The 109,806-nt window shown below is 52.5% G+C and carries 96 protein-coding genes, 1 tRNA gene and 1 rRNA gene (1 of these 98 running past the window's edge); 49 read left to right on the top strand and 49 right to left on the bottom strand.

Annotation, left to right across the window (positions count from 1 at the left end; translation table 11 throughout):
- Nucleotides 1-123 (bottom strand): 16S ribosomal RNA (locus BLW37_RS11925); the annotation flags it as partial.
- A gap of 414 nt (nucleotides 124-537) precedes the next feature.
- Here BLW37_RS11925 and BLW37_RS11920 point away from each other — a divergent pair.
- Nucleotides 538-1,005, top strand: a complete 468-nt coding sequence (locus tag BLW37_RS11920) for an RNA recognition motif domain-containing protein (protein ID WP_091343142.1) — start codon at nucleotides 538-540, stop codon at nucleotides 1,003-1,005.
- A gap of 115 nt (nucleotides 1,006-1,120) precedes the next feature.
- Nucleotides 1,121-2,212: a tRNA (uridine(54)-C5)-methyltransferase TrmA gene (gene trmA / locus BLW37_RS11915; RefSeq protein ID WP_091343140.1), complete on the top strand. Its 1,092-nt coding sequence runs from the start codon at nucleotides 1,121-1,123 to the stop codon at nucleotides 2,210-2,212.
- A gap of 8 nt (nucleotides 2,213-2,220) precedes the next feature.
- Here the strand turns inward: trmA and fabR are convergent, their stop codons facing one another.
- Nucleotides 2,221-2,817, bottom strand: coding sequence for an HTH-type transcriptional repressor FabR (gene fabR / locus BLW37_RS11910; protein WP_091343138.1), 597 nt, complete (start codon nucleotides 2,815-2,817; stop codon nucleotides 2,221-2,223).
- 98 nt (nucleotides 2,818-2,915) lie between these two features.
- Here fabR and BLW37_RS11905 point away from each other — a divergent pair, with 98 nt between their 5' ends.
- Nucleotides 2,916-4,046, top strand: coding sequence for an acyl-CoA desaturase (locus tag BLW37_RS11905; protein WP_091343137.1), 1,131 nt, complete (start codon nucleotides 2,916-2,918; stop codon nucleotides 4,044-4,046).
- Between the two features lie 51 nt (nucleotides 4,047-4,097).
- On the opposite strand, the gene BLW37_RS11900 is transcribed toward BLW37_RS11905, so the two are convergent.
- Nucleotides 4,098-5,054, bottom strand: a complete 957-nt coding sequence (locus tag BLW37_RS11900) for a hypothetical protein (RefSeq protein WP_091343135.1) — start codon at nucleotides 5,052-5,054, stop codon at nucleotides 4,098-4,100.
- Nucleotides 5,055-5,117: 63 nt separating this feature from the next.
- Between BLW37_RS11900 and BLW37_RS11895 the strand changes: the two genes are divergently transcribed.
- Entirely contained in the window at nucleotides 5,118-5,789 is a 672-nt protein-coding gene (locus BLW37_RS11895; protein ID WP_425426623.1) for a trimeric intracellular cation channel family protein, read from the top strand.
- On the opposite strand, the gene BLW37_RS11890 is transcribed toward BLW37_RS11895, so the two are convergent.
- The 3 genes from BLW37_RS11890 to BLW37_RS11880 are packed head-to-tail and all read right to left on the bottom strand — an operon-like array spanning nucleotide 5,786 to nucleotide 10,521.
- Complete coding sequence (locus BLW37_RS11890) at nucleotides 5,786-7,429, bottom strand: FimV/HubP family polar landmark protein (RefSeq protein WP_171907610.1); 1,644 nt, start codon at nucleotides 7,427-7,429, stop codon at nucleotides 5,786-5,788. The two genes, BLW37_RS11895 and BLW37_RS11890, sit on opposite strands and share 4 nt — an antisense overlap.
- A gap of 13 nt (nucleotides 7,430-7,442) precedes the next feature.
- A complete protein-coding gene (locus BLW37_RS11885) occupies nucleotides 7,443-8,240 on the bottom strand; it encodes an outer membrane lipoprotein-sorting protein (protein WP_091343131.1) in 798 nt (265 codons plus the stop codon).
- The gene (locus tag BLW37_RS11880) at nucleotides 8,209-10,521 is read right to left on the bottom strand and encodes an efflux RND transporter permease subunit (RefSeq protein ID WP_091343130.1); all 2,313 of its coding nucleotides are present in this window, start codon (nucleotides 10,519-10,521) and stop codon (nucleotides 8,209-8,211) included. The genes BLW37_RS11885 and BLW37_RS11880 overlap by 32 nt, the downstream gene beginning before the upstream one ends.
- A gap of 193 nt (nucleotides 10,522-10,714) precedes the next feature.
- Here BLW37_RS11880 and BLW37_RS11875 point away from each other — a divergent pair, with 193 nt between their 5' ends.
- Complete coding sequence (locus BLW37_RS11875; protein WP_091343128.1) at nucleotides 10,715-12,220, top strand: YifB family Mg chelatase-like AAA ATPase; 1,506 nt, start codon at nucleotides 10,715-10,717, stop codon at nucleotides 12,218-12,220.
- 15 nt (nucleotides 12,221-12,235) lie between these two features.
- On the opposite strand, the gene pyrC is transcribed toward BLW37_RS11875, so the two are convergent.
- Nucleotides 12,236-13,267 (bottom strand): dihydroorotase, encoded by a 1,032-nt coding sequence (pyrC, locus tag BLW37_RS11870; RefSeq protein WP_091343126.1) that lies wholly within the window; start codon nucleotides 13,265-13,267, stop codon nucleotides 12,236-12,238.
- Nucleotides 13,268-13,413: 146 nt separating this feature from the next.
- Here pyrC and BLW37_RS11865 point away from each other — a divergent pair, with 146 nt between their 5' ends.
- Entirely contained in the window at nucleotides 13,414-15,240 is a 1,827-nt protein-coding gene (locus BLW37_RS11865) for an SLC13 family permease (protein ID WP_091343125.1), read from the top strand.
- 87 nt (nucleotides 15,241-15,327) lie between these two features.
- Complete coding sequence (locus BLW37_RS11860) at nucleotides 15,328-16,002, top strand: DUF3334 family protein (protein ID WP_091343123.1); 675 nt, start codon at nucleotides 15,328-15,330, stop codon at nucleotides 16,000-16,002.
- Here the strand turns inward: BLW37_RS11860 and BLW37_RS11855 are convergent.
- From BLW37_RS11855 to BLW37_RS11840, 4 genes are read right to left on the bottom strand one after another with little or no spacing between them, the layout of a single operon-like run.
- Entirely contained in the window at nucleotides 15,991-17,208 is a 1,218-nt protein-coding gene (locus BLW37_RS11855) for an ATP-binding protein (RefSeq protein ID WP_091343122.1), read from the bottom strand. The two genes, BLW37_RS11860 and BLW37_RS11855, sit on opposite strands and share 12 nt — an antisense overlap.
- On the bottom strand, nucleotides 17,208-17,903 hold the full coding sequence (locus tag BLW37_RS11850; RefSeq protein ID WP_091343120.1) for a winged helix-turn-helix domain-containing protein: 696 nt from the start codon (nucleotides 17,901-17,903) through the stop codon (nucleotides 17,208-17,210). Before BLW37_RS11850 ends, BLW37_RS11855 begins: the two co-directional genes overlap by 1 nt.
- Nucleotides 17,903-18,289, bottom strand: a complete 387-nt coding sequence (locus tag BLW37_RS11845; protein ID WP_139243709.1) for a DUF3019 domain-containing protein — start codon at nucleotides 18,287-18,289, stop codon at nucleotides 17,903-17,905. Before BLW37_RS11845 ends, BLW37_RS11850 begins: the two co-directional genes overlap by 1 nt.
- Entirely contained in the window at nucleotides 18,289-19,146 is an 858-nt protein-coding gene (locus BLW37_RS11840; RefSeq protein WP_091343117.1) for a MipA/OmpV family protein, read from the bottom strand. The genes BLW37_RS11845 and BLW37_RS11840 overlap by 1 nt, the downstream gene beginning before the upstream one ends.
- A gap of 201 nt (nucleotides 19,147-19,347) precedes the next feature.
- Here BLW37_RS11840 and BLW37_RS11835 point away from each other — a divergent pair, with 201 nt between their 5' ends.
- The 3 genes from BLW37_RS11835 (at nucleotide 19,348) to BLW37_RS11825 (ending at nucleotide 21,832) form a co-directional block, all read left to right on the top strand.
- The gene (locus BLW37_RS11835; RefSeq protein ID WP_091343115.1) at nucleotides 19,348-20,397 is read left to right on the top strand and encodes a S66 peptidase family protein; all 1,050 of its coding nucleotides are present in this window, start codon (nucleotides 19,348-19,350) and stop codon (nucleotides 20,395-20,397) included.
- Between the two features lie 156 nt (nucleotides 20,398-20,553).
- Nucleotides 20,554-21,588 (top strand): LacI family DNA-binding transcriptional regulator, encoded by a 1,035-nt coding sequence (locus BLW37_RS11830; RefSeq protein WP_091343113.1) that lies wholly within the window; start codon nucleotides 20,554-20,556, stop codon nucleotides 21,586-21,588.
- A gap of 1 nt (nucleotide 21,589) precedes the next feature.
- The gene (locus BLW37_RS11825; protein WP_139243708.1) at nucleotides 21,590-21,832 is read left to right on the top strand and encodes an EexN family lipoprotein; all 243 of its coding nucleotides are present in this window, start codon (nucleotides 21,590-21,592) and stop codon (nucleotides 21,830-21,832) included.
- 52 nt (nucleotides 21,833-21,884) lie between these two features.
- Here BLW37_RS11825 and BLW37_RS11820 read toward each other — a convergent pair whose 3' ends face one another.
- Together BLW37_RS11820 and BLW37_RS11815 are read right to left on the bottom strand one after the other, a co-directional pair.
- On the bottom strand, nucleotides 21,885-23,615 hold the full coding sequence (locus tag BLW37_RS11820; RefSeq protein ID WP_091343109.1) for an alpha-amylase family glycosyl hydrolase: 1,731 nt from the start codon (nucleotides 23,613-23,615) through the stop codon (nucleotides 21,885-21,887).
- A 3-nt stretch (nucleotides 23,616-23,618) separates the two neighbouring features.
- Nucleotides 23,619-25,124 (bottom strand): MFS transporter, encoded by a 1,506-nt coding sequence (locus BLW37_RS11815; protein ID WP_091343107.1) that lies wholly within the window; start codon nucleotides 25,122-25,124, stop codon nucleotides 23,619-23,621.
- 129 nt (nucleotides 25,125-25,253) lie between these two features.
- Between BLW37_RS11815 and BLW37_RS11810 the strand changes: the two genes are divergently transcribed.
- Complete coding sequence (locus BLW37_RS11810) at nucleotides 25,254-25,592, top strand: tRNA-binding protein (RefSeq protein ID WP_091343105.1); 339 nt, start codon at nucleotides 25,254-25,256, stop codon at nucleotides 25,590-25,592.
- Nucleotides 25,593-25,607: 15 nt separating this feature from the next.
- On the opposite strand, the gene BLW37_RS11805 is transcribed toward BLW37_RS11810, so the two are convergent.
- From BLW37_RS11805 to BLW37_RS11795, 3 genes are all read right to left on the bottom strand, one after another.
- Nucleotides 25,608-26,051, bottom strand: coding sequence for a YybH family protein (locus tag BLW37_RS11805; RefSeq protein WP_091343103.1), 444 nt, complete (start codon nucleotides 26,049-26,051; stop codon nucleotides 25,608-25,610).
- A 314-nt stretch (nucleotides 26,052-26,365) separates the two neighbouring features.
- Nucleotides 26,366-28,801: a glycoside hydrolase family 31 protein gene (locus tag BLW37_RS11800; RefSeq protein WP_245785718.1), complete on the bottom strand. Its 2,436-nt coding sequence runs from the start codon at nucleotides 28,799-28,801 to the stop codon at nucleotides 26,366-26,368.
- Nucleotides 28,802-28,804: 3 nt separating this feature from the next.
- Entirely contained in the window at nucleotides 28,805-30,715 is a 1,911-nt protein-coding gene (locus BLW37_RS11795; protein ID WP_091343099.1) for an alpha-amylase family protein, read from the bottom strand.
- A gap of 298 nt (nucleotides 30,716-31,013) precedes the next feature.
- Between BLW37_RS11795 and BLW37_RS11790 the strand changes: the two genes are divergently transcribed.
- A complete protein-coding gene (locus BLW37_RS11790) occupies nucleotides 31,014-32,336 on the top strand; it encodes a DUF4397 domain-containing protein (protein WP_091343097.1) in 1,323 nt (440 codons plus the stop codon).
- A gap of 76 nt (nucleotides 32,337-32,412) precedes the next feature.
- On the opposite strand, the gene BLW37_RS11785 is transcribed toward BLW37_RS11790, so the two are convergent.
- The 3 genes from BLW37_RS11785 to BLW37_RS11775 all read right to left on the bottom strand — a co-directional run bounded on the left by BLW37_RS11785 (nucleotide 32,413) and on the right by BLW37_RS11775 (nucleotide 39,684).
- Nucleotides 32,413-32,706, bottom strand: coding sequence for a hypothetical protein (locus tag BLW37_RS11785; RefSeq protein WP_091343095.1), 294 nt, complete (start codon nucleotides 32,704-32,706; stop codon nucleotides 32,413-32,415).
- A gap of 120 nt (nucleotides 32,707-32,826) precedes the next feature.
- A complete protein-coding gene (locus BLW37_RS11780) occupies nucleotides 32,827-36,801 on the bottom strand; it encodes an alpha-1,6-glucosidase domain-containing protein (RefSeq protein WP_091343093.1) in 3,975 nt (1,324 codons plus the stop codon).
- A gap of 39 nt (nucleotides 36,802-36,840) precedes the next feature.
- Nucleotides 36,841-39,684 (bottom strand): TonB-dependent receptor, encoded by a 2,844-nt coding sequence (locus tag BLW37_RS11775; protein ID WP_091343092.1) that lies wholly within the window; start codon nucleotides 39,682-39,684, stop codon nucleotides 36,841-36,843.
- A 312-nt stretch (nucleotides 39,685-39,996) separates the two neighbouring features.
- Here BLW37_RS11775 and BLW37_RS11770 point away from each other — a divergent pair, with 312 nt between their 5' ends.
- Nucleotides 39,997-41,421: a hypothetical protein gene (locus BLW37_RS11770; protein ID WP_139243707.1), complete on the top strand. Its 1,425-nt coding sequence runs from the start codon at nucleotides 39,997-39,999 to the stop codon at nucleotides 41,419-41,421.
- Nucleotides 41,422-41,497: 76 nt separating this feature from the next.
- The gene (locus tag BLW37_RS11765) at nucleotides 41,498-41,815 is read left to right on the top strand and encodes a hypothetical protein (protein WP_091343089.1); all 318 of its coding nucleotides are present in this window, start codon (nucleotides 41,498-41,500) and stop codon (nucleotides 41,813-41,815) included.
- 22 nt (nucleotides 41,816-41,837) lie between these two features.
- On the opposite strand, the gene BLW37_RS11760 is transcribed toward BLW37_RS11765, so the two are convergent.
- Together BLW37_RS11760 and BLW37_RS11755 are read right to left on the bottom strand one after the other, a co-directional pair.
- Nucleotides 41,838-42,434: a response regulator transcription factor gene (locus BLW37_RS11760; protein WP_091343087.1), complete on the bottom strand. Its 597-nt coding sequence runs from the start codon at nucleotides 42,432-42,434 to the stop codon at nucleotides 41,838-41,840.
- A 5-nt stretch (nucleotides 42,435-42,439) separates the two neighbouring features.
- Nucleotides 42,440-43,507, bottom strand: coding sequence for a sensor histidine kinase (locus BLW37_RS11755; RefSeq protein ID WP_091343086.1), 1,068 nt, complete (start codon nucleotides 43,505-43,507; stop codon nucleotides 42,440-42,442).
- A 190-nt stretch (nucleotides 43,508-43,697) separates the two neighbouring features.
- On the opposite strand from BLW37_RS11755, the gene BLW37_RS11750 reads away from it, so the two are divergent.
- From BLW37_RS11750 to BLW37_RS11740, 3 genes are read left to right on the top strand one after another with little or no spacing between them, the layout of a single operon-like run.
- Nucleotides 43,698-44,615 carry an alpha/beta fold hydrolase gene (locus BLW37_RS11750; RefSeq protein ID WP_091343084.1) on the top strand — a complete coding sequence of 306 codons (918 nt, stop codon included), beginning with the start codon at nucleotides 43,698-43,700 and terminating at the stop codon, nucleotides 44,613-44,615.
- Between the two features lie 4 nt (nucleotides 44,616-44,619).
- Nucleotides 44,620-45,534 carry an ABC transporter ATP-binding protein gene (locus tag BLW37_RS11745; RefSeq protein WP_091343082.1) on the top strand — a complete coding sequence of 305 codons (915 nt, stop codon included), beginning with the start codon at nucleotides 44,620-44,622 and terminating at the stop codon, nucleotides 45,532-45,534.
- Nucleotides 45,531-46,262: an ABC transporter permease gene (locus BLW37_RS11740; RefSeq protein WP_091343080.1), complete on the top strand. Its 732-nt coding sequence runs from the start codon at nucleotides 45,531-45,533 to the stop codon at nucleotides 46,260-46,262. The genes BLW37_RS11745 and BLW37_RS11740 overlap by 4 nt, the downstream gene beginning before the upstream one ends.
- 52 nt (nucleotides 46,263-46,314) lie before the next feature.
- On the opposite strand, the gene BLW37_RS11735 is transcribed toward BLW37_RS11740, so the two are convergent.
- The 4 genes from BLW37_RS11735 to BLW37_RS11720 all read right to left on the bottom strand — a co-directional run bounded on the left by BLW37_RS11735 (nucleotide 46,315) and on the right by BLW37_RS11720 (nucleotide 51,218).
- On the bottom strand, nucleotides 46,315-46,845 hold the full coding sequence (locus BLW37_RS11735) for a DUF3617 domain-containing protein (protein WP_245785717.1): 531 nt from the start codon (nucleotides 46,843-46,845) through the stop codon (nucleotides 46,315-46,317).
- Between the two features lie 142 nt (nucleotides 46,846-46,987).
- Nucleotides 46,988-48,319, bottom strand: a complete 1,332-nt coding sequence (locus BLW37_RS11730) for a phospholipase effector Tle1 domain-containing protein (RefSeq protein WP_091343076.1) — start codon at nucleotides 48,317-48,319, stop codon at nucleotides 46,988-46,990.
- A 125-nt stretch (nucleotides 48,320-48,444) separates the two neighbouring features.
- Entirely contained in the window at nucleotides 48,445-49,800 is a 1,356-nt protein-coding gene (locus tag BLW37_RS11725) for a sigma-54-dependent transcriptional regulator (RefSeq protein WP_091343074.1), read from the bottom strand.
- Nucleotides 49,797-51,218, bottom strand: coding sequence for a sensor histidine kinase (locus BLW37_RS11720; protein WP_091343072.1), 1,422 nt, complete (start codon nucleotides 51,216-51,218; stop codon nucleotides 49,797-49,799). Before BLW37_RS11720 ends, BLW37_RS11725 begins: the two co-directional genes overlap by 4 nt.
- 312 nt (nucleotides 51,219-51,530) lie before the next feature.
- On the opposite strand from BLW37_RS11720, the gene BLW37_RS11715 reads away from it, so the two are divergent.
- Nucleotides 51,531-52,013, top strand: a complete 483-nt coding sequence (locus BLW37_RS11715) for a hypothetical protein (RefSeq protein WP_091343071.1) — start codon at nucleotides 51,531-51,533, stop codon at nucleotides 52,011-52,013.
- 4 nt (nucleotides 52,014-52,017) lie between these two features.
- Here the strand turns inward: BLW37_RS11715 and BLW37_RS11710 are convergent, their stop codons facing one another.
- The 4 genes from BLW37_RS11710 to BLW37_RS11695 form a co-directional block, all read right to left on the bottom strand.
- Nucleotides 52,018-53,001: a 2-dehydropantoate 2-reductase gene (locus BLW37_RS11710; RefSeq protein WP_091343069.1), complete on the bottom strand. Its 984-nt coding sequence runs from the start codon at nucleotides 52,999-53,001 to the stop codon at nucleotides 52,018-52,020.
- 30 nt (nucleotides 53,002-53,031) lie between these two features.
- Nucleotides 53,032-53,694, bottom strand: a complete 663-nt coding sequence (locus BLW37_RS11705; protein WP_171907609.1) for an SDR family oxidoreductase — start codon at nucleotides 53,692-53,694, stop codon at nucleotides 53,032-53,034.
- A 75-nt stretch (nucleotides 53,695-53,769) separates the two neighbouring features.
- Nucleotides 53,770-55,077: a short-chain fatty acid transporter gene (locus BLW37_RS11700; RefSeq protein WP_091343181.1), complete on the bottom strand. Its 1,308-nt coding sequence runs from the start codon at nucleotides 55,075-55,077 to the stop codon at nucleotides 53,770-53,772.
- Nucleotides 55,078-55,249: 172 nt separating this feature from the next.
- Nucleotides 55,250-55,624: a DUF4168 domain-containing protein gene (locus BLW37_RS11695; protein WP_091343066.1), complete on the bottom strand. Its 375-nt coding sequence runs from the start codon at nucleotides 55,622-55,624 to the stop codon at nucleotides 55,250-55,252.
- A 169-nt stretch (nucleotides 55,625-55,793) separates the two neighbouring features.
- Between BLW37_RS11695 and BLW37_RS11690 the strand changes: the two genes are divergently transcribed.
- The 4 genes from BLW37_RS11690 (at nucleotide 55,794) to BLW37_RS11675 (ending at nucleotide 60,399) form a co-directional block, all read left to right on the top strand.
- Nucleotides 55,794-57,296, top strand: a complete 1,503-nt coding sequence (locus tag BLW37_RS11690; protein ID WP_245785716.1) for a sensor histidine kinase — start codon at nucleotides 55,794-55,796, stop codon at nucleotides 57,294-57,296.
- Complete coding sequence (locus tag BLW37_RS11685; protein WP_091343064.1) at nucleotides 57,293-58,696, top strand: sigma-54-dependent transcriptional regulator; 1,404 nt, start codon at nucleotides 57,293-57,295, stop codon at nucleotides 58,694-58,696. The genes BLW37_RS11690 and BLW37_RS11685 overlap by 4 nt, the downstream gene beginning before the upstream one ends.
- Nucleotides 58,683-59,507 (top strand): kinase, encoded by an 825-nt coding sequence (locus tag BLW37_RS11680; RefSeq protein WP_245785715.1) that lies wholly within the window; start codon nucleotides 58,683-58,685, stop codon nucleotides 59,505-59,507. The genes BLW37_RS11685 and BLW37_RS11680 overlap by 14 nt, the downstream gene beginning before the upstream one ends.
- A gap of 109 nt (nucleotides 59,508-59,616) precedes the next feature.
- Nucleotides 59,617-60,399 carry a peptidylprolyl isomerase gene (locus tag BLW37_RS11675; protein ID WP_091343063.1) on the top strand — a complete coding sequence of 261 codons (783 nt, stop codon included), beginning with the start codon at nucleotides 59,617-59,619 and terminating at the stop codon, nucleotides 60,397-60,399.
- An 81-nt stretch (nucleotides 60,400-60,480) separates the two neighbouring features.
- Here BLW37_RS11675 and BLW37_RS11670 read toward each other — a convergent pair whose 3' ends face one another.
- A complete protein-coding gene (locus BLW37_RS11670) occupies nucleotides 60,481-62,238 on the bottom strand; it encodes a hypothetical protein (protein WP_091343061.1) in 1,758 nt (585 codons plus the stop codon).
- 254 nt (nucleotides 62,239-62,492) lie between these two features.
- Here BLW37_RS11670 and BLW37_RS11665 point away from each other — a divergent pair, with 254 nt between their 5' ends.
- Nucleotides 62,493-63,188 (top strand): nucleotide-binding protein, encoded by a 696-nt coding sequence (locus tag BLW37_RS11665; RefSeq protein WP_091343058.1) that lies wholly within the window; start codon nucleotides 62,493-62,495, stop codon nucleotides 63,186-63,188.
- Nucleotides 63,148-63,501 (top strand): replication protein RepA, encoded by a 354-nt coding sequence (locus BLW37_RS11660; protein WP_228613709.1) that lies wholly within the window; start codon nucleotides 63,148-63,150, stop codon nucleotides 63,499-63,501. Before BLW37_RS11665 ends, BLW37_RS11660 begins: the two co-directional genes overlap by 41 nt.
- A gap of 42 nt (nucleotides 63,502-63,543) precedes the next feature.
- On the opposite strand, the gene BLW37_RS11655 is transcribed toward BLW37_RS11660, so the two are convergent.
- Both BLW37_RS11655 and BLW37_RS11650 read right to left on the bottom strand, forming a co-directional pair.
- Entirely contained in the window at nucleotides 63,544-63,972 is a 429-nt protein-coding gene (locus tag BLW37_RS11655) for a DUF3010 family protein (RefSeq protein ID WP_091343057.1), read from the bottom strand.
- A gap of 39 nt (nucleotides 63,973-64,011) precedes the next feature.
- Nucleotides 64,012-64,377, bottom strand: a complete 366-nt coding sequence (locus BLW37_RS11650) for a hypothetical protein (protein ID WP_091343055.1) — start codon at nucleotides 64,375-64,377, stop codon at nucleotides 64,012-64,014.
- A gap of 132 nt (nucleotides 64,378-64,509) precedes the next feature.
- Here BLW37_RS11650 and ccoG point away from each other — a divergent pair, with 132 nt between their 5' ends.
- The 5 genes from ccoG to BLW37_RS11625 all read left to right on the top strand — a co-directional run bounded on the left by ccoG (nucleotide 64,510) and on the right by BLW37_RS11625 (nucleotide 69,488).
- Nucleotides 64,510-65,961: a cytochrome c oxidase accessory protein CcoG gene (gene ccoG / locus BLW37_RS11645; protein WP_245785714.1), complete on the top strand. Its 1,452-nt coding sequence runs from the start codon at nucleotides 64,510-64,512 to the stop codon at nucleotides 65,959-65,961.
- Between the two features lie 55 nt (nucleotides 65,962-66,016).
- Entirely contained in the window at nucleotides 66,017-67,012 is a 996-nt protein-coding gene (locus BLW37_RS11640) for a serine/threonine protein kinase (RefSeq protein WP_091343053.1), read from the top strand.
- Nucleotides 67,013-67,093: 81 nt separating this feature from the next.
- A complete protein-coding gene (locus tag BLW37_RS11635) occupies nucleotides 67,094-67,732 on the top strand; it encodes a thiol:disulfide interchange protein DsbA/DsbL (RefSeq protein ID WP_091343051.1) in 639 nt (212 codons plus the stop codon).
- 181 nt (nucleotides 67,733-67,913) lie between these two features.
- Nucleotides 67,914-68,708 carry a putative porin gene (locus BLW37_RS11630; protein WP_091343049.1) on the top strand — a complete coding sequence of 265 codons (795 nt, stop codon included), beginning with the start codon at nucleotides 67,914-67,916 and terminating at the stop codon, nucleotides 68,706-68,708.
- Nucleotides 68,709-68,849: 141 nt separating this feature from the next.
- Nucleotides 68,850-69,488, top strand: a complete 639-nt coding sequence (locus tag BLW37_RS11625; RefSeq protein WP_091343047.1) for a thiol:disulfide interchange protein DsbA/DsbL — start codon at nucleotides 68,850-68,852, stop codon at nucleotides 69,486-69,488.
- Nucleotides 69,489-69,495: 7 nt separating this feature from the next.
- Here BLW37_RS11625 and BLW37_RS11620 read toward each other — a convergent pair whose 3' ends face one another.
- From BLW37_RS11620 to BLW37_RS11610, 3 genes are all read right to left on the bottom strand, one after another.
- Nucleotides 69,496-69,894: a DUF4920 domain-containing protein gene (locus BLW37_RS11620; RefSeq protein WP_091343045.1), complete on the bottom strand. Its 399-nt coding sequence runs from the start codon at nucleotides 69,892-69,894 to the stop codon at nucleotides 69,496-69,498.
- 21 nt (nucleotides 69,895-69,915) lie between these two features.
- Nucleotides 69,916-71,763 (bottom strand): hypothetical protein, encoded by a 1,848-nt coding sequence (locus tag BLW37_RS11615; protein ID WP_139243706.1) that lies wholly within the window; start codon nucleotides 71,761-71,763, stop codon nucleotides 69,916-69,918.
- A gap of 102 nt (nucleotides 71,764-71,865) precedes the next feature.
- Nucleotides 71,866-72,222, bottom strand: a complete 357-nt coding sequence (locus tag BLW37_RS11610) for a RidA family protein (protein WP_091343042.1) — start codon at nucleotides 72,220-72,222, stop codon at nucleotides 71,866-71,868.
- Between the two features lie 122 nt (nucleotides 72,223-72,344).
- Between BLW37_RS11610 and BLW37_RS11605 the strand changes: the two genes are divergently transcribed.
- The 4 genes from BLW37_RS11605 to BLW37_RS11590 all read left to right on the top strand — a co-directional run bounded on the left by BLW37_RS11605 (nucleotide 72,345) and on the right by BLW37_RS11590 (nucleotide 75,455).
- Nucleotides 72,345-73,247: a pseudouridine synthase gene (locus BLW37_RS11605; protein WP_091343173.1), complete on the top strand. Its 903-nt coding sequence runs from the start codon at nucleotides 72,345-72,347 to the stop codon at nucleotides 73,245-73,247.
- Nucleotides 73,244-73,777 carry a DUF6942 family protein gene (locus tag BLW37_RS11600; protein WP_091343040.1) on the top strand — a complete coding sequence of 178 codons (534 nt, stop codon included), beginning with the start codon at nucleotides 73,244-73,246 and terminating at the stop codon, nucleotides 73,775-73,777. Before BLW37_RS11605 ends, BLW37_RS11600 begins: the two co-directional genes overlap by 4 nt.
- 102 nt (nucleotides 73,778-73,879) lie before the next feature.
- On the top strand, nucleotides 73,880-74,173 hold the full coding sequence (locus tag BLW37_RS11595; protein WP_091343038.1) for a helix-turn-helix domain-containing protein: 294 nt from the start codon (nucleotides 73,880-73,882) through the stop codon (nucleotides 74,171-74,173).
- On the top strand, nucleotides 74,163-75,455 hold the full coding sequence (locus BLW37_RS11590; protein ID WP_091343035.1) for a type II toxin-antitoxin system HipA family toxin: 1,293 nt from the start codon (nucleotides 74,163-74,165) through the stop codon (nucleotides 75,453-75,455). Before BLW37_RS11595 ends, BLW37_RS11590 begins: the two co-directional genes overlap by 11 nt.
- Before the next feature lie 25 nt (nucleotides 75,456-75,480).
- On the opposite strand, the gene BLW37_RS11585 is transcribed toward BLW37_RS11590, so the two are convergent.
- A complete protein-coding gene (locus BLW37_RS11585; protein WP_091343033.1) occupies nucleotides 75,481-75,936 on the bottom strand; it encodes a hypothetical protein in 456 nt (151 codons plus the stop codon).
- Between the two features lie 43 nt (nucleotides 75,937-75,979).
- Nucleotides 75,980-76,213: a hypothetical protein gene (locus BLW37_RS18625; RefSeq protein WP_139243705.1), complete on the bottom strand. Its 234-nt coding sequence runs from the start codon at nucleotides 76,211-76,213 to the stop codon at nucleotides 75,980-75,982.
- Nucleotides 76,214-76,301: 88 nt separating this feature from the next.
- On the opposite strand from BLW37_RS18625, the gene BLW37_RS11580 reads away from it, so the two are divergent.
- The 4 genes from BLW37_RS11580 (at nucleotide 76,302) to BLW37_RS11565 (ending at nucleotide 80,171) form a co-directional block, all read left to right on the top strand.
- On the top strand, nucleotides 76,302-76,526 hold the full coding sequence (locus tag BLW37_RS11580; protein WP_091343031.1) for a helix-turn-helix domain-containing protein: 225 nt from the start codon (nucleotides 76,302-76,304) through the stop codon (nucleotides 76,524-76,526).
- On the top strand, nucleotides 76,526-78,514 hold the full coding sequence (locus BLW37_RS11575; RefSeq protein WP_342744209.1) for a DUF2075 domain-containing protein: 1,989 nt from the start codon (nucleotides 76,526-76,528) through the stop codon (nucleotides 78,512-78,514). Before BLW37_RS11580 ends, BLW37_RS11575 begins: the two co-directional genes overlap by 1 nt.
- 197 nt (nucleotides 78,515-78,711) lie before the next feature.
- Nucleotides 78,712-79,620, top strand: coding sequence for a hypothetical protein (locus BLW37_RS11570; protein WP_091343027.1), 909 nt, complete (start codon nucleotides 78,712-78,714; stop codon nucleotides 79,618-79,620).
- Nucleotides 79,620-80,171 (top strand): hypothetical protein, encoded by a 552-nt coding sequence (locus BLW37_RS11565; RefSeq protein WP_091343026.1) that lies wholly within the window; start codon nucleotides 79,620-79,622, stop codon nucleotides 80,169-80,171. The genes BLW37_RS11570 and BLW37_RS11565 overlap by 1 nt, the downstream gene beginning before the upstream one ends.
- A 47-nt stretch (nucleotides 80,172-80,218) precedes the next feature.
- Here BLW37_RS11565 and BLW37_RS11560 read toward each other — a convergent pair whose 3' ends face one another.
- Nucleotides 80,219-80,497, bottom strand: coding sequence for a helix-turn-helix domain-containing protein (locus BLW37_RS11560; protein WP_091343024.1), 279 nt, complete (start codon nucleotides 80,495-80,497; stop codon nucleotides 80,219-80,221).
- Nucleotides 80,487-80,816, bottom strand: a complete 330-nt coding sequence (locus tag BLW37_RS11555; protein WP_091343022.1) for a type II toxin-antitoxin system RelE/ParE family toxin — start codon at nucleotides 80,814-80,816, stop codon at nucleotides 80,487-80,489. Before BLW37_RS11555 ends, BLW37_RS11560 begins: the two co-directional genes overlap by 11 nt.
- A gap of 210 nt (nucleotides 80,817-81,026) precedes the next feature.
- Here BLW37_RS11555 and BLW37_RS11550 point away from each other — a divergent pair, with 210 nt between their 5' ends.
- Nucleotides 81,027-82,349 (top strand): ATP-binding protein, encoded by a 1,323-nt coding sequence (locus BLW37_RS11550; protein ID WP_091343021.1) that lies wholly within the window; start codon nucleotides 81,027-81,029, stop codon nucleotides 82,347-82,349.
- A 79-nt stretch (nucleotides 82,350-82,428) separates the two neighbouring features.
- Here the strand turns inward: BLW37_RS11550 and uvrA are convergent, their stop codons facing one another.
- Nucleotides 82,429-85,260, bottom strand: a complete 2,832-nt coding sequence (gene uvrA / locus BLW37_RS11545; protein WP_091343019.1) for an excinuclease ABC subunit UvrA — start codon at nucleotides 85,258-85,260, stop codon at nucleotides 82,429-82,431.
- A 180-nt stretch (nucleotides 85,261-85,440) separates the two neighbouring features.
- Nucleotides 85,441-87,705 carry a TonB-dependent receptor gene (locus tag BLW37_RS11540; protein WP_091343017.1) on the bottom strand — a complete coding sequence of 755 codons (2,265 nt, stop codon included), beginning with the start codon at nucleotides 87,703-87,705 and terminating at the stop codon, nucleotides 85,441-85,443.
- A 264-nt stretch (nucleotides 87,706-87,969) separates the two neighbouring features.
- Between BLW37_RS11540 and BLW37_RS11535 the strand changes: the two genes are divergently transcribed.
- A complete protein-coding gene (locus BLW37_RS11535) occupies nucleotides 87,970-88,995 on the top strand; it encodes a LacI family DNA-binding transcriptional regulator (protein ID WP_245785713.1) in 1,026 nt (341 codons plus the stop codon).
- Nucleotides 88,996-89,017: 22 nt separating this feature from the next.
- Here BLW37_RS11535 and pgmB read toward each other — a convergent pair whose 3' ends face one another.
- Entirely contained in the window at nucleotides 89,018-89,695 is a 678-nt protein-coding gene (gene pgmB / locus BLW37_RS11530; protein ID WP_245785712.1) for a beta-phosphoglucomutase, read from the bottom strand.
- The gene (locus tag BLW37_RS11525; RefSeq protein ID WP_091343016.1) at nucleotides 89,692-92,028 is read right to left on the bottom strand and encodes a glycoside hydrolase family 65 protein; all 2,337 of its coding nucleotides are present in this window, start codon (nucleotides 92,026-92,028) and stop codon (nucleotides 89,692-89,694) included. Before BLW37_RS11525 ends, pgmB begins: the two co-directional genes overlap by 4 nt.
- 158 nt (nucleotides 92,029-92,186) lie before the next feature.
- On the opposite strand from BLW37_RS11525, the gene BLW37_RS11520 reads away from it, so the two are divergent.
- The 5 genes from BLW37_RS11520 to BLW37_RS11500 all read left to right on the top strand — a co-directional run bounded on the left by BLW37_RS11520 (nucleotide 92,187) and on the right by BLW37_RS11500 (nucleotide 99,596).
- Nucleotides 92,187-93,425: an MFS transporter gene (locus BLW37_RS11520; protein WP_091343014.1), complete on the top strand. Its 1,239-nt coding sequence runs from the start codon at nucleotides 92,187-92,189 to the stop codon at nucleotides 93,423-93,425.
- Nucleotides 93,426-93,460: 35 nt separating this feature from the next.
- Complete coding sequence (locus BLW37_RS11515) at nucleotides 93,461-94,870, top strand: MFS transporter (RefSeq protein ID WP_281248659.1); 1,410 nt, start codon at nucleotides 93,461-93,463, stop codon at nucleotides 94,868-94,870.
- A gap of 147 nt (nucleotides 94,871-95,017) precedes the next feature.
- Nucleotides 95,018-95,845, top strand: a complete 828-nt coding sequence (locus tag BLW37_RS18620) for a THxN family PEP-CTERM protein (RefSeq protein WP_139243704.1) — start codon at nucleotides 95,018-95,020, stop codon at nucleotides 95,843-95,845.
- Between the two features lie 165 nt (nucleotides 95,846-96,010).
- Entirely contained in the window at nucleotides 96,011-96,592 is a 582-nt protein-coding gene (gene ssb / locus BLW37_RS11505; protein WP_091343010.1) for a single-stranded DNA-binding protein, read from the top strand.
- Nucleotides 96,573-99,596 (top strand): ligand-binding sensor domain-containing diguanylate cyclase, encoded by a 3,024-nt coding sequence (locus BLW37_RS11500; protein WP_091343008.1) that lies wholly within the window; start codon nucleotides 96,573-96,575, stop codon nucleotides 99,594-99,596. The genes ssb and BLW37_RS11500 overlap by 20 nt, the downstream gene beginning before the upstream one ends.
- Nucleotides 99,597-99,598: 2 nt before the next feature.
- Here the strand turns inward: BLW37_RS11500 and BLW37_RS11495 are convergent, their stop codons facing one another.
- From BLW37_RS11495 to BLW37_RS11485, 3 genes are all read right to left on the bottom strand, one after another.
- Nucleotides 99,599-101,929 carry an EAL domain-containing protein gene (locus BLW37_RS11495; protein ID WP_091343007.1) on the bottom strand — a complete coding sequence of 777 codons (2,331 nt, stop codon included), beginning with the start codon at nucleotides 101,927-101,929 and terminating at the stop codon, nucleotides 99,599-99,601.
- Nucleotides 101,930-102,118: 189 nt separating this feature from the next.
- Complete coding sequence (locus BLW37_RS11490) at nucleotides 102,119-102,856, bottom strand: DUF481 domain-containing protein (protein WP_091343005.1); 738 nt, start codon at nucleotides 102,854-102,856, stop codon at nucleotides 102,119-102,121.
- The gene (locus tag BLW37_RS11485) at nucleotides 102,856-103,683 is read right to left on the bottom strand and encodes a mechanosensitive ion channel domain-containing protein (protein ID WP_091343166.1); all 828 of its coding nucleotides are present in this window, start codon (nucleotides 103,681-103,683) and stop codon (nucleotides 102,856-102,858) included. The genes BLW37_RS11490 and BLW37_RS11485 overlap by 1 nt, the downstream gene beginning before the upstream one ends.
- A 159-nt stretch (nucleotides 103,684-103,842) precedes the next feature.
- Here BLW37_RS11485 and BLW37_RS11480 point away from each other — a divergent pair.
- From BLW37_RS11480 to BLW37_RS11465, 4 genes are all read left to right on the top strand, one after another.
- Nucleotides 103,843-103,918, top strand: a tRNA-His gene (locus tag BLW37_RS11480).
- Nucleotides 103,919-103,987: 69 nt separating this feature from the next.
- The gene (locus tag BLW37_RS11475; protein WP_091343003.1) at nucleotides 103,988-104,524 is read left to right on the top strand and encodes a DUF1285 domain-containing protein; all 537 of its coding nucleotides are present in this window, start codon (nucleotides 103,988-103,990) and stop codon (nucleotides 104,522-104,524) included.
- 153 nt (nucleotides 104,525-104,677) lie between these two features.
- Nucleotides 104,678-105,961: a metal-dependent hydrolase family protein gene (locus tag BLW37_RS11470; protein WP_091343001.1), complete on the top strand. Its 1,284-nt coding sequence runs from the start codon at nucleotides 104,678-104,680 to the stop codon at nucleotides 105,959-105,961.
- Between the two features lie 194 nt (nucleotides 105,962-106,155).
- On the top strand, nucleotides 106,156-107,064 hold the full coding sequence (locus BLW37_RS11465) for a hypothetical protein (protein WP_091342999.1): 909 nt from the start codon (nucleotides 106,156-106,158) through the stop codon (nucleotides 107,062-107,064).
- A gap of 47 nt (nucleotides 107,065-107,111) precedes the next feature.
- Here BLW37_RS11465 and BLW37_RS11460 read toward each other — a convergent pair whose 3' ends face one another.
- The 3 genes from BLW37_RS11460 to BLW37_RS11450 all read right to left on the bottom strand — a co-directional run bounded on the left by BLW37_RS11460 (nucleotide 107,112) and on the right by BLW37_RS11450 (nucleotide 109,423).
- Nucleotides 107,112-107,576 carry a DUF2489 domain-containing protein gene (locus BLW37_RS11460; protein ID WP_091342997.1) on the bottom strand — a complete coding sequence of 155 codons (465 nt, stop codon included), beginning with the start codon at nucleotides 107,574-107,576 and terminating at the stop codon, nucleotides 107,112-107,114.
- Entirely contained in the window at nucleotides 107,573-108,139 is a 567-nt protein-coding gene (yihI, locus tag BLW37_RS11455; RefSeq protein ID WP_091342996.1) for a Der GTPase-activating protein YihI, read from the bottom strand. Before yihI ends, BLW37_RS11460 begins: the two co-directional genes overlap by 4 nt.
- 657 nt (nucleotides 108,140-108,796) lie before the next feature.
- Nucleotides 108,797-109,423 (bottom strand): c-type cytochrome, encoded by a 627-nt coding sequence (locus BLW37_RS11450; protein WP_091342994.1) that lies wholly within the window; start codon nucleotides 109,421-109,423, stop codon nucleotides 108,797-108,799.
- A gap of 260 nt (nucleotides 109,424-109,683) precedes the next feature.
- Between BLW37_RS11450 and yihA the strand changes: the two genes are divergently transcribed.
- A protein-coding gene (gene yihA / locus BLW37_RS11445) for a ribosome biogenesis GTP-binding protein YihA/YsxC (RefSeq protein WP_091342992.1) crosses the window boundary here: on the top strand, nucleotides 109,684-109,806 show its 5' portion. Its footprint extends 498 nt past the window's final position; the window shows 123 of its 621 coding nt (coding positions 1-123); the start codon lies at nucleotides 109,684-109,686; the stop codon falls past the right edge of the window.

Raw genomic sequence — 109,806 nt, 5'->3', positions numbered from 1 at the left:
ATACCCAAGCATTACTCACCCGTCCGCCGCTCGTCATCACCCGAAGGCATGTTACCGCTCGACTTGCATGTGTTAGGCCTGCCGCCAGCGTTCAATCTGAGCCATGATCAAACTCTTCAATTAAAGTTTTGACTCAGTATTACTGACTAATAAATTAACATTGGTCACTCATACTGATTATTCGTTTGCACGTATCAACACAAGTACCCACACAGATAATTGATTGCGAATTGTTAAAGAGCAGTGCTTCATTCCGAAGCAGGACGCGCATTTTACATCGTCCTAGTAGCAAGTCAAGCCGGTTTCGAAAATATTTCAGCATGCCACTTCACTTCACATCGCTTTTTGAGGGCTTTACCGCCATCTGCAAGCGAGGGCGCCATTTTAGGGATTTAAAACGCGCTGTCAAGGCTGAAAACACAATTTTGCCTTTTATTAGATTTCAGTTGGCTAGTTCCCGAGCAACCGCTAAGATTAAAGCACCTGTGTTGCAGGTTTTTACCGAACTAATTTGTTGACTCTTATAGGATATATCTTATGTTACCTACGTTACGAGCCACCTTGCCTTACACCCTTGCGGTGGCCATTCTTGCTTTTTTAGTGTTTTATCTATTGAACCCCGCCTTGCCTTCGTATGTGGTCGTCGTACTTGGTGTTTTGCTCTGCGGAGTTCTGGTACCCATTTTGCGCGATGTTAAAGGCAATGCTATCAACTTGAGTGATGATATGGTGGAACATATCTATCAAGGCGAGACGGCAACCCTCTATGTTGGCAATCTGCCGTATCGAGCCAATGAAGAAGCAGTACAACAATTATTCGAAGCCAAAGGCGTGGTCATTAATGTCCGCTTGATGAAAGATCGACAGACTGGGCGTCGTCGCGGTTTTGGCTTTGTTGAAGTTGCTGCCAAAGACGCTGAAAAAATGATCCAAGCTTTAAATGATAGTGAGTTTCAGGACAGAACACTGAAAGTGCGTGAAGCCAAAGATCGTCAGGAAAGTTAGTCGAACGCTTCAGACCTCACCCCGCAGCGCTGTAGCAAGCGCTGCTCTTCTTTGTATTTGGCAGTCCACTGAAAAAAACGTAAGATCGTGCTTTTACGCTTTATCAGGATGCCGTATGCGCCCAGGACAAACTTTTCCAGACCAATACGAAGCTCTGCTGACGTCCAAACTTGGATCCGTGCGGGCCTTGTTACAACCTTTGCAGCTTCCTGAAGTTGAAGTATTCCGCTCTCCAAGTGAGCACTATCGGTTACGGGCAGAGTTTCGTGTCTGGCATGAGGGTGATGACTTGTTCCACATTATGTTTGACCCTGCGACCAAAGAGCGTGTCCGGATTGATCATTTCCCTATCGCCGATAAACGCATCAGCGAAATGATGCCGGTCTTGTTGGAACTGCTGAAAGACAATGATGAGCTGCGCCGCCGTCTATATCAAATTGATTACCTGACAGGCTTAAGTGGTGAGCTGCTCATCACCTTAATCTACAAACGCCCTTTGGATGATAACTGGCAGCAAGCAGCCAGCACTTTGAAACAGAAACTCGCTGACTACGGACCACTGGATCTGATTGGTCGGGCACGCAAACAAAAAGTTGAACTGGATCGCGATTACATTATTGAACAACTACAGGTCAAGCAAAGAACGCTGCGCTATCAGCAAATTGAAAACAGCTTTACCCAACCCAACGGTATTGTAAATCAACACATGTTAAGTTGGGCATGCGATGTGGCAACACAACTAAAAGGCGACTTGCTTGAGTTGTATTGCGGTAATGGTAATTTCTCACTGGCACTGGCCGCACACTTTGACCAGGTGGTTGCCACCGAAATTTCCCGAAAGTCCATTCGTTCAGCACAATACAACTGCCACCTGAACCAGATCAATAATGTACAGGTGCTGCAAATGTCGGCTGAAGATGTCTCAGCAGCCTTACTCAAGGGATCGCAGCTAAAACAACATGATTTATCCAGCCTGCAGCTAAATACCGTGCTGGTCGACCCACCACGGGCAGGTCTGGATCCGGCGACCGTGGAACTGGTGAGCCACTTTAACGATATTCTTTATATCTCCTGCAACCCGGAAACGTTGAAAGTAAATTTGGATGAGCTGGATAAAACACATCGCATCGAGCGTTTTGCCGTGTTTGACCAGTTCCCATACACCCATCATCTGGAGTCTGGAGTCTGGTTGAAAAAAAGAAACTAACGACCATTTTAAGCCGCCGGTGGTTTACTACCACCGGCCAACCAGCGTAGTTGCTGAATAGTTTTCGTGGTAATGCGCTGCCGTACTTCATCACTGGCATCCAATGCATCAGCGCCGGCATGAAACACCAAAATCACCATGGCTTCCGCTTGAATCAATGCCATTTCAGCCGAACACTTGTTTTCTTTACGAAGGTAATCAGCCAGCTCGGCGCAAAAATGCTGAATTTCACGAGCAACAGCACTGCGAAAAGCTGCTGAGGTGCCAGAACGTTCACGCAGCAACAAGCGGAACACATTACTGTGCTGCATAATAAACTCCATAAAAGTCTCAACCGACGTCTGGATCACACTGCGATTATGCACAATGCGTTGCCTGGCTTGTCGCATCAGTTGACGTAGCATCAGGCCAGCTTCATCCACCAGCGTCAAGCCCAGCTCATCCATATCGGAAAAATGACGATAAAAAGAGGTTGGCGCTATACCCGCTTCTCTTGCTACCTCACGCAGGCTAAGGCTGGCAAAGCTTTTATCCGCGCTCAGTTGCTGAAAAGCTGCGTTAATAATGGCGCGCCTGGTTTTCTCTTTTTGTTCCGCTCGGCTCACTAGGGTGTCTCTTTTTCACTGTCATTCATCGGATCCAGCTTGACCTGTTCATACAGCACCGGTACATTGGGCGTACATTTGTAAGCTGAAAATTATTTATGCAAAAAGCCCCACTTATCTGGACCAACATTCTGGTCTTTAGCAGTACTTTCCTGGTAGCTCTTGTTGCAGTGCCCTGGTACGCCATCGCTGTTGGCTTTGGCAAAGCAGAAATCATTGCCATGATGTTATGCCTTGGCTACTGCGGAATGTCAATTACCGCTGGCTATCATCGTTTGTGGTCACACAAGTCTTATCAGGCGCATCCAATACTGGAATTTATTTTTGCCATTGGCGGTGCTTTTGCGCTTCAAAACAGCGCCATTCACTGGGCATCTGATCACCGGGTGCATCACCGTCATGTCGATGACAATGACAAGGATCCTTATTCCGCCAAACGTGGCTTTTGGTTCAGCCATATTGGCTGGATGCTGCGTGATTATCAGGGGCCGGATCATTATACCTATGATAATGTGCGTGATTTGCAGAAAAACAAAATTCTGCGCTGGCAGCACAAACACTACCTGGCGCTGGTGCTGGCCACCAACATTGGCATTCCGGTTTTATTAGGCCTGCTGTTTGGCAACCTCTGGGGCATGATCCTGCTGGTGGGGGTGATGCGTTTGGTTCTCAGTCATCATTTCACTTTCTTTATCAACTCACTGGCCCATATCTGGGGCAAACAAACCTATACCGATCAGAATACCGCACGGGACAATGGAGTGCTGGCGTTGCTGACCTATGGGGAAGGCTACCATAATTTCCATCATCTTTTTGAGTACGATTACCGCAACGGCATTAAGTGGTGGCACTTTGATCCCACCAAGTGGCTGATCAAAGCATGCTCCTGGGTAGGCCTGGCCAGCAAGTTACGAACCTGCCCAGAGGAACGCATCGAGCAGGCCAAAGCAGCCATGCAGTTACAGCATGCCAGAGCGCGGTTGTCGGCCTTGCCAGATGCAGAACAAATCCTGCACAAAGTTGAGCTTGAGTATGAGCTGTTACTGGAGCGGATGCAGGCTTATTATGAACTGAAGAAGAGCCTGTTGATGCAACGCAAGCAGCAATTGCAAAGTAGTCTTCAAGAGCATTATGCCGAGCTGAATATTCAAAAACAGTATCAGGAATTGAAAGCTTTATTTACCGAGCAGCGCAGGCACTGGCGCAGATTAACGACTGAGTTGGCTTGAATCACATCAGATGAAAGAAGGGCAGCCGATGGCTGCCCTTCTTTTTATCATCTAATCATTTACACTTACCCGAACCCCAGCAAACTCAAGTAAATCATCCAGACTTTCCAAAGTCTGAAACGCCGCCCCCTGTTCCAACTCAGCTAAACGCAACGGCTGCTGCAACTGAAAAAAGAGTGTTAAGGACTCTGGCTGCTGCACGAAAACGATTAGTTTTTGCCGTATTTCCGCTGGCAATGCCTCGGCTGTTGATAACATCATCAACGCCATGCCCTGCAGCACACTAAAGTCTGGTGTTTGTCCCTGGGCTGCTGTCAACGCAAGCAGTCGCTGCAAAAAGCCATGATTCTCGATACGGATCTCACCGCCAGACAGAGCTGCAGTCATCACAGCCGCCGTAAATTGCTCAACATAAACGTCAGAGTCCATCATCGCTTGTTGCTGAGCCGAGCTCATCGCTGTGATGTTGCTCAGCTCTTGCCAGACGGCCTGCATCTCGGCAAACTGAATATGATAACGAAGCACAAATTCGTCATTAATGCGGGTTTGCTGCGCCAACTCAAGCAGACCATTACTCGCCTGGTACTGGTAGCTGTAATCACCATGCACTTTTAAACTGGCAGCAAAGTCCGACAACTCGGCGGGAACAAACAACTTAGCTCCTCCGCCAAGGGCCAGACTGCGCACACGCACACTGCCCTGGTCAGATAAACGATTAGGCTTTATACCATTCAGCTGAACCTGCTCAATCGTCAATAGCTCTCCAAGCCCCTGTAGCTGCAGGCTAATCCCTTCAATCCGGTAACGGGACCGCAGCACACTGGCATGCACACTCTGGTACTGCAGTTGCAATGCCGGCAATAAGCCCTGTTCAGCCATCTCTGCATAGGACTGATTAACCTCAGCAATTTGTGTTTTGATGGCTTTGGTCGCCTGATGATTGACCAGTTGCAATCCAACCAACAACACCCCTAACAACACCACTGGAATAAGTAGTTTTTTATTCATGTTTCCTCGGCTCAGCACGACGATTGCCGCAACGTAAGATGGCTATCCTTCAGGTTGATTGGCATGCTAGCATATCAGCCATCGTCGCGACACCGGGTATTGCCCATGGATTATCTGCATTGGTTTGATTTAATGGGAGTTGCTGTTTTTGCCATCTCCGGTACTTTAGCCGCATGGCGTAAACAGATGGATGGCTTTGGCGTACTGGTACTGGCTACGGTCACTGCCATTGGTGGAGGCAGTCTGCGCGATGTGTTGCTGGATGTGCCGGTGGTGTGGATGAACAACAACAATTACTTTATCGCAATTTTTAGCGCCGCCCTGATGACTATCGTGCTGTTAAGAAAACGGCTCACGATCCCCAACAATACCCTGCAATTCTTTGATGCGATTGGTCTGGCATTTTTTGTCATTATGGGTACCCAAAAGGCCCTGGATCATGGCACCTCCTATTTTGTAGCCGTGATGATGGGTACCATGAGTGGGGTCGCCGGCGGTATGATTCGTGATGTACTGTGCCGGGAAATCCCAATGGTGTTTCGCGGTGAGCTTTACGCTTTTACTTGTATCTTTGGCGGCGCCGTCTATATTCTGGTGCAAATGGCCGGCGCAACGACCCTGCCAGCCATGCTGCTTGGCATGAGTAGCCTGCTTGCACTGCGACTGGCGGCCATTAAGTGGCAGCTCACCATCCCAGTGTTTGGCAAACATACATCCGACTTAGGCGAGCCTTAGAAGTAGTATTCCAGCGTCAGCTGAATGTAATCATCACGCCGCAGCCAATACAGTAACTCGTCCGGGTAGCGGCTGTGAAATAACCAGCCATCGACACGCAAGCGGAATCGTTCACCCAATCGGGTAGATGCCTCAAGGTAAGCACTGCGACTCTGGCTGCGATCCAAGTCCTGCATCAGGCCAAACAAAATTTCTGAGCCAGCCGCATCATTCAGTGCCAGCCGCCAGCCAACAAAAAGATCATTCTGTGCAATGGTCGTGGACTCCAGCCCACGGCTGTCGTACTGATACTCCAGCAGCCAACCCAAATCCCAGAAATGGTCGTTAATACCAACCTGCGTGTATTCAAAGCCTGTGACAAGCGCTTTGGAATGTTCCACAGCCGTATGGCGGTATACCGCTTCAGTTTTCCATAGCCAGGAGCCCAGTATCCACTGCGCATCCAGCCCCAACTGCTTCAATTGCGGATAGTAGGGTAGCAAAGCTTGCTCGTCCGGCAGCAACACCGGCTCTCTTGCCGTGCCCTGAAAGTAGCTTAACCCAAGATCCAGGCTGCTGAATTGTTGTGACCAGCGCAGCGCCCAATCCAGATGACTGCGTTTATGCCGTGATTCATACAAAGCGGCCGAGGTATCCACCGGCATTGGCAGGCGCAAGCGGCCATCCTCGCCGGCGAATTTGCGTTCACGAAAATGCGGCAGCAGATAGGCCTGTACGGTGCCATAGTCACGGATCAAGCTAAGTTGCAGCATGGGTTGTCCAAGTTTGCTTTCACCATCCGGCCGATCCAGCAAATCGCGCTGGTTGATAATATCGACCAGTCGTTGTGACTCTACCGCGCCCCAGAATACTTTACTGATTCCGGCTCTCAGCTCCCAGTCACCGCCATAATACAACCAGTAGGCTTCGGAAATATCCAGCAGATGACGGGAACTGTCCCGTTGATCCCAACGAATGTAGGGAGAAAATACCAGGGTATGACTGCGATCATCCGACTGCCAGTAGCCTTCCAGCTCCAGGCTAACGCTATTGTGCCACTGCGCCTGCTGCTGCAAACCTGTCTGAGGATACCAGCGTGGCATCAAATTCAGCTGGGAGAACCACTCTACGTCCTGCCAAAAAGCGGACGCCGGCGACGCATCGGCAGCATGAGCGCTCGCTGTTGCCGCTGGGGCTGGCTCCAACTCAACAGCGGCTGCAGCAACAGGGGCGGGCTCAGACCTTTCAGCTTCCGGCTCTGCAGCTGCAGGCGCCATAACAGCACTGATAAAAGCATAATTGGCGGCTGCCAAACCTGGCGGGGGTAAAGCCGGCTCTTGGGTTTCTGCCAAGCTCGCCCGTAACGCCGTGCGAGCTCTGGCAGCCGCCTGCTGAGCAGCTTTAGCGTCTTGCTCTGCGATCAGCTGACGACCAGGTAACTCCAACCAGGCACCCGCACGCAATTGATTCAAATCGCTCTGCGATACAGCCTGTGGATTCAACAAGCGAATAGCCTGCATCACTTGTTCAATATTAACGCTATCATCCGGGCGAACTTCCGTGGCAATCCGCCACAAGGTATCCCCTGGCTGCACCTGCCGCTGTACGGTGGTTTCGCCAGCAACTGTCAAGCTGGATGCCAGCAGACACAGACCAAGCATAGCGCCTGCTCTATTAGCGCGCGCGTTGCAAGGCATTTTGATCAAAATCCGCATCGGTAAGGCCTCGGTCAAACAAGATTTCATTCAGCAACATACTGGTACTTTTCTGGTTCTGCGCATTGAGCATCTCCATCCGGTGTGGGCGCCAAAACTTATCTTTGTATTGCTGATAGTCGTGCATGGTCAGAGTTTTTAACAAAGCTCCCCGGCGGTCGTAATACTCGATTTGCTGCACCCTGTAATGGCTTTTATCGATCCACACCAGCATCCGGCTGTAGCCAGAAAACTCATCTTGCGGAATTTGCTCAATCACATAGCAGTCTTCGCCATGAAACTGCTCATCGCGCAGGTAGTTAAAGCTAAACTTTTCCAGTTCAAAGGAGCTTAAATCTTCATAAGCAAACTCGCTGCCCATAAAAGGGCCAGACTTATTGCGCGACACAATGCGGCGAACCCGATTGACCGCTGGCAAAAACAACCATTGCTCATCCTGCTCCAGTGCTTTCGTGTGTGTCAAAAATGCTGAGCCACGCACATCCCGGGGCTCATCAAAAATGGTCAGTGCTTTATCGCCATCATCCAATACTTCCAGGGTTAAAGTACGCATCTCCCGACGACTTTCCCGGCCTCTGGCATCCCGCAGAATCATGGTCATGCTGGCCTCAGTATCGCCCCAGCCGGTGTCGCGCACTTTACGCTCTGTTGAAATCCGTAGCCCCTCTTCGGCCGCAGTTGGCTCTGCCGCCACCACAACGGATGCGGTCGCACAGAGGCAGACACTAACCAGCAGTTGTCGTAGATAAGTTTTCATTGCTCTTTCCTTTGTTATCAAAGCGTAGCAGCAGTGCTGGCAGCACCAGCAAATCAATAATCAGCGCCAGCATAATGATCAAACCGGTCAATAAACCCATGTCCGAGTTCAACCTGAAACCAGACATCGCCAACACCGCAAAGCCTGCCATCAGCACCACAGTGGTGACAAACAGCGCCCGGCCAACACTATGAAAAGCATAACGCACAGCGCCCTCGGTATCCTGGCCTTCACGCAAGCCACGCTGATACTTGCTAAGAAAATGCACAGTGTCATCAACGATGATGCCCAAGCTGATGCTGGCAACCACCGATAAGCCCAGGTTTATCTCACCCGAATACAGCGCCCAAATACCAAAACCAACCAGGGCAGGCATGATGTTTGGGATCAGGCTAAACACGCCCAACCGCCAGGAGCGCAAGCTGATGATCAACAAGGCCGAGATCAGCACTAAGGCGAACGGTAAGGTTTTGAGCATCGATGCCATGTTTCGTTCCCCGATATGGGCAAACATCAAGGCCGTGCTGGCCGCCGAACTCGTGTAGTCCGGCATTTCGGTGGCCAGCCAGGCCAGTGCCCGCTGCTCGAAACCGGTCAGCTCCTTGCTCCCAAGGTTTTGCAAGGTTGCCGTTACCCGGGTCGCACTTTTATCCAGATTCAGTTGATTGTTTAAATCCAGTCCGAAGGGTAGCGACATTTCGTACATCAACAAGTATTGTGCAGCCAGGTCCTGCTGCTCTGGCAAACGGTAATAGTCCGGGTCATCCCCATGCATGTTTTTGTTCAGGCGCTTAAATACATGGGTAATGCTGGCAACATGGGTGACCTCAGGCTGCTGCTCAAGCCAGTCGGCAAAGCGCGCCACATGGGTCAGGAAAGCCGGGTCATTCACGCCACTGGTTTGTTGGCTCTCAATGGCAAAATCCAGGTTGGCGGTACCTGTCAGATTGTCTTCTATAAAATCGAGCGACTGACGAAAATCAGTGCGTTTATCAAAGTATTTCACCGCCACATCATTCACCTGATTGGTGGCGGCAAAAGCCGCCAACCCAAGCATCAGTATGATCCCGATCGGTAAAATCTTCCGATGCTGCAGCACCACAAAATTGGCAAGCTTTTCAATGCCATTGGCAGTATGACTAACAGGCACCACTTTGGCGGGCAACAAACGCAGCAGAGCAGGTAACAAGGTGACACTAAAGAGGCAAGCCAGCATCACGCCAACGGCTGTCATATTGCCAAGATCGCGTAATATCGGCACTTCGGAGAAGTTTAGGGTTAAAAAGCCAATGGAAGTGGTAATGCTGGTGATAAAAATCGGCATCAGATTGCGGGTCATGCTGTAATGAATCGCCTCTTCCTTTGATTTGCCTTGCCGCAGCGCAAACTGCATCGAAGCAATTACATGCACACAATCCGCGACCGCCAGGGTCATCACAATGGTCGGTACATTGACCGTCGCAGTGCTTAGAAAAATACCCAGCCAGCCCGCAATACCCAAAGTGCTGAAAATGGTAACCAAAATAATCACAACGGTTGCCATTGCTGCCGAAAAAGAACGCAGTAACAGCAATAACATCAGCACAATCACCAGAAACATCAAAGGCACCAGCGTGCTGGCATCTTTTTCCGCTTCACTGGCAAAGGCATAATTCAGTGCCAGAATACCGGCATGATAAAAGTCAACCTGCGGATACTCCGTCGCAAACTGCGCACTTAATGCCAGCACATGCTCGTAAGCATCCACCACTTCCTGATTCTGGTCGATTTCCGGCAACTGCACGATAACGTTGATGGCAGCAACTTTGCCATCGCTGGATACCAAACTGCGGTAAAGCGCAGGCTCGCTCATCGCCACCTGACGCATGCCCGCTATCTTGTCCGCATCGAGCATAGCCGGTTGCAACAGCAAGTCTTCTACCAGCAAATCGTCATCAACCGCTTCGGTATGCTGAAAGTTGGTGATGGAGTCGACCCGGCTGGAATAAGGCGTTTGCCAGGCCGCATCGGTAAAACGCCAAATCAACTCCAGTATCTCAGGAGAAAACACATCGCCTTCTCTGGGCGCAATGGCAATCAGAATGTTGTCGCTCTTGTTAAACTCATTCTGCATCTGCTCAAACGCCAGCATTTGCGGATTATCAGGCGAGAAAAAAATCCGGTAATCCCCCCGGAAATACAACTGACTCATGCCTGCCGACATGATCAAAATCGCCAGCAATGCCCAACTGATGGTCAACCAGGGGTGACGCAGCGCACTGTTCAGCCAGAATTGCTGCATGCAGCCTCCGTAAATACATGATTCAGAAAAAGAGCAGGCCTAAGTGTAGCATATTCGTTATCGGAATGCCTGCGTGATTCATAAGTAACCCAGCAATAAAATCAAATAATAATCAATTTATTTGCATTTTATAAACTTTACGATCAATACTAACCGCGATGTGATTTCATTCGTCGGTAATTGTGGAGACAGGATGTCATTAGCCATTGTTTTTAGCAGGGCGCGCCACGGATTGGCCGCCCCCCTTGTTACCGTTGAAGTGCATATCGCCAACGGCTTGCCTGCATTTCATTTGGTCGGCTTACCGGAAGCTTCGGTCAAAGAGTCCAGAGACAGAGTCCGCAGCGCTCTGATCAACAGCGGCTTCGCTTTTCCAGATCGGAAAATCACCGTCAACCTGGCACCAGCCGACCTGCCCAAAGAAGGCGGCCGTTTCGACCTACCCATTGCCCTTGGCATTATCGTTGCCAGTGGTCAGTTGGCCGAACAGAGCATTGAAGGCTATGAATTTGTTGGTGAACTGGCTTTATCCGGCGAGATCCGCGCCATTGTCGGTGAGATCCCAGTCGCCATGGCCTGCCGTGATGCCGGCCGGGCTACTTTGATGCCCATGATCAACGCCGAGCAAGCCCAGCAAGTACCGCAAGCCCGCATTTTTGGTGCCACTCACCTGCTGCAGGTCCATAGCTTTTTGCAATCCGGACAAGCGCTACCGGCAATCCCTGCGTTACAGACTGAGCCCAGCAAGCAGTGGCCTGACCTGGCCGATGTCAAAGGCCAGACGGCGGCTAAAAGAGCCCTTGAGATCGCTGCCGCCGGCGAGCATAACCTGCTGATGCTCGGGCCCGCCGGCACCGGTAAATCCATGCTGGCCCAGCGATTACCGGCCATTTTGCCAGAGCTGACAGAAGAAGAAGCGCTGCAAACAGCCGCCTTGTACTCAATTGCCGGTATGCCTCGCTCCATGACGGACTGGCAGCAACGGCCTTTTCGCCAGCCCCACCATACCAGTTCAGCCGTTGCTCTGGTTGGTGGCGGCCCGGTACCCAGACCTGGTGAAATTTCGCTGGCCCATCATGGGGTGCTATTCCTTGACGAGCTGCCAGAGTTTCCCAGGAAAGTATTGGATGTGCTAAGAGAACCGCTGGAAACAGGTTGGATCCATATTTCCCGCGCCGCCCGCCAGGCCGAGTTCCCGGCACAATTTCAACTGATTGCAGCACTCAACCCAAGCCCAACCGGGCACCATGACGATGGCCGCGCCAGCCCGGAGCAGGTCATGCGTTATTTAAACCGTATTTCCGGGCCTTTTCTCGATCGTATCGAACTGCAAATTGATGTGCCCTTGCTGCCAAAAGGCTTACTGAGCCAACAAGGTGTTGCAACAGAAAGTAGCGCCCAGGTACGGCAGCGGGTGCTGGCAGCGCGGTCGATTCAGCTGGCGCGTCAGGGCAAAGCCAATGCACGTTTATCGGCCGCCGAAATCAACCAGCATTGCCCCCTGAGCACTCAGGATGCTGCTTTTCTGGAGGATACCATCCACCACCTGAAACTATCAGCGCGCAGTTACCACAAACTGATCAAGGTCGCTCGTACCATATCGGATTTGCAGGAGCTGCCACATATTCGCAAAGAGCACTTGATGGAAGCGCTGAGCTACCGCGCCCTAGAACGGCTGCTCAGCTATCTGAAAGGTTAGTTCGGAATGTACCAACTATAGCTGTTTCCACTTTAGCGGCTGACCAGCGTGAAACGGCACTATGGTGTCGCCATTGGTCAGTGCCAACTCTTCCGGTACCAGCCAATCCTGACGTTGCAACACAATGGTGCCACTGTTGCGAGGCAGGCCATAAAAATCCGGGCCGTAATGGCTGGCAAAACCTTCCAGCTTATCCAGGCAGCCCAGGTCGTCGAATACCTCGGCATAAAGTTCAATGGCGCAGGGCGCACTGTAACAACCGGCACAGCCACAACTGGACTCTTTGCGGTGTTTCACATGGGGCGCGGAATCCGTACCCAGAAAAAACTTAGATGAACCTGAAGCCACAGCTGCCCGCAGTGCCTGCTGATGGGTACTGCGTTTAAGCACCGGCAAGCAGTAATTGTGTGGCCGAATGCCGCCGACCAGTAAATCATTGCGGTTAAGCATCAGGTGTTGCGGCGTGATGGTGGCAGCGACATTGGCCGGGGCCTCTTGCACAAACTGAGCAGCATCGGCGGTAGTAATGTGCTCAAACACCACTTTGAGCTCTGGCAAGCGCGCCACAATGTGCTGCAGATAACGATCGATAAAGACTTTTTCCCGATCAAAAATATCAATATCCGCATTGGTCACTTCGCCATGCACCAACAGCAGCATGCCCTCTTTTGCCATGGCTTCAAACACCGGGTACAGACTATCCAACGCACTGACCGCATCGTTTGAGTTGGTGGTAGCTCCTGCCGGGTACAGCTTGGCCGCGATCACACCTGCTGCCTTGGCAGCTGCTATGTCCTGTGCCGAAGTTTTATCGGTCAGAAATAACGTCATCAGTGGCTCAAAGTTGCTGCCAGCTGGCCGCGCAGCCAGAATACGCGCGCGGTAAGCAACCGCCAGCTCAGCGGTCGTAACAGGCGGTACCAGGTTTGGCATCACAATAGCGCGGTGAAAGCTGCGGGCGGTGGCCGGGACCGTATCCTTTAACAGATCGCCATCACGAAAATGCAGATGCCAGTCGTCCGGGGTTTGCAAAGTGAGTTGGTGCATAGGAAAGTCCAGTAACCAGAAAGTAGCTTACGATAGCAATAGTGTATCAAAGCAACGATCCTCTGTCCTTAGCTTGCGAAAAATTCCATCCTGTCGGATAGTGAGTACTGACATTCTCGCGTCGGCTTACTGAGTAAGGCTTGATAGTGGAACTAGCGCAACTTTTAATCTTTGCCGTTTTAGCCATTACCGTGGTGCTATTCTTGTCCGGCCGTTGGCGGCATGACATGATTGCTCTGGCTAGCCTGCTGGCTTGTGTACTCCTTGGTCTGGTGCCAACCGATGAAGCTTTCAACGGTTTTGGCCATCCAGCCGTTATTACCGTGGCTTGTGTGCTGGTGCTTAGCCAGGCTTTGCAGGCAACTGGTGCCGTTGATGTATTAGCGATGAAGGTTCTGCCAAAACAAGCAGGCCCCACCCTCACCATCACAGCCTTGACTGCTTTAGCAGCCATTTTATCTGCTTTTATGAACAATGTCGGGGCACTGGCTTTGTTAATGCCTATTGCTATTCAGGTGGCGGCTCGCATCAAGCTGGCTCCCGGCCAGGTGCTCATGCCAGTGGCTTTTGGTTCCATTCTGGGCGGCATGACCACGCTGATTGGTACCCCACCGAATCTGATTGTATCTGGCTTTCGCGCCGAAACAGCAGAGCGCGGCTTTGCCATGTTTGATTACAGCCCTGTCGGTGTCCTGGTGGCCTTAGCAGGGGTGATTTTCGTTGCCCTGATTGGCTGGCGGTTAGTCCCTGTGCGCAACAGAGCCGATGCCAGCAGCTTTGAAACCGGCAAATACATGACCGAAATCCGCATTACCAAAGAGAGCAAACTGGTCGATATTCCGCTGCGTGAGTTGGAAAAAAAGCTGGAAGAGCTCGATGCACAGGTGGTAGGTATTGTGCGCAACAATTACCGGGCGCCCTCACCACCAGGCTATTACCGATTGGTCGATCAGGATGTGCTGATCATCGAAGCTGAACCTGAAAGTCTCGGCTCACTGCTATCCAATCTGGGATTGTCACTGGAGGAAAGTCCCGCCAATCAAAAAGACGATGACAGCAAAAAAGATACAGAGGCCGCGACAACTAGTAAAGAAAGAACCAAGTCCGAAGACAATGGTGAGCTGCATTTACTCGAGCTGGCCGTTTTACCCAACTCGGATCTGATTGGTCGAACCGCAGCTACCCTGAACTTACGGCGGCGTTTCAATATTCACTTGCTGGCGCTGTCCCGACAGGGGCAACGTTCGTACAAGCGAGTAAGAAGAACCACCTTACAGGCGGGTGATGTCTTGCTGCTGCAAGGACAAGAAGAAGCACTCACTGTGTTTGCGGCTGATTTTGGTTGTGTGCCCTTAGCAGAACGCCAGATCCGGGTACCGGAAAAACGCAACACCCTTTTTGCCAGTCTGATCATGCTTGGTGCTATTTGCGGCGCGGCCTTTGGCTTGCTGCCTGCGGCGATCTCCTTTGCAGCGGGTATGCTGGCTATTATGGCGTTAAAAGTGATGCCGCTTCGAAAAGTCTACACCGCGATCGACTGGCCGGTGATAGTGCTGCTTGCCTGCCTAATCCCGGTTGCCGGCGCTATGGCCACCACAGGTGCCGCCGACATGTTGGCGCATAATATGCTCTACTACCTGGCAGGAGAAAATGCAATTCTGGCGCTGGCGTTGATTCTGGTGCTAACCATGACCTTGTCGGACTTTATGAACAATGCTGCCACGGCAGCCATGATGTGTCCGATTGCGATCAGTGTTGCCAATCAACTGGACGTCCAGTCGGACCCCTTTCTGATGGCTGTTGCAATTGGCGCTTCCTGTGCATTTTTAACGCCTATTGGCCACCAAAACAACACCTTAATTTTGGGTCCTGGCGGTTTTCGGTTTGGTGATTATTGGCGGCTTGGCTTACCCATGGAGCTGGTCGTTATTGCCGTGGCGATCCCAGCCCTGCTGTTGTTCTGGCCACTTTAACGGGACATCTTCATCGTGCGCTAGGCGCAACAGGCCGTTTCAGCATATACTGAAGCAAATACTACCATAGCAGTTACAGGGCGTTTCATGAAAAAAAGTAAAATCGTAGCCACCGAAGATATTCTGCTGACCTTGTGTCAATCGGTTACTGGCGTACTGGCAGCGGCAGGTAACCGCGAAGTCAATTACTCACCCATGGTGCAGAAAATTCAGAAAACCTGCCTGCGGCCTGACTTAGGATGTTTTGTATTATTTGATGGCGGTTTTTCTGGTTTGGTGGTGATTAACTTTACCTCTCAGGCCGCGATGGAAATCTACCGCAAGTACATGATGAGCATGGGCATGCCTGAGTCTGAGCTGGCGCAGTTCCATACCTCGGACGAAGTCGGTAATGTGATGGGTGAGCTGATGAACCAAATTGTTGGTGACTTTACCAACAAAGTACGTCTTGATTTGCAAACCTCGATCAATCAAAGCCAACCCAAAATGATGGCCATCAACAAGCAGGTACAGATTCTCATCAATACCCAGCTTGATCAGCCCCAGGCCAGACGGGTCACATTCAGCACCCCCGAGCACAATATTTTCTACCTGGAACTGGCGATGGATAAAACCGAGTTTATCCAACTGCATGAGTTTGAAAAAGCAGTACAGGAAAACCCGGACGACATCCTGGAAAATGCCAAGCAAGGCAGTTACGAAGTAGCTGATCAAGTCAGTCCGGATGTCGATGATGACTTCCTGCGCGATCTAGGCCTTTAACACCAGACTAAACCGCGCTCCGCCCAGCGGGCTCTGGCCAATAGCCAGCCGCCCCTGGTGCCACTCCATAATACGGCTCACAATGGCCAAACCAAGCCCAAAACCGCCAGTGCCCGCTCTTCTTGATTGATCCAGCCGCTGAAAGGGCTTGGTAATTTCTTGCTGTAAGGCATCTGGTACTCCCGGGCCATCGTCATCGACATGCAACCACAGTTGGCTCGATTTCAGCTCCACAGTGACCAGGATGCGGCTATGGGCAAAGCCTTTGGCATTTTGCAATAAATTGACCAGCGCCCGTTCCAGATAATGGCCATCTGCCCGGCAATAGCAAGGCTGAGGTACCGCCAGTTCAATCGCGGGCCCAGGCAATAGCGCTAACTGCTCCTGCAGGCTCTGCAGCAACTCCGTCAAGTCCACCGGCACCGGCCGTAATTGTGGCATGGCTACTTCCAGCCGGGCATAATCCAGCATTTCGTCCACCAGCCGCTGCAGCACCAATACATCCTGCTGCATCAGCTGCCGCTCCCGGTCACTGAGTTGGCTGGCCATTTCCAGCGCAAAGCTCAAACGAGCCAAGGGCGTACGCAGCTCATGCGACACCGCATGGGTCATTTCTTTTTGCAGCGACAATAAGCGCTGAATTTGCGCCTGCATTTGCTGTACACTATCGGCAATGGGTGCAAGCATCGAATAACTGGGCAAGCTGACCTGAGATGACTTACCTCTTCCAACCACACTAAGATCACGCTGTAGCTGACGAATATCCCGTGCCAGAGGCCAAAGCCATAACGCAACTGCAATCCCTAAAAGCACAAAGAACAACAACGTCAGCCACAGTCGGAGCGGTGAAGGGCTTTCCAGCTGCACAGGCCCAAACTGCCAAAGCTGCTGCTGTTGTCTGGCAAACAAGTACAATTCGTTCTGCTGACCAAACAATGGGATCACCTCGCCCTGTTCCAGCGCCTGCCATTCTGCAGCCGGAAATGACACCCCATCCAATGGCAGTACCTGCGCTGGCAAAGCCAGTAAAACTGGCATCTCACCAACAGGCTGTTGCATCACAAGTTCAATTTGCTGCTGCCACAGGCCTACCGAGGGAGGTAACTCCTCTTTGGACCAAAGCTGCCACAGTTGCTCAATGCTCCAACCCAGCGCAATCAACAGCACCAACAAAAACAGATAAAACTGCAGGAACAGACGCTGCATCAGGCTGACCAGGCATCCGCAACGAACAAGTAGCCTTTGCCCCAAACAGTTTTGATCCGAAATGGCGTTTCGGTATTGTCATTGAGTTTTTTGCGCAAATGCGACACCCTCACGTCCACAGTACGATCCAGCCCATCGTATGGCCGGCCAATCACTTGCTGATGAATTTCTTCCCGTCGCACCGTCTGGCCAGCGTGCGCCGCCAGCATCCAGAGCAAATCAAATTCATAACTGGTTAAATCAACCCGCTCACCTGCCAGAAAGGCCTCCCTGGCCCGGCGCTTTAACTGCAACTGACCAAAGCTTAGTTCATGCGTCTGTCCTGATTCAGTAGCTTGGCGTCGTCGTAACAAGGCATGGATTCGGGCCAGCAACACCCGCGGCTCAACCGGTTTTATCACGTAATCATCTGCACCGAGCTCTAAACCAAGCACTTGGTCGATATCGCTTTGCCGTGCAGTCAGCATTAAAATCGGGCCAGTAAAGCTAGGCCGGATCTGCCGACAAACGCCAAAACCATCCAGCCCCGGCAGCATTAGATCGAGTATGATTAAGTCCGGCTTGAAACGTTGGCAGTGGGCCGCTACTTCATTGCCATGGCCTTGTACTTCCACCACAAAGCCATGCTGACTCAAATAGCTTTGCACCAGCTCCGCTAACCGCAGATCATCTTCTACCAACAATACTTTACTCATCAAAACACACTCCATGGCGCTACCAGTCGACGGCGCCGTTTCGGCTGACGACTGACAGTTTTCAGCATTTCATCCAGGTATACCTTTTCAGTATCACGCAATGTTAAACTGGCTTGCTCTGGCCAGATCAGATGAGAGCTCCACTGCCCCTGCTGTTGCTGCTGCCAGCAACTGAGGGCTTCATCTGCCAGATACAGACAAAGATCAACCGGCTCGGGACTGGACCACACCACCTTTAACTCTGCCTCGCAGCGCTCCCCCTGTACACTGGCAATACACAACACCGGACTGGCCGACCAGCATAAATCAGTTTCACAAGGCTCAGCCGGCGTTGCTGCCAGCGGCAATAAAAGCATCCATGCTGTCTTAACGACTAATCCCATCATCAGAAAAACCGATAGCTCCAACCAAGAAACCAACTGTGTTGATAGGACTGTTGCACCAGCGGACTCTGAGTCATAGCACTGTCCAACCAACGATATCGATAAAATGCCATCAGGCGCCAGCCAGCACTAAGTGGCAAAGACCATGAAAGTTCCAGCTCAGGCTGCAGACTGGCGGTCGGCTGATAACGAGGCAGATGCAAGGGCTCATCCTCAGCCAGGCCATAATAGCGCTGCATCAGGTTTTCACTTTTCCAGTACAACCCAGCACTGAGACGCCATAGCCCCCAGCCAGTCTGATAATGCCGCCCAGCCACTGCGCTGAGTTCATGGCCATGATGCTTCCCGCTGATATCCGTCCAGCCATTCAAACGCAACGTCCAGTCATCAAACCAGGCATTGAGTTGCACCCCGCCATCCCAGGCGGTAGGGCGCCGATTCACCTCATTGACAGAGACCCGCTGCTCTGCCGAGCGTGGCTCCATCGATACGGTCGGCATGCTGGAAAAAGTTTGCTCGAAGGAAGGAATTCGTGAGACATGCCAGCGGTAAAAGTAGCCCTTCTCTGGGTTAAGCCGACTGACAAGACTGACACTCCAATGTGGCGTTACATCGAGACCGGCACCAAGGATACCATTGTCAAAAAAGCCTACCTTGCCATAATAGCTGATATCCGGCAGCAGATAGAGCGGCATATTAGGAGCATCGAACAAAGGGCTGGAGCTCTGGCCAAAACCAACAGCCATGGCCAGACGCCAACTGGATTGCTCCACATAACCGTCATCAACAGCACCACGACCACCAGCAATGGCCAGTGCTGGCATCAATAGTAGAATAATAATGGCTTGCCACACTTTCATCGCGCGCTGATCTCAAAGTTCTTCTTTGTGCAGTTTATCACCGCTTGCGGGCTGGCAGAATAGAGTTAACATTGTTTCACAATTTCATCCAGTGAGCGCCGGAAATTCGACTCTTGAATAAAAAATTCCTGCCACTAATTTGATCAGTAATAAAAAATTGTATTAGACTGCGGATTAACCCCTGGATATGGAGACGGCTTGATGAAAAAACGTAGCTTTCTAAAACTTGGCATTGCTTCCGCCTTACTGCCTCTTATGAGCAGTGCCGGCATGGCCAGCAGTGCTGTCAACCCAAAGGGGAAACTATTGCCATTACCACTTAACCGTGGCGATACCATAGGGGTGGTCAGTCCCTCAGCGGCCATTGCTGGCAGGATGGAGGCGCAGTTTGCCGTGGAATCGATGCAAGCACTAGGTTTTAAGGTCAAAACCGGGCCTCATTTTCAAAGCCGTCATGGTCACCTGGCGGGGCAGGACGCCGACCGCGCAGCCGATTTCAATGCCATGTTTGCTGATCCTGAAGTTAAAGCCGTGATTTGCCTGCGCGGCGGTTCAGGTGCTGCCCGCATTCTGCCGCTGATTGATTACGAACTGGTACGCCAAAACCCTAAAATCGTGCTGGGCTACTCCGACATTACCGCCATTCATAACGCCTTGCACGCCAAAACCGGTCTTGTAACCTTTCATGGCCCCAATGGCAGTAGTCGCTGGCATGCGTTCAATGTACAACAATTTGAGCAGCTTTTTTTTCAGCGCGAGCTGATCACTTTTAACAATGAACATCGACCGGAAGACGATATCATTGTGCGCAACAACCGCACCAACACCATTCGCGGTGGCAAAGCCCGTGGTGAGCTCATTGGGGGCAATCTTACAGTGTTAACTTCTCTGGCAGGCACACCTTACTTACCGAGCTTTAAGAATAAGATTTTGTTTTTAGAAGACATCAATGAACCCCCCTACAAAATCGATCGAATGCTCAGCACTCTGCGTTTAAGTGGCGCGTTAGCGCAAATCAGTGGCTTTATCTTTGGGGATTGCGCCCGTTGTGAACCTGGTGGTGGCTGGGGCAGCCTTACACTGGACGACATTCTGGACGATTACATCCTGCCGCTGAATATACCGGCCTACAACGGCGCTATGATTGGCCATATACCGCGACAGTTTATTGTTCCTGTAGGTGCCGCAGCCGAAATGGATGCCGATGCCGGCAGCTTCCGTTTGCTGGAACCGGTCTTCCAAAGCCACTAGCCGTGTACTTCAGCATTTGAATCCCAACCTGCTTCCGACTATGATAGGAAGCAGGTGTCTGCAAAGGCCTTTTTAAGTCGTTGTCGCTCCAGTATCTTTCTTTGTCTGACTCGTTGCTATTGCACCACAGAAACGAGCTACAGTTGAGCGTAATCCATGAAAGAAAAAGCCACATCCTTTGATATTGCTTACCTGGCTGGTGTATCGCAATCCACGGTATCACGAGCCTTGCGTAACAGTCCTCAGGTCAATAAAGAGACCAGGGATAAGGTGCATGCCATTGCCCGCCAGCTAAATTACAAAGTGGACAAAAATGCCAGTAATTTGCGCAAACAACGCAGCAGCACTCTCGCTTTGTTGTTGTTTGAAGACCCAACCACCGACGAGTCGCTGATCAACCCATTCTTTTTATCCATGCTCGGCAGCATTACCCGGGCCTGTGCCCAGCGGGGGCAGGACTTACTGGTGTCTTTTCAGCAGCTGAGCGATGACTGGCACGCCGACTACGAAGATACCAAAAAAGCCGATGGCATTATTTTACTTGGTTATGGTGATTATGAAGATTACGAAGAAAAGCTGAACAAGCTGCTGGCGCAGGAAACCCACTTTGTCTGCTGGGGAGCCGATGTTGAAGGTCATCCGGACTTTACCATTCGCAGCAACAACCGTCAGGGCGGCCGCTTGGCTGGTGAGCATTTACTGGCTTTGGGCCACAAGCGCTTCGCTTTTATTGGCAATGCCTCGGCCGGTAGCCCGGAGTTTAATCAACGTTTCCTTGGTTTTTGTGATGCCTTGCAAGATGCTGGTATTGATCGCGCAGCTATTTTGCAATACAACGCCATTTCCACCGAGCAGGCTGGTCAACTGGCAGTGCACAATTTATTGGAAAGCGGCCAGCCGGTAGATGCTATTTTTTGTGCCAGCGATTTAATCGCCATCGGCGTGATGCAAGGTATTCAGCAACAAGGGCTTCGCATCCCTGACAATATTGCCGTGATGGGCTTTGATGATATTCCGGTAGCGTCCTATACCACGCCGCCGCTTAGCACCATTCAACAGGATACCAGCCTGGCGGGTGAGATGCTGGTGGAGAACCTGCTACGCCTGGTGAACAACCAACCGATCGAGACCAATCAGATTGAACCGAAAATTGTGATCCGCACCTCCTGCGGCACGGCATCAAAAGGATAAGATGATGAAAAAAACAAGCCTGTTACTGAGTTCCAGTCTGCTATTGCTGGCCTGTAGCGGAGCTCCATCCGCTGATAAACTGGCCAAGGATCCTGAGCTACTGGCAAAGGTCATGCTGGAATGTGCCGAGCTTCGGCTAAAAGGAGAGAGCACCAATATTGCCAAGTGCAATAATGCCAAGAAAGCCCAGCAGCAACTGCTGGATGATGCGAAAAAAGAACTGGATAAACTGCTCGGTAATTAGCATGCAAGAGCCAGGGCTGCGCCAGGCAGACGCAACCCTGGTATCTGCTTTGCTACCTCGACTGCAAAATCAACAAGCCATCGGTAGCCAACAGGCTACCATCCAAATCAAAGCCCCAACTCATGGCCAAGCCACTGTGCTCTGCCAACACCGCGGCAATATCAGCCATTTCACCAGCCAGATTCAGCACAAACACCGTGCGTTGCTCGCCCAGCTCACGCGTCACCGTCAGGATGCCCTGCTGCGGTGACTGCACCTGATAACTGCCTGCCAAACGCATTTCCGGCCGCTGCTTTTGCATGGCTATCAATAAACGGTGCAGTTGCCACAATGAATCCGGCTGAGCGCGTTGCGCCGCTACCGTGCGATCGCCCGCCGCCAGTTGCCTGGCTAGAAAGTCAGGCCACCAAGGGTCAAAGGCCTGGGTAAAGAGTTCGTTTTGCTGCACCCAGCTGAGCTCTGCCTTAGTAAAACCTGCCTGGTGACTTTGATCCCACAGCATCGGCGCCCGCTTATACACATCATGGCCGCTTTGCTGCTGCGTCATGCCAATTTCTTCACCGTAGTAGATGTACTTAGTCCCTGGCGAGCTAAACAATAAGGCCGCCGCCTGTTTGGCTCTGGCCTGGCTTTCCTGCAGTTGGAAGCCGACTCTGTCCTGATCGTGATTGGTTAGAAACGGCGTAAAAAAGGCCAGCGGTGCGCCCGACTCCAAGCGGCGCTGCACATTCTGCGCCAACGGATGCAGCTCGCCGTCTGATGCCTGACCTGACTGCTGGCTCATGGTGCCAAACTGAGCTTCGGTAGCCAGCCCCTGCTGCAACATATCCAAGACAATGTAACCAAACTCAAAGTCAAAACCCTGATCCAGCCCTTTGCCATCGCCCCAGTATTTGGCCGCAATCGGGATATCAACCCAGGCTTCGCCCACTAAGTAGGCCTCGGGGTTCACGCTTTTGACAAAGGCATTGAAGTCTTTCCAATAATCGATGGTCTCGGGCAAGTCGGCCTGACCCTGCGGGCCCCGCTCAATCACAAAGCGCACCGCATCCAGCCGGAAGCCATCGACGCCTTTATCCAGCCAGAATTTGGCCATCCGTTTCATTTCTTCAATCACATCCGGATGCTCCAGATTCAGATCTGGCTGGGTGGCACCAAAGGCAGCGTAGTAATATTCCCCCCGGGTTTCATCAAAATGCCAGACCGCTTCCGGCATGTCGTTGTCCGACCAGGCATGGCCCCAGCCTTTGCCGGTTTCTGGCAGGCTTTCCCGCCAGATAAAGTAATCGCTGTACGGCTCAATGCGTTGAGCTGACTGCTGAAACCACCGGTGCTCACGGGAAATGTGGTTGATCACCAAATCCAGAATCACCCGGATACCGCGCTCTTCAGCTTGTTGCAAAAAGCGCTCGAAGTCGGCCATGGTGCCATAATCCGACTCCACCTGATAAAACTCGGTAAAGTCATAACCATGGTAAGACGGCGCTTCAAACATTGGCGTCAGCCAGATGGCATCAATACCAAGCTCGGATAAATAGGGCAGCTTGGCGGTCATGCCATTAAAATCACCATGACCATCGCCGGTGGTATCGTAAAAGCTGCGTGGCCAGATTTGATAGAAGACCGCATCATCCCACCAGGGGGCTTCGGTCTGTGTGGCAGGCACAGCAACAGGGGTTTGATAGGCCGACTCGGTCGCCGGCTGACAGGCAGTCATCGCTGTCAGAGCTGCCGCCAGACCTGCGGCCTTAAGGGTGCTAGATAACCAGGGATTCAGTTGCATCACTTATCCTTTTACTGTTTTGCTGGTTCGAACAAAAAGCACATAAACAGCAGCAATCAGATAACTGACGCCGCCCAGTGCCAGGGCATAGATGGCTTCACCGCCGAAAAAGTACTTCAGCATGCTGCCCAAAATGGCGGCTGCCAGCAGCTGCGGCAATACGATAAAGATGTTGAAGATGCCCATGTAAATGCCCATTTTGTGCGCCGGCAGGCTGTTCGACAGCATGGCGTAGGGCAAAGACAGGATAGAAGCCCAGGCAATGCCAATACCAATCATCGGCAACCACAACAAGGCAGGGTCCTGGATCCAGAAGAAGGAAAACAGCCCCAGGGCGCCACAGGTCAGATTAATGCTGTGAGTGCGCTGAGTGGTTATGCGCCGTGCCAGCCAGGGAATAATCAGCGCAGCAAGCGCCGCAAAACCGTTGTAGACCGCGAATAAAACACCAACCCAGTCGGCCCCGGTGTTGTAAGCCAGCGACGTCGTATCGGTGGTGCCATAATGATGGCTGGTAACCGCTGCCGTGGTGTAAATCCACATGGCAAAAAGTGGGAACCAGGAGAAAAACTGCACCACGGCCAACTGTTTCATGGTGCCCGGCATGGCGTACAGGTCATCGATAATTTGCACCAGCATATTGCGGTTTTGCTGCTGCTTAAACCAGCTGGTCAGCCATTGCAACACACCGAAGGAAGCAATCAGGGCGCCCAGCAAATACAGGTTTTGATCCAGCTGTTGCAGGTAAACAAAACCCCAGAACAGCACACCAATCACCACGGCCGCAGCGCCGCTGGCCCAGTAGTTGTCTCGCACCTTCACCACTTCCACCTCGACCGGGTTGGCCTGTTGCTCGGCCGCTTCAAAAGCGGCCAGCTGATCCGGGCTGTACTCTTTGCTGCGCAAAATGGTCCAGCCTACCGCCAGGAACAGCACCACACCACCGGCGTAGAAGGAGTAGACGACAGAATCCGGGATCATGCCTTCCGGCGCCATGTTGGACACGCCAAACCAGTTGGTCATCATCCAGGGCAGCGCCGAAGCAACAACGGCCCCCACGCCAATAAAGAAGCTTTGCATGGCAAAGCCCTGCGGACGCTGCTTTTTATTCAGGTTATCGCCAACAAAAGCCCGGAATGGCTCCATGGTAACGTTAATGGCGGCATCCAAAATCCACAGCATCATGGCCGCTACCCACAAATGCGGCGAGTTCGGCATAAAGACCAGCGCCAGGGTGGTGGCAATGGCGCCATACAGGAAGAAGGGCCGGCGCCGGCCTAACTTTGTCCAGGTTTTATCGCTAAAATGGCCGACGATGGGTTGCACCAATAAACAGGTTAGCGGTGCTGCCACCCACAGGATGGCGATTTGGTCCATCTCGGCACCCAGTGTCTGGAAAATCCGGCTGACATTGCCGTTTTGCAGAGCAAAGCCAAACTGAATGCCAAAAAAGCCCAGGCACATATTCCAGATTTGCCAAAAACTAAGATCAGGTTTTTGCTGTTGCATGGTTATTCTCTAATACCGCTGTTGATCTGTCTTTGATAACCCTATTATGGTGCAACAACAAGATGAATACGTATTCAAATGCATGAAACCGTCACATCCATGGTGCATGACGGTCAAACAGGAGGCAGGATGAAGGTCATCACATGGGATGATTTTGAACAAGTTGAGCTTAGGGTAGGCACCATTATCGAGGTGCAACCCTTTCCCGAAGCGCGCAAACCGGCTTACAAGCTCCGGGTCGATTTTGGCGAGGACGTCGGCATCAAAAAATCCAGCGCCCAACTCACAGCCCTGTATCAACCTGAGCACTTGTTAGGGCGCCAGGTACTTGGGGTAGTGAACTTCCCGCCGCGTCAGATTGGTCCGTTTCGCTCCGAATGCCTGATTTGCGGCTTTTACCGGCCGGATGGCGCCGTGGTACTGGCGATCCCAGAGCAGGATATCCCCAATGGCGCTAAGCTGGGCTGAGCAGGCCCAAGCACCTCAGAGCCCATCCGGCTTCAAGTCAAATTGGCCCTTACCGGACTTCATATCAACCGGTACTGAGAAATGCTCGTGGATAATTTTCCAGCCATCGGGCTGCAGCTGCCAGCACTGGGTGCAGCGCAACCAGCACAAATGCAATTGCCCTTCGCTGTCGGTGCCACCGCCATAATTCAGAAAATGGCAAAAGGCCAGTTCGTTATCGGCCTGCACGTCCAGCTGGTGCACTTCAAAACGAAACTCACCAGGGCAGAAAGTCATGCAGTGCTGCCAGTGCTGTTGGTAGGCATCACGGCTTTGAAACTGCAACGGGCCAATCGCATCAAAAGCTCGAAGTGGCGGGCTGTAAAACTGCATAATGGCTCCGACATCTTTACGGGCTACCGCCTGGCTCCAGCCGTCTATCAACTGCCGTATCTGTTTCGCATGGTCTTGATCGGTCATCACGCTCTCCTGTGAACTGCTTTTTAGGCTAGTCGGTTAAGGATGTCGTATTTCGACAAAAACGACAGAAAAGAGTGGTGAAAAGGTGTAAGCAGATGTCACAAGGCGACTGGATGGACACAACCTGCTGTTTTACTCTGTCAACGAGCAGCAACACCAAGTCGAGCTGTTGCTATTAATGGACAGCCGGCAAAGCTTGCAAAAGTTGCTGTTTGAGCTGAATTTACTGCTGTAGCCGCGCAGCCAGCTGCGAAACTGGTAAAGAAAAAACCAGCACCCTACCACTGTGCTGGTTTTTTTGGGAGAAATCGCTGTTAACGCAGTTGCAGCTGAGTATCCTGCTGCCAGCTAAATTGCACCACGATGGCGCCATCCTGGTTGCGCCAGGCACCGGTTTCGCCTTCGGCCAGCGCTTCGGGTTGCACGTTAAAGCGCTGCTCGCCTAACTGCACCTGCTGCCAGTGCGCCGGGGCCTGATGCACCACCAGCATCAACTGGCGCGCTGCCGGCATGCCGGGGAAGTCACCCTGCCGGATCAGGCTGACGTTCAGCTGCTGATCCTGCTGATTGTGGGCCTGAAACTGCAGCAACTCAAAAGCGCCATCCGCTAAACTGGTGCGGCTATGGCCATCGTCATCGTACAGCTCACCTTCACTCTGCCCCACACTGGCATGGTGCCAGTAGTGCAGTTCCAGTTGCTCGGTGCTGTAGTGATCCAGACTTTGCAGCGGCGCTATCATCGGCACAAAGGACCCTGCTTTGACCAACACAGGAATGGTTTCCAGCGTCACCGGCACTTCCAGCTTTTGCCCCCCTTGATAGGCGGTGCCAGCAAAGAAATCAAACCAGACACCGGCCGGTGCATTGACTGTCCAGCTGGCAACACCAGGCTTGGTGACCGGTGCCACCAAAAAGGCATCGCCCCACAGATAGCTGTTTTTCTCTGCCAGGTAGTCCGGGTTGTCCGGCTCCAGCCAGAACAGCGGGCGCATCAACGGCAGGCCGCGGGTGCTGTGCTGATAGGCCAGGGTATAGTTGTACGGTGTTAACCGGTAGCGCAAGTTGATAAAGTCGCGGCTGATGCGCTGGGTGGTGCCATCGTGGAACACCGGCTCGGGCGCGATGTGCTCCTGCGCATGCGGTCGGTACACCGGTTGAAAGACCCCAAACTGCATCCAGCGGGTGTACATTTCGGCATCAAAGGTCTCACCGCCGGCAAAACCGCCCAGATCGGAATGAATGTAGCCAAAGCCGAACAGGCTCATTTGCAGTGCCAGCTCCACTTGAGGTTTCAGGCCATCCCAGCTGCGATCGACATCGCCGGTCCAGGGGATCATGCCGTAGCGCTGCGAGCCCGGTGCGCCGGAGCGCATCATGATAAAGGGCCTAAGCGTCGGGTAATCGCGGACATGGCGCTCAAATACCAGTTTGGCCCACTCATGGCCATAGGCATTGTGAATCTCATCGGCAGTCGCTGTGCCTTGCGGCAGACGGTGGATGGCATCGTGCGGGTGCACTTCCGGCTCGCCCAGATCGCCCCACCAGCCAGCTACGCCCTGCTGCATCAGGCCATGGTAAATTTGCCAGAACCACTCAGCCGCCTCAGGTTTAAACACATCAATCAGGCCGGTGTTGCCAAAATAAAAATCAAAAGTTCTGGGCTTGCCGGCCAGATTGAGCGCCAGCACATCCTCACGCACCGCTTCTTGCCAGCGGTTGGAGCTGGTCAGCATAAAGGGCTCGGTGATCAGCACCGTTTTCACGCCCAGCTCACGAAAATCGGCAATCATCTGCTCCGGATTGGGGAAAGCATCTTTATCCCAGGCAAGATTGCCCATATGGCCCTGAATATCGGGGCCAAACCAGAACAGGTCCAGTACGATGGCATCGAGCGGAAAACCCTTATCGACGAAACGCTGTACGGTATCGCGGGCTTCCTGCTCGGTACGATAGCCAAAGCGAGAGGCGTAGTTGCCAAGCGCCCAGCGCGGTGGCAATGGCGGCATGCCACTGGCCTGCAAATACTGTTGCAACGTATCCTGATGGCTGTCACCGGCAGCGACGATGTATCCGGTGCGGCCAGCGACAGCTTCAAATTGCAGCACATCGGCTTCGGTTTTGCCCAAATCAATAAAACCACTGGCCGAATTATCAAACAACAGCAGGTAGTTGTGACTGGAAATCACGCCCGGAATGCTGAAGTACATTTGCTCGGACTCGGTGGTGTAACCATAGTGCGCTTTGTTGTACAGCGGCAGCCGGTGGCCACGCCGATCCATGCCAAGCACCCGTTGTCCTGCGCCCAGCAGCTTTTCATCCGGTTTTAGCTGAAAGCGAAAACCGCGCAGGGTTTCGTGCACAAAAAGCCCCTGCTCTTCGGCCAGAAAGACCTCGCCATCGCGCAGAAAGCTTAGCCGCAGCGGCTTGGTCGCAACACGTACCGTCAGCGCATCAGTGCCGTAATACAGCACCTCACCCTGAGTTTCCAGCCCAGCCGCCAGCAACTGAGGCTGCGGTGGCAGCGTAAAAGACGGCAATTGTTTCACGCCCTCGTTTTGATAAAACACTTCCACCACCGCCGGCTGATGGAAGCGCAGCGTCAACTGACCTTCGCTGGTCTGGATCAGCAGGCCCTCATCCGTCAGCTGATGGCTTTGGTAGTCCAATGTTTGCGCTGACAGCAGCCAGCTGGCAGCCACCAGGAAACCGACCAGCAGCAAACGCATGGTACATTGCATCGTCTGTAGCATTGCTTAGTGCTCCAGTTGCAGGATCAGGGATGCCAAAGGCGCCAGCGTCAATGACACAGTACCTACCCCGTTTGCCACCGTCAGTGGCACCGACAGCTCACCATAGAGTTGTTCCGTCAGGGTGTACCTGCCATCGGTCAGGCCCCAGGCCGCAATTTGTTCCGCCGGGATCTGCAAGTTCATCGGCGGGTAAGCAGCATCCCGTACGTTGGCAACAATCAGTAATTTCTGCTCATCGGTCCAGCGCAAGAAAGACAACAGCTTGTCGTCGTAATGCTCAGTGGTGGCCCGGTTGGCACGATGGATTTCAGCGTAGTGACCGTTCATCGCCGGTTGCTCGGCACTAAAGCGCATCAAGCGCACATAGAAATCACGCAGCTGCCGCTCGGCATCGGTCAGAGCGCCGCCGTCAAATTTGCCGTCGTTCATCCAGCGCTGATGAGCCGGCACCCCCCAGTAATCAAAAATGGTGGTGCGGCTGGCCTTGCCAAAACCGGCATCTTCGCTGGCCGCTTCGCCGACTTCCTGGCCAAAGTACAGCATGGTCGGTGAGGTGCTGATGGTGGCTGAAATCAGCATGGCGGGCATCCCTAAGCGGGCGTCGCCAGCAAATTCCAGGCTGGCAATGCGCTGCTCATCGTGGTTTTCCAAAAAGTGCAGCATATGGTGCTCAATATCGGCCATGCTGTCCTGCACCTCCACCAAGGCATCGGTGCTGCCATGACCTTGCATCGCCCACTTCAGGTTGTCGTAAAACTCGACTTTGTCGTACAGGTAATCCATCCGGCCCAGATGCAGATAATCGCGGTACAGATGCGGCTGATACACTTCGGCCAGTAAGAAGGCATCGGGATTGACCTGCTTGATATGGGAGTTCAGGTAACTCCAGAATTCGACCGGCACCATTTCGGCCATGTCGTAACGAAAACCATCGACGCCCATGTCGATCCAGTACAGCACGATGTCACGGAACTTTTCCCAGGAGTCCGGTACATCCCGGCCCTGCCAGAAGGTGTAATGGTCTTCGATGTTTTTTTGTGCGTATTCCGCCGGCAGGGTATCAAAGTCGTAACTGCCATCGGGGCGCACGCCAAAGTTGATTTTGACCGTTTCGTACCAGTCGTCAAAGTCCGGCTGGGCAGAGCGCGAGCCGTTGCCAGTCCATTTGGCCGGGTATTCGTCAAACTGGCCATCGGCCAGCGGGTGCGGCTCACCGCCAAGTGGCCGATAATCCTCGGGCCATGCCGGTACCTGAAAAGCCTCACCCGGAATGTAGTAAAAATTGTTGTCGCGGGCATAGGCTACGCTGGTGTCGTCGTGAGCACCAAAATCGGCAACCCCTTCCGGACGGCTGATGGACTGGTAATTTCGCGCCACATGATTGGGCACAATATCAATCAGCACCTTCATGCCATGAGCATGGGTACGGGCAATCAGGGCTTGGAACTCCTGCAAGCGATTGGCCGGATCATCGGCCAGATCCGGACTGACGTTGTAATAGTCTTTCACCGCATAAGGCGAACCCGCCCGGCCCTTCACCACATCGGGGTCGTCCAGCGAAATGCCATAGGCGGTGTAGTCGCGGATCACGGCATGGTGTGGTACCCCGGTGTACCAGACGTGGGTCACACCCAGCTCTTTAATACCTGCCAGGGCTTCATCGGTAAAATCGCTGAATTTGCCGACGCCGTTTTCTTCCAGCGTGCCCCAGGGCTTGTTGGTGGTGTTGGTGTTGCCAAACAGCCGGGTAAAGACCTGATACACCACCGCCTTGCCTTCTTTCGATATGGGTTCTGCAGCCGGTTCTACTTCTGATTTGGCGGCCGCTGTGTGCGGCTCGTGTTGAGTGGCTGGTTGGCAAGCCACTAAGGCCGCACTGGCTGCCAGCGCCAATAAGGATGTTTTAAACTGCATTGCTCTGCTCTCCCGCATACAATGAAAAATGCCTGACCATAAACTTACGCACTTCTTTGTGGCAGATCCGCACTTTTTGCACTGAATACGTATGCACTGTTCACGTCCCACAACTAAGCAGCTCGGCCACTCTGCCATGGCTCTCGGTTGCATAAAGTGGAACAACCATCCCTCAGGGCTACGCCCAGCATTAAGTGTAACCCACTGTAATCAATTGTGTTGTTTTGACAACAAGGCTTCTGTAGCAGGCCAATACTGAGTAGGCTCTGGCGGTTACTAACCAGATAGGTATTTCACCATGTTGACGCAATTTCGTGTTATCGCTTTGAGTCTGAGTCTTTTGTCCGGTTTGACTGCTTGTGGCAGCAGTTCCGATAAAGATGATGATGAAACCAACTATGCACAAAGCTACCTGCAGTTTTATCATGGCGCCACCAGCCAGGAGCCGGTGCAACTGCAGGTGAATCATCACCAGCCCAGCCAGCTTAATTTGGGGCAAGCTTCCAGTTTACGTACGCTGGATGCAACTGAGCATGAGTTCAGCCTAACCTCAGCTCAGAGCCAACAACAACTGCTAAAAGCCAGTATAGCCCTGACCGCTGGCTACAAGCATTTAATGATTCTGACCGAGCAGGCTGGAGAACCTGAGTTACTGGCGGTTGAGTTTGACCGCAACGTCAGTCTGGAACAGCAGTTTATGCTAACGCTGACCAATCTGTCGCAGCAGTTTCCTGAGTTGGATATCCATCTGGTAAAAGCAGATAAGACTTTATCTGAAGCTGAACTGCTGGAAACCCTCAGTCCGTTCGAAGTAGCATACCCAAATGACAAGCTGGCACGGGGTTATTACAGCCTGCACCTGACGAAACCGGGACAACAGCACGTAGAGTTCCAAAGCCAAAATTTCCATTTTCAATACAATAGTACCTACAGCCTGATCATACGTGACCTGCCTGGCCCGCTGGCGGATCAACTGGTGATCGATGTAGTATTAAACTCCAGTGCCACCGAGCAACTACAACATCGCTTAGCACCTGCCCAATTCCGCTTGTTTAACAGCATGCAGCCTGTTCAGGTACTGCTGGATCAGGAGCCACTGCAAGAATTAGCACAAGCGGAGCTTAGTGATTATACCCTGCTGCCACAAGGCGATTACCAGCTTACTGTGCAGGATATGGAAGGCAACTCAATTATTCAAAATCAACTACTTAGCTTGCAGCAAGGGCAAAGCAAAGTTGTGGTCTTATTTCAGGACAGGACAGGTGCAGCCAGGAATCTGCAGTACATCGAACCCAACCGGCCGCAACAACACCAGCACGATGTCACGGTAGTTAACCTGAATGCAACCTTCGATGAATTAAACCTCTATTTTGTCCAGGCGGATGAAACCATTCACAGCGCCCACTACAAAGTCCAGAAACTGGCTATTGGCAAACAACAGCAGATCCGGATACCCTCCAGCCAAATCTCACTGGCTCTCACCGCCATCACCAGCCAGGGCAATGAGCTATTACTGGAGAAAACGGCACCCATGACCCTGCAGCAAGGTCAACACTACGTCATTACTTTAGAGCACGACCCTGCTAGCCCGAATGATGTGACATTGCGGCTGAGCCATTAAGCGCCCCCTCTGATGCAACAGGAGACCACCATAAGAGCGGTCTCCTGCCTTCCAATCACGGCAAGACAGCCAATCTTCAGTTGGTCACTTCGCGACTTTGTGTCAACAAGGTGCACTGATACCCCCAGCCGCGCTGCTTTGCCACAAAATCCGCCGCTTTTTGCTCGCAATAGCCCGCTTCATTTCGGGCTCGCCACACTACCTGCTGCTCGCCATCACGGGTATAGCGCACTTCACAGGGTAACTCGCCACCATCCGGGTAAACCACTTCAATCACCCGTATCGAGTCGCCACGGGTGCACTGGGTGGTTTGAGGCTGACCAGCCAGCACAGGCAGGCTTACAAACAACACGAAATACCAGACTCTCATAGCTATGCTCCAACAGTTACGGACTTAGTTTCGGACTTAGCAGTATAGCAAAGCTGAAAGGTGATGCAGGTTGATAAAAAAGGGGACCCAAAGGTCCCCGAAACGCCAGGAAAGGCTTCGTTAATTGGCCGTGACCTTTAGCACCGGTGCCGTTGGCTCGCTGGCATCGATGGTAAAGGTGTAGTCACCGGCTGCCGGGAAAGTCAGGTTCAGGTTGCCGCCGTTAAATACCAGCGCTTTACCCACCCCCAGTTCCATGGCACCGCCGTCATCACCGGCACCGTAATTGATGTCGGCCCAATCGGCATCGGCAAACTTAAACTCGTAGTTTTGTGCCTCCAGTGTCATGCTGACCTGATAGCGGTCCCCGCCGATATAGCTGAACGGTGTCTCCGTGCTCCAGCCATTTAAGCTGCCACGCAGGTAGATGGTAGTCGCCCCATAAGGCCGCTTCTCTTCCACCAACAGCACCGGGGCTTCCGGATTGCCAGCATTCAGGCTAAAGCGATAGGTTCCGGCAGTTGCGATGGCCAGCCGCAAGTTGGCACCCTGACGTGCCAGCGTCTTGTTGCTGCCGAGCACCACGTCGGCACCATCGGCACCGCCGCCAAAGTCCACTGTGCTCCAGTCGGATGAAGCCACTTTGAACTCATAGTCGCCCGCTTCCAGATAACGCTCCAGCGCATAGACATTGCCACCTTCGTACAGCATCTCATCGTCGGTACTCCAGCCATTTAAGCTGCCTCGCACAAAGACACTGGTGGCTTCATAAGGAGGGATATCCGGTGCACCCGTCGTCGCATCGGCCGACAAACCTTCACCCTGCGCGCCATGCTGTGGTTTAATAAAGACCGCCATGGTGCGGGCCGGGACCACAAAAGTGCCTTCATCATGTCCTTGCTGGAAATAGGCCGAACGGACCCGGCTATCGACCGAAGCCTGCTGGATCGGGTGCAAATCAAAACCGGTTGCGGTTGGGATGCTGTGCGCTACTTCCTGGGCATTGCCGTTGATCACCACCACCAGCGCATCGATGGTTGGATCCAGATCGGCCAGACCCAGCCCATCGTCGATGCTCATCACAATCAAACCGGGCGTCTGGTTGCTGCCCACATTGTGAAAGCCAAGCCGGGCCATCACATCCCCGGCGGTCCGCAAGCGGAACAGCGGATGCTGGCTGCGAATGCGCAGGAACTCGTTAAAGACTTCAGCAGCAAAGGAAATATCCTCCGGCTGCACTGCGGTATTGGGGTTTAAAAACAAACGGGCAATGGCATCCCAGTTGCCTTCATTTTTTTCTGCCAATGGCAAGCCAACCGCCCAGTTGTTGCTCTGGAAGCTAAAGTCGACGTAATTGAACCAATCACCGGCATCGTAGCTGTCTCTGTCCATCGACTTAGAGCGCAGGAAATCACCACCCATTTGCAGGAAAGGAATGCCCTGGCTCATCAACGGGATGGCAATGGAGATATTCTGCGCCCGTACCCGATCCGCTGCAGACATCTGCTCATCCAGCCGGTATTGCAACTGATCCCACAGGGTTTCGTTGTCGTGTTTGGAAACATAATTGATGATATCGGCTGGCATTTCGGCATAGCCGGCTGGCTGACCGTTCCAGTTTAAGCTGGATGCCGGGCCCGAACTGCCCCGGTGCGTCAGCAACACATAGTCTTTTAAGGTAGCCGCCAGACTAACCCGGATGATGTCCAGCTCGCTGCGATCCGAGTCACTCAACTCCGATTTAAACAGCGCCGCACTGCGCACCCCTTCCCGGATACGATCATTGAAAGTGCCGACCGCTGTGCCTGCCATATCCTGCTGCTTGGCCTGGGTGAACAGGCGATTGTTGGCCACTTCGCCAAAGTTCCAGCCCTCACCGTAGAAGTAAGTATCTGGATCAACAGCGCGCACCGCCTCACGGGCCGCCAGAATATCTTCTTTACGGTGATGGCCCATGATGTCGAAACGAAAATCGTTGTAGCCGAAGTCCCGAGCCAGGATCACCAACGAGTCGCGGATAAACTTATCCATCATGCGGTGCTCGGTGGCAGTGTTCTCACAGCAGGTCGAGCGTTCAATCACCCCGGTGCTTTCGTTGTAGCGGTGGTAGTAGCCCGGCACTATTTTGTCGAATACCGACTTATCAAACAGGCCGGACGAACTGGTATGGTTGTAGACCACATCCAGCGCTACCCTAAGTCCCATCTCATTCAAAGCCTGGATCATGGCCCGCACTTCCCGCACCCGGGCCGGTCCTTCCACTGCGGTGGCAAAGCTGCCTTCCGGTGCAATGAAGTGGTGTGGATCATAGCCCCAGTTAAAGCCATCCAGATGCCGCATCGACTGCACCAGCGCCTGAGCTTTGGTTTCATAGGGCAGGTAGCTTTCCAGTACCGAGATGATGGTGGCGCTGTTGCTTTCAACGCCACAGACCGGTGCCTGCGGATTCAGTTGACACAAGCGGCCGACGGTATCGGTGATTTCCACCCGTTGACTGACATCCTCGTTGATATTGGCCTGATCGGTGGCGGGCAGCACATGGAAGTGGGTGACGCCCGCCTCGGCCAAACGCCGCAAATGCTGCACCGGCGCCGAGTCGTCTTCGGTAAAAGCCAGGTACTTGCCGCGCCAGCCGGCCCGGGTACTCATATCGCGGATACTAAAATCACGGATATGACCTTCGTAAATCACAATGTCTTCCGGGTGCTGCACCACAGGCACTTGACGCTCATCCCAGCCTTCCGGCTTAAAATCATCATCGCTCAGATCGACAAACTGACTGAAACGGCCATTCATTGAGACATTCAGCGAGTAAGGATCGGTCGCTTCCATCACCTCGACTTCACGGGTCAACGGATGATAGGCCGTGACCTGAAAACGGTAAAACAAGCGGTCCAGCTCGTCACGAGCAGCGCTGTACGACCAGACGCCGGTCTCGCTGTCGTAATCCATCAGCACGCTGTCTTGCAGGTTTTTCGCTGCATTGTAAACCTGCAAGCGCACTTCATGGGCGGTGGGCGCCCAGACCGCGGTATGGATGCTGCCCGCCTCGTAATGAATACCCAACTGGGCCGACAGGGCACTGTTCTCGCCATAGGCATAGAGATCGTCCAGCACCTTAGCCGCCTGCACCCAGGTGGCGCTCAGCAACTCGCCTTCATCGTTGTAAGCCGCTAACGCCAGCTGCTGACGCACCAGTTGCTGCGCCTTAGCTCTGTCTACATCCAGCATAAAAGCAGGCTGCTCCGCCAGATGCGGCACCAGCGCCCGCTGTGCCTCGGTTAAATCAACCGGCACCAGCTCAATGGACTGGCCAGTCAAATCCTCATCCAGCACCTGAATGCCAGCCTCTGCATCGTGAAACAAGCGTACCCGGTTGGCGGCCCAGACATCGGCATTCCAGATCAAAGTATGCTGATCGATCCAGTGTGCCGCCGCCCCCTGCACACTGATACCCAACGACAGCAAGGGGTATTCAAACACCGAAGCTATCCCGGAGAAGGTCCAGTTCATGCGGGCAAAATCCGGGTCGTCTTGCGATAACGGCATGGTGAAATCACCACCGCCCATCTCTTTACCGGAGTCTTCGGTGCCAATGTGGATGATGAAGTTACCGCAGGCGCCTTCGGTACCGGCATAGCCCTCTTTCAGCTCCAGCAACCAGTAGGCACCGTAGTTGGGATCGATGCCGGAAATCGGCAGACCATTGTCCCAGGAGGGGGCTATCGACACTGGTTGATAGGCATCGCAGGCATCGTTGTTCCAGGTGTGCAGCCGCCAGCCATCGTAGTTGCCGTCCTGCGGCCTTTTGTAAAACAGCACCGCCTGGTTTTCATTCGGGAAAATGACCGGGTCCGGTGCATTGGGATCCGCCCCCACCACGCAACTTTCATTCATCGCATCCGGCACTGTGGGTGCAGGGCACTGGATTGGCGGTGGATCAATACAGGCCGTGCCGGCCTGATTCGGAATTTGCGGTACAGCACAGGTTAACAGGACCTGGCCCTGCTCGGTGGAATCGCCACCGCAGGCACTGAGCAACAGCAACAGCAGCGCACTGGCACCAAGCTTCAGGCATTGTTTCATACTAGACATTTTTCTTGCTCCAATTCGTAGTCAGTTCCGTGCTCAGTGTCAGAAGACATACACAGCGCCGAGGAAATACTGGCGGCCAAAGAACTGCAGGGTGCCGGTCTGGGCCTGCTGGCCAAAATAACTTTTGGTCGGTTCATCGGTCAGATTGTTGACCTGAAACAACAGCTTCAGATGGTCGTTCCACTGATAACCAGCCTGGAAGTCGACCACGGTTTCGCTGTGAAAGTTGGTGACCTGCTCATCAATACCAATCTGGGTAGACACAAAAGGCGAGCGGTAGCGGCCGCTGATGCGGGCTTCAAAACCTTCATACTCCCAAAACACAGTGGCGGTCAGGACTTCGCGGGATAAGCCTTCAAAGCTCATGGGCACCGGATCGCCGCCCAGTGGGTTCACCAGGTTGACCTCACTCTGAGTGTAGGAGTAGCTGCCACTGACCCCAAGACCAGACCAAAAATCCGGCAGGAAATTAAACACCTGGGTGTAAGCCAGTTCCAACCCCCGAATGTAACCGCCATCGTCGTTGTTGACCGCGGTAGAAAAAGCGCCATTAAAGGTCGCACGCGGAATACCATCCTCGTTAATGATCTGATCCGGCACCGGGAAACCGGCGGCTTTAAAATCAAACTCCTGAATGGTGAAGTCATTGATAAAGGACTTGATGTCCTTGTAAAACAAGGCCGCAACAAAAGCGCCGGCCGGGAAATACACCTCGTAGGATAAGTCGTACTGCGTCGCCTCAAACGGCCGCAAGAACGGGCTGTTGGAGCTGTTGCCACTGACCTCGCCATCGTCGCTGATAAAAATCGCGGTATTGGAGGCCAGCCGGTTAATCGGCGGCCGGGAGATCACTTTGGCGGCGGCAAAACGCAGCTGGGTATTCTCGGTCAACCCTAAGTTCAGGTTCAGACTGGGCAGGTAGTGGGTGTAGCTATCGCCAATAATGCCCGGTGCATAGCGACCATTGATCAGGCCGACCTCATCGACAATAAACTGCGCCCCTTGCAGTGGATCGCCACCGACATTGGCCAGATCAGTGGCCGACTGATCGGTATGCACCCGCCGTACCCCGACATTACCGCGCAGCGGCAAACCAAAAATTTCAGTATCCAGATTGGCCATCAAATAGGCGGCCAGCACATCCTCAAACACCTGGCCACTTTCCTGCACCGACCAGCTGTAGTTCGGCCCCACGCCAGGGGTTGGGCTGTTGATCACATCCGGGTTGCCAGTGCCCCAGGTTTGCACTGGTTGCGGAATGCCCTGTGGAAACCAGGCATTCAGTGCTTTATCCAGATCAATCGCCAGGTAGCTGGGGAAGTAACTGAATTTGCCTTTGAAATCAACCACACTCACCATGTCCTGCGTCAAACGCAGCGGTGGCTGTGAACTTAAAAAAGCACCATCACTGCCATATTCGAACACGGAGCGATCGTTGCTGTAACGCCGCTCGGAATAACGCACCCCAGCCTCAATCGAGCGCAGCACCGGCAGGTCCAGCTCGTAACTCAAATCCAGCTTGTAGGCATTGACCGCATCGGAGTTCAGATAGGGATAGATGCCGTATTTGCTGACCATCACCCGGTCGATATCGGAAAAAGCGGCTGCCTGATTAAACCCCATATCCGGCAGATTCAGGCCATTCAGCAAGTAGCTGATCGACACATTGGTATCCAGTACCGGTACCTCGGCATTGGCATCCTCGGCCACCAGGGACCAGAGCAGGCCGTTACGAAAATCGCTGCTGGCAGTCGAGCGTGAAACATCGACGGACAGATTGAGTCGGTCGGTGACATCCCAGTCGGCGTTAATGCCGAAGCTGTTGACCTTGTTGAAGTCGCGGTTGTCGTCGTTGACAATTTCCACCCGGGTGAAGCTTTGTGAGGTACGGTTAAAGGTACCGCCAATCACCGAGCTGTTGTTCAGCACCGGGTTGCCGACAGCGGCACTGGCCCCACCCAGCTTTACCCGAAAGCCACGGGCAAAAGCTTCTTTATCAAAACGCGATAAAAACGCATCGGCTTTTAAGGTGAAATTACTGACCGGCACCCACTCGACCGAGGCCAGATAACCATTGCGGGTCTCTTCACCGCCCCGGTGTTGGATCTCAAAACCTTCGCTTAAAAACTCTGGCTGACCGTTGCCGGTAACATCTTTTTGTGCATTGTAAGCCAGGCCAATAAACTGGGTGGCGACACTGGGCTGATACAATCTGGCATAGCCCAGCGCCAGCCCCAGGGTGTCGTCCAGATACTTACCCTGATACGAAAAACTAAAGCGGTGCCCCACACTCTGACCATCCGGCACCTCCGTAGCGCGATCATTGAACATACCGCGCAGATTTACCGTGAAACTATGCTGTTCGGTGTTGCGCAGCGGGCTGGCCGTTTCCAACTCAACCGTGCCGGCCACACCGCCTTCAATCAAGGAAGCTTTGGGCGACTTGTACACCGCCGCCGAATTGATCAATTCAGACGGGTACTGATCAAATTCAATATTGCGCTTGCCGCTGGTAGACACTTGCTCGCGGCCATTTAAGGTAGAAAACACAAAACCACCGGACATGCCGCGAATATTGATCTCGGCGGCCTGGCCGCCGGTACGAACCGCCGACACCCCCGGCAAGCGCGTCAGTGCATCGGCCATCGACACATCCGGCAAGGCACCTAAGTCATCGGCCGAAATGGTTTCCGATACAATGTCGCTAAAACGTTTGGCATCGAGTGAACGAAATAAACTGCTGGCAAAACCACGTACCTGGATCACTTCCACCTGTTCTTCGGCACTGGCTGGCACATCCTGCTCGGCATCAGCCACCGCCAAACCGCTGACACCGGCCGCAGCGAGCGCCAGTGTCAGCAGCGTTTTTCTGGTCTTCAACATGTCTGTTGTCCCCGGTTTTTTGTTGTTATGGCAGGCTCTCTTCGTTGCACCCTGTTGCACCAACCCGCCCGGCATCGGTGATGCCTTGCACAGTTATGGACAGAAATTAACCAATGGACAAGATGAATACGTATTCATACCATGCATTTATCGGCCTGTTTGCACCAGCGGGTAGCAGCCAACCCGACCAAGATCAGACTTTACTTTTTGCGTTGTTGGCGTATGTTACCTAGAGCTTGTCGATCGTTGCGGATTGAGTTTGCAGCAGGCTCCTAAAGTTAGTTTCCGCACTTATTGGATGAGGGAATCTTCTTGGCCAAAACCGCTGATAAAAACATCTATGCCAATGTCTTTTTGCGGCAACTAAATGCTTTACTGACTGTTATGTATCAGGCCAACCAACCTCATGACTCGCTGTTTGGCCAGATGCGGACCTACTTTCAACAAGAACAACATGCCTGGCAGGAACTGAAGTCCTTACAACAACGCTGGCAGGATGCCAAAGCACAACAGGATCCGGCGCTTAGTCAGCATCGTCGTCGCTATACAGAATTAAGTTACCAATTGGAACAACAGCGTATAAAGCGGCTTGAGCAAAGTGTTTATTGCTGTGAACTGCTGCTGCAATTGTCCGAGGGTGAAAGCAAAGCAGAAACCCTGACCCGCTCTGCCCGGCTGTTGGGAAGTTTGCAGTTGCTGGTACCGCATCAACCTAAACGCGCGCTGGAAGTCCAGTTCAGTTATAAATTGCTGTATAAAATGGTGTTGGCACTGCGACTGCTGGATCACCGGCTGGAGCGGGATCTGATGCCATCCAGCTGGCAACTGTGTTGGCAACAACGTCAGTCCGATCCGACGGCCAGTACCCTCTGTCCATTCCGCAATCAGATTCAACTCCCTTTGTTGCAAGCCATCCTGGTACAGGAGTTTGGGCAGCTGCATCCGGCGGCACAGAAGCTGCTGTTGAATGCCGAGCGACGGCTGGATCCGCTCACCGAACTCGACGGTGACGCACGCTATCAGTTCTTACTGCAAAGCCATCAGGGCAGCTTGCAATTAGTGCAGCAGGGGTTAGGTGTCTGGCCCTATCAGGGCAGCGATAAAACAGAGCGCCAGCAGCATGAGCATCAACAGCAGAAGCAACAACAGTGGATAAAGCAGCTACTGGAAGCAACCCAGGTACCAGGCCAGGGTAGCGGTAACCTGCTGAAAGTGCCTCAGGTCTATGCATCCATTGTGATGCCGGGGCGCAAACGCTTCCGCTACGAAGCTTTGCCCAAAGCCGCCTTGCTCTTAAAGCAGGGTGTTCAGCAACAGCTGTATAGTGCTGACTGGGTGGATCAGTTACTGCGCATCACTGGCTTGTTCCCTCAAGGCTATGGCCTGGCTTTTATTCCTGCCAGAGCAAGCGAGCAAAGCCGGGATAAATACGAGTTCGCTATTGTAAATGCACTTTACCCGGCGGAGCCTCAGGTTCCGCACTGTCGTATTGTTACCCGCAACCTGCAGTATAAAAATACCGGTAAAGACTACGCTGTTCCAACGGCACAGAACCTTTATTTTCGCCCCGCACGTAAGCAACTCGAAGTGGTGCCGCCTGAGCGGCTACGGGAAATTCTGACCAAATTATTTGCCGATGCCGAGCAACGCTTTCTTCGGCAACTGCTACCCCGCTGCTGGCAACCAAGTGATTTTTTTAGCCTGCCAGCCCACCAAAACCTGTGGAATAAGGGCTAGGCATAGCCTGGTACCATTCATCTGCCTTTAAGGTATGTGCTTTACACTCAAACAAATACCTATCGCGGAGAATATCATGCGTATCTTCATGCTTCTGTTGGCTGGCACCCTGATGGCCAGCTCATTTAGTGCCTCAGCCTGCGGCTTTCGACTAAAAGATGGCAAGCTGCTTACCTGCAACATGAGCCGTATTGAGCTATTGGATCGGGCCGGGGAGCCTCTGAGCAAAGATGTTGAAGTGCATGCCATCAGCACCAAGCCACAGGAAACTGGCCGCCGCATTGAAACCTGGTCTTATATTTTACCCGGTGCTATTGGGGGCAATTATTTGGTCAGCATTACGCTGGAGCAAGGCAAAGTCACGGCAATTGAAAGCCGCCAGCAACAGCGCTGATGCCAACAAACAATGACTTTGCTTACAGCCAACCTTTTTGACGAGCAATACGGGCAGCATCAATCCGATTGGCGGCACTCAGCTTGCTAATAGCCTCCGACAGATAATTGCGCGCTGTGCCCTCGGCAATAAAAAGTGCTGCAGCAATTTCGCTGGTACTTTTGCCATCAGCTGCCAAACGTAACGCTTGGCGCTCTTTATCGCTGAGTGGATCCTGTTCGCCCAGTGAGTTTAGCAACAGTTCGCTGTCGACCACTTTTTTACCGGCCATCACTTGTGCAAGAGCTTGCACCAGTTGTTCAACCGGGGCGTCTTTTAGCAAAAATCCACCGACACCGGCATCCATCGCCCGCTTGACATAACCGGCACGGCCAAAGGTAGTAATGATGACCACTCTGGTGGGCAGTTTATGTTGCTGTATATAACACGCCAGCTCAATTCCAGTGTGGCCAGGCATTTCAATGTCGCTAAGCAGCAAATCAAATGGCTGTTTTTTTAGCAGTGTCAATGCCATATTGCCATCTGCGGCTTCAGTCACATGAAAACCAGCCTCCAATCTGAGCAGGCTGGCCAGTGCCGTACGAACCATGGTTTGATCTTCAGCCAGTAAAATATCCATGAGACCTATGACTCCTGCAGCGGAAGTTGAATCGCGGCGGATACGCCTGAATGCTGGTTTAGTACCAGCGTTGCACCAATAGCCGCCAGCCGCTCCCGCAGGCCGGTAATACCATGCCCCTCTTTCACTCCGTTACTGCGGCCATTGTCATGCAAACAAATATGCATATCGGTACCCTGTTGCTGAAAAATTAACTGACAGCTATTCCCTTTGCTGTGACGCATCACATTAGTAACCAACTCGGTCAGTGCTAAAATAACAGCGGTTTCACGGCGCTGATCCAGTACTGGTACCTCGCCTTGTAATTCGGTCTGAAAACCAGCATCACGAAGGCGAGCCAGTAATTTAGCAACTTCAGCCGTTAACCCCTGATGTTTGTAACCTGCAACACTTTGCCGAACCTGGCTAAGTGCATCGCGGGCTATCTGGCTTAACTCTGTCAATTGCTGCTGTCCAGCGGCGACCTGCTGACGTGCCAGTAATTTTTCGGCTAAGTCTGCTTTTAAAATAATGCTGGATAAGGTATGACCCAAGATATCATGCAAATCCCGGCCAATCCTTTCACGCTCTACCATCGCCGCCAGCTGCTTCATTTCGTCTTCACTTTGTTGTTTTGCCAAGCGCTGCAAAGCGTGTTGCTGCTCGACCCAACCAAGAAAGCTGACGGCCATGACCACAGGTATTCCAAAATGCAAAAAATACGGCCAGTGCAGGTTGAGCACCAGGTTTAGCACTACGAGTAAGCTGATTACTGCCGCCAAATAGAGCACATAGCGTCTCAATGGGTTGGCATAACCGATAAAGAAGGCTGCATAAGCAAACATCGAAACAGAACCTGGGTTCACCGGCGTAATCAAGATGGCAACTAGTAACATGCCAACAACCGGCCGTTGCATTTCATTGCGGTTGCAGCGATAAGCCCAGAAATAACAACACAAAAACAACACCAATGCCGCCAACATTGCCAGGTACTGCCATGGTGCAAATTTCACGGTAAACAGCGGAATAAGATAAAAAATCAAGTTTACCAGGTAAGCCCAACTCATCTTTTGTGGCAGTTTGTCGTTTGGCATCGTGGATAACTCCGGTTATCAGCTGGTGGCTAGTGTACTCACGATCCACAGCCTAGTACCAGTGACAAAAATCACAGCACTGCATGACAACTGTCATCCGTTATTGCTGACAAGCGTTACCTCCCAAAACCTTAGCACAGCCTTACACTGACCTCATCAACCAAACAAGACTGATGACGAGGCACTTACGATGAAATCATTCAACTCCACATTTCGCCCTTTGATTATGGCTTTAGCTGTAGCAGGCTGCTTACTCAACCCACCTGCTGGAGGGCAACCACTTACCGCTACGGCTGCAGAAGAGCAACAGCACGCCTGTGCCTGTTTTGAAGTCACTGTAACAGGCCAGGGACCGGCGGTGATATTAATTCCTGGCCTGGCTTCGTCAGGTGAGGTATGGCAAAGCACCGTTGAGGCGCTAAAAAGCGACTATCAACTGCATATTTTGACCTTAGCAGGCTTCGCCGGGGTAGCACCGCTCCCTGCTGACGCTTGGGATAAAGGATTTTTACTCACACAACAGCAAGCCATTTTGCACTATATCGCTGAGCAGCAACTGCAAAAACCAGTGATTATTGGCCATTCACTGGGTGGTTATCTGGCACTGGCGCTGGCTGCCAGAGCACCTGAACAGATAAGCGCAGCAATCAATGTTGATGGTTTACCTGCACTGGGTGCGCTCTTTGCACAGGCGACTCCCAGTGACCATCAAACCACGGCTCCTGCGGGCTTCGATCCGATGATCATGGCGCAAGGGATGGCAAACAACTCAGGCTGGCATCAGCGTATTGTGAACGATATGTTTAGCTCAGATGGCCATACTTCAGGCCGGGTGATGGGTGAACTTATCCAGGCAGATATACGGCCTGAGCTGTCGGCAATCCGTGTCCCTGTGCTCACCTTGGGTGCATTGCAGCATGGCGCTCCCTATAGCACACCAGAGCAAGTACAGCAAAACTATGAAAACCAATTGGCAAATGCCCCTGCACAGTTCCACAGCTTTGCTTTTACTGCGGATGCTAAGCACTTCATTATGGCGGATGCGCCAGAGTGGCTAAACCAACATATTCAGCAGTTTCTGCACAACAACAGCGTAAACGAGGAGTGATGCGATGCTTGCACTCCAAGTCAACGGCCTGACCAAGTGTTACGGCACCAACACAGTGCTGGCCGGTGTCGATATGACACTAACCGCCGGTGAGGTACTCTGCATCCTGGGCCCAAACGGAGCAGGCAAAACCACCTTCATCTCGACCATTTTGGGTTTGGTCAAAGCTGATAGTGGCGACATCCATCTCTTGGGTGAACGGCAACAAGGCATCACGCGTAGCAATGCCTTACGCCAGCAGCTGGGTGTGATGATGCAAATCGGCAGCTTAAGCGCCAATCTCACCGTGTTTGAGCAGTGCGATTTGTTCAGCAGCTACTATAACAAGGGCTACAGTGCGGCAGAGCTGGTAAAGCTGGCTGGGCTGGAAGATCACAGCAACCAGCGTTTTGGCCGTTTATCCGGCGGCCAGAAGCAGCGTTTGCTGTTTGCGCTGGCCTTGACGGCCAAGCCGAAACTGGTGTTTCTTGACGAGCCTACGCTTGGCATGGACGTCGAAGCGAGGCGTGACTTATGGCAGCTAGTGCGCCAGCTAAAACAACAAGGTGTAGCCGTCGTGCTCACCACCCACTATCTGGAAGAAGCCGAGCAACTGGCTGATCGTATCGCCGTGCTGCATAAAGGCGTTGTAGTTGCCAGTGGCAGCCCGGCTGAACTAAAAGCGCTCACCCAGTACAAAGTGATTCGCTGCTGCAGTGCACTGAGCGATACCACTTTGCTTGGGCTGCCCGGTGTGCTGCAACTTAGCCGTGACAAACATCTGATCACCTTACATAGCAGCTATGCTGAATGCACTGTCAAAGCCCTGCTGCTGGCCGATGATAGCGTCCGTCAGCTGGAAGTGCGGCCGGTCGCGCTGGAGCAGGCCTTTTTACAACTGACGCAAAGCAACAACACCAACGAGGAGCAAGCGGCATGAACACTATCATCGTTTATCGTAAAGAAGCCTGGTACGACTTCGTCAGCGTCTGGCGTACTCCGGGTTTCGTGATCCCATCGCTGGCATTTCCTACCGTTTTCTATCTATTTTTTGGTGTTTTTTTAAATACCGGTGCAGCCAGCACCTACATGCTGGTAACCTACACCTGCTTTGGCATGATGGGGCCGGCCATGTTTAATTTTGCCATGAACATTGCCAGCGACCGGGCGCACGGCTGGCTGACTTTAAAGCGACTCTCACCCATGCCGCTTGGCGCCTACTTGCTGGCGAAGCTCAATACCGCCCTGGTGTTTACGCTGGTGATTGTCGTGGCGCTTTTTAGCATTGCCGCGCTGTTGGCCGATGTGCGGCTAGTCACCGAACAGTGGCTTCTGCTCGCGCTGGTGTTTCTGCTGGGTACTTTACCTTTTGCCTTAATCGGACTGATTTTAGGCTTAACCCTGAGTGATAAAGCCGCACCGGGTGTGGTAAACCTGTTGTACCTGCCCATGGCCTTTTTATCCGGCCTCTGGCTGCCCATCACCATGCTACCGCAGGCGTTGCAACATGCCGCCTGGCTCTGGCCCAGCTACCATGTTTCGCAAATTGGCCTGAAGGTTATTGGAATGGACCAAGGCCATGCCCTTTGGTTGCATCTGCTAATCCTTATGGCCACCAGTAGCGTCCTGGGTATTTTGGCAATCATCTCATTTAGACGTCTGACCTGAGTATAAGAGGAAGCCGCCCCTGCAAAAAAGTGGACGGCTCAAGCTATTGGCATTAACCACAGTCAGCCTGAAGCCATTTGCCTTGCTGCTGCATGGTCATGCGCTCGGCGCGGCCATTTACTTCCGTGGTAAACTCCGCATTGCCACGGTAGGAACGCGGGCTTTCCAACACCATTTCACCCTGACCACTGGAAGGTGGATTGGTATCGCATTGGAAACTGAAATGAAAGCGGTTATCACCCTGAGGCTCCAGTGTTTGCTGACACCCATCCTGCTGCGGCAACATGCCCTGATCAATCTCTTGCTGAGTTAAACACACCTGGATTGAAGAGCTGGTACCACCAAAACGAATGCCTTGCTGCTCCAGCATGGATTCCATCATCCGGCGCTGTGCTGCTGGTAAGCCTTCAAGCTGCCGCTTTGCTTCCGCCATGGCTTTTTCCAACTCACCGCTCTCACTTTGCATGGAAAAGCTGTGCTCCCACAAACCGGGCTCCATATCCAGTTTCAGTGAGTTGGCTTGTGCTGGTGTAATGAAAAAGGCGAGTAGTGCCGCCGACAGTGATATCAAAACAGAGTTCATAGCAAGCATCCTTGTTGTTTGCGTAAAAAAACTAGCCGGGACTTCCCGCTCCGGCTTTGGGTTCAACCACTAAGCCTAGACGCTCAACCAGCAAAACGCCAGTTCCGTTTTTTAGCTTGTGTCCTTCGCAAAACGCATGGGTTCAAGCCGCAAAGCTTAGTCCGGATTCATCTCCCCGTTGCCACACACACACTGCCTGACGTAGCCCGGTTTTCTCAAAAGCCAGCTGCAATCGCGTGCCTGGCTGCATGGCTTTGCTGCAACGCAACCGCACGCCGCCTTGCTCGCTGTAATCCAGCACCTGACACTCAAACGCCTCGGTAGACAAATACAAGCGGGCTGAGTCAGCATCGGTTTTAGCCGTCACACGGGGATATTGCCGGCGTTCACGCCCATCTTTCGCCACCACCTTCGCCGCAGGATCCTGCACACCAGCTGGCAGGCTAGCCAAATAATCTGCCAGGGTGGCAGGTAAATCCGGATTCTGTGGCTGATAATAGCCCGACTCAATACGTTGATAGACACTGCTATGGACCCGAATGCCCATAGCGGTTTCATCACTTCGGCCATAAATACGGCGTATATAGGCCCCGTTATTGAGGAAAGCCAGTAAACGATAGGGCAAGGTATAAGAGTTGTGCTCGCGTTGCATCGGGGCGGTGCGAAGTTGTTGCTCCAGGTAAAACTCATCAAAACTCAATCCAAGCATCCTGGCTTTTTCCAGCATCCACTCCAGACAGGTATCCGACAAACCGGTGCGTGGGTAACCACCACCAATATCGGAGTGAACACCGGCAAACCAACATTGCTCAACCTCTTGATCGGGCTGTATTTCCCCAGTCCACAAATCCGGCGCAAAAGGCTCCCGTTTTTCATCAAGCGCCAGCGCGTGGTAGCCATGTTTGACCAGGGGACTTAAGTGGGTATCAAAAAAGCCAATCCGGGATCGGCCCAGATGGTTAAAAGCAAGCACCGGCACCCCCAGCGCACCCACGGTATCAAAGACCCCGACCATACGAATGGCTGGCCGGTAGTTATGCTGATAGGGGTTGTTCAGCCATTGTTTAGCACGCTGCTCGGGCGTAGAACGATAGTAACGATAAGCATCCCCTAGCTCATGCAGTTGCTGTTTCGATACCAGCCCCAGTGCATGCACCATACCAACCACTGCTCTTGCGGTGTAGGCACCCCGACTAAAACCAAAACAATATATTTCATCGCCATGCTGGTAGTTATGGACCAAAAAGCGGTATGCCCTCAGCACATTGCGCTCCATCCCCATCCCAAAAGCACCACCAAAGAAGCGGTCGACCCGCCCCAGTGTACCGACACCCTGATCATAAAATACCACCTGATGGTGCCCATCCTCCGCCATCGGCTGGATAGCCCGGGCAATTTTTACAATGTTGGTTGGGTTGTTCTGAGGTTCATTCCAGGTGCCGTCACAGCACAGAATAATACGTTTATATGTCATGGCGATGCCTCCCTATGCGTTGCACAATGGCATACCGCCTGGCGGTAACGGCGCCGTTTTCAGTATAGCGCAAGTTGGTCAAAAAACAGACAACCTGAATTTTTCTGTTGCCTCGGGCAAACAACTTAAGGAGTCAGGTTAAACTTTTCCAGCCGATACAAAAATGCTTTGTAGGGCATGTCCAGCAACTTGGCAGCCTTGGTTTTGTTGCCTTCGGCCAGCGCCAGTGCCTGCTGCAGGCATTGTTGCTCCAGGGCTTCAAACGCCATGCCTTGCTCGGGCAGCCGAAACACTCCGGCATCCGGCCCGACGGTACTGGCTTTGCTACGCAGGTCCTGAACCAGCTCCTGTTCGTCGCTTAACAGGACAAAGCGCTCCAGCCGGTTGCTCAGTTCGCGCACATTACCAGGCCAGTGGTAATCCATAAGCTGCCGTAGTACTCCCTTACTGAGTTCAGGCACCTGCAGCTGGTACCGCTGTTGATGCAAGCGTAAAAAGTGCTGAATAAGTTGCGGAATGTCTTCGGCCCGCTCCCTAAGCGCTGGCATTCTGATCGGTACCACATTCAGTCGGTAATACAAGTCTTCCCGAAAGCGCCCTGCTTCCACAGCTTTGACTAAGTTTTGATGCGTCGCAGCCACCACCCGGATATCCAGCGCAATTTCCTGATGACTGCCCAACCGGGTTACTGTGCCCTCTTGCAGCAAACGCAATAGTTTGGCCTGCAGAGTAAGGGGCAACTCGGCAATTTCATCCAGGAAAATGGTGCCGCCCTGGGCGGCTTCAAACTTACCTGCTTTGCTCTGACTGGCGCCGGTGTATGCCCCTTTCTCGGCGCCAAACAGCTCAGCTTCAGCCAAATGCTCCGGAATAGCCCCGCAATTTAGCGCCATAAAAGGGCCTTGCTGACGCGGCGACAATTGGTGCAGTGCCCGGGCAGCCAGCTCTTTGCCGGTGCCGCTTTCGCCGGTAATCAGCACCGTGGCCTGGGTTGGTGAAATCCGGCTGATGCGCTCAAACAGCTGCTGCATGCAAGGTGCCTTCCCCACCAGATCCACCAGTTGTTGTTGCTCCGACAAACTGGCCGTCAGTTGGCGATTTTGCAGCCGAAGCGCCGACGCCCGTAGTGCTTTCTCAATCGCCAGCAGCAGCTCTTGGCGCTTGAAAGGCTTGCTGAGGTAATCGTCCGCGCCAGCCTGAACCGCCTCCACCGCATGACTGATGGAACCATAAGCGGTGGCCACGACAAAGCCAAGCTCCGGCCGGTGCTGACGGACGTATTGCAACAACAGCATGGCCGTGCGGGCACCCAATTTCCAGTCACTGAACACCAACTGGATGGCCGGATGCTCTTTCAGTAAAAGAATGGCGCTTTCAACCGAATCGGCAGCCAGGATCTGATACGGCTCAGCGCTAAGAATTTGGATCAGCAACTCACGCTGCTGTGGATCGTCCTCGACCAGCAACAAGGTGGCTTTCATCGTTTTGACTCCACAAAAAATAAGCAGGCCCGGCAGCCGCCAGGTTCACTATTCTCAAGTACAATTCGCCCCTGATAGTAGCGCTGCATCAGACGTTGGGCAATGTAGAGCCCCATACCGGCGCCTGCCGGTTTGCTGCTGACGTGCGGCTGAAACAACTGCTCGGCAATAGCCGGCTCCAGACCGCTGCCTTGATCGGTGATGCAAAGCTCAGCACACTGCGCATCCAGCCGGATACGGATCCTGCCATTGACCGGACTTGCTTCCACCGCATTGCTCAGCAAGGTATGGATAATAGCGCGTAGCTCTTGCTCAGCTCCGGCCAGCACCAGATCGGTGGGAGCATCCAATTCGATCCGCACCGGGCTGGCAGAAAACTCGAGCTGCAAATCCTGCAAAATAGCACTGACAGAAACCTGCTGTTGCCGGTCTACTTCGGCACAGCTTAGTGTTAACACAGCGGTCAGACTGCGGTTGATGTGCAGGATCTTTTGCTCAGCCTGCTGCAACAGCTGCCTGCGCTGGTCTTCATCGGGTGCATCCCCCAGTTGCTCCATCAATAAGGTCAGGGTATGCAACGGGTTGCGCAGCGCATGCACCAGGCCCCGGCTCATTTCACCAATCTCCACCAAATGCTGCTGTTGCTGTGCCTGTTCAGCCATCTCTGCCAACTCAGCCAACCGGATACTCATTTGGTTAAACTGAGCACTGACATAGCGGTACTCACGTAAGCCCTGCACCTCAATCTGCTGCCCCAACTGCCCCTGCTGCAAGGTGCGAAAACCCGCAACCAAGCTCTGTAATGGCTGAATTAAACGATGACCTAACCATAAGGAGATCAACATGGCAACGCCGGTACTCAGTGCAATCAACATCACCGTATAAGTGGTGAACTCGCGAAACAGCGGCGCGGCCGATTGCAGCTGCATTTGTTGCTGCGCCTGTTCCACCTGGGCCCGAATCGCCTCCGGACTCCACTGCCGCTGGATCACAATACGCAGGTTTTGCTGCATTTGCTGCTGCACCTGTTGCTGTACCTGCTGCTGCCAGGCTTGCCACTCCTGCTGGTTAGCCTGGAACTCTTGTTGCCTGGCTTGCCGCTCCTCGCGGTTTTGTTCTAACTGCTGTTGTAGCTCGCGGCGCCAGGCTTCCCGCTCTTCGCGGTTACCCAGTGTTTCCGGTGGCGGTACCTTAAGATCCCGCAGGATCTCCAGCGGATCTGGCGGGGTTGGTGGCAAGGGGATCTCAATCAACTGCCGCCTGGCTTCATCCAGTACCACCTGGGTTAACTCCGAGCTGCTGCTGCTGATTTGCTGCTCAATCCGCTCCCTGAAACTGTGGATCAGCAAAATCTGACTGATGGCCATCACCAGCAAGAGCCCGATAATTCCTAATGATAAAATCCAACGTATCGACATCTGCACTCCACAATCAGGCTGCCCGACATTCGCCAGCGACTACTGCGCAAGCACCATAGGCTTACAAACTATATGCCAACTCTATCTTCAAGGCGATTCCTGATACAAAACAAGTTCCTTTGCACTCTCAGTGACAGCTTTTGCCGGGCTGAATACTAAAAATCACCGTACTATCCGCAAATCCGGAAGTCATGAGGATGATATCCGTAACAAACGGTACAGCGACCACCCAAATTATTGAAAATAAATAACTTTAATTCTGGCATGGCTTTTTCATTGACTGCTGTGAACCCATACCACAGGAGACAATCGATGAAAGCAATCTTTTACACAGCGGTAGCGCTGGCACTCACTGGCTGCAGCGTGCAATCCGCCGAGGCCAAAGCACAAACCAACAACGCGCAATCGACCCGGATCATTCTGATGCAGGATGGTGAACGGCAGGAATGGCAGTTTTCCGGTCGTGACTGGCAAGACAGCGCAGAGTGGCGGCAGCTGCTGGACAGCCTGGAGCCAGAACGGCAGGAGAAGCTAAAACGGTTGCTTAGCCGCCAGGACTTTCCGCCCATCCCGCCCATCCCGCCCATGCCCAGAGTGCATTGGCAGGATAAAGATGGTATCAAACAATTGATTATACGAAGCGGGGATGATGAGCTGATGGCTGAGCACATCCTTGATATTCGACAGAGAGTCGCTGAACACAAGTTTGAGGTGATCCGCCGTATGCTGGAACAGACCGAGCTAAACCGTGAACAGCTGCAGTCGTTGCAACAGTTACTGGATAGCAAACACTAAAGAACTAGGCCAGCAATCCGCGATTGCTGGCCATCAGCCGGGTCAGGCCATAGAGTGCATCGGTCCAGGGGGTGGCAATACCAAGCCGCTGGCCGATTTCCCGCACCGAGCCAACCAGAGCATCCAGCTCCAGGCTTCGACCGGCTTCCGCATCTTGCAACATCGAGGTTTTAAAAGCTCCGAGCTTGGCGGTCACGGCAAAGCGATCCTCAGTGCTTTGCTCAATCTGGCAGTCAATCGCCGCCCCAATCAACCGCGCTTCTTCCATCACCCGGGCAGAAAAATCCCGCACCAGCACATCATCGAGGATTTGATCGCAACTGGCAGCGGTTAACGCCGAAATGGGGTTCATGGTCATATTGCCCCATAGCTTGTACCAAATATCGCGCTGAATCTGTTCTGACAGACTGATCTTTAAACCCGCTTGCTCAAGCAAAGCCGCAAGCTGTTGCAGCTGTGGCGTGATTTGGCCATCCGGCAACCCCAAAATCAGGCTCTGCCCCATCACATGCTCAATCTGAGCAGGTGCTGTCGTGCGACAACTGGCATGGATCACCGAACCGATCACCCGCTCAGCCGGGATAAGCTGGCTAATGCGGCCACTTGGATCCACCGTCTGCAGTGGTGCGGCAAGTACGGCCCCGGCGCCATGAAAAAACCACCAGGGCACCCCATTCATCGCTACCAGCACCTTGCCATGCTGGCCTATCAACTCAGCCACGGCCGGAGCGACATCAGGCAATGACTGGGCTTTCACTGCCAGGATCACCAGGTCCTGCTCGCCAAGCTCCGCGGGACTCTCGCTGGCCCGGACACGCACCCGATGCACCTGACCGGCCTGGGTCAATTGCAGGCCATGCTGCTTGATGGCCTGCAGCGTATCGCCTCGCGCCAGTACCGACAACTGCACCTGTTCAGCCAAATGCTGCCCCAGCAAAGCGGTCAGCCAGCCACCAATGGCACCGGCACCGATGATTGCCATCCTCATCTGAACGTCCTTAGTTGTCACCCCAGTCAGTTACCAGGGCAAGGCATCGCCATTGCTGTGGAAGAACTGGCCGCTATTATCCGCCGAAAGTTCGCTAATGCGCTCCACCAGACGGCGGGCCGCTTCATCCGGACTGATATCGCCGGCAAAGCCGACCATCTGGGTTTTGACAAAACCCGGATGGTAAATACCGACATAAATGTGCTGACTGGCCAAATCCAGGCTTAGCGACACGCTGGCAGCATTGAGCGCAGCTTTGGCCATGCGATAGCCGTAATAGGCACCCGAGCCATTGTCGCTGATCGACCCCATCCGGCTGGTGATCATGGCAATTTTGCTGCCTTTTCTCAGCGCCGGCAGCATGGCGTGGCTAAGCACCAGCGGTGCCAGCGCATCTACCTGGAACTGAGCCTGAATGCGGGTTAGATCCAGTTCATTCAAGGTTTCATTGCTGAAAATACCGGCATTGTTGATCAGAATATCGACCGAGTCGTTGGAAAACTGCTGAGCGACCTGCTGCAATTGCTCAGTCTGGCTAAAATCAATGCCGCTGTGCACCGTCACATCCAGATCGGCCAGCTCGGCCGACATGGTGCGGCACACCACCGTCACTTTACAGCCTTTGGCCAAGTATTGCTTCACCAACGATAAACCAATACCGCGGTTCCCGCCGGTAATCACGACATGTTGCATAGTCAGCTCCCTGGTTCGTAAAAAAGGTTATGACGCCACTATAGCAAAACTGGCGCTTCCGTGCTGCAGAGACGGTTAATACCAGGTCAGCACCGCGGCGATCACCAGCCCGGTCAAAAGCAATTGCAACAGGCAAAAGCCCATAATGTCCTTGGCTTTTAACCCTGCAATCGCCAGCACCGGCAAGGCCCAAAACGGCTGAATTAAATTGGTCCAGGCATCGCCCCAGGCCACCGCCATCGCCACCCGTTCAATATCGGCGCCCAGCTCCAGTGCGGCCGGCAACATTACCGGTGCCTGCACCGCCCACTGCCCACCACCGGAGGGCACGAAAATATTCACCAGCCCAGCGCTTAAAAAGCTCCACAGTGGCAAGGTCTCACTACTGGCAAAGCCAACAAACCACTGCGACACACTTTGCGCCATGCCCGATTGCACCATCACCGCCATCATGCCGGCGTAAAATGGAAACTGCAGCAAAATCCCGGCACTGCCGCTAATCGCCTGCTGCAAACTGTTTAGCAGATTGCGCGGGCTCTGATGCAGTAAAATCGCCGCAAATAAAAACAACAAGTTGACGCTGTTTAGATTCAGCCCACCACCATCACTAAAATACAGCAGCAAATAACCAAGTCCCAGGCCGCCAAACAGCCAACCCAGCCAGCGACTGTGTTCCAGCCGCTCAGCCGGCCGCTCTGGCACAGGCGCTGCTTGGGCCGGCTCAGCCAGTTTGGCCGGATCCACCAAAATCGCTTCGTCTTTATTGGGCAGCATCAGCCGGTTAAGCAGTGGGATCAACAATACCAGCAACAAAGTGAGCGTCAGATTAAAACCGGAAAAAATGGTCTGGCTGGTTGGGATCACGCCAATCAGTGCCTCGGAAAAATGCCCTTCGGTGGCAATGGTCAGCGGCACAGAGCCCGCGAGGCCACCATGCCAGATGACAAAACCTGAATAGGCACTGGCCAGCAGCAAACGGTAATCCACCGCTACCCGCCGTGCCAGCGCTTTGGCGAAAAAAGCCCCCACCACCAAACCAAAGCCCCAGTTCAGCCAGCTAGCAACAAGTGCCACCAGCGTCACCAGTACAATCGCTGTGCCGGGCGTTTGCACCCTGGCGGCCAGAGCATCCAAAGCCCGCTGCACCAAAGGGGTGGTCGCCAATAAAAAACCCGTCACCAATACCAACATCATCTGCATGGCAAAGCTCAGCAAGCCCCAAAAGCCATCGCCCCAATAACGCAACACCGCCAGCGGCGTCTGCTGCTGAAACAGCATGGCGGCAGCAAACACCAACAGCGTCAGAAGCAGCACCAGCACAAAAGGATCCGGCAGATAACGCTCGGTCAGATGTACAAAGGGTTTGGCGATTTTGCTAAACATAAAGGCAGTATTCAATGCATAATCATGCTGTTAGCCTAGCGGCTTTGTTCCAAAAGTACCAGCAATCCCATCCAGATCAGCGGCTGATAAAAAACCCTGCCGAAATGACAGGGTTTGAAGTACAGACTTGCCAGAAAAGCTGGTTTATGGCTAAAGTTAGTCTGACAAGGACTTAGGAGTCAGCACGCGACATGCTGAGGATGCGCTCACGCAGTTCTTCATCCTGCTGGGCTTGCTGAGCGATGGCGTTGTATTGCTCCGCGGTCAGGCCGGCAGATTCAACAGCTTCGACCATTTCATTCTGAGCCTGCTGCTGAATTTGCTGGGCCTGCTCAGCACTCTCAGCGCTTTGAAATTCTGCTTCGTATTTAGCGCCGATTTCGCCAATGGCATCCATCGCCATGGTGAACTGCAGTAGCTTGGCTTCAGTGATTTCAACCTGTTGCTGCTGTTGTGGCTGCATGGCTGCAGGATTTGCCTGAGCGACACCCAGAGTGACAGTAGCTGAGAAAGCGGCCAGACAAAGGGCAATGGCTGTTTTTTTCATAAAGGGACTCCTTTGGTTTGAGTTCACTTATCCTGTTTGCGAAAGCCGTGCCAACTCAAACATTTCAATCTAAGTCTTTGATAAATATAAAACCAAATAAAATCTTCCCAAACATAGGCTGCCAGCCCCTCATCATTGTGTATACTAATGACACACTAAAGGAGGTGCTGTGACAATTTTATCCAACCTACGCCGCTGGCCACAAGCCAGCTTGCAGCGACGGTTGTTGCTGTTTGTGGTGCTGCCTATGCTATTGCTGGTTGGACTGGCCATTCGTTTTGGTCTGGCCTTAACCAGTGAGCTGGTTAGTAACAGCCTGCGCACTGATTTAGAGCTGATTGGCCGGGCAATCCGGGTTCCTATCAGCGATGCACTGCTGCAACAGGATATGGCAGCCATCAATGCTCATCTGGAGTCGGTGTTTACCATAGGCCGGGTCTATGGCGCCTCGGTTTACGGCACCGATGGCCGTCTGGTGGCAGCCACCGGCGTGACCGAGCGCGATCTTTCCGACAGTGAACTGGCTTCGGAAGTGGTGCGAACCGGCCTGCAGCAGGATGGCTACCATTCGGTGTCTGGCCAATCGCTGTTCTCGCATTTTTTACCGGTGATTGATCGCAGCGGTCAGATCCATGGCTTGCTGCAAATCAGCCGCAAAGGCAGTGACTTCGAGCAAAGCTTAAGTCGCATGTCGACCCTGGCCTGGTTGAGCTGGCTCGCTCTGGCGCTGCTTAGCCTGATGATTATGTGGCGTGGTCATCAACGCGCCATCGGTCAACCGGTGCATCAACTGGTGGACAGCATGCGTCAGGTCGCCGCCGGCAACAGCAAGCACCGTGCCTCATTGGAAGGCCCGGCTGAGCTGGCCGAGGTGGCCGCTGGCCTCAATCAGATGTTGGATGATATGGCACAAGCACAATCGCAACTGCTGAGCCAACAAGAAGAGCAACAACGGATGCAACAACAGCTGAAGAAGCAGGAAACCATGGCAGCTATTGGCCAGGTGGTCAGTGGCGTTGCTCATGAGCTCGGCGCACCGCTGAGCGTGATTGATGGCAGGGCACAGCGGTTGCTACGCCTGCAACAGGACGGTGACAGTCAGCGCCAGCTGGATGCTATTCGTGGCCAGGTGCAGCGTCTAAGCCGGATGGTGAAACAACTGCAAGCCTTTGCCCATACACCAGTTGCCAGTTGGCAAACCGTCTCTTTACCGGAGCTGATACAGCAAGCACTCACCAGCATTAGCTTTGAACTGCAACCCGGTGATGCCGTGCCCCGGCTGCTGGTTCCCTGCCCGCAGGTTGCCCTGACACTGGACCCGGATCGCTTTGAGCTGGCACTGGTCAATGGTCTGCGCAATGCGGTGCAGGCCGCCCGCTCAGAAGTGCTCATCCAGGTGATTGCCGATCAGCATTCATTAACTATTTTGATTGAAGACGATGGGCCCGGCCTGCCGACCGGCCAGGCGGCAGCTGATGTGATGCAACCTTTTGTGTCCACTAAACCGCAAGGCCAGGGCACAGGCCTTGGCCTGGCTATCGTGCAGCAAATTCTGCAGGAGCATCAGGGCAACGTGCAACTGTCCAACAAAACGCAATCAGACCAAGAAATCACAGGCTGTTGCCTGACCCTGACCTTGCCACTTACCACAGTGAAGGAGCCAAAGTCATGATATGCTCCCCCAGCCAGCTGGCGATTGTGGAAGATGATCCGGCCCTGCTTGAATTGTTGCAGGAGGAACTGACCGGCCAGGGATATCAGGTGACCGCCTTTGCGCAGGCGGAAGATTTACTCGCGGTACTGGCAGAGCAGCCTTTTGCACTGGTGATCAGCGATATTCGCCTGCCTGGTATCAGTGGCCTGGAGTTATTGAGCCGTATTAAGCAACTCAGCAATCCACCGGCTCTGTTGCTGATCACCGCATTTGGTACCGTGCGTCAGGCTGTTGCCGCATTAAAGCAGGGCGCCGATGACTTTCTGACCAAACCACTGGATCTGGACCATCTGACGTTGTCGGTACAACGCTTACTGGCCCACCAGGCGCTGCAACGCGAAGTACAGCAGTTGCGGCAACAGCAACTGGAAAGTCCACCCGGTATCACCGGGATGATTGGTAAAAGCCGCACCATGCGCCGCCTGTACCAACAAATTGCGCAGGTAGCACCGGCTCAGGGGGCAGTGCTTATTCAGGGAGAAAGTGGCAGTGGCAAGGAACTGGTTGCTCAGGCCATTCACCAGCAAAGTACCCGCAGCGAGCAACCTTTTATCGCCGTCAACTGCGCCGGGATCCCAGCCGAACTGATGGAAAGTGAGTTCTTCGGCCATGCTGCCGGCGCTTTTACCGGTGCCCGTAACGCCCGCCCGGGCCTGTTTAAAGAAGCCGATGGCGGCACCCTGTTGCTGGATGAAATCGCTGAAATGCCGTTGCTGCTGCAAGCCAAGCTACTGCGGGTGTTGCAGGAAGGAAAAATCCGCCCGGTGGGCAGTGATCAGGAATACAGCATTGATGTGCGAATTCTGGCAGCCACCCATCAGGATCTGGAGCAAAAAGTTGAGGCAGGCAGCTTTCGTGCCGACTTATTTTACCGGCTGGAAACCTTTAGTCTGCAGGTACCACCGCTGCGTGAACGGGCCGATGATCTGGAGCTGCTGGCCAATGTATTCTTACAGAAGCTAAAGCAACAGCAGCCCAAAAATGTGCAGGGCATCAGCCCCGAGGCACTCGACTGCCTGTACCGCTACCCTTTCCCCGGCAATGTACGGGAATTGCAAAATGCCATCGAGCGCGCTTTTACTTTTGCCGATAGTGCGGATATCCAACCGGCTGATTTGCCCGGCCGTATCTGCAATTATCAACCGGAGACCGATCAGCCCCTCCAAAGCCACACCAGTTGGCCCAGCCTGCAGCAATTGCAGCGCAACTATGTACAGCAGGTGCTGCAGCATACCGCTGGTAACAAACAAAAGGCCGCCCAGTTGCTTGGCATTACCCGCCGTACCCTGTACCGCTGGCTGGAACCGGCAGAGCAAAGCAGCGTAAACCAGGAAACAAGTGACCATGCAAAGGACTGAAGCAAGCCCGGTTTATCAGCAGTTGCTGGATACCCTTTGCAACCATTTGCTGGCCTTGCCCAAACCAGCTGTGGTGGGCATTAGTGGTGCTCAGGGCACGGGCAAGAGCACGCTGGCCCGCCTGCTCACCGAGCAGCTTAGGGCGTTGGGCCTGGCAACAACCACAGTGTCACTGGATGATTATTACCTCAGCAAGGCTATGCGCCTGCAACTGGCAGAGCAGGTGCATCCGCTATTGGCCCAGCGCGGGGTACCAGGCACCCATGCCATCAACAGAGCCATTGACGATGCCAAAAACGTACTTGCAGCAAAACCGGTGCAACTGCCTTGTTTTGATAAAGCTCTGGATGAGCCGGTCCGTGACCGGCCGCCGCAGCAACTGCAGTTGCTGATCGTCGAAGGCTGGTGTCTGGGGCTAGGCCCGCAAAGTGAGCAGGAGCTTCATCTTGCACAAAATAGCCTGGAAGCCAACGACGATCCGACCGGTCAGTGGCGATACTTTATCAACCAGCAGTTGGCGGGTCCTTATCAGCAGTACTGGCAGTTACTCAAACCGCTGATCTGGCTGCAGGCGCCGGACTGGGCCTCGGTCTGTCGGTGGCGGGCCAAACAAGAACAGCAACTGTGGCAACAAAGCGGCCGGGGCATGACCCGGCAGCAACTTGAACGCTTTATGCTGAGCTTTGAGCGCTTAACCCGCGCCAGCTGGCAGCAGCTGCCACAAAGAACGGACGTCCTTATCCCACTGGACCACCATCAGCAACCCAGACTTCCTGCTTCCTTACAGCGTAAAAATAGCACTGATCGCTAACGGCTGTTGCGTTTAGTAGTCTTTGGTTATTAAGTGTTAAGGCAACTGGCTCCCATCACAGACTCTACAGTATGCTGATACCCTTCACTTATCACAGATGGGTCTATTGATGAAATTAGTACAGGCTTTGTTGCTAGCCAGCAGTCTTGTTTTCACCTGGTCAGTCCAAGCAACCATTGTCGAGTTCAGAACCTCATTAGGTAACTTTGAAGTCAATTTATTTGACGAGATCACGCCGAAAACGGTAGCGAACTTCCTGCAGTATGTCGAAGAGGAAAGCTACCACAACAGTGTTATTCATCGCCTGGTGCCTGACTTTGTGGTGCAGGGAGGAGGTTTTGCCTACAGCGGCGAGCTCCCACTGAACGCGATCCCCGCCCGAGCTGCGGTGCAGAACGAGCCAAAACTCTCCAATCGTAAAGGCACCATTGCCATGGCCAAGCTGGAGAATCGTCCCAACAGTGCCACCAATCAGTGGTTTTTTAATTTAAATGACAACCATGCCGGCCAGCCTCAACTGGATACCCAAAATGGGGGGTTCACTGTGTTTGGCCAGATTTCTGAACAAGGGATGGAGATATTAGCAGCCATCGCTGCTTTGCCCCGCTTTAATCTTGGCGCAGCAAATAGCATACCTTTACGAAACTACACCAATGCCGATGCAGCAGCAGGCAAGACAGTCACAGCCGAGAATCTGGTGTTGATCGAAAGTGTGGTGATCGTGGATGCCAGAAGCAATACTGCAGCCGGGTTGAACCCGGTAGCCAACACCCTGATTGAGCAGCAACCACCTCAGGACAATAATTCGGACAATGGCGGCTCGCTTGCCTGGCTGGTCGTTGGTCTGGCCGGTATCCTGCTAGTGCGTCGTCGCCGTAAACGTTTGGTCTGAACAAAAATTATGCCCATCCAGAAGCTTGTTCAGGATGGGCATAATGAAGGTCTAAAGCACCCTGTTCGCGCCAGTACTTAACTATGCAATACCGGCTTTACTCAGTTGCTGCTCCAGTGTAGCGATACGCTGTTGTGCCTGTTGGTTGGACAAGGTCAATCGCTCTATGGTCGAGGTCGAGTTGTTCTTCACAAAGCTCAGTTGCTCTTCCATCTTTGCCAATCGCTGTTGCAGCTGCTCTTTTTCCTGCAGATACTGCTGCTGCGCTTCACGCAACTGCTTGTTCTCTTCCCGCTGCAACTTAATCGTTTCACGCTGACGGCTCTGATGGCCGGCCGTCACTTCACTTTGTTCTTTGAGCATCTGATTGGTATTTTGCAGGTGAGCAATCTTACTTTCCATCACCTGCAAGCGTGACCGTAAACGTTGCAGCTCTTGCTCCTGCTCCACAAACTCGTGCTGTGAGCGCATTTCCGGCAGCTTGGAGGACAGCTGTTCAATTTGCAGTGCCTGCTCTTTCAGTTGATCAGCCATCTCGTCTTTGGCGGCAATCACATCTTCCAGTTGCTGCCTGGCATCATCCCGCTCCTGCTGCAGTTGCGCCAGGTTCCCCCCCTGATCAGCAGCATTTTGCTCGCTTTCTTTTAGCTTAGCTTCCAGCTGTTGGTAGTGCTGGCTGGCTTCATCCAGCTTTTTCTGCAAGGTGGCGCTGGCTTGCTCTGCTTTTTGCAGTTGCTGTTCAAGCACCGGCAGCTCCTGCTTTTGCAAGGCAAGCTCTTTCTGCGTTTGCTCCAGCTTTTCTTCCAACTGGCTGACATGCTCGGCATGCTTAGAGCCAGCCTGCGACTGCAGCTCAGCATTCGCCATCTGCAGAGCATCCAGCTTCTGCGCAAGTAACTCATACTGCTCATCGCCCTGGCGTTTTGCCTGAGTGGCTTCATCACGTTGCTGTTCTGCTTCCGCCAGCCGATCTTTGACCTGGTTCAGCTCAGCTTGGTGCTGCACCAGACTTTGTTGCAATTCGTTCAGGGCCTTCTGACGCTCAATCGCTAGTTGCTGCGCATCGGTAAACTGCTGATGCAGATCTTCACTGTCTTCAGTCAACTCGCGCGCCCTGTCGCGTAGCTGGGCAATTTCCTGCTGCAGATCTTGCTGCTGCTGTTCCAGCTCTTCGATATGCATCTCCAATTGCGACACCATAGCGTCACTTGCAACAGGCTCATTGGTTGGTTCAGATGATGTCGTCACGTCAGCCTCTCTTGCTGCTTTTGATGGGGTAGCCACCTGCTGGGCGGCTATTTCTTTGTCTTCTTTGGCAACTGCTTGTTTTTTTGTTTCTTGCGCAATCGCTTTGTCTTGTTTTGGCTTGCTGACGGCCTCAGCAGCACGAACAATGGCATCGTCCATCGACTTTGCTACCGGCTTATTATCCGCCGGTGGATCCGTAAGGGCAGCATCTATCGCCGGTAAGTCGGACTCTGTTTTTTGTTTCAGCTCACTTGATGGAGTCTCGCTCACCTCAGCCCTTGGTTTGTCAGCCTCTGATGCAGAGCTTTTATCTTTCATCATTTTCTTGCTGAAATTGATCATCTTACTCAGAGAACCCGGCACTTTATCCGTTAACGCACTCAGCGACGCCATCCCCTTGCCTGAGGAGGCTGCGGTGTCCTGCTTGCCCTGCTTTGGTACGTATTGGGTTTCACTACACCAATGATCAAAATGAACCACGATGCTGGAGCGGCTGCCATCCAGATGTTTTGCCAAAAGGTCCAGAGTGATGATCTGACCTTCCCGCTGCAACCGCTCACACACTGCTTTCACTTCACTGTAATTTGCCATTGCTTACCCGCTCTCACTTTTTACCACTGAGCATTATAGAATACTTCGTTTTTGCAGAAACAGGAAACCTTTCCTGCATGTTTTTTGCGCATTTATTACATCAGGTACACAGGCCATCATTCTATAGAGTGTGGCTTAAGTCATTAAAAAGAAAAAAGTCAGCCTGATTCGCTGAATGCTTATTTAGCACCTATACTCAAGTATAGGCCAATTTGCAGGCCGTTGTCTGTTCATTGCAACATGAGGAAAGGCTGATGATTCTGTTGGTCGGTGGAGAAAAAGGCGGTAGCGGTAAAAGTTGCCTGGCGCAGAATATCGCAGTGTACTTTACCCGGGAAAAGCAAGCCAATGTGATGCTGGTAGACTGTGACCCACAGCGCACCACATCGGATTGGGTGCAGGAAAGGCATTTGAATCCTGACTTACCCTGGATAAACTGCGTGCAGATGTATGGCAAAATTCGTTACGAATTAAAAAGTCTGGAAATGCATTACGATGTGGTCGTGGTAGACTGCGGTGGCCAGGACAGTGTGGCGCTTCGCTCTGCCATGGTGGTTGCCAGCCATGTGTTGCTGCCATTACGGCCCAAGCGACGCGATCTGAAAACACTGGAGCATCTGGAAGACCTGGTCAGTGCCAGCAATGTGGTCAATCCGGATATGATTGTTGGCTGTGTGATGACACAATGTCCATCGCTGCCAAATCAGGCCAACCGTATTCTGGATGCCAAAGAAGTCTGTAAGTCATTCAACTTACGGGTGCTTGAAGCCATCACCTACAGCCGTAACATCTATGATGACAGCGAAGAGAAAGGCTTATCAGTGATGGACATCGATCCGGATGGCAAAGCGGCTGTCGAAATCCGGGACATTATTACTGAACTGCTGTCAATGAAGGCGATACAAGAAGATGGGGCTGAGGGATCTGAGAAAAAAGTCTACGCCGTCTGAAAAGCGGTCGGTCAATGTAGACGAATTTATTGATGACGCCAACAACTACGCCATGGGCTTGCCCAAGGTGGTGAGTTTGCGTCAGCTACTACCAGACGAGGAAAGTGGACCGCGGCTGCCAATGCGCCATGCCACTTTTACGCTGAGCCCGGAAGCGATTGAAGCCTTAAATCAACTGAGTGAAATGACCGGTGAGGCGAAGTCTAAGATTATCCGGCATTTGGTATTGCAAGCCATTCAGCAAGCCAGCCAAAGGCCGGATGTGGTGGTAGAGCCCGTGCCGCCTCCGCCAGGCAAAACTGGCTCTAATTAGTTTTCATCCTGATTCTGGATAAAGCTTCAGGATGAAAGCTCATCATTCTTTATGGTGCAACCAGGCGTACGCCGCTTCAAAAGCAGTTTGCTGAAACCCTTTCAATCCGGTGGCTTTAAAATCGATCAGCAGCGGGTTACGGCTTAGTTGCTCTTTGATGTGCTGACCAGATAGCAGCGCCACCTCAACATCAGGGAGCAACTGCAGCGCTGCTTCAATCTTAAAGCCAAGAGCACCACCTGCAAACTTCCCCTTTTGTGGCCGCTCTTTGATCACCACTTGACGGACCTGATAGTCCTGAAAGAACTTTTGCAGTGTAAACTGAAACTTGCGCATAGCTTCGGCATCTTTGTCGTGCTGCAACACAAAACGTTGCTGGCGGCAATCCGGCAACTGAAACAACCCCTGCTCCAGCGTCATCAAACAAATAATGGCTTCGTTGCTTTTAATCTCTATGCCACAAACACGCATCAGCGTCTCCTAAAGTAATTTATTTGATGTATCGCAAGCTTACTGGCGCATCAGGATGTCATACTGACTGTTGATAATTCCACAGGCTTTTCGCAGTGGCTCGCCAAACAGCAGGGGGTTGAAGTCGCCATCGATGCAATAGCGCTGCCGGAATAACAACAGCTCCTGCTTCGAAGACGCGGCCCGCTGCAACTGAGCACGCTGCCCCTCTCCAAGCTCTTTGCCGAGCTCAGTAAAGAGGTGGTTGATGTTGCGTAACGCCTGAGCTTCACCAGAGCGGCTGGATGAACCAGCTATCTGGTAAATCTGCTCAATCAATTTTTCTTTGTAAGGGCTCACTCTGGGATGATCCGAAAATGTCGCCAACAACAGGATCACTAACAAGATCAGTATAAGCGGTTTCATGATTACACCTTACCCGAAACAGTTGACTTGATCATACCTGATTGCTGACTCAATTGTCTGCATTGCAACAAAGTAAAAGTGATGTTCCTGAACAGCCACCAAAGAAGTGATATACTGCAGGCTAGTTGCCTGATGAAAAATGCCATGGCCGAGGTGAGTGTGACGGACAAAATTGATGTAAAAAATATCCCGGTAGACGTTCAGCTGCATACGCCAGGAAAAACTCCACCAGGTCGCTACTCATCACGTGATCGCATCTATGTGCGGGCCATGAAAGGCATGCATCAGGCGATTCGCCGTTACATGGGCTTTTTCTTTATGGGCCTGTTTATGCTGCTGCCCTGGCTGCGTTACAACGGCGAGCAGGCAATTTTACTCAATATCGCAGAACAAAAATTCAGTATCTATGCCCTGACTCTCTGGCCGCAGGACTTCACCATTCTGGCCTGGATCTTTATCATTGCTGCCTATGGGTTGTTTTTTGTCACCACCTTTTATGGTCGGGTCTGGTGTGGTTATTTATGCCCACAGTCCGTCTGGACCTTTATATTTATGTGGTTCGAAGAAAAAATTCAGGGCAGTCGTAACCAACGCATGAAGCTGGACCAACAGCCATGGAGTTTCAGTAAATTCAGTAAAAAATTTCTTACCCACCTCTGCTGGGTTGGTTTTGCCTTGCTGACCGCCTTGGTATTTGTCGGCTATTTTACGCCGATTGATCAGCTGTTTTTGAATTTCTTCACCCTGCAATCCGGCTTCTGGGCCACGCTGGCGGTGCTGTTCTTCACCTTCTGCACCTATGGTAATGCCGGCTGGATGCGTGAAATCATGTGCACTCATATGTGCCCATACGCTCGCTTTCAGTCGGCCATGTTCGATAAAGATACCTTTACTGTGGCTTACGATAAACGCCGTGGTGAAACCCGCGGCCCGCGCAGCCGCAAGGATACCGCATACAAAGAAAAAGGCTTGGGGGATTGCATCGACTGCAACCTGTGCGTCCATGTTTGCCCAACCGGCATCGACATTCGCAATGGCCTGCAATACGAGTGCATCAACTGCGGTGCCTGTATCGATGCCTGCGACGATACCATGGAAAAAATGGGCTATCCGAAAGGCTTGATAAGCTACACAACTGAAAGCCGACTTCAAGGCAAGGGAGCTCATATACTGCGACCCAAACTGCTCGGTTATTTTACCGTGCTCGTGATTGTTTGCCTGGCTTTTGTCTATACGCTCTATAGCCGGCAGCCGCTGGAGTTTGATATTCTGCGAGACCGCGGGGCCTTGTTCCGCGATACCAGCGAAGGCTGGGTGGAAAACACCTATACCCTGCGCCTTATTAATAAATCACAGCAACAACAAACCTTTGTTTTCTCTGTCTCAGGCCTGGATGAGGTTCGCTGGATAGGTCCAACCGAGCTGACCGTGGCCGGTGGGGAAACGGCCAGCCTGCCCATCAGCCTGGCGGCCGATCCCTGGGAGTTGACGCAGCCCATTTCCGATATCACCTTTACCGTGCGGGTGGAAGGGCAGCCAGATATTGAAGTGTCGCAAACCAACCGTTTCTTCTCCAGACGCTAGCTCCCTTCGTGTTATAGTCGCTGCCTATTTTGCCTGCAGCGACTTTAGGAACTTTATGTCTGCCTTTTGTTTTGCCGATTTAACCCCGGACACCGTGCTGGATGCACTGGAGGAGCTTGGCCTGGCCATCGATTCCGGTTTAACGGCGCTGAACAGCTTCGAGAACCGGGTCTATCAATTCCGTGGCGAATTGCCGGGACAGCCAACAATACAACGCTGGGTGGTGAAATTTTACCGGCCGCAACGCTGGAGCCTGCAACAGTTGCAGGAAGAGCATGATTTTACCCGTGAACTGCTGGCCGCAGATGTGCCAGTGGTGGCACCCGTCAGCCTACATGGCCAATCGGTACTGCCCTATGCAGGTGGTTATTTTGCACTATTTCCAAGCCGGGGCGGCCGCTCACTGGAGACCGACAACGAAGAACAGCTGGCACAACTGGGCCGTTTTCTTGGCCGGTTGCATCAGGTGGGTAAAAGCAAAGTGTTTCAACACCGCCCAACCTTCAGTGTCGAAAGCCACCTGCATCAAAGCCGGCAGGCCTTGCAGCAATGCCCCCAGATCCCACCACATATGCAATCGGCATTTTTTACCGCGTTGGATCAAGTGATTGCCGAAGCGGCCAACCAATACCAACCAAAGGAGTTGATCCGGGTGCACGGTGATTGCCATGCTGGTAATTTGTTTATTGATCAACAGGGGCCATTTTTTGTTGATCTGGATGATTGCCGAATGGGCCCGGCCATCCAGGATCTCTGGATGATGCTGTCCGGGGAGCGCTCCGATCAATTGCTGTATCTGGAAACCATGCTGGAAGAGTACCAGCAGTACTGCGATTTTAACCCGGTAGAACTAAAACTGATCGAACCGCTGCGGGCCATGCGTATGATTCATTACATGGCCTGGTTAGCACGGCGCTGGGATGATCCGGCTTTTGCAATGAACTTTCCATGGTTTGCGACAGACAAATACTGGGAGCAGCAGGCATTGGTGCTGAAAGAGCAGTTGTTTCAACTGCGCCAGCCCCCTTTGTCGCTGCAACCTGGTTTTTAATCGGCCAGCCATGGGCAAATTCTTGCTTTTTTGCTAGGCTAGGCCGAAACAACAGTCGTACTTTTTGAAGGAAACCCGAGAATGAAAAAGCTGTTCGCTTTCCTGTTTACTGCCGTATTGCTCAGTACTCCGGTATTTGCGCAAACCTTTGTTGAAGGCAAACACTATGAGGTAATTGCTGAGCAAGCCACCAGCAAACCCGAGTTTAAAGAATATTTTTCCTTTTTCTGCGGTGGTTGCGCCTCGATCGAGCCTTTGGTGCAGCAAATAAGTGAAAGCCTGCCAGAAGGAGCGCAGTTTAAAAAAGTGCATGTCGATTTCGTTCGTGGCGCTTCGCCGGAAGTGCAAAATACCCTGGCCCGGGCCTACCTGGTCGCTAATGCGCTGGAAAAAGGCAATGCGTTCTCTACCGCAGTGTTCAACCACATTCACCGTCAGCGTCAGCAAATCCGTAACGACAACGATGTTCGCTCCATCGCTTTGGGGGTGGGTATCAGTGCAGAAGACTACGACAGCCGTATTAACAGCTTCTCGGTCCGAATGGGCGCGACTGTAATGCGCAATGAGCAAAACGAATTGTCGCGTGCCCGGGTTTTGACCGGGGTACCGACCTTTGTGGTCAACGGCAAATACAAAATCAACAATGCCAACCTGGATAGCCGCAACTTTGCCGCCGAGCTGGAGCAACTGGTCGATTATCTGCTGCAAAAGACCGGTTAAGGTTTTATCACCAGGCCGTGCCAACGGCCTGGTTTATAGTTTCAGCCGCTCAACAATCCACCGAAACGTTTAAAAAACACTCGAACTCACAACGAATTACATTATTTTACACTTTTGCGACTTTACACTACAAAGCATTGTCCTTAGAATCCGCCGCCGAACCCACAGGACAAGGACAACAATGATGTTTAAATACGCACTTCCTTTTATCGCGGTCGCCGCTTCTGCTTCTGCTGTAGCCAACGATTATCAGCTGATTTCATCTCTGGAATGGGACCACATGCGTCACAGCGGTAGCTCTTCCAATGTTCGTGCTCTGGAAGGTACCTACTTCCTGGATCGCAAAACCGTACTGGGCCCATTGGATCAATTTGAATACATTAACAAAACATCCAATATTCAGGCAGGTTATGCCCGCGCATTCAGCACCAACCTGTATGCCCTTGGCGGTGAATACTTTACCGATTCCGGTGTTGTTGTTTCCGCGGGTCATCTGCGCAGCAGCGACTTCCATGCCAACACCCTGGGTTTAGGCTACCTGTTCTCCGATGATTTCATTATCCGCGCTGAGGCAATTCGTCCTCGCAGTGGCAGCACTTCATACGAGTTCTCTGCCAGCTACAATCTGCAGCTGGAAGGCAACGATTACATCGGCTTTACCGCTAGCACCGATGATGACTTCGACTACCAGGGCATCAGCAGTAAGTACTTTGCTGCGTTAGGTGACGATCGCTTTATCACGGTTGGTGCCGCCTACGAGCGTATCAAGGGTGCGGACAATCAGTGGGAAGCCGAGGTAGGTTACTACTTCAGCCGCATGACTTCTGTTGCTGTCAGCTACGATCGCAGCAAGAGCTACGGTTTCAAAGCCAAGCACTTCTTCAACCAGAACTGGGCACTGGCAGCTGGCTACGGCAGCAACCGTGATGTCTCTGGCCTGAAAGTATGGCATTTCGGTGTGACAGGTCAGTTCTAAGCAATAGAACTGAACAACTTATAAAGGGCACTGCGGTGCCCTTTTTGCTGTCTTCCGAGTGCATTTCATCTGTTTTACTTGCAGCACCGAGCAAACTACCTGACAATGCAAAACACAGCAAAATAACAACAAACACTTACAATGAAATTACAAGCTCGCTTTTTTTTCCTGCTGTTACTGACAACATCTGTATCGGCCTGGACGCAGCCATTTCAACAGGGCAGGCATTACGATGTGATTGCTAGCACCCCAAGCGCTCAGCCAGAAGTCAAAGAGTACTTCTCGTATTACTGCGGCGCCTGTGCAGCCATTGAGCCTTTTGTGCAGACGTTCAGTCAGCAACTGCCTGAGCAGGTGCGGTTTCGTAAAGTGATGTGGTTTATGGCTGGTGCCAGCACAGAAATCCAGCAAGCGTTAGAGCATGGCTATCTGGCAGCTGTTGCTGCGGGTGATGGTGATGCATTTTCAACAGCTGTCTTTAACCGGTTGCATAGCCAGCGAGCTCCCATCCAGTCGGCACAGGATGTGCGCAACCTCGCCTTACAGGCTGGTATCGATGCAGAAATCTACGATGGCAGACTACAAAGTTTCAGTGTCAGAGCTGCCTCTACCGCTATGCGTAATGAGCAAAGCGAGCTAGCGCGGCAACGTGTAGTCTCGGCCGTGCCAACTTTCGTGGTGAATGGCAAGTACCGTGTTAATAACAACAGCCTGAACCCACGCAATTACCAGCAGGAGCTGGAGCAATTACTGACGTACCTGCTGAGCAAAACCGACTGACGTACCTTTAAGGTTCAATCACTACGGCTGTCGGCACCAGCTGATAGCGCGGTGTGTCGCCTCCCGGCCAGGGCTGCAGGGTACCGGTCGCATACGCAGTTTTTCCTTTGGCGCTAACTGGAAACACCATATCGCCATCCCGCACTTTGATACGAAACGACGGCTGGTGCTCAGTCGTTTCGAAACGCATCCAGCAGTGCATTTTCTCACAGACCGCGGCAATGGTGCCCTGGACCGTCACTTCCTGTTCAAGATATTGTGCCGGAGCCGCCAAGATGCTGCTTAAGGCTACCAGCTTTTCCTGCTGCACTTCGCCGCCAAACTGTACCGGCTCTGCCGCCATGACTGACTGGGCACAAGCCAGGGCAAAACTGGCAGCGGCGATAGGTGTTATAAACCAATTCATTTGCTGTTTTCCTCTTCACTATCATGGAATGGCTACATCAAGCTCAATGGCGTTGCCACCAGTTACGCTAAGTTGCACCAGTGCCCTGTCACCGCTTTGACCACCCTGAATACTGATTGGCAAGGCGCAGGCTCCATTTGTATTGGTACGGCGATCAAGACGGTCTTCACATAAACCTACTGAAACCTCTAAGCTACCTTGATTCCGGGTATAGCTTACCTGCGCTTTAATCTCAATAAAGGGTAGCTGAATATCCGCTGCATCGCGCACATCAAGTGATAGCGTGGCTGTTTCACTCAAACTATTGACACCGGATAAGTTACGCAACTGGAAATTCAGCAAGGCACTGTAACACCCTTGGTTGTCCACGACAGCCGCATCGGTATCGCTAACCTGGGCAATCAGCCACACCTGGGCTGATCCGACAGGCTCATAGCGTGTATCCAACTGCGGATCCTGACAACCAAGCCCCAGAGTGTGCCGGTTGGCCGGATACGTCAGATAAAAGGTGCCGGCACCGGTCAGGGTTTGCACCCGACCCGGCAGCAATTCGCCTGCGGTATTTTCTCCTGCTACCTGGAGCCCTTTTAAGGCGGCTCCCACCAGGTACTGCACTGCATCCTGATCCTGCAAAAAGCCAGCTGTGGTAGTAATAGCTTCAGGAGACAGCTGCGCAACAAAGCGGCTTTTATCTCTGGCCGGACTGTTCAGTAACAGCACCCGATCATTGGGCTCAATAAAACGCTGGATACCGTTGTGCTTCACATAAGCACTTTGAAACAAACTGTTCTCAACATCCGTTAAGCTGGCCTCACCTGCCCGAATGCCGGCATTGGTATACAACACATTCTGACTAAAGCCATAATCCAGCACCGGTGGGATATTTGATGTCAGTACCGTATCGAGCACGCCCAGGCTAACGACGGTGCCATCAGCAACGGCATTGCCATAGCGGTCGGTCACCTGCAGTCCTCCCTTACGGCGATAGAAACCGTTGCCCAGATCCTGAATAGCATTCTGAATCGGGTAACTGATTGCAATGCTGTGCGCCGGGCCGGAGGCCACATTAATGCGACTGGACTGAACCAGCAAAGGGTTTGACCCACTCAGGGAAGGTAAAAACTCCACCAGTAACTCAATCACACCCGGTAAAGTTCCTGCCGTTAACAGGACCTGGCCAAGCCCCTGCTCTGTTGCCAGCTCCAGCAGATGACTGCCAGACTGCTCCTGCGGGTTCGGTAATGGCTTTAGCGATTCTCCGCCACCAGGTCGGGTGATCATACTGACACGCAGGTTCGCCTGTTGCTCATCTGCCGTAGTCACCCGCCGCCCATCCGCACTCTGCAACTCAATCCGTACAATGCTGGTTTCCTGCCCTGTCGTCCCAGCCACGGTTAAAGACGACACAGACAAGGATAACCCGAGCTGGTGTACCTCGGTCAAAGGATCGCCGTTCTCACCCGCCTCAATCACAACGGACTGACTGCGTTGTTGGCCATTACTGAAAATACTCACCTGGGCAATGCCGGCAGCAGCGCCCGGATAAAGCCGTAACCGGGCCTCTCCCCGCCCGGAGCCATCGGCATTGCCGCGTGATGTGGTCATTACCTTACGACGCATCACAGTATCATTATCAAAACTACCCAGCGTGGTGTGGAACTCGATGCTGGCATTCACCAGGGGATCGCCATCAGCATTACGGGCGGTTGCAATCACATAGCGATACTGCTCCGGATGAGCTGTACTAAGAGGGCCTTCGGTCACCAGCAACTGCAATTGCACCACATGTTTCTCACTGTCACCACCACAGCCGGTCAGTACCAGTGCAACCAAACAAGCGGCGACAGCCAAAGCATACCGAACCATCATTTTTACCCCCGGGACATGAAATAAGGTACTGATTTTTATCATACTAGCGTTCAGCCTTTTGAATAGCAAAGCATTCCATCAGCGCCAACCAGCCGCTGTGTGTTAACTGTCGCCACTGCAAGCTGCCACAAAAGCAATTTCGACCAGCATGGCCGGATCCAGCAGTTCTACTTTGATGCAGGCGCGCGATGGTGCACACCCTGCCGGTAACCAGGCATCCCAGCATTGGTTAAAAGCATCGACCTGGCTGCTATCGGTAATGTAAATGGTGGCACTGAGCAACTTGCTGTGATCACTGCCAAGGGCAGCCAGGGTTTGCTCGGCCTGCTGAAAAATCTGCCGGGCCTGGCCGGCCATATCGGCACTGGTATCCTCCGGCACTTCGACAAAATGAGCGATGCCATGAAAGACCGTGGCATCCGACCAGCGCTGGCTTGGGTTAAGACGTTGAATGGGCATAAAAGCTCCTGCCTGGAAAAAACAGATTAGTACCATAGCCAGCCGAAAACACCAAGCACCTAACCAGCATCAAAGCTGCTTTTGTGCTAAGCTGGTACCCCAGCAACCTGACTGAAACTGCCGTGTCGATCGCCAAAACTGCCTCTGAAATCACTTTGCCGCCCACCAGCAACGGCTGTAGTACCGTGTTCGAGTTTTTATGCCAGCGCTTTCCGAACATTGGTGATGCCATCTGGCGTGAGCGCATTGCAGCAGGCAAGGTGCACTGGCATCGGGGGGAGCTGATCAGCGAGCAGACACCATTTTTACCCAGCCGGCGGGTCTGTTATTACCGCGAAGTCACGGCAGAACCGGTGATCCCCTTTGCACATCACATTTTATACCAGGATGACCATATCCTGATTGCGGATAAACCACACTTCCTGCCAGTGACGCCAGGCGGCGATTACGTCAATGCATGCCTGCTGGCACGCCTCAAACAAGATACCGGCCTTGACGATCTGGTTCCAGTGCACCGGCTGGATCGCGATACCGCCGGCCTGGTGCTGTTTTCGTTAAACCCCAAAAGCCGCCCCGGTTATTACCAGTTGTTTGTAAGCGGTAGCATTGAGAAGCAGTATCAGGCAGTGGCCAGGCTGTCTCCACAATTGCAGATAGCCGCTTTGCCGCAGCGCTGGCAAATTGAAAACCGCATCGAAAAAGCCACCCCCGGCTTTATCAACCGCATCGCCGAAGGCGAGCCCAATGCCCGCTCCAGCATCGAGCTGACTGAGCGCAGTGGTGAATTGGGGCTCTTTCAATTGCAGCCCCATACCGGCAAAACTCATCAGCTGCGGCTGCACATGCTCAGCCTTGGCGTACCGATTTTGTCCGATCGCTATTACCCCGAGCTTTTGCCCAAACAGGCCCCCAATTTCAGTCAGCCCTTGCAGCTGTTGGCCAAACAGCTTAGCTTCACCGACCCAGCCACTGGCGAGGCCCGGCATTTTGAGTCCGGCTTTGAACTGCAGGAGCGGCCAGTATGAACAGCGCTATCGGGCTGGGCGATGCCAATGCACAACTGAGAGTCTACGTCGCCAAGCGGCCACCAATGCAGGAATACGCCAGCTTAGCCGGGGTACAGCCCCTTGCACGCGGCGAAATCGACAGCATCAATCAGGCCTGTGGCAATGGCTGGCGTAAACTCTTTAATGTGTACGCCAAACTGGTGCTGGCATTGCCAGCAGCTCTGCAGCCACTGAAACAAGCCAGCACCAGCTGGCAAAGCTATCGTGACCAGCACTTGCTGCAAGCAGGCAGCAGTACAGCGCTGCTGTTTAGCGCGCCACAGCTGGATCCGACGCAGAACACCCTGCATATCATCGCAGGCCGCACCCACGCCAAAGCGCTGCTGGCTGGCGGCCTTATTGCCCAGCTCGACTGGCTGGATCACGAATTTGCCATGGATAAAACGCAGCACCTGCTGGTGTGCCCTTATTTTGACTACCGGCAGCTCAGCAATGATAAACTGGCCAGGCTTTGTAACCTGATTGCGGCACTTGGTAAAGTGCCGTAGCTGCTAACTGCGGCAGCACCTCAGCTTGAATGGATATGATAATATCCATATTGGACGAAAATACGCTACAATGGATATTATTATATCCAAACCGGTGCAACCATGACGGCTTTACTCCTGCTGGATGATACCGATGTGCAAAGGGCTTTTGCAGACCACCTGCGCAAGCTGCGTGAACAGGCGGGCTTATCGCGCGCCGCGCTGGCAGAACGCAGCACGGTACCCGCCCCAACCATTAAAAAGTTTGAGTTAACCGGCCAAATTTCGCTGCGCCAGTTGCTGTTGCTTTGGCAGAGCCTGGACGATTTAAAGCGCCTGTACGATTTGACCCGCCAGTCAGACCGCATGGCTAAGCTGCCCAACTCCATTGCAGAGGTACTGGACGATGCCTTTTAAACCAGTGCAAAAACTCACGGTGAGCAGAACACTGGCCAATGGCGAACAAGTGCAGGCGGGAGTGCTGGTGCAAAATCGTCAGGGCGTTTTTTTCCAATACGAACCGGCCTATCTTCATCATTTCGGCTCACTTTCCCCTTTTTATTTGCCAGCAACCCATCAACTGCAGCCCGCACCTGCCAAGCCGCATGCCGGCCTGCACGGAGTTTTTGCCGACAGTTTACCGGACGGCTGGGGTCTCTTGTTGCAAGACCGGACATTCCGGCAGCATGGTATTTTACCCAGCCAGCTAACCGCCATGGATCGGCTGGCTTTTGTCGGTAACCGTGGCATGGGCGCTTTAAGTTATGCGCCAGCTTCTGACTATCGGGCTGAGCATCCTGCACAAACCGATCTGGCAACATTGGGGATGGAGGCGCAGGCTCTTTTTGATGGCCAGACCGAAGATGTGCTGGCCGCACTGGTTGTGGCCGGCAGCTCCGGCGGAGCCCGGCCCAAAGCACAACTTTACTTGAAGGCCGGTGAGCCAGAGCATTGCCGGACTTACCCCATAGCAGGTGATGAAGCCTGGCTGGTAAAGTTTACCTCACAGCAGTTACCGCTCGGCCATGAAGAAGGAAGCTGTGAGGCTGCCTACCTGACCATGGCAGCCAAAGCGAATTTGCGCCCGCCCGAGTGGCATCTGATCGACCTTATCACCCCCGCTGGCCCGCGTCGCTGGCTGGCACTGAAACGTTTTGACTGGCTAGCGCCCACCGTAGAGGGAAACCCAGGCCGCTTGCATCTGCACAGTGCATGCGGCCTGCTGGATGCAGATTTTCGAACACCGAGTCTGGATTACCTGGACCTGATCAAAGCCAGCCGCCAGCTTTGTAAGTCGCCTGCCGCCGGCCAATTACAATTTCGTCGGGCGATGTTTAATTTACTGGCCTGCAATCAGGACGATCACAGTAAAAACTGGGCTTTCCTGCAAAATGACCAGGGGCAGTGGCAACCAGCGCCCTTCTACGATGTAACCTTTAGTCCTCATCCTTTCAATGAGCACGCCACCGCCTTTGGCGGCTTTGGCAAAGCGCCGCCGCTGAAAACCATTCAACAACTCGCTGCCAGCAGTGGTTACAACGACTGGCGCCAAGCGCAGCAGCAACTGCAATTCATTGCCGACACCATTCAGCAGTTTGGACCGATAGCGAAAGAACTGGACGTGTCAAAGCAGACCATCAAGGCTGTTACCACCCAGTTGGAACGCTGCCGGCAGGATAACAAGGTATTGTTAGGTTAAGCGGGCTTACAGCATGGGGCAATGTTCAGGTAGAACAAAGCCTATCACTATGCGTAATTTGCTTGCGCCAACGCCGCCAAATCTTATGCAGCTGGGTAAGAACAATAAGGTAAATCAGAAGGGTTAGATCCAAGGTCCCTGTGGTTGCAAAACGATACACCGCATCCGCCAACCCCAGATAGCTCAGCGCCAGGCAACTTATCAGACCGGCATAGTGCCCGCGCAGCAATCCATAAAAGCATATGGCCATCAAAGCAAACCCGCCCCACAGCATTGCAAGCACCCTGAATGGATGTTGCAGCGTATAATCCGAGAAAGTAAAGGAAGTAGACGCATCACCGCCCAGCAGATAAATCGTGGCAAACAGGAAAACGACACCATAAAAGCTCAGCACCAAACAACCCGCAAATTTTAGCCATACCGGCACCGCCAGACGGCGCTGTTTTAGTAAACCGTTGTCATCAACCTGTGCAAGGGTCATCTACTGTCCTTAGTAATCATTGATTATGCTCTAAATAATAGCATTAAACAGATTGTAAATTAAATTCACAACTAGAAACCGTTGTTACTTCATTGAGTGGAATTAACGCATATTTCTGCGCATACTCCTCAATTGCATCATCCAGCTCAAGCTCTCCAAATTGAGCTAACCACTCCTCCTTCGTGTAGCCAGTATCGTCAAAGTCAATGCAGTACATTGCCTTTAAATGCCCACTAAGCAATTCAAAGTAATCGCTATTTGAACTAGATATGGACATAAGAAAACCCGCAACGTGACTTATAGTCCGTAGCATTATAAGTCACATCGACTGAGGATGTAAGCTCTTATCTTATAGGAAATGAGCAATGCATCAGGACGCTTTGCAACAATTCGGTTTACGCATCAAGCAACTGCGGCAGGCTCAAGGCATCAGTCAAGAAGAATTAGGTGCTAGGGCCCAGCTGGATCGCACTTACATCAGTGGTATTGAGCGAGGCAAACGCAATGTGAGCTTTAAAAACATTGTGTTGATAGCAGATGCGTTGCAGATCTCAGTGGCTGAGCTTTTTAATGTACCGGAGTTCAGCTGATGAGCCGCGCTTACTTCACAGCATCCATCCCTGAATTCTTAGCTGCTGATCAGGCATCGATTCTTGGGCAGATCACACCATTGCATGGACAAGATCTGCTGCACTCACAAACACAAGCGTGGATTGCACAAATAAGCTTGCTGAAACAGACATTCTCAGCCACCTCACAGCAAGGCCAGCTGTTTTTTGAGTTTATGATCCCACGAATGGGGCGCAGAGCCGATGTGGTACTTGTCCTTGATGGGATTATTTTTGTCCTTGAGTTTAAAGTAGGTGCAAACACATACAGCTATGCGGATCGAGCACAAACTGCTGGTTATGCTTTAGATCTCAAGCACTTCCATGAAGGAAGCCATCACCTGCCGATAGTTCCTATCTTAGTTTGTACCAAAGCGACTGAAGAGTTTACTTCACTCACATTCAGCCAAGAACAGGTTGCATCGGTTTTGTGTTGTAACGGCACCAACCTAGCTACCCTTCTCAGTTCAGTGAACCAGCAATTGGCTGCTTCGCCCTTTGATATCGCGCAGTGGCTTGCAGCATCGTATAAGCCAACGCCGACTATCGTAGAGGCTGCGCAGGCACTTTATGCCAAACATGATGTGGTCGATATTACTCGGTCAGAAGCAGGCAGTGAGAACATCAGAAAAACTTGCCACAAACTCTTTGAAATCATTCACCGAGCACGACTGCAACAGCAAAAAGTCATTTGCTTTGTCACCGGCGTGCCTGGTGCCGGTAAAACATTAGTTGGCTTGAACATCGCAAATCAACACGCCAACCCGAATGATGATGAATACTCGGTATTTCTTAGTGGCAATGGGCCTCTGGTTGCCGTGCTACAAGAGGCACTAGCACAGGACTTGTTCCAAGCTGAGCGTTCTCGTCAACTAGAACCTAATACTCAACCAATTACTAAAAAAGAAGCGCGCCAGCGCGTTGAAAGTTTCATTCAAAACATTCACCGCTTCCGAGACGAGTACATCAAGGAACAAGCAAAGCCACCCGAGCATGTCGCTATTTTTGATGAAGCACAACGCGCTTGGGATTTAGAGCAAACGGCCAAGTTTATGCAACAAAAACGTGGCCTGTTCGACTTCAACATGTCCGAGCCAGAGTTTTTAATTTCGGTCATGGATCGCCATCAAGACTGGGCAGTGATCATTGCCCTTATCGGCGGCGGACAAGAAATTAATGTCGGTGAGGCGGGTATTCTTGGCTGGTTTAAAGCCATTGAGCACAGTTTTTCACACTGGCACGTTTACTGCTCCCCCAACCTGCTAACGGGTGAATACGTCAATGACGGTATTGAACAAGCAACGTTGAAGCATTTTCAACAGGAAACAAGCTTGCACTTAGCAACATCCATGCGCTCATTTCGCGCTGAAAACCTATCTTCATTTGTTCATTATCTGATTGCAGGTGATGCCAATAGGGCCAAACAGGTTTATTCAACCATAGCAAGCCAATACCCAATCGTGCTTAGCCGCGATCTGGCTCAATCAAGGGATTGGTTAAAACAGCAAACACTAGCCAACCGTCGTTCAGGTTTGCTGGCGTCCTCCAATGCAATTCGTTTAAAAGCAGAAGGAGTTTTTGTCAAAAATACCATCGAGGCTGAGAAATGGTTTTTAGCAGCGCCGAACGATATACGCTCAAGTAACTTTCTAGAGGATACTGCCACAGAGTTTGACGTGCAGGGCTTGGAGCTTGATTGGGCTTTAGTTGCATGGGACGCTGATCTGCGTTTTACCGATAACGGGTTCCAACATTGGCGCTTTGCTGGATCAAAGTGGCAGAAAAGACAACAGCGAGTACAGCAACAGTACTTGGAAAACGCCTACCGTGTGTTATTAACACGGGCCCGCGAAGGGATGGTAATTTTTGTACCTGAGGGTAATGATGCCGACTCAACCCGTAAAACGTCTTTCTACGATGGCACCTACGCATTTTTACAGGCCTGTGGCTTGCCAACATTGAAAAACTAAACTTTTCCTATTCAGAGCTGCCCTTACCAGACGATTCAAATTGAGCGTATCCACCTGAAGCTACTGACAACACAGCATCTGCTAAATTGCTTATTCAGTGCCGGATGGTGGTAAACACTTCGAAACCTCCTTCAAAATACCACTTCTTCTTGAATTAAATTAATTCACATGATTTAATCATTTTTTAAACAGAAATCATGGATGATAAAGCTATGGCACAGCCTCATTCTTATTCCGCTCGAAAAGAACTGGAAACCGCTTTTAAAGAAAACCAGCACGATATCTATGTTCTGAACATCCAGGAAATGGTTCAGTTGTGGGCCGCTGAACAAAAAAGTAAAGGCAAAAACCCGCAGCAAATATCAGAAGCTTTTGAACAATTAACAGGGATATCACTGGCAACTCAGTTTGATCTATATAGCAGAGAATTTGGTGGCACTGCGATAGCTGCCGGTGCTCAAGTCCGGGTTCTCAATGCCTTGGCTATGGATATGAAGCGCTCCGGAAGTATTTTTGGCCGTTACTATGTGCAGGTTAGCGGCGGCAAGCAATATATTGTTTTTAAAGGCCGGGCTGGTTTAAGGCAGGTTTTAACAGGGACACGTTATCTTTCCACCAACACCAAAGTGATGAGCATGGGTGTTGGCGGCCAGGCGCTTAAATCATCAGCGAAGGGTGGTATCTTCATCTCAGTATTGTTTTCAGTCACAATTAATACGCTTAGCTGGTTATTTGCAGATGAGTTTCGCTGGACTCATTGGCTGGGAACCATCAGTACAGATATCGTGAAAGCCGTGATTGCCAGTGCAGCTGGTTATGCCATTGGTGCTATTGCAGCAACACTCACAACCATCGCAGTTGTTCCTATAGCACTCGGTTTAGTGATGGCTGTTGGAACAGCTTTGTTGTTATTTGAAGCAGACCAACATTTTGGCATTACAAACGCCTTAATCAAGCAATTAGAGCAGAAAGAAGAAAAGCTAAAACAAGATATTGCATCCGGTTTTTACTATGTTCTGAGCTCGACTGGTACCGCTGTCAGACGACAGCTATCACTGACTTTGCGTAGCTACCTGAACTCCCTGTTACAACCCAGGTTACGGTAATGAATCATCAACATCAGAGAATAAAACTGGCCGCCACCTCACTGTTCGCTTTTTTCCTCATGCTTGCCATGGGTATTGCTGCGACTGTCCTGCTGAATCGGGGGTGGCAGCAGCATGCTACTTCTATAGCAAGCGAATCACAGTTAATCATCATCAGCAGTATGCATGGGTATAGTCCCGGGATCATTGTTGGTGCTTTTGCGGGCGCTTTACTATTTCTGCTTTACTTTATGTATCGTTGCATTTTCCAGACAGAAACACATTTTTTTAAAAAAGCAGAGAAAATTCTGGCGTCTTTTGCCGTAGTCGGATTAGTAGTAATTTTTGTTGGCAGCCACTTTATTACGTCTCACTGGCAGAGCAAAGCGGAGGCCGCAGGTTTCACACCTTGCCCTGCAATGACCTTACTACCTAATCGGGTTACGATGGAGGCCTGGGTAAGAAGTACGACATTGTGCTTTGATCCCGAGGTTCGAAGGATTGTTAGCAGAGGCACATCAGAGGAAATGGAACGGCTTGAACGGCACCTAAAGGCAAGGCCACGCAATTGATGGCAGGGTAAGGAATAATCTGGCAATCTTGCTCTGCCCAGCCGGCCTCAACGTGCTTTTATCGGCTTAATGGTTAGCTGATAACCACAAGCATGTGCGTACTTGGTCAGCGTTGCCCAGCTGGGGTTGGCATTGCCCCTTTCTAGTCGACTTACATTGCTTTTCTGGGTCTGCATTCTTTCAGCAACCTGTGTTTGGGTTAAACCGGCCTCGGTGCGCATCGACAGCAATTGATCGATCAGCGAAAACTCACCTTCGAGCTGGTCATATTCAGCTTTTACCTCAGGGTTCGCTAAGGCTCGCTGCTTTAATGTTTCAAGACTCATGGTTTTGAACCTCTTTTTGCCGTTGCCGGGCAAGTGCTAACTCTTTGATGGGTGTTTTCTGAGACTTTTTCACAAAGGCATGCAGTACATGTATATGCTTACCTTTCAGGTAGCAAAACAGCCCGCGCCCAATTCCTTCTTGTGCTTTCGCCCGGATCTCAAATAATCCATCACCCATGGGCTCAGTGTGCGGAACACCCAAATTAGCACCATGCTTCTCGATGAGCTCCAGTAATTTAAGCATTCTTGCCTGAAGCTTCGCTGGCATGTTCAGAATCTGATCTTCTACACCAGAATAAAAGCTAATCTTCCAAGCCATAAAGCTCCTTCAGTTATCTTATATGATAACCCTCAATAACCTCACTGTCCAGCTGGATCATTTCAGCAGCTTAAGCGCCCCTCTAAAAACGTTTTTATGCGCATATTTTTGTAAAAAAAAACATTTTTATGCGCATAAAAATGCAAGTTCAATTGTTTTAATGCGCATAAAAGTGTATAACTGTTGAAGTTGTCAAGCACGGAGTCTTTCATGGAACGAGCCTTATTGACCGAGCTGTTGAGCTGGAAAGAGCAGCCTGAGCGCAAACCGTTGTTAATCGACGGTGCCCGCCAATGCGGTAAAACCTATTTATTGCAAACCTTATTTGGCAAGCGCTTCCCACAGGTACTGCGTATCGACTTTCTGGAATCACCTCAGATGGCTGATGCTTTTGCCGGTTCCCTAATGCCGCAGGACGTACTAACCAATATTGAGCTGCTAACCGGCCAACCGTTTAATCTGCAAACCGACTTATTGATCCTGGATGAAATTGGTGAATGTCCACGCGCTGTTACCGCTTTAAAGTACTTTGCTGAGAAAACCCCACAAGCCTTTGTGGCGGCCAGTGGCTCAAATATTGGTTTACTCAATACCTTTCCGGTAGGCAAGGTAGAGCAATACAACTTACGGCCGCTGACCTTTCGCGAGTTTTTAGTGGCATCAGGAGAGCCAGCGCTAGTGAAGGTTTATGATGCAGCACAAAACTCCACCGCTGCGCACAGCCGGTTGTTTGACAAGCTGACCGACTATTACTTTACCGGCGGTATGCCCGAAGCTGTGGATCTATGGTTCAAGCTAGCAGATCAGAGCATACTGGAGCGGGTGAAAGCCGTCACCAAGGTGCAGGCCGATCTACTGGCAGGTTATGTACGGGATTTTGGTAAGTATGCCGGCAAAGTAGACGCGGCCTTGATTGAGGCCGTGTTTATGGCGGTACCATCGCAATTGGCGGCGGTGGTGGATGAATCGGTGAAACGTTTCAAATTTAAAGATGTATATGCGCGCAAGTCGCGCTATCAGGAGCTGGAAACCGGCATTGTCTGGCTGGAAAAATGTCGGCTGGTTCTGAAAAACTACCCGCTCGAAGGTACACCACGGAGTCCGCTGGCAGCCTATAAAAAAGACAATATGGTCAAGCTGTTTCTATTTGATGTCGGCTTGCTTAACCATATGCTAGGGGTAAACTATCTGGAAATTAAACAACAAAACTACGATTATAAGGGCTATATTGCTGAGAACTACGTCCAGCAGGAGCTTGCTGCGCTGGGTGTTGAACCCACCTTTAGCTGGAACGATGCCAGAGCTGAAATTGAGTTCATTCTGGCCGATCCGACCGGCCAAATCATCCCCATTGAGGTGAAGAGCGGTAAACGAACCAGGGCCAGATCGTTGCAATCTTATACCCAAAAATGCAAACCGATAAAAACCATCAAACTTACCGGTACGCAAGGCTCTTCAACTTTGGAGCAACGCGACCTAGTTTATCCACTTTACTACGCTGCCCATGCGTTCAAGCAACATCTGCTGAAATAAAACTCCATCAGGTTTCAGCACTGCCAGCGTTGGCTTGACAGTGCCCTTTCAGGCAAGCTGATACCACAGCCCTCAAATGTCATCTCAACGCCCCAAGCAACGGCTTCAGATAATGCCCGGTAAAAGATTTTTTGCACTTAGCCACTTGCTCCGGCGTACCGGCCACCAGAATTTCGCCACCGCCGCTGCCGCCTTCCGGCCCTAAATCGACAATCCAGTCGGCGGTTTTGATCACATCCAGATTGTGCTCGATCACAACCACAGTATTGCCATGATCGCGCAGCCGGTGCAGCACGTTCAGTAGTTGCTGCACATCGTAAAAGTGCAGGCCGGTGGTGGGCTCGTCCAGAATGTACAGGGTTTTACCGGTATCGCGCTTGCTAAGCTCGCGGGCTAACTTCACCCGCTGGGCTTCACCACCGGATAAGGTGGTAGCCGACTGGCCGAGCTTGATGTACGACAGCCCCACATCCATCAAGGTTTGCAGTTTACGGTTAATGGCCGGAATGGCCTGGAAGAACGCCAGCGCATCTTCCACCGTCATATCCAGCACTTCGTGAATGCTCTTGCCTTTGTATTTTACTTCCAGCGTTTCGCGGTTGTAGCGCTTGCCCTTACAAACATCGCACGGCACATAGACATCGGGCAGAAAGTGCATTTCCACTTTAATCACACCATCGCCCTGACAGGCTTCGCAGCGACCACCCTTCACGTTAAAACTAAAACGCCCCACCTGATAACCACGCGAACGCGCTTCCTGAGTACCGGCAAACAGCTCACGCACGCCGGTGAAAATGCCGGTGTAGGTGGCAGCATTGGAACGTGGCGTGCGGCCTATCGGGCTCTGATCGATATCGATAACCTTGTCAAAATGCTCCAGCCCTTCGATGGCTTTATGCGGCGCCGCATCGCTGCCTTCGCCTTTATTCAGCACCTTGTGTGCTACCCGGTACAGGGTGTCGTTGATTAAGGTGGATTTGCCGGAGCCGGATACACCGGTGATGCAGGTCAGCAAGCCAAAGGGAATGGCCAAATCAACGCCTTTCAGATTATTGCCACTGGCGCCTAACACCTTCAGCCACTTGTCGCTCAGCGGCGTGCGCGCTGTCGGCACTTCAATGCGCCGTTTGTTGCTGAGGTACTGGCCGGTGATGGAGGACTCACAGGCTTTGATGTCCTCCAGCGTGCCTTGTGCCACCACCTGGCCGCCATGCACACCGGCGCCCGGGCCAATATCCAGAATATGATCGGCGGTGCGGATGGCGTCTTCATCGTGCTCGACCACAATGACGGTATTGCCCAGATCGCGCAAATGGGTCAGGGTGCCGAGCAGACGATCGTTATCGCGCTGATGCAGGCCAATCGAAGGCTCATCCAGCACATACATCACACCGACCAAACCCGCACCAATCTGGCTGGCCAGCCGGATGCGCTGGGCTTCACCGCCAGACAGGGTTTCAGCGCTGCGCGACAGTGTCAGATAGTTCAGGCCGACATTGACCAGAAAACGCAGTCGGTCCTGAATTTCTTTTAATACTTTTTCGGCAATTTTGGCTTTTTGGCCGGTTAAGCTGAGCTGCTGGAAAAAATCCAGGCAATCGCCTATCGAGCGCTCGGTCACCATCGGCAGATTGGTCTGGCCAATAAAAACATGGCGCGCTTCTTCGCGCAGCCGGCTGCCATTACAACTGGGGCAGGGCTGGCTGGCCATGTATTTTACCAGTTCATCGCGCACCGAGTTCGATTCGGTATCGCGGTAGCGCCGCTCCATGTTCGGAATAATGCCTTCAAAAGGGTGGCGCCGACGCACCGCATCGCCGCGATCATTGACGTAACTAAAATCAATGGCTGTGCTGCCACTGCCGTACAACACGGCCTGTTGCTGTTTTTTCGTCAGATCAGCAAAAGGCGTATCAACGGAGAAGTCGTAATGTTCGGCCACCGACAGCAGCATCTGGTGGTAATAGAAACTACGTTTATCCCAGCCACGAATGGCCCCACCGGCCAGGCTGAGCGCCGGGTTGCTGACCACTTTGGCCTGATCGAAGAATTGCTTCACCCCCAGGCCATCGCAACTGGGGCAGGCGCCGGCCGGATTGTTGAAGGAAAACATCCGCGGCTCCAGCTCGGTCATTGAATAACCGCAGGTGGGGCAGGCAAAATTGGCCGAAAACACCAGCTCTTCTTTGCTGGGGTCGTCCATATCGGCCACCCGCACCACACCACCGGAGAGCTGCAAGGCAGTTTCCAGCGATTCGGCCAGCCGCTGCTGGATATCGGCCCGCACTTTAATGCGGTCGATCACCACTTCGATGCTGTGCTTTTTGTGCAGCTCCAGCGTGGGCGGATCGCTTAAGTCGCAAATTTCGCCATCAATACGGGCCCGAATGTAACCCTGCGCCGCCAGGCTTTCCAGCAGCTTAACGTGCTCACCCTTGCGGTCCTGCACCACAGGCGCCAGCACCATCATTTTGCTGCCTTCCGGCAGTGCCAGCACTTTATCCACCATCTCACTGATGGTCTGGGCCGCCAGCGGCACATCATGCTCCGGGCAACGCGGCTCACCCACCCGGGCGAATAACAACCGCAGGTAGTCGTAAATTTCGGTGATGGTACCCACCGTAGAGCGCGGGTTGTGCGAGGTGGACTTTTGTTCAATCGAAATGGCTGGGGACAAACCCTCGATGTGATCGACATCCGGCTTTTCCATCAGACTAAGGAACTGGCGGGCATAGGCGGATAAGGATTCAACATAGCGGCGCTGGCCTTCGGCATAGAGGGTATCAAACGCCAGCGACGACTTACCCGAACCGGACAAGCCGGTGATCACAATCAATTTATCGCGTGGAATATCGAGCGAAAAGTTCTTTAGGTTGTGGGTACGGGCACCACGTATCGAAATTTTATCCATGCGTTCTGTCACCTGCAGCTGGCAGCCGGGTTGGCCAATTAAAAACTGTACAAATATACACTAACTTTGCAGAGCGGCAAAGTTGCCATGCAGACAGAACGTGACAAAAACCCCTTTGGTTTGCTTTGTAAAGCCAATAAAAAAGCGCCCCGAAGGGCGCCAGGTACGGGGAGAAGCACCTTAAAAGCGGTAGCTGATGCTAAACTCAGCGCTACGCGGCATGATGTAGCGACCATTCGGTGCTGTTGGGTTGCGCGGATCGCCTTCGGTCAGACCGGCTTTGTCGGTCAGGTTGGCGATCGACAATTGTGCCGTTAACTGGTCGCTGATTTCCAGCTGCATGCCCAGATCGATCTTGCTGTAACCTTTTAAGGTTACAGTATTGCCGTTATCGGCATAACGATCGGATACCGCCGCCAGGGTGCCATAGACGGTGGCAAACATAGCGCCGATGTCAAAGCCATAGCTTGGTGTTAAACGAGCCTGCCAACGCGGTTGACGCATGGCACGGTTGCCGAGCACCAGCTCGTCCGGATGGTTGGTGATCTCGGTGCTCTGCAAGGTCGAGTTCAGGTTTAGCGCCAGTCCATTGCGCGCCATGTAGTTAAAATCAATCTCAACGCCATAGGCTTCGGTGGTCAGCACTTCAGCCGGAGCTCCGGGGCGCGCCACAAACAGCTCGCCTTTGGCTTCGTTCATAAAGCCGGTGAGGTACAGGCTGTAATTTTGCTCCGCCCATTTGTAGCCCAGTTCGTACTGGGTAATTTCGTTGATCAGCTTGTCACCGTTGGTAAAAGCGTCGAAGTTATCGCGAAAATCATCGAAGTACGGCATTTTCTGACCACGATTGACCCGGGCAAAGATCCCCATATTGCGCTGCCACATCCAGTTCACACCGGCCGTCCAGGCCACTTTGCTTTCGTCGTAATCCACCGCTTTGCTGATATTGCCATCCAGCCCTTCATCTACCAGATAAGTGATTTGGTGATTTTCGCGGCGAATGCCGCCATCAACCCGCCATTGCTCATTCAACTGGTACTCGGCCGCAGCATAAAAAGCCCGGGTATGGCCATCGCCGGTGGCGTCGATGTCGTAATTCCAGCTGCAGCTTTGCAGGCTGTCGTTGCAATCAATGCCCTGCAGCAACTCGCCGCCTTTGGCCAGCACATGCCAGGCCTGATTGCCTATTGACCACCAGTCCTTCACCGAATAGCGACTGTCGAAATAACCCAGGGTATAGACGCCGTTATCGGTGGTATGGCTAAGCGCCAGATCATTGGTAAAGGCATCGATGTCTTTCAGTACCACCCAGCGGCCCAATTGCTGCACCCGGGTATCCTCGCCATACACCGTACCTGTAGCGGCGCCAGTTACCGGGCCATTGATGTCACTGAGATCACCAAGTCGGGCCGGGCCACCTTCCGGCACCAGCCCAAGGGTATTGGCCTGGCCGCTGATATGGCTAAAACGGTACACCAAGCGCCAGTCGTCACTTAAATCCAGATCGATGCTACCGCCGGTAATGCCGCCTTTCCAGCCGCGGCCATCGCCAAAGTCAAAGCTTTGAGTATCGCCGTCCGGGCCATAGCCAATGCGCGCCAGCCGGTTGTTCGGGCCAATCTGGGTAAAGGAGTTATCAATGCCATCGACATTCAGCGGTACCGGCAAATGCCAGACGCCATGATCATCGGTCTGACGGGTGTACAGATTGATGGTGCCGTTATCCAGCTCTTTGGTCAGGTTCAGCGTAAACTGATGGCCTTCCTCCGAGGTAAAGCCGGTTTTACGCGGCCCTTCCGAGCGCTGAATGTAGCCACCGGCCATAAAATACAGCCGATCGGCCAGTTGGCCACTCAGCACACCGTCCAGCCGCTGAGTGCCATAGCTGGAGGTGGTGTACTTCACCAGGCCTTCGGTGACATCGCTGCCTTCTTTTAATAAGAAATTGGTGGTCAGGCCGGGCTGACCATGGCTGATCACCGGATTGGAGCCGCCACGCAACGCTTCCATAAAGTGAATGGTTTCATCGAGGCGAAAAATCGACGAGTTCTCTAAAAACGACAGGGTGGACGGCGGATAAATCACAGCGCCATTGAGTTGAATGCTGAGAAAAGGCGCATCGCCGGTGCTTGGAAAACCACGTACAAACACATTGGCACCCGCCACACCGCCGGAGCTTTCCGCCCAGACCCCCGGTACAGCCGTCAGCAGCTCAGCGGTACTTTTGGGTGCCAGCCGGCTGATGTTTTCATCCGACACATTGGTGATGGCATAACTGGCATCGACCCGTAAACCGGACATACCACTGGCGGTACCGGTCACCACAATTTGTTCTATCTGGCTGGGTGCTTCGGTGTTGTCGCTGTCATTGGCCAGGGCCAATGCGGATGGCATGGCGACGAACAACGCCAGTGCCGACAAACGGGTGTTGAGTTGGGGTTTCATGCGGTTCTCCTATCCTGTTGACTGGGTCTTGTGCCCATTACCTGGCGAAATAGTAGTCATTCTGGCCGGGCATTTTTACCTTAGGCGATACTGCAATCGATTGCAATAGCTAGAAAGCACTTTTTGCAATCGATTGTAATTATTTTTATGCTACCCTTTGCCAGGCTCTGCCTGATGTCAGACTGGCAGAGCCTGGCCGCTTATGGCAAAGTAGTGTTTTAGACCCAAGTGACCCCTAACAAACGCAATGGATCCCCTGCACGGATGAACGACAAGAAAATGATGACGCTGGCCGACATCGCCAAACTGGCTGGTGTTTCCGAGTCTACCGCCTCCCGCGCACTGCGCAACAACCCGGTGATCAACCAGGCCACACGGGAAAAAGTGCAGCAGATAGCCACCGAGCATCAGTTCAAGGTCAATGCCACTGCCCGTAATCTGCGCACGCAGAAAAGCTACACCATTGCCGTGATCATTGCCTTTGATGCCAAAACCCAGCAGTCGGTATCGGATCCCTTTTTGCTGGAATTGCTGGGGGTGATTGCCGATGAGCTAAGCCTGCATGGCTACGACATGCTGCTCTCTACCAGCAAACGCGATGACAAAGACTGGGGCAGTTATTTTCTGGACTCGAAACGGGCCGATGGCCTGATCATCATTGGTCAGGGTGAGCACGATCCCCGGGTGGAAGCGCTGGCTCAGACCCAGGTGCCTTTTGTGGTATGGGGCGGGCGCAGCGGGGATGAACCTTACCCCATCATTGGCAGCGACAACCGTCAGGGTGGCCGCCTTGCCGCCGAACACTTGCTGGCACAGGGCTGCCGGCAACTGGTGTTTCTGGGCGATATCCGTCACAACGAAATCGAGCAACGGCATCTGGGCATGCTGGATGCCTGCCAGGCCGCCGGCATTGCCAGCGACGCCGTGCAGCAGCTGAGCTGTGATTTCACCGCGCAGGACGGCTATCTGAAAACTCAGCAGCATCTATTCGCCCGCCTGCCAGAACTGGACGGCATCTTTGCCGCCAGCGATGCCATTGCCATGGGCGCCATGAAAGCCTTGCTGGAGCATGATATTGCCATTCCGCAGCAAATCGCCTTAGTTGGTTTTGACGACATTGCCATGTCAGCCTATTGCACGCCATCACTCAGTACGGTGAAGCAAAACACCCAGAGTGGCGGCAAAGCCCTGGTGAACCAGTTGCTGACGCGGATGCAAGGCCAGCAACCCTTGTCGGAGCAACTAGCGGTGAAGCTACTGTGCCGTCAGTCCAGTTTACGACGGCTGTAACAGCCGCCAACCGGGGCTTGATTCAAGCCAGCGCCTGCAACTGGGCTATGGATAACGCCGCTATCTGCGGCACCACCAGGCTGGCCTGAACCAGCCGTGCGGGTTCGCCAATACCAACCGGCCGCATACCAGCGGCACAAATGGCTTCAATCCCCGCCACCGCATCTTCCACTCCAATGCAGTGCGCTGGCGCCACGCCAAGGCCTGAGGCGGCCAATAAAAACACTTCCGGATCGGGCTTGCTGTTTTGCACCTGATTGGCATCGGCGACATAATTAAAGTCACCTGCAATTCCCAGCCGGTCCAGCACAAAAGCAGCATTTTTACTGGCCGAAGCCAGACCAATCTTCCAGCCTTTGGCTTTGATGGCGGCAAAGAGTGGCTGTACCCCCGGATACAGATCAGCTGGACTCATATGCTGGATCAGCTCCAGGTAGTGGGCATTTTTTTGCGCCATCAGCCGCGCTTCTTCCGCCGTGCTTAGCGCCAGGCCGCCCTTTTGGGCAATCCAGCGCAACGAGTTCAGCCGATCGACGCCTTTTAGCTGCTCGTTATCCTGCTCGGTAAAGGGCACGGCCAGTTCATCGGCCAGCGCTTTCCAGGCACGGTAGTGGTACCAGGCAGTGTCGGTCAGTACGCCATCGAGATCAAAAATAATCGCCTGGATAGCCTTAGGCTGCTTCGTCATCCGCTCGTTCATACTGCCTCCCCGGCCAATAACGGCCGTTGCCGTGGTTGCTGCAGTGCCAGCTGCAAGGCCTCACCGTCATGGAAAATAACCAGCGGCTCGCCTGTCAGCAGCTGATACTGCGCCTGCCCCTGCTGTACCCGAAACTCAATAACCCGGCCACGATAATTGAGCCGGAAATTTAAACCAGGTAATTGCGCCGGCAAACGGGGCGCAAAGTGCAGCCCATCGTACCGGCTTCGCAGGCCGGCAAAACCAAACACCAACGCCTGCCAGGTACCGGCCATGCAGGCGATATGCACGCCGTGTTCGGTATTGCCGTGCTGGTTGTCCAGATCCATCCGCGCCGAGTCGCCAAAAAAAGCATGCGCCTCAGCCAATTGACCAAGCTCAGCACAGGCAATGCTGTGAATGCAGGCCGACAAACTGGAATCGTGGGTAGTCAGGGGTTCGTAGTACGCCAGGTTGCGGGCTTTTTGTACCGGGCTGAAGGCATCATCCAGCAGCACCATCGCCAACACCACATCGGCTTGTTTAAGCACCTGATGACGGTAAATCACCAATGGGTGGTAATGCAGCAGCAAGGGGTACTTATCGTTCGGAGTGGCGGCAAAGTCCCAGCGCTTTTTATCCAGAAAGCTGTCGTCCTGCGGGTGCACGCCCAAACGCGCATCCACTGGCAAATACATCCGCTCGGCTGCTTGCTGCCACAACGCGAGTTCCTGCGCACTGAGCTGCCAGCGCTCCAGCTGCTCTGACGCTTCGGCCTGAAGTTTCTGCGCCATCTCAACGGCAAAGCGTAAATGCAGCTGCGCCATGGCATTGGTGTAAAAGTTGTTGTTCACAATGGCGGTGTATTCATCCGGCCCGGTTACACCATGGATTTCAAAAGCCCCATCCCGACGCGGATTGAAACAGCCAAGCTGCAACCAGAGCCGGGCGGTTTCCACCAGCATTTCAATGCCCTGCTCGCGCATAAAGTGCCAGTCATCGCTGGCCAGATAATAACAACGGATGGCGTAGGCAATGGCTGCATTGATGTGGTACTGAGCGGTTCCGGCCGGAAAGTAAGCCGAACACTCCTCCCCCCCGATGGTACGCCAGGGATACAGTGCCCCTGTGCTGTGGGCCATTTCACGGGCGCGCTGCCTGGCCGCATCCAGCTGCTGATAACGAAAGCCAAGCAGCTGCCGCGCCACCGCCGGCTGGGTAAAGCTCAGGCAGGGGATGACATAAATTTCGGTATCCCAGAAATAATGGCCATCGTAGCCCGGCCCGGTCAGGCCTTTGGCGCCGATGTTGCTGCGGCCATCCTTACCGGCCGACTGCCACAAACTGAACAGGTTAAAGCGAATGCCCTGCTGCATCGCCGCATCACCTTCAATCTGCACATCGGCCTGTTGCCAGAACTGCTGACAGGCGCTGGCCTGCTGTGCTGCCAGGCTGGCAAAGCTGTGCTGGCTCAGTTCGGCCAGCTGCAAGGCACAGCGCTGCACCAGATCCGTGGTGTCGGCAACGCTCTGGTGACGATACAACACCCACTTGGTCAGACTGGCGCTTTCACCTTGCTGCAAGGACCAGAGCGCCTGCTCACACAAGACCCCGGGCTTTAACTGCAATTGGCTGATGTTGTTTGCTACAGCCGGCCAGGCATGCTGCATCATGGCACAGACGGCAAAGTCACTGCCATGCACCTGATGCAACATCCAACCTTGTTGTGCAGCAAAACCCTGCTGCTGCAAATTCAGCGTATCGGCAATAGAAAACACGCCGACCCGCGGGTCGTCTTTTTTGCTAAAGGGGGCATAACAAGCATCCAGTTCAGAGCAGATCGCAATCTCACCACTGAAATTCAGTGCCGTTACCTGATAAGCAATACACAGTAATTCAGGATGTTGCATTGAAACCAATCGCTGGCTGCTGATCAGCAGCCGTTTACCGCTTTTGCTCTGCCACTGCCATTGGCGCTGCAACACGCCCTGGCGCATATCCAGGCTGCGCTGGTGTTCGAGTGCACCACTTAGTTCTACGCGCTCACCATCCAGCTCGCAGTAGATGCGTTTACCATTGGCGACCTGCAGCATGGTGTGGTTGTTGCGGGCAAAGCCACAGGCCGACTCACCGTACTGGATGGGCTCCGAGCTGTAGACGCCATTTAAGTAAGTCCCCTCGCAGCTTGACTGGCCCGCCAGACCTTCTTCCAGCGTTCCCCGGGTACCGATGTAACCATTGGCCAGGCTCAGCAGGGTTTCACACAGCAGCGGCTGTGCGGGTGTTAGTGCTTGCTCAGTCAACCGCCAGGCATCAACCTGCAAAGGGCCGGCGAAAGGGGTGCTTGTTGCCATAGTGCTTACCTTTTGTTCCATTCTGCACTCACTATACAATGAATTAAATTGCAATTGCAATCGATTGCAAAAGCAAATGTATTGGGTGTATAGTGGCAAAACAGGGTAAAAAAGCAGCAGGTAGCACAGCTGCCGCACTATAAAAAGAGACGACTACCATGAACCATCTGCGCATTAAAATGGCATTACTGCTGACCTATTTTGTCTTTGCTATCTTGCTAAACAGTGTTGGCACTGTGATTTTGCAGGTCATTCACAGCTTTCAGGTGAGCAAAGAAAGTGCCAGTTTGCTGGAAGGGTTTAAGGATATACCGATTGCGGTGGTGTCGTTTTTACTGGCGTCCTGGCTGCCACGCCTTGGCTATCAGCGCGCCATGATGATTGGCGTGACCATGGTGATGCTGGCTTGTATCGCCATGCCACTGTTGCCGGCATTCTGGACCACCAAGCTACTGTTCTTTACCGTCGGCTCCGCTTTTGCACTGGTCAAGGTCTCGGTCTATGCCAGCATTGGCCTTATTACCGAGAGCCGGGAGCAGCATGCGTCTTTGCTGAACTTTATCGAAGGCTTCTTTATGCTGGGTGTGTTATCCGGCTACTGGGTGTTTGCTGCTTTTATGAATCCGGCCGAGCCCGAGTCGCTTAGCTGGCTGCAGGTGTACTGGTTGCTGGCCGGGCTTTGTGTGCTCAATTTGTTGCTGCTGGCCAGCACGCCGATCCCAAAAGTGCCACTGGAGCCCACACGCAGCGCCCGGCAGGATTTTGTGAGCATGCTGCAGCTGCTGGTCCTGCCGCTGGTGCTGGTGTTTATTGTCTCCGCGTTTTTATACGTGGTGCTGGAGCAGGGCATCGGTACCTGGCTGCCTACCTTTAATAACCAGGTGCTGCAGCTGCCGAACCAGCTCAGTGTGCAATTAACCAGCATCTTTGCCGCCAGCCTGGCACTGGGCCGGCTGCTGGCAGGCGTCGTCCTGCGCCATTTGTCATGGTATGCCCTGGTCAATCTGTGCCTGCTTGGCATGGCCGCTCTGATGCTGCTGATCCTCCCTATGACCCGGGATGTGGTGGTGTCTGAAACAGTGCACTTGTGGAATGCCCCGCTGGCGGCTTACCTGTTCCCGCTAATTGGTCTTTTTATGGCGCCGGTCTACCCCATTATCAGCTCGGTGATGTTAAGCGCACTGCCCAAAGCCCGCCATGCCGCCATGACCGGTCTGATTGTGGTGTTCTCCGCCCTTGGCGGCACCACCGGTTCGATGATCACCGGCCTGACCTTTGCCCGCTTCGATGGCCAGACTGCCTTTTACTTGTCGCTAGTGCCGCTTAGCCTGTTGCTGCTTAGCCTACTACTGCTGCATCGCTGGCACCGCCAGGGGCCAGTGCCAACCACCACCTGACACGCATCAGGACCGATGCACCTTGTGCGCTGGCTGTGGTATACTCCGGCGCTGCTGTCACAACCATTCAAAGGCTTATGCAACCGACATCGCATCAGTTAACCTCTGCCGAGAAAAAAGCCGCCGCAGCGCTGGCGTTGATTTTTTCCAGCCGGATGCTGGGCCTGTTTATGTTGCTGCCGGTATTTGCCATTTATGGCACCGAGCTGGCCGGTTTTTCCCCGCTGTGGATTGGTTTAGCCATTGGTGCCTATGGCTTTACCCAGGCGCTGCTGCAAATCCCGATGGGTTGGTTATCCGATAAAATTGGCCGCCATCAGGTGATGTTGCTCGGCCTTGGCCTGTTTGCGCTGGGCTCCGTGGTAGCGGCCCTGGCCGACTCCGTCTATATGGTGACCTTTGGCCGGGTGCTGCAAGGGGCCGGTGCCATTGCCGGCGCTGTGTTGGCACTGGCAGCCGATCTGACCCGCGAAGAGCAGCGCCCCAAGGTGATGGCTATCATTGGTATGAGCATTGGTCTGTCGTTTGCCGCGGCTATGGTGCTGGGGCCGATGATCGCCGCCCGTGCGGGTTTAAGTGGTGTGTTCTGGTTCACTGCAGCGATGGCCCTGCTGGCGATGGGGCTGGTGCTACGTACCCCCAAAGCCATCCATCAGGCGCCACAGCGCGAAACCCTGGCGGTACCGGCTTTGCTTGGCAAACTGCTGCGCTCGCCCCAACTGCTGCGGTTGAATCTGGGTATCATGCTGCTGCACTTTTTACTGACCGCACTCTTTATTGCTTTACCGCAGCAACTGCTGGCACTGGATTTTGGCAGTGACGCGCACTGGCACCTCTATTTGCCGGTGTTGTTTGGCTCCTTTGTGCTGATGGTACCGATGATTATCATCAGTGTTCGTAAGCAACAAGAGATTGCTTTTTTCCGGCTGGCATTGGTGCTGTTATTCAGCGCTACTCTGCTGTTCTGGCTAGGCGCGGCGCAACTGCCGCTGCTGGCAGCAGCCTTGCTGCTGTTTTTCACCGGCTTTAATTATCTTGAGGCCAGTTTGCCCGCCTTGCTGTCTCGCCAGGCACCAGCCGGCCAAAAAGGCACCGCCATGGGGCTCTATTCCAGTGCGCAGTTTTTCGGCGCCTTTTTAGGTGGTCTGGCCGGTGGTCTGGTGGCAAGCAAGTTTGGCCTACCAGCGGTCTTTCTACTCAGCACCCTGCTTACCATCGGCTGGCTTGCCTCAACCGTCGGTATGTCCGTACCAGCCAAAGCAGAGCGACTCAGCATTGATCTGAGCAATAAAACCAGCCGTGAAGCAGAGGCGCTGTTGTTGCAACTGACCGGGCTGCCCGGTGTGCTGGAAGCAACCCTGGTGCCCGAGGAGCAGCGCTGTTATTTGAAAGTACAAGCTGGCAGTTTTGATTACCAGCAACTGCAGTCACTGCAGGCTAGCTGATGTCAGTTTTGTTTACATAGCTTGACACCTCCTGGACTGGTTGTTTTATAACCAACTGAATTGGCGCTATATAAAAAGTTGGCATCTTCTATGCAATTTCCTTGTTGCCTGGGCTCAACGCCCAACCATTAGAAAAGGAAGACAACAATGAAGACACAACATAAAACAACCTTAGGACTGTTGGCAGGCGCGGCCTGCTTGTTGTCAGCTCAAGCCTTCGCAGCGCCCATCTCCTCATTCGACTTTACTGTCGGGGGTGGTTTTGTCGGTGGTTCAGCCACCTGTAATGACGCTAGCGACTGTGTAACCTATGCCAATACAGATCCTCTGTCCGGGGACTTTTTAAATATCACTTGGGGCACTCCCTTCTCAAGTGGCGGACAAACCAGTGGCCTGGAAATTGAACACGACCCCTTTGGTCTTGGCGCTATTTCGGTAGGTGCTGGGCCTCAGGTGATTGGTTCTTTCAGCCACGCAAACTTTGTCTTATTGCTTGATGGCGGCTGGATGGACTATGTGCAGCTCTCCGGTATTTTTAATCTGTTTGATCCAGACAGCAATCCGATTGTGTCCATACCACAGCTAAACAATCTGGCTTTTTACGAGACACTGAACACACCACCCTGCGATGATCCTTTCCCTGGTGGCAACGCAACAAACTGTGATGATGTGTTTACCACTGAAATCCTGGCAGGAGCCTTTGATTTCACCATCGGTGATTACATCTATACCTTTAGCTTTGGCTTTGAAGCCGGTCCTGGTTTAACTGGCTTCACTATAGATACCTGGGATTTTGGCTTTGGTGATGGCCCGGTTGATGTGGTACGGATCTGGACCCGGGAAAATGGTGTCAGTACCATTTATACTACGGCCTCCATTACCGCACGTTCAGTACCAGAACCTGGAACGTTGGCCTTATTTGGTTTGTCTTTAGTGGGCATGGGTGCTTATGCCCGCCGCAGAAAACAAAGCTAATTCTTACCGTGTAACTACCTTAAAAGAGGCTGATGATGACAGCCTCTTTTTTATTGGCTTTTTCCAGCTTGAATGCCCTGACACCATGGTATACTCTGAGAACAAACGCGATAAGGCCTGACTGTAAAATGGTTAGGATTAGTGACCAGCGAGGAGAATAAATTCATGGCACGTGGTGTAAATAAAGTCATCTTGGTAGGAAACCTGGGCGCTGACCCGGAAGTGCGATATATGCCACAAGGCGGTGCAGTTGCCAATCTAAGCATTGCAACCTCAGAAAGCTGGAAAGACAAAAACACCGGTGAAATGAAAGAACAAACCGAATGGCACCGGGTGGTGATCTACCAGCGCCTGGCTGAAATTGCGGGTGAGTACCTGCGCAAAGGCTCCAAAGTCTACCTGGAAGGTAAACTGAAAACCCGCAAATGGACCGATAAAGACAACATCGAACGCTACACCACCGAAATCGTCGCCAGTGAAATGCAAATGCTGGATGGACGCAACGAAGGACAGAGCATGGGTGGTGGCTATCAGGGCCAACAGCAGGCGCCAGCTCAATCGCGCGCTCCGCAACAAACGGCTGCTCCACAACAAAGCAACTTCCAGCAGCAAGCCCCTGCTGGTGGTTATCAGCAGAATCCGCAAGCAGGCTATCAGCAAAGTCAACCGGCTCAGCGGCCACAAAGTCAGCAACAACGTCCGCCGATGGAACCGCCGATCGACTTTGATGATGATATTCCGTTCTGATTTCTTTGTTACTCCGGGCCCGCACCTCTTGGTAAGGGCTCTTGGTCGTACGCTGGGTGCCTTACTTGGCACCCTCTGCTGTCTCTTAAGCTTACCACTTGTTGCTGTCCCCCAAAGCGACTCTTTGCAACACTTTTTCCTTGAACAGTGGACCACCCGTGATGGTTTGCCCCACAATACCATCAACAGCATCGTGCAAACCGACGATGGTTATTTATGGTTTGCCACCTGGGAAGGGATTGCCCGCTATAATGGCCGCAGCTTTACGCTGTTTGATCGTAGTGCCAGCACCGGCTTGCCGGACTCGGGCATCTTTGCTTTGTATGCCGCCAGTGACAATACACTGATTGCCGGTGGTTCGCGCGGAGGGCTGGTCCGCTACCAACAAAACCAATGGACACCACTCCCCCTGGCTGGTGCTTTGGTACGGGCAGTCCTGCAAGACCAACAGCAACGCTTATGGATCGCCACCGAAAGTGCAGGCCTCTGGCGACAAGAACCCGATGGCCAGCGATACCGGATTAGCGGCAGCAGTGGTTTGAACTATGAAGCCATGTATAGCCTGGCGGAGGGCCAGCAGGGCAGAGTGTGGGTGGGTTCAGCCGAAGGGCTTTTCCTTGTTCGGGATAATCATGTCAGGCATTTCCTAACAGCCGATGGCTTACCGGCCGGCCCGGCATTTAGTATCGCGCTCAATGCTCAAGAGCAAACCATCGTTGCAACAGAGCAGGGGGTCTTTATTGGTGATGAGCGACAAGGATTTCAGTTATTACATCCTGAACTGACCATGGCTGCATCGGCCTTGTTGGTCGAAGGTGATACGCTTTGGATTGGTACACTAAGTGATGGGTTATTTCGCTACAATCCAGCTGGGTTGGAGGCCCTGGGCACTGACAGCAACAAACCAGCCAACCGGATCCTGGCATTGCGCAAAGATAATGAGGGCAGCTTGTGGGTAGGTACCAATGGCGGTTTATTCCGTCTACGCAATGCCCCTTTTACCTCGATTACCACACAACATGGTCTGGCCGATAATTTTGTGCGGGCCGTGCTGCCTCTGGCGGACGGTTCGGTGCTGGCAGGCACCAGCCGTGGCGTTGCCCAGATCCGCAACCAACTGGCAGAGCCTTTTGACCACCCGGAGCCATTTTTACGCGAATCCATCCTGAGTATGGCAGAAGATCAGGATGGACAACTCTGGTTTGGCAGTTATGCCTATGGCCTGCTAACCATTGCACCGGATGGCAGCAGTCGTTTGTTTGACCGCAACGATGGGCTTTGGACCAACGAAGTGCGCTCCATCCTACCCGCTGCCGATGGCAGTGTCTGGATTGGCACCTCGCGTGGATTAAACCGCTGGCAACAGGGGCGGATGGAGCGGCTGGATACAGAGTCTGGCCTGCCTGGAAATTACATTATGGCCCTGTATCAAAGCAGTGATGGTCGCATCTGGATTGGGACTGGAACCGGCGTTGCTTACTGGCAGGATGGTGACATTCATACGCTCAATTTATACAGCCAAGATGGCGCGGAGTTTGCTTTTGGATTTCTCGAGCTACCCCAGCAAAAGTTTCTGTGGATGGCAACGGATCGGGGGCTGGTGCGTTATGATTTAAATACCGGCACACTTGCCAACATAGGCCGAAGCGCAGGGCTGCCGTTTGATAAGTATTTTCAGATCGTCGCTGATAGGCAAAACAATCTGTGGCTCACCAGTAACCGTGGCATCCTGCAGTTCTCACTGCAGGATGCCCTAGCCGTGCTGAACAACCAAAAGTCCATTCTGCCATTCGAGCATTTTTCCGAGGGTGATGGCATGCTGAGTGCCCAGGCCAATGGTGGATCGAATCCTGCAGCTGCTCTGCATCCAGATGGCTCGGTCTGGGTGGCCACCGCTGGTGGCGCGGTATTTTCTCACCCAGAGCGGCTTAGCAGCTTTTCGGCTTTTATACCACCGGTCGTGATAGAGCAGATTCGGGTGGATGGTGAATTGCAACAGCCGATTGGTCCGTTACAGCTTGCTGCTGGTACCCAGCGTATTGAGCTCTATTATGCCGGCCTAGGCTTTGTTTTGCCGCAACACATCCAGTACCGCACCCGTCTGATTGGTTTCGATAGCGACTGGGTTGAGCGGGGGCAACAACCTTATGCTGAATTAACCAACCTGGCTCCTGGAAACTATACCTTTGAAGTGATTGCAGCTTATCCCGGTGGAGCCTGGAGTGAGCAAGCTGCTGCCCTGACCTTCTCTATTGCTCCACATCTGTGGCAACGGCCGGGGTTTTGGTTATTGATGCTGGCATTGCTATCGCTTGCTTTGCTGCTACTGTTTCGAATGCGCCTGCGTAGACTGGAGCTGGCTGCCCTCGAGTTAAAGCGCCAGGTCGCGGAGAAAACGGCTCAATTGCAATTAAAAGCGGACCACCTCGAGCAGACCAACACAGAAAAATCCGGCTTACTTGAGCAGCTTCGACTGCAATCGGAAGCCTTCGCCAAACAAGCAAGGCAGGACCCCTTAACAGGCTTAGCCAATCGCCGGGTTTTTGATGAAGTACTGTTGCAGGAATTTAATCGCGCCAAACGACACCAGCACCCGTTATGCCTGGCACTGATCGATATTGATTTCTTTAAACAGGTCAATGATCGCTGGTCGCACTCGGTCGGTGATGAAGTACTCATTCGGGTTGGCCGCAGCTTGCAGCAACAGTGCCGCAACACAGATACCGTATCACGTTGGGGTGGTGAAGAGTTTGCCTTGCTGCTGCCTGAAACCGGTTTACCTGAAGTACTGCAGCTGTGTGAGCGTTTACGCAGCCAGATCAGCCAGCTTGATTTCTCCGATATTGCCAGTGATCTTCGTATCACTGTCAGCATCGGTGTTGCCGAGTGCCAGGATAGTACGAGGGCCGATCGCTTACTTGGTCTGGCCGATAAAGCCCTGTATCAGGCCAAAGCAAAAGGTCGTAATCAGGTCTGCGTCAGTCACGCACAGAACAGAACCTAACGTCAGCACTCTTGCTGTTTCAACCCTTGCAATACCAAAGCAGCAAAATCATCTGCGGGCAAAGGCCTGGAAAATAGATAGCCCTGAAACTCATCGCAACCAATCTGTTTAAGAAAATCATGCTGTGCCTGATGCTCAACTCCTTCAGCCAGCACTTCAAAACCCAGGGTGTGTGCCAAAGTGATAATGGCTTTGCAAATTTCAGCATCTTGCTGATGCTCTGGTAATTGATCAATAAAGCTCTTATCGATTTTTAGTACATCCAGCGGCAAGGCTTTCAGATACGCCAACGAAGAGTAACCGGTACCAAAGTCGTCAATCGCCAGACGAATGCCCAGTTGCTTTAACCGCTGCAGTAAACCGATTGCATCAGCATGCTGTGTGATTAAAGCACTTTCGGTCATTTCCAGCTCCAATAAGGAAGCTTCAAAGCCTGTGCTAAGCAGGGTATCAGCGATATGCTGCGCCAAACCCTCACGTTGAAACTGGTGAGCAGAAACATTCACAGCAATGCGCAAATTACCTAGCCCGAGTTGCTGCCAAAGCACTCCTTGCCGGCAACTTTGCTGAATCACCCAAAGGCCAATGTCATGAATCAACCCCGTCTGTTCAGCGATTGGAATAAAGCGGTTTGGCCCAATCAGCCCTTCAACCGGATCTTGCCAACGGATTAGCGCCTCAGCGCCTACAATTTGCCCTGTTGCAAGTTGAACCTGTGGCTGGTAATAGAGCTCCAAATGCTGCTCTAAGATCGCGGCTCTTAGACGGGATTCCAGCATGAGCCGCTCCCTGGCACTTTGTGTTAAGCCGTCAGTATAGTAAGCACTATTATTGCGTCCTTCACTCTTTGCCTTATACAACGCGGCATCCGCGCCTTGGAGCAAGGCTTCTGCACTTAGATCATGCAGCGGATACAAACTAATGCCGGCACTGGCGCTTAACTTCACCTCCATACCGTTGCTTAAGGTCCAGATACGGTGAATGCATTGCAGCAACTTATTGGCTACTCGGGCAGCATCTTCCGGCTGAGCTATATCATCAATCTGCACCGCATATTCATCCCCCCCCAACCGAGCCAGGTAGTCGGCAGGTCGCAACACAGCTTTCAATTGTTGGGTGAGTTGTTGCAACAGCTCATCACCAATACTATGGCCATAGCTGTCATTGATATTCTTAAAATGATCCACATCCAAAATAATCACGGCAATCAGCTGAGTCCGACGCTCAGCCCGCTCAATGGCCTGCGTTAACTGGCGAACAAAGGACGCTCTGTTTGGCAAATCGGTCAGCGCATCATGGTGTGCAAGATAGGCGACCTGCTGCTCGTGTTTTTTTTGTTCCGTCAGATCTATATCGATGCAATACATCTGCGGCGGCTTGTCTGGCAATTGTACCAAGGCATGTGAAGAAAATACTGTCACCAGACTACCATCCTTTCGTTCAAGCATTAGCTCCGCGGAGGGAATGGGTCGCCCCGTTGTCATCATGTGATCAATGGCCGCTTTGACATCATTTGCCATCGTGGCCGGAATGATTAAATCCAGCAGATTTTTACCCAAGGCCTCTTTTGGCGTATAACCATAGATGCGCTCACTGGCACGGTTCCAGTAAATGGTGGTACCGTCAGCCTCATAGCCCTGTATAGAAATAGCGGCCTCACTATCCAGCAAGGCCTGAAACTTCAAGTTAGCAGCCCGCAGCTCATGCTCAATGTTTTTTAAGTCATTAATGTCTTCAATAATTGAAATATAAAAAGGTTGGCCAAAGGCTGGGTTATCCACTTTTCGCACTCCCAGTCGGCACCAGATATAACGCCCGTCTTTATGACGATAACGCTTTTCCATGCTGTACTCACGTCGCACGCCGGTTTTTAACTGCTCTAGCTGGGTGATATCCTTGGATAAGTCTTCTGGATGGCTGATCTGTTGGAATGTCATTGCCTGCAATTCCAACTGGCTATAACCCAAGATTTGCTGCAAGCGATCATTGGTTCTAAGCCACTGCCCAGAAAGGCTGACGTGTGCAATCCCAACGTTGGCCAGCTCAAAAGTTTGCTCAAACAACTGCCTGGCCTGGGCCGATTGTTTTTCTGCAGATTGCCGCTGTTTGAGCAAAACCCAGGCCAGAGCCGCAGTAAAGCCAACATAAAGCCAGCCTTTATAGGTCTGAAACTCACTGTATAATTCTGGATCCGAGACAATCACGCCAAGCAAATAGTCACTGCTGCTAATCCAAAGCACACCAAAAGTGAGATAAAGCAAAGCGCCAAGCCAAGGTTGCTGGCTGAGTTGGCCAGTACCGTTTGCCTGGCTTCCATTGGTAGACCATTGCATGCTTCACGCTTCCTTTTTCCAGGCCGAGATATACCCACATAATCTCAAGATGCAGGCTTCAGAATCTTGAGATTTATTGGTTAGACATCTAGCTTCTGATACAAATCAGCCAGTTAAGCATAGACTATATTTAGCAAAGGGGCAGATGAAGCAAAATAAGTATGCCAGCCCTCGCGGGCTGGCAATTATTCAGAATGAATAGACTAAGGTCAGTGAGGTTTGCGTATCAGTACGCTTTTTATCCACCGGCACATCGGTGTCATTTTGCACAGTAAAGGCTGCTTTCATTTGCATACGGCCATTGATACGTGCCGTTAGTGAGGTTTCCGCACTGGTTCTGGTGTTGTCATCACCATACTCAACGGTCAGGTCCTGGCGAAACTTGGCATTCTCACTGATTTGCCAACGATAAATAGCACCTGCCCGAGCCAGCAAACCACTTTCCGTTTCACCCAACGCGGTTTTGCCACGGGAATAACCCGGACCAATCTCGACGTTCAGACTGTGATCCACCAGGTCCAGCAAACGAGTACCATAACCGACAGCAAGTGTAGAATATTTCCGATAAGCACCGAACTTATCGTCGGTATGCCGAGCCAACGCGAACAAGGTGTCATGCTCAGTTTCCAGCTTAAACGCGCTCTTCACCGAAGCACTGAAACGTTCTGCCGTTCGCTCGCGTTCAGAACTGCCATCCGCCAGTCGCCTCTTGTCTTCTTTAAAAAAGGCGCTAAAGAGATACTCGTTGTCAAAACGCTCCAGCCGTTGCAGCGAATTCAGCCGGCCGGTTATGGAGGTCCCTTCGGTATTGCCCGAAGTGGTAATGGCTCCAAGTTCAGCAGACGAGGTCCACCCCAGTTCTTCTGCCTGACCATGAAAACCTGCAACCACCAACAACATGGCAGCTGCAGTCATCGAATACTTCATTAGTTCTCCTGCTTGTTGGAATGAAGATGCACATCCATTTGTGGAAACGGAATACCAATGCCCTGCTCATCAAAGGTCAGCTTCACTTTTTCCAGCGTCTCCCAATAAACACCCCAATAATCAGCCGCATTAACCCAAGGCCGAACCAGAATGTTGACCGAAGAATCCGCCAGCTCACCAATCGCGATAACTGGAGCAGGCTCAGCTAAGACTCGCTCATCAGCTGCCAGGATATCCGCCAGAATCTGCTTGGCTTTGCGTAAATCCGAATCGTAACTGATGCCAATGACTAAATCCACCCGACGGGTTGGCTCGGCAGAGAAGTTGGTGATGGCACTACCGGTAATTTGCGCATTGGGGATAAGCACTTTTTTGTTATCAGGTGTTTTTAGTATGGTCTGGAAAATCTCTATCTTATCCACTGTCCCCATCACACCACCGGCATCAATAAAGTGCCCTGCTTTGAAGGGACGGAAAATGATGATCAAGACACCGGACGCAAAGTTTGCCAGGGAACCTTGCAACGCCAGGCCAACCGCCAAACCGGCAGCACCCAAAATAGCAATGAAGGAAGTGGTTTGCACACCGATATGCGACAGTGCCATCAACAAGACGGCGATCATGATCAGGGTATAAACAATGCTTCCAAGGAAACTGACCACAGCCTTGTCGATTGAGCGTCCAAGCAAGGCCCGCTCCATAACACCGGTAATGCCTTTGGCAATCCAGCGACCAATCACAAAGATGACCAAAGCAAACACAATACTAATCAGATGGTGGTACACCACCTCCTGATTTTCCGTGACAAAATTCGTTACTTCATCCATAAACGTCTCCAGCAGGTTTTTGTTAATTATCGCAGAATAATAGCACAAGCTGTACCAGCTCAAATCGCAATGTACCTGATCCATGGATATTTTTCCCGGGCAGGAAAAAAAGTTTGGTACCAGGCGTTATTTTCGCTAAAATACCCGCCACGCAAAGTGGTGACTGTAGCTCAGTTGGTAGAGCCCCGGATTGTGATTCCGGTTGTCGTGGGTTCGAGCCCCATCAGTCACCCCATTCTTCTTCTTTTATTTCCTGCCAAATTTCCGCTAAGCTTGACTCCCGAAGAGCAAAACGGTTTTTTTCATGCTAAGTTTGCAAGCTTTGCAGCAACAACTGGAGCAACAGCAAGCTCCACTGGAAAGCTGGGATCCTCCTTTTTGTGGAGATATGGCGCTCCGCATTGCTCAGGATGGTCAGTGGCTATATCAGAATAGTCCGATTGGCCGTTTGCCTCTGGTTAAGTTATTCGCTTCCGTACTGGTCAAAGAGGGTCAGGAGTATTTCCTGAAAACGCCGGTGGAAAAAGTACGTATTCAGGTCGAAGACGTGCCTTTTCTTATCCACAGCTGGCATTGGCAACAAACCTCTGCCGGCCTGGCACTGATTGCGGTTACCAATCTGGGCGATCAGCTCATTATTAGCCATCAACATCCTATCCGATTGCAGGCCTATCAAGAGCAACAGGTGCCCTACATCGGGTTATGGCGTGGTTTAGAGGCAAGGTTGAGTCGCAATGTCTATTACCAATGGATAGAGCAGGCTCAGCAATGCAAGCAAGCTAATCCCAACCAGCTGTGGCTGCAAAGTGCCGACTATCGATTTTTACTCGGAGAACTGTGAGTCTTTTTAAAAACTGAAGCCTGCCAACATAAGTGATACTGTAACAAAGACACCGACTTAAACAGTCAAATGCCGCTATTTGTCGCATTCACCTTGCTGTGAGTAAAAATACTGCCAGATTAAGAGTTGTCTTTAATAAGTCATTCTGGAGTCATGATGTTACGTCCAACTTTATTAGCGGTCGGTGTATTACTCGCCTGTAGCTCAGTCCAGGCAGCGACCTTCATCCATGCCGGTAAGCTTATTACCGCCGAAGATAACCGGATCCTGAATAACCAGACCATTGTTATTGAAAATGGCATCATTCAGCGCGTTGAAGCAGGATTTTTGTCACCAGCGGCGACGGATGCACTGATAGATTTGCGCCAGCATACGGTGATGCCCGGTTTGATGGACATGCATACCCACTTCTCAACTCAGATCAGCGCCACTTCCTATGCGGAAGGTTTTCGGATGAATGAGGCCGATTATGCTTTGCGTGGTGCAACCTTTGCCAATAAAACGCTGTTATCCGGCTTTACCACGGTACGGGAGCTAGGTGACAGCCATCATGTAAGCGTGGCACTGAAGAACGCCATTGCCAATGGTTATGTGCAGGGCCCCCGTATTTTTGCGGCGGGTAAATCGCTGGCCACCACCGGTGGCCATGCCGATCCAACCAATGGTATTTCCTTTCGTCGCATGGGCGATCCCGGGCCAGTCGAAGGCGTGATCAATAGCCCCGACCAAGCACGCAAAGCTGTGCGCCAACGCTACAAAGAAGGCTCAGATTTAATCAAAATTACTGCCACCGGCGGCGTCTTAAGCGTGGCAGCCAGCGGCATGAATGCTCAATTTACTGAAGAAGAAATTCAGGCCGTAGTCGCAACAGCTCGTGATTACGGCTTTAAGGTAGCTGCGCATGCACATGGTAAAGAAGGCATGGAGCGAGCCATACGGGCCGGCGTAGACTCGATTGAGCATGGTACTTACATGGACGATGCCACCATGGCTTTGATGAAACAACACGGTACATACTATGTACCAACCATCAGTGCAGGTAAGTTTGTCGCTGATATGGCGGTCATGCCAGGTTTCTTCCCTGAGCTGGTGCGTCCCAAAGCACTGGAGATTGGTCCCTTAATCCAGGATACCTTTGCCAGGGCATGGCAAGCCGGCGTTAAAATTGCTTTTGGTACCGATGCCGGAGTTGGCCCACACGGCGACAACTGGAAGGAATTTGTCTACATGACCGAGGCGGGCATGCCAGCCATAGAAGCAATTCGCTCTGCCACTTACCATGGTGCTCAGCTGCTGGGTGTGAGTGATCAGCTCGGCACGATTACAGCCGGCAAAAAAGCCGATCTGGTTGCTGTACCCGGAAATCCACTGGAAAACATCGGGTTGATGGGACAAGTTAGCTTTGTGATGAAGGATGGCGTGATTTACAAGCAATAACTATCAGGCCCACCGGTGTTCGCCTGCTGGTGGGCTTATAGACAAATTTTAAGCATTTGAGCAAACAATGACCAAACTAATGTCAATATTTATTACACAGCAAAAACCACTGCATCGTAATGATATGAATTTTAATAAGATATAAATATGGCACCTATGTTGCTTAACCCCGCCAACATTAAAGGGAAAAGCGCATGAAAATTAACAATTACATCTTACCACTAACTATTCTTACCGCTGTGGGCAGTACCCAGGCCATCGCAAATATTATTGACTTTGATATAACTACTGATGCATCTGTGCATTTTCATGGTGAAATTGCGAATTGGGATTCGAGCAGTGGCACCACGGATAGTCTGGCGATAGCCGAAATAGTGAATCTATTTGAAACCCCAACTTCAGCCACGGCTCGCTCAGAAGGCAATGACTCAGGAAAATTCTTCCTGCAAGGGGATGTCCTGCATAATGGTGCCTGGTTTGGTGCAGATAGCAGTTTGGTCCAAAATCTGGTCTTTCAAAATCAAACTGGCATGGATCAGTCCTATCATTTCAACTTTACCATTGAGCAAGGCATGCTGGCGCTTTTTGGCGCTTTGCAGCCTGAGGATGACCTCCATCCGAGCCACCATGTGGAAGCTTCCTATCAGGCCGACATCCTGTTAAACGGCCAAAGCATCTGGACCAGCAGAGCATGGCTTCAGAGCACTTCAAGCGGCTTGTCACTAACCACGGAAGGGACCGTCCTTACTGCGAACCTTGAGCAAACTCTGCTGGATGATAGTTGGCTGGCAGAAGCGTACCGCTGGGATGCACAGAGCTTTCAGCTCAACCTTGGCCAATTAGCGGCAGGAGCAAGTTTTGAGCTAAGTTATCAGGTAAGCGCCTATATTGGCGGACGTCCGGCATCTGCCAGCTGTCAGGAATGGCAATGCGGTGGCCACTACTATTTTGGCGACCCTTTCAGCTTTGGTGGCGCCATGTTAAATAACAGCAATTTTAGCATCGCCAATCAAGAACCAACGCCCGTGAATACGCCGGCAACCTTTGGCTCAATGTTGCTGGGTCTGTTGGTACTGACCCGACTGCGTCGCCGTAGTTTTTAACAAGTTAGCGCAAGGCTTTACCACTCAAACGGTAAAGCCACTTCTGTTTAGCCAGACACCTGAGCCCGGTACTGGCTAAGCAGCTTCTCGACATCAGCCAGGATAAAATCTTTTAAATCCACTTCGGCTTTTTCACGGATTTTATCCAACTGCCGTATATGTGCCTTATCGTGTTGTTTACGGGCTTTATGAGTTGGCATATCTTTCACCACCTCATACATCTGGCAAATTCCAGGGTACTCGGTCACAGGATCGGCTTTGTCAGCCAGCTCCAGATGATCCAGCAGCACCCAAACCCTTAAAGCGCCTTCCGATAACTCACATTGTTCCGCTTGCATGGCCCGGCTAATCAGCACGATGCTATCAATCAGGTATTGGTTTTTCTTTTGCTTTGTCTGCTCCGCTTGCTGACTTTGCATCCTGACCAGCAGCAGTAAACGTCCGGCGTAAAAGGCCAAACCAGCAATAATCGCGGCCCCGGCCAATAACAAAATCCACCACAACCAACTCATCCATTTTCCTCATCATCATCGGATAACAACTGCGCACGCCAGTCGGTACGCTCAAACTCAGCCAGAGGATCAAGCGGCTCGTCATCATCTGCCAGCCCCAGCTGCTGCAGTAATTGTTCGTAGCGCTCGGTCATTCGGTTAAAGTACTTGGCATCTTTGCCTGTTAGCACCTCTTCGCGCTCTACCCGCTCAAGCAGCTGTTGCAAATACGAGTCTTGCTCTAGTTGTGCCAGCTCCTGCTCTGGTGTTAAGGTCGCAGCCGCAACCGCCTTAGCAACCGACGCTTTCGGTTGGATCGGCTTTAACAGCGGTTGTGCATCTGCGACATCCTCTGGCAATAATGGCACTGGCTTTTTACTGCCCAACCGTGGGTCCTTGTTTCCACTGTTGCCAGAAGGCTCCGATGCTTTTCGCAGTAACTGTGAATTGCGCTGGCCCGGCTTGCCACCAGATCCAGACTTTTTACTTTCTTCTTTGCGCTCGCGCTGCTTACGAACTTCTGCAGCCGGTAAAAAGCGTGGGCCATTATCGCCACTATTGCGAGTCTTCTTTTGACGTGTCATGTTTTGCTACCTGGTAAGCGCTTTTCGCAAAACGCTGCTAAAGCCGCTGATTGATGGGCTTTATTTTAACACATCCTCAGGGGATGCAAGGATAGTGGTGCGAAGAATTATGAATAAAGAAAAGGCGATAAGTTGCCTTATCGCCTCTGCCAGGTGTCTAAAGTGGACACTTCTTTCATCTGCTGCAGTCATAATGACCTGATTGGACAGCGCGTCCGAATGGTCCCTGGTATTATTTTGTAATATCCCTATGCAGCTTTTTTGTTAGTGATCATCCTGATACTTTCTGTGTCGTCCATGGATAGCGCACGAACATCGCAGCGATGTTGTATTCGTCGTCGCACTTACTGAGCTTTCCGTGCCATCAGTTCCATTTTCTCGACGCGTTACTTAATGTAACGAAGTGTTAATCTACGCCAATTTCAGCAGATAACAACCCCTAGATGGAAAAAAATCCACAACATTTGACAGGCCATTCATTATTTACTGCTTTATCAGTTATTTAGTTGCATACCCATGCAACTTAAACCACTCTCATCAAGCACTCCAATGGCATATATCTCACATTGCTTGTGAGATATGTCTCACGCTCATTGCGCTAGAAAGACAAAAAAACCAGCCGGTTGGCTGGTTTTTAGTAGCAAACAGATACCAGGCTTAGTGCAAACCACCAAGATACAAGGACACCATTTCAATATCTTCATCCGTCATTTTACGGGCGATATCCCGCATCATACCATTCATATCATTGGCACGGGCACCGCTACGAAACTCTTTTAAGGTTTCGATCAGGTAAGGCGCATGCTGGAAAGAGATGCGCGGAAAACCTGACAAACTGGTTCCGGCGCCTCGAGGGCCATGACAGGCAATACAGGCTGGAATACCACGTTCAGCATCGCCGCCTCGGTAAAGTTGCTGACCACGCTCCAACGCATGTTCCGGGGTAGTACCGGCCGACATGCTTTGAGAAGCAAAATAAGCAGACAGGTCGCGCATATCCTGATCAGACAAGCCAGCGACCATACCGAACATGATCGCATTGCTGCGGCCCCGTTCACCACCGGTTTGCATGGCTAGCTTGTAGTCCTGCAACTGCTTGTATAAATACTCGGCATGCTGACCGGCAATTTTCGGATAGATATCCATAGGGCTATTGCCATCGGTGCCATGACAGGCAACACAAGTGGTTGCTTTTTCCTTACCGGCCGCCGCATCGCCATCAAATGCATGGGCCGCCCCTATCATGCTGAATAACAGCGTAAGTGGCAGTACAAGTCTTTTCATGTTGTTTCCGTCTCTGTCCGCATTTAGTCGCCAGCTGGGTGGCACCATAGTTATTGCTAAGTTGTTTCAGCTGCTTATTTTACACGATTCTGTCTAATATAAAATCCCATCTATACAGCATTTGCTTCTTCCGATCCATCCGATCCGTTACAATGAAGCATTGGAACCCAAAAAACAGCCTGAGCACTATTTGTCTAGCCCACTCTAATCTGTGGTGAAAGCCTTTGCTCAAGCTTGATTTAAACTGACTGGAGTTTGCTGTGAGCACCCCGACCATCAATTATCAACAAGCTACCTTCCTGACCAGCGCGCCGGATATTCGGGCGTTGCCAACGGATGATGGCATTGAAGTTGCCTTTGCAGGCCGCTCCAATGCAGGCAAG

The organism is Alkalimonas amylolytica (genome assembly GCF_900107845.1).
GTDB lineage: Bacteria > Pseudomonadota > Gammaproteobacteria > Enterobacterales > Alteromonadaceae > Alkalimonas > Alkalimonas amylolytica.
The sequence above is the reverse complement of the archived record's forward strand: the minus strand, read 5'-3'. Positions and strand labels throughout refer to the sequence as shown.

Bases quoted from the DNA above. Each gene is read 5' to 3' on its own strand.
- BLW37_RS11905 (WP_091343137.1), top strand. From the start codon at position 2,916: ATGCAAAAAGCCCCACTTATCTGGACCAACATTCTGGTCTTTAGCAGT.
- BLW37_RS11500 (WP_091343008.1), top strand. From the start codon at position 96,573: ATGATGATATTCCGTTCTGATTTCTTTGTTACTCCGGGCCCGCACCTC.
- BLW37_RS11765 (WP_091343089.1), top strand. From the start codon at position 41,498: ATGCGTATCTTCATGCTTCTGTTGGCTGGCACCCTGATGGCCAGCTCA.
- BLW37_RS11595 (WP_091343038.1), top strand. From the start codon at position 73,880: ATGACGGCTTTACTCCTGCTGGATGATACCGATGTGCAAAGGGCTTTT.
- BLW37_RS11850 (WP_091343120.1), bottom strand. From the start codon at position 17,903: ATGAGTAAAGTATTGTTGGTAGAAGATGATCTGCGGTTAGCGGAGCTG.
- BLW37_RS11790 (WP_091343097.1), top strand. From the start codon at position 31,014: ATGTTGACGCAATTTCGTGTTATCGCTTTGAGTCTGAGTCTTTTGTCC.
- BLW37_RS11860 (WP_091343123.1), top strand. From the start codon at position 15,328: ATGAAAAAAAGTAAAATCGTAGCCACCGAAGATATTCTGCTGACCTTG.
- BLW37_RS11640 (WP_091343053.1), top strand. From the start codon at position 66,017: ATGTCTGCCTTTTGTTTTGCCGATTTAACCCCGGACACCGTGCTGGAT.
- BLW37_RS11495 (WP_091343007.1), bottom strand. From the start codon at position 101,929: ATGCAATGGTCTACCAATGGAAGCCAGGCAAACGGTACTGGCCAACTC.
- BLW37_RS11680 (WP_245785715.1), top strand. From the start codon at position 58,683: ATGCAAAGGACTGAAGCAAGCCCGGTTTATCAGCAGTTGCTGGATACC.
- trmA (WP_091343140.1), top strand. From the start codon at position 1,121: ATGCGCCCAGGACAAACTTTTCCAGACCAATACGAAGCTCTGCTGACG.
- BLW37_RS11705 (WP_171907609.1), bottom strand. From the start codon at position 53,694: ATGCAACATGTCGTGATTACCGGCGGGAACCGCGGTATTGGTTTATCG.
- BLW37_RS11845 (WP_139243709.1), bottom strand. From the start codon at position 18,289: ATGATGGGATTAGTCGTTAAGACAGCATGGATGCTTTTATTGCCGCTG.
- BLW37_RS11715 (WP_091343071.1), top strand. From the start codon at position 51,531: ATGAAAGCAATCTTTTACACAGCGGTAGCGCTGGCACTCACTGGCTGC.
- BLW37_RS11695 (WP_091343066.1), bottom strand. From the start codon at position 55,624: ATGAAAAAAACAGCCATTGCCCTTTGTCTGGCCGCTTTCTCAGCTACT.
- BLW37_RS11670 (WP_091343061.1), bottom strand. From the start codon at position 62,238: ATGGCAAATTACAGTGAAGTGAAAGCAGTGTGTGAGCGGTTGCAGCGG.
- BLW37_RS11555 (WP_091343022.1), bottom strand. From the start codon at position 80,816: ATGGCTTGGAAGATTAGCTTTTATTCTGGTGTAGAAGATCAGATTCTG.
- BLW37_RS11785 (WP_091343095.1), bottom strand. From the start codon at position 32,706: ATGAGAGTCTGGTATTTCGTGTTGTTTGTAAGCCTGCCTGTGCTGGCT.
- BLW37_RS11835 (WP_091343115.1), top strand. From the start codon at position 19,348: ATGAAAAAACGTAGCTTTCTAAAACTTGGCATTGCTTCCGCCTTACTG.
- BLW37_RS11470 (WP_091343001.1), top strand. From the start codon at position 104,678: ATGATGTTACGTCCAACTTTATTAGCGGTCGGTGTATTACTCGCCTGT.
- BLW37_RS11580 (WP_091343031.1), top strand. From the start codon at position 76,302: ATGCATCAGGACGCTTTGCAACAATTCGGTTTACGCATCAAGCAACTG.
- BLW37_RS11675 (WP_091343063.1), top strand. From the start codon at position 59,617: ATGAAATTAGTACAGGCTTTGTTGCTAGCCAGCAGTCTTGTTTTCACC.
- BLW37_RS11750 (WP_091343084.1), top strand. From the start codon at position 43,698: ATGAAATCATTCAACTCCACATTTCGCCCTTTGATTATGGCTTTAGCT.
- BLW37_RS11560 (WP_091343024.1), bottom strand. From the start codon at position 80,497: ATGAGTCTTGAAACATTAAAGCAGCGAGCCTTAGCGAACCCTGAGGTA.
- BLW37_RS18625 (WP_139243705.1), bottom strand. From the start codon at position 76,213: ATGTCCATATCTAGTTCAAATAGCGATTACTTTGAATTGCTTAGTGGG.
- BLW37_RS11590 (WP_091343035.1), top strand. From the start codon at position 74,163: ATGCCTTTTAAACCAGTGCAAAAACTCACGGTGAGCAGAACACTGGCC.
- BLW37_RS11665 (WP_091343058.1), top strand. From the start codon at position 62,493: ATGATTCTGTTGGTCGGTGGAGAAAAAGGCGGTAGCGGTAAAAGTTGC.
- BLW37_RS11700 (WP_091343181.1), bottom strand. From the start codon at position 55,077: ATGTTTAGCAAAATCGCCAAACCCTTTGTACATCTGACCGAGCGTTAT.
- BLW37_RS11830 (WP_091343113.1), top strand. From the start codon at position 20,554: ATGAAAGAAAAAGCCACATCCTTTGATATTGCTTACCTGGCTGGTGTA.
- BLW37_RS11585 (WP_091343033.1), bottom strand. From the start codon at position 75,936: ATGACCCTTGCACAGGTTGATGACAACGGTTTACTAAAACAGCGCCGT.
- BLW37_RS11795 (WP_091343099.1), bottom strand. From the start codon at position 30,715: ATGCAGTTTAAAACATCCTTATTGGCGCTGGCAGCCAGTGCGGCCTTA.
- BLW37_RS11490 (WP_091343005.1), bottom strand. From the start codon at position 102,856: ATGAAGTATTCGATGACTGCAGCTGCCATGTTGTTGGTGGTTGCAGGT.
- BLW37_RS11460 (WP_091342997.1), bottom strand. From the start codon at position 107,576: ATGAGTTGGTTGTGGTGGATTTTGTTATTGGCCGGGGCCGCGATTATT.
- BLW37_RS11890 (WP_171907610.1), bottom strand. From the start codon at position 7,429: ATGCTTGGTCTGTGTCTGCTGGCATCCAGCTTGACAGTTGCTGGCGAA.
- BLW37_RS11775 (WP_091343092.1), bottom strand. From the start codon at position 39,684: ATGTTGAAGACCAGAAAAACGCTGCTGACACTGGCGCTCGCTGCGGCC.
- BLW37_RS11650 (WP_091343055.1), bottom strand. From the start codon at position 64,377: ATGAAACCGCTTATACTGATCTTGTTAGTGATCCTGTTGTTGGCGACA.
- BLW37_RS11740 (WP_091343080.1), top strand. From the start codon at position 45,531: ATGAACACTATCATCGTTTATCGTAAAGAAGCCTGGTACGACTTCGTC.
- BLW37_RS11730 (WP_091343076.1), bottom strand. From the start codon at position 48,319: ATGACATATAAACGTATTATTCTGTGCTGTGACGGCACCTGGAATGAA.
- pgmB (WP_245785712.1), bottom strand. From the start codon at position 89,695: ATGAACGAGCGGATGACGAAGCAGCCTAAGGCTATCCAGGCGATTATT.
- BLW37_RS11815 (WP_091343107.1), bottom strand. From the start codon at position 25,124: ATGCAACAGCAAAAACCTGATCTTAGTTTTTGGCAAATCTGGAATATG.
- BLW37_RS11550 (WP_091343021.1), top strand. From the start codon at position 81,027: ATGGAACGAGCCTTATTGACCGAGCTGTTGAGCTGGAAAGAGCAGCCT.
- BLW37_RS11615 (WP_139243706.1), bottom strand. From the start codon at position 71,763: ATGATGGTTCGGTATGCTTTGGCTGTCGCCGCTTGTTTGGTTGCACTG.
- BLW37_RS11900 (WP_091343135.1), bottom strand. From the start codon at position 5,054: ATGAATAAAAAACTACTTATTCCAGTGGTGTTGTTAGGGGTGTTGTTG.
- BLW37_RS11820 (WP_091343109.1), bottom strand. From the start codon at position 23,615: ATGCAACTGAATCCCTGGTTATCTAGCACCCTTAAGGCCGCAGGTCTG.
- pyrC (WP_091343126.1), bottom strand. From the start codon at position 13,267: ATGCACCAACTCACTTTGCAAACCCCGGACGACTGGCATCTGCATTTT.
- BLW37_RS11525 (WP_091343016.1), bottom strand. From the start codon at position 92,028: ATGGCAACAAGCACCCCTTTCGCCGGCCCTTTGCAGGTTGATGCCTGG.
- BLW37_RS11465 (WP_091342999.1), top strand. From the start codon at position 106,156: ATGAAAATTAACAATTACATCTTACCACTAACTATTCTTACCGCTGTG.
- BLW37_RS11885 (WP_091343131.1), bottom strand. From the start codon at position 8,240: ATGAAAACTTATCTACGACAACTGCTGGTTAGTGTCTGCCTCTGTGCG.
- BLW37_RS11755 (WP_091343086.1), bottom strand. From the start codon at position 43,507: ATGCCAAACGACAAACTGCCACAAAAGATGAGTTGGGCTTACCTGGTA.
- BLW37_RS11735 (WP_245785717.1), bottom strand. From the start codon at position 46,845: ATGAACTCTGTTTTGATATCACTGTCGGCGGCACTACTCGCCTTTTTC.
- BLW37_RS11535 (WP_245785713.1), top strand. From the start codon at position 87,970: ATGAACGACAAGAAAATGATGACGCTGGCCGACATCGCCAAACTGGCT.
- BLW37_RS11710 (WP_091343069.1), bottom strand. From the start codon at position 53,001: ATGAGGATGGCAATCATCGGTGCCGGTGCCATTGGTGGCTGGCTGACC.
- BLW37_RS11485 (WP_091343166.1), bottom strand. From the start codon at position 103,683: ATGGATGAAGTAACGAATTTTGTCACGGAAAATCAGGAGGTGGTGTAC.
- BLW37_RS11685 (WP_091343064.1), top strand. From the start codon at position 57,293: ATGATATGCTCCCCCAGCCAGCTGGCGATTGTGGAAGATGATCCGGCC.
- BLW37_RS11630 (WP_091343049.1), top strand. From the start codon at position 67,914: ATGATGTTTAAATACGCACTTCCTTTTATCGCGGTCGCCGCTTCTGCT.
- BLW37_RS11720 (WP_091343072.1), bottom strand. From the start codon at position 51,218: ATGTCGATACGTTGGATTTTATCATTAGGAATTATCGGGCTCTTGCTG.
- BLW37_RS11810 (WP_091343105.1), top strand. From the start codon at position 25,254: ATGAAGGTCATCACATGGGATGATTTTGAACAAGTTGAGCTTAGGGTA.
- BLW37_RS11565 (WP_091343026.1), top strand. From the start codon at position 79,620: ATGAATCATCAACATCAGAGAATAAAACTGGCCGCCACCTCACTGTTC.
- BLW37_RS11475 (WP_091343003.1), top strand. From the start codon at position 103,988: ATGCTAAGTTTGCAAGCTTTGCAGCAACAACTGGAGCAACAGCAAGCT.
- BLW37_RS11780 (WP_091343093.1), bottom strand. From the start codon at position 36,801: ATGTCTAGTATGAAACAATGCCTGAAGCTTGGTGCCAGTGCGCTGCTG.
- BLW37_RS11745 (WP_091343082.1), top strand. From the start codon at position 44,620: ATGCTTGCACTCCAAGTCAACGGCCTGACCAAGTGTTACGGCACCAAC.
- BLW37_RS11855 (WP_091343122.1), bottom strand. From the start codon at position 17,208: ATGCAGCGTCTGTTCCTGCAGTTTTATCTGTTTTTGTTGGTGCTGTTG.
- BLW37_RS11575 (WP_342744209.1), top strand. From the start codon at position 76,526: ATGAGCCGCGCTTACTTCACAGCATCCATCCCTGAATTCTTAGCTGCT.
- BLW37_RS11600 (WP_091343040.1), top strand. From the start codon at position 73,244: ATGAACAGCGCTATCGGGCTGGGCGATGCCAATGCACAACTGAGAGTC.
- BLW37_RS11610 (WP_091343042.1), bottom strand. From the start codon at position 72,222: ATGCCCATTCAACGTCTTAACCCAAGCCAGCGCTGGTCGGATGCCACG.
- BLW37_RS18620 (WP_139243704.1), top strand. From the start codon at position 95,018: ATGAAGACACAACATAAAACAACCTTAGGACTGTTGGCAGGCGCGGCC.
- BLW37_RS11540 (WP_091343017.1), bottom strand. From the start codon at position 87,705: ATGAAACCCCAACTCAACACCCGTTTGTCGGCACTGGCGTTGTTCGTC.
- BLW37_RS11620 (WP_091343045.1), bottom strand. From the start codon at position 69,894: ATGAATTGGTTTATAACACCTATCGCCGCTGCCAGTTTTGCCCTGGCT.
- BLW37_RS11840 (WP_091343117.1), bottom strand. From the start codon at position 19,146: ATGAAAGTGTGGCAAGCCATTATTATTCTACTATTGATGCCAGCACTG.
- BLW37_RS11875 (WP_091343128.1), top strand. From the start codon at position 10,715: ATGTCATTAGCCATTGTTTTTAGCAGGGCGCGCCACGGATTGGCCGCC.
- yihI (WP_091342996.1), bottom strand. From the start codon at position 108,139: ATGACACGTCAAAAGAAGACTCGCAATAGTGGCGATAATGGCCCACGC.
- BLW37_RS11725 (WP_091343074.1), bottom strand. From the start codon at position 49,800: ATGAAAGCCACCTTGTTGCTGGTCGAGGACGATCCACAGCAGCGTGAG.
- BLW37_RS11800 (WP_245785718.1), bottom strand. From the start codon at position 28,801: ATGCTACAGACGATGCAATGTACCATGCGTTTGCTGCTGGTCGGTTTC.
- BLW37_RS11655 (WP_091343057.1), bottom strand. From the start codon at position 63,972: ATGCGTGTTTGTGGCATAGAGATTAAAAGCAACGAAGCCATTATTTGT.
- ccoG (WP_245785714.1), top strand. From the start codon at position 64,510: ATGAAAAATGCCATGGCCGAGGTGAGTGTGACGGACAAAATTGATGTA.
- ssb (WP_091343010.1), top strand. From the start codon at position 96,011: ATGGCACGTGGTGTAAATAAAGTCATCTTGGTAGGAAACCTGGGCGCT.
- uvrA (WP_091343019.1), bottom strand. From the start codon at position 85,260: ATGGATAAAATTTCGATACGTGGTGCCCGTACCCACAACCTAAAGAAC.
- BLW37_RS11625 (WP_091343047.1), top strand. From the start codon at position 68,850: ATGAAATTACAAGCTCGCTTTTTTTTCCTGCTGTTACTGACAACATCT.
- BLW37_RS11880 (WP_091343130.1), bottom strand. From the start codon at position 10,521: ATGCAGCAATTCTGGCTGAACAGTGCGCTGCGTCACCCCTGGTTGACC.
- BLW37_RS11805 (WP_091343103.1), bottom strand. From the start codon at position 26,051: ATGACCGATCAAGACCATGCGAAACAGATACGGCAGTTGATAGACGGC.
- BLW37_RS11760 (WP_091343087.1), bottom strand. From the start codon at position 42,434: ATGGATATTTTACTGGCTGAAGATCAAACCATGGTTCGTACGGCACTG.
- BLW37_RS11660 (WP_228613709.1), top strand. From the start codon at position 63,148: ATGGGGCTGAGGGATCTGAGAAAAAAGTCTACGCCGTCTGAAAAGCGG.
- BLW37_RS11635 (WP_091343051.1), top strand. From the start codon at position 67,094: ATGAAAAAGCTGTTCGCTTTCCTGTTTACTGCCGTATTGCTCAGTACT.
- BLW37_RS11570 (WP_091343027.1), top strand. From the start codon at position 78,712: ATGGATGATAAAGCTATGGCACAGCCTCATTCTTATTCCGCTCGAAAA.
- BLW37_RS11895 (WP_425426623.1), top strand. From the start codon at position 5,118: ATGCTAGCATATCAGCCATCGTCGCGACACCGGGTATTGCCCATGGAT.
- BLW37_RS11520 (WP_091343014.1), top strand. From the start codon at position 92,187: ATGAACCATCTGCGCATTAAAATGGCATTACTGCTGACCTATTTTGTC.
- BLW37_RS11450 (WP_091342994.1), bottom strand. From the start codon at position 109,423: ATGAAAAGACTTGTACTGCCACTTACGCTGTTATTCAGCATGATAGGG.
- BLW37_RS11825 (WP_139243708.1), top strand. From the start codon at position 21,590: ATGATGAAAAAAACAAGCCTGTTACTGAGTTCCAGTCTGCTATTGCTG.
- BLW37_RS11920 (WP_091343142.1), top strand. From the start codon at position 538: ATGTTACCTACGTTACGAGCCACCTTGCCTTACACCCTTGCGGTGGCC.